Below are 114,264 nucleotides of genomic sequence, written 5' to 3' on the forward strand. Positions count from 1 at the left end.
CGACCCAGCGGAGCGAGCCGACGGACTTCATCCAGGAGCAGGGCGGCATCTATTGACGCCCTGACTGCTGGCCCTGCCGCCGATTGTCCCGCGGTGAAAATCGTTGGACATCGGCGGGGGCGGGGTTCATCCTTGCGCCATGAAAAAGACCCTGATCGCCGCTGCCGCGTCGCTGGCTGCCCTCGCAACGGCGCTTCCCGCCCAAGCTGCGCTGAATCGCGGCGCGAAGGCACCGGAAGTCGTCACCCAAGGGGCTTTGGCAGGCAAGGCGTTCCGCTTCGACCTGAGCCAGGCGCTGAAGCAGGGGCCGGTCGTGCTCTACTTCTTTCCCAAGGCCTTTACGCAAGGGTGCACGGCCGAAGCGCATGCCTTTGCCGAGGCCGCGCCTGATTTTCGCGCCGCGGGCGCACAGGTAATCGGCTTGTCGGCCGACGATCTGCCGACGCTGCAGCGGTTCTCCACGGAGGCGTGCCGCGATGCCTTTGCCGTGGCATCGGCCACTCCCGCCACCATCAAGGCCTATGACGTGGCGTTCTCCAGGGACGGCAAGGACACCGGTCTTTCGGACCGCACGTCCTATGTCATCGCGCCCGACGGGAGAATCGCGATGGTCCATTCGGACCTTGACTGGCGGGAGCACGTGCAGCGCACGCTGGCGGCCGTCCGGGCCATGGACGTTCGGCCAGCGCGCAAGGGGGGCTGACCGCCCTTTGCGCCGTTCCGGTCTTTCGGAACGGCTTGGCCGCCCCCACTTTCCCATCGTGAACGCCTCCGCTAAGCGGATGGCGAATAGCTGGAGATTTGTCTGATGCGTGCCGAAGGGCAGGCCCATATCGATCGTATCGAGGCGGCACTGGCGCTGGTGCGCCGCTCGCTCGACTGGGATCGCGCCGTGCGCCGGCTGGATGAGCTGAACGCGCGGGTGGAAGATCCCAAGTTGTGGGACGATCCCAAGGAAGCCGAAAGCGTGATGCGGGAGCGGCGCCGCCTCGAATCCGCCATCGGCACGGTCAACGAAATCACCGCCGAAAAGAACGATGCGATCGAGTTTATCGAACTGGGCGAAGCCGAAGGTGCTGACGAGATCGTCAGCGAAGGCCTTGCCAGCCTCCAGCGGCTGGCGGCCCGAGCGGACGCCGACAAGGTGCAGGCGCTGCTGGGCGGCGAAGCCGATCCCAACGATGCCTACCTTGAAGTCCACGCCGGGGCCGGGGGCACCGAAAGCCAGGATTGGGCCGAGATGCTGCAGCGGATGTACAGCCGCTGGGCCGAACGGCGCGGTTTCAAGGTGGAACTGGTCGATTACCATTCGGGCGACCAGGCGGGCATCAAGTCCGCCACCCTGCTGATCAAGGGCGAGAACGCCTATGGTTATGCCAAGACGGAAAGCGGCGTGCATCGGCTGGTGCGGATCAGCCCCTATGACAGTTCCGCCCGGCGGCACACCTCGTTCAGTTCCGTCTGGGTCTACCCGGTCATCGACGACAACATCGACATCGAGGTGAATCCCGCCGACCTGAAGATCGACACCTACCGCGCGAGCGGCGCGGGCGGGCAGCACGTCAACACCACCGATTCCGCGGTGCGCATCACCCACCAGCCGAGCGGGATCGTGGTTGCCAGCCAGATCGACCGGTCGCAGCACAAGAACCGCGAAATCGCGATGAACATGCTGAAGGCGCGATTGTTCGAAGAAGAGATGCGCAAGCGGGAAGAAGCGGCGAGCGCGGAGCACGCGGCCAAGACCGACATCGGCTGGGGCCACCAGATCCGTTCCTACGTCCTGCAGCCGTACCAGTTGGTGAAGGACTTGCGCACCGGCACCACGTCCACTGCCCCGGGCGATGTGCTGGACGGGGAGATCGACAGCTTCATCGCCGCCGCGCTTGCCCAGCGGGTGACCGGGGAGGCGGTGGAAGTGGAGGACGTGGATTGACACGCCGCGCCGCGCCCTGGCTGGCGCTGCTACTCGCCTTGTCCGGCTGCAGCGACCTTTCCGGCTCCGGGGAACGGGCCCCGTCGGCCGGTGAATTTCCGCGTGCGGAACGGCCGGTCAGCAGCCTGGGGGGCAACGGCTTCTCCGATGAGCCGGCGCGCGAGGCCGTGCGCGAAGCGAAAACGGTGATGGATCTGGCGCGGATCGCGCCGGGGATGACCGTGGCCGATATCGGTGCGGGCGAGGGGTACTACACCGTGCGGCTGGCGGAGCGGGTCGGAGCAGAAGGCCGGGTGCTGGCGCAGGATATCGATCCGGAGGCGCTGAAGCGGCTGGGCGACCGCGTGGAGCGTGAGCGGCTGGACAATGTCTCGATCAAGCTGGGAGCGGAGGACGATCCCCGGCTGCCGCAAAGCAGCTTCGACCGCATTTTCCTGGTTCACATGTACCATGAAGTGGCGGAACCTTATGCCTTCCTGTGGCGCCTGCATCCGGCGCTTGACGACGGGGGGCGCGTGATCGTGGTCGACACCGACCGCGCGTCAGACCAGCACGGCCTGCCGCCCCAGTTGCTGTTTTGCGAATTCCGCCGAGTGGGGTTCCGCCTGGCGGAATTTGTCCGTAAGCCGGAACTCGGCGGATACTATGCGGCTTTCGAGCCAGAGGGAATGCGTCCGGAGCCGTCGGAGATCGAACCGTGCAAGGGCGGCGAAGAACAGCCGTCAGCCTGAATGGGCTCGGCGCAGCAGAGGTGCCAGATGACTTTTAAGGGACTGCAACCGATTGTTTACGGCGGACGCGAAGTCTGGCCGCTGATCGAAGGCGGCAAGGGCGTATCCGCGACTAATCACATGAGCTCCGGCGCCTGGGCGGCAGCCGGGGGAATCGGCACGGTCAGCGCGGTGAACGCGGACAGTTACGACGCCGAAGGCAAGATCGTGCCGCAAGTCTATGATCAGCTCACGCGCAAGGAGCGGCACGAGCAGCTAATCCGCTACGCAATCGACGGAGCGGTGGAGCAGGTACGCCGCGCGCATGATGTCGCAGGCGGCAATGGCGCGATCAACATCAACGTCCTGTGGGAAATGGGCGGCGCGCAGGCCGTGCTGGAAGGCGTGCTGGAACAGACCCCGGGGCTGGTCACCGGGGTCACCTGCGGCGCGGGCATGCCGTACAAGCTGGCGGAAATCGCCGCGCGCTACAACGTCAATTACCTGCCGATCATCAGCTCCGGCCGCGCGTTTCGCGCGCTGTGGAAGCGTTCCTACAGCAAAGTTCCCCACTTGCTGGCGGCGGTGGTCTATGAGGACCCGTGGCTTGCGGGCGGGCACAACGGCCTGTCGAACGCGGAAGACCCGCTGAAGCCGGAGCCTCCGTTCCCGCGCGTCAAGGCGCTGCGCGATACGATGCGGGCCGAAGGGATTTCCGACGACGTGCCGATCATCATGGCTGGCGGCGTGTGGTACTTGCGCGAGTGGGAAGACTGGATCGGCAACCCGGAGCTTGGCTCCATCGCGTTCCAGTACGGTACGCGGCCGCTGCTGACGGAAGAAAGCCCGATTCCCGACGAATGGAAGGACAGGCTGCGGACACTGGAACCGGGAGACGTGCTGCTGCATCGGTTCTCCCCCACCGGATTTTACAGTTCGGCGGTGCGGACTCCCTTCCTGCGCAGCCTGGAGGCGCGCTCTCTCCGCCAAATCCCGTACTCGCGGGTTCAGGCGGGCGAGCACACGGTTCAGCTGGATATCGGGGTCAAGGGCAAGAACTTCTGGGTCACGCCCGCCGACCTGGAGCGTGCGCGCGGGTGGCACGGGCAAGGGTTCACCGATCCGCTGAAGACGCCGGACGACACCGTGGTGTTCGTCGCGCCGGAAGAGCGGAACGAGATCCGCGAAGACCAGGCCGCCTGCATGGGCTGTCTGTCGCACTGCGGCTTCTCTTCCTGGAAGGATCATGACGACTACACCACCGGACGTCTGGCCGATCCGCGCAGTTTCTGCATCCAGAAGACGTTGCAGGACATTGCCCACGGCGGACCGGTGGACAACAACCTGATGTTTGCGGGCCATGCGGCTTATCGCTTCAAGCAGGACCCGTTCTATTCGAACAACTTCACGCCCACGGTGAAGCAGTTGGTCGACCGTATCCTGACGGGTGACTAAAGTCGGCTTGAGGCGCGCGCAGTGCGCACGGGGTTGGTGATGCGGCAAGGTAGAGGACTCGGGATGCGAGGCAGGGGTCGATCTCTGCTGCTCTCCGCTATCCTGTTGCTGGTCGCCGCTCCGGCTGCGGCGCAGGAGCGGGAGGTGCCTTACTGGGCGTCCTTGCGCGCCGAGGAAGTGAACATGCGTGTCGGGCCGAGCGAAGACTTCCCGATCGCCTGGGTCTATCAGCGGGAAGGCTTGCCGGTGAAAGTCGTTCGCCTGATGGAAGGCTGGCGGCTGGTGGAAGATCCGGAAGGGGAGAAGGGCTGGATGGTCGCCCGCCTGCTCAGCCCCGATCGTACAGCCCTTGTGGTTGGCGAGGGTCTGGCACCGATCCGCGGAGCGCCCGGCGCTGCGGCCCCGCTGCGCTGGAATGCGGAGCCTGGAGTCGTTGGCCAGCTCGGCGAATGCGAGGCTGGTTGGTGCGAAATCGACGTGGACGGCCGCACGGGCTGGGTCGAGCAGCGGCGCCTTTGGGGCGCGGGCGATCCGTAGCAGTTTTCACTTGGCAAACGGGGCCTTGCCGTGCAACAGGCACCCGGCCCGCGCTGCTGTGCGCGAAGGCATGTGGCGATCGTAGCTCAGTTGGTTAGAGCGCCGGTTTGTGGTACCGGAGGTCGCGGGTTCGGATCCCGTCGATCGCCCCATTTTCCTCTGTGTCGGATTTCCCTGGATCGCGAGCGGCGCCGTAGTGGCGCTGTTCCCTGCGGCTGTCCCGTCTCGCCCTAGGGTCGGCCGGGCACTCCCTTATTCGGGATCGGTTTCCCCGGAGGGCAGCAGCATCCAGACACCCCGCGAAAGCTGCATCCGGCCGAGGCACTTTGTGTCCTCGTACAGACGCATCGGGCTGTTGATCGGGGTTTCCTGGGCCTTGAGCAGAGTTTTCTGGGCCATCAGAAGGGCGGATCCGGCGTTCCGGGCCTTGAGAGGCAGGACGTGTTCGCGCCCGGTGCCGTTCTCTTCGATCAGCAGAAGGTACTTGTGTTTTCCTTCATCGGTAGGGGCGGCCATGATCTCTCTCTCCTGAACACATAAGAACAGGAACTTGTGTCATTTGCCATAACATGGATCAGTGGCGTTCACGCTTTATCCCGCCCTTGCTGCGCTTCACGCAAGTTTGGCTGGCTTAACGCGAACCTCGGGGAAAAAGAGGTCTCAGGCCCTGAGGCCGGGTGCGCAATCGAAAGCGCGCTTGCCCCTCGGTTCAGCACCTGTCAAAGCGGCGCTCGCGAATAGCTCATCGATCATGCACGGCTTTGCCAACCCTACCCGCTTCCTGCGGATCGCCCGCTGGCTCACTCCCTGGTTGCTTGCGTCCGGGCTGCTGGTGACCGCGGGTGCGCTGATCTGGACGCTGACGGTCCTTCCCGCAGAACGGTTGCAGGGCGAGACGGTGCGCATCCTGCCGGTTCACGTGCCGACCGCCTGGCTGGGCATGGGCGGGTGGACCACCATCGCGATCGCCAGCTTTGTAGAACTGGTCTGGCGTCATCCCCTGGCGACGATCGCCGGGCGCGCCGCCGCAGTTCCCGGGGCTGTGTTCACCGCGCTCTGCCTGCTGACCGGATCGATCTGGGGCCGGCCCGCCTGGGGAACCTGGTGGATATGGGACGGCCGGCTGACAAGCATGCTGGTGCTGCTGTTCCTGTATATCGGCTATATCGTGCTGGCGCAGGCTACTGCGCGCGAAGGGGCGTCGAGTCGGGTTCCGGCAATTTTCGGCCTCATCGGCGCGATCAACATTCCGATCATCCATTATTCGGTGATCTGGTGGTACTCGATCCACCAGCCGCCCAGCCTTTCTGTCGGACAGTCCGCCATGGCACCGGCATTCCTGTGGCCGCTGCTGATTTCCACGCTGGGGTTCAGCCTGATCTTCGGCGGGGTGGTGCTGGCCCGGATGCGGGCGCTGCTGGCGGATGTTCAGGCCGAAGCGCGCTTGCGGCGCAAGGCGCTCGGCGCATGAGGGAATCGCTCGACCAATGGCCGTTCGTGATCGCGGCTTATGCGGTGACGGTGCTCGGGACCCTGCTGCTCGTCGTGTGGAGCTGGCTGGCCATGCGCCGGGCGGAGAAGCGGCGCGAAGAGGCGCGGCGGCGGTGAAGTCCACCCTGGTTCTTGAGAGGCACTGATGGCCACGGCATTCAAACCCAAGCACCAGCGGCTGGTGCTGATTCTTCTCGCGTTTGCGGCCTTGATCGCGGCGGGGCTGCTTGCGGCCTGGGCGCTGCGCAATCAGGCAAGCCTGTTTTATGTGCCGGTCCAGTTCGCAGCCGATCCGCCGGCACCGGGGCGCGCCGTGCGGCTTGGCGGGATGGTTGCGGAAGGATCGCTGAAAACCCAGGCGGACGGCGTGACGATCCGCTTTGCCGTCAGCGACGGCGAGGCAGTGGTGCCGGTGACGTATTCCGGCATCGTGCCGGACTTGTTCCAGGAAGGATCGGGCGTGGTCGCCGAAGGGCACCTGCAGCCGGACGGCACCTTCCGGGCGGATAACCTGCTGGCCAAGCACGATGAAAGCTACGTTCCCCGCGAACTTGAGGACATGACCGCCGCGCAGGCGAAGCAGACCGTGGCGGAAACCTTCCAGTGATCGCCAATTTCGGTCTTGCCGCCTTGTGGCTGGCCGCGGCGCTCGCCGCGCTGCAGTGCCTTGCCGGGTTCGCCGCGCTGCGCGGCGAAGGGCAGGCGCTGGCCGGGGTCGTCCGTCCGGTGGCGGTGGTGCAGGGGGCGCTGTGCATCGCGGCGTTTGCTGCGCTGCTGCTGGCGTTCGTCTGGTCGGATTTGTCGGTCGCGCTGGTGGCGCAGAACTCGCATTCGGCCAAGCCGCTGATCTTCAAGCTGGCAGGCGCCTGGGGGAACCACGAAGGATCGATGCTGATGTGGGTGTCGATCATGGCGGTGGCCGGCGGGCTGATCGCGCTGGTCGAACGGCGACTGCCGGAGCCCACGATTCTTGCGACCCTGGGGGCGCAAGCCTTCGTCGGCCTCGGGTTCTATGCCTTCCTGCTGTTCAGTTCCAACCCGTTCGAACGGCTCGATCCCGCGCCCGCGCAGGGAATGGGCCTGAACCCGCTGCTGCAGGACGTCGGTCTCGCGTTCCATCCGCCGACGCTGTACCTTGGCTATGTCGGTTTGTCGGTTGCGTTCAGCTTCGCGGTCGGCGCGCTGCTGACCCGGCAGGTGACGCCGGAGTTTGCCCGCGTGATGCGTCCGTGGGTGCTGGGGGCGTGGATATTCCTGACCATCGGGATCACGGCCGGCAGTTACTGGGCTTATTACGAACTCGGCTGGGGCGGCTGGTGGTTCTGGGACCCGGTGGAGAACGCTTCGCTGATGCCGTGGCTTGCCGGAACCGCGCTGCTTCATTCGGCCAGCGTGCTAGCTTCGCGCGACGCGCTGCGCGCCTGGACGATCGTGCTGGGGGTCATCGCGTTCTCCATGTCGATGGTCGGTACGTTCCTTGTCCGCTCGGGCATCCTGACCAGCGTGCACGCTTTCGCGGTGGACCCGGAGCGGGGGACTTTCATCCTGGCGCTGCTGGCGATCTACATCGGGGGCGCGCTGGCGCTGTTCGCGGTGCGGGCGGGGACGGTCGCGGAAGGGGAGCGGTTTGCGCTGATGAGCCGCGAAGGCGCGCTGGTGGTGAACAACGTCGCGCTGTCGGCGATCCTCGGGATCGTGCTGCTGGGCACGCTTTACCCGCTGGTAACCGAGGCGCTGGGCTTCCGGGTTTCGGTCGGACCGCCGTACTTCAATCCGGTAAGCGCGGTGTTCGCGATCCCGATGTTGCTGGTCCTCACGGTCGGCCCGCTGCTGCGCTGGCGGCGTGACCGGTTTGAGCGGGTGCGCGGGCCGGTGATCCTGATCGGGATCGTACTGGTGGCCGTGCTGGCGGCTGTCGCGTTTTTCTACGGGATCGGCTTATTGCCAATGCTGGGGATCGCGCTGGCCGCGGGAATCGCGGTTGCCAGTTTCATGCCGCTGCGTGGGCGCTCCCTTCGCCGCCTGCCGCTGCCGGTGTGGGGCATGGCGATTTCCCATTTCGGGATCGCGGTCGCCTTGTTCGGAATGGCGGCGGACAGCGCCTTCACGCAGGAGCGGCTGATCGCGGCGGGCGTGGGGCAAGCGACGGAAGTTGGCCCTTGGCAGGTCCGACTGGATTCCGTCCGCCCTGTCGCCGGCCCGAACTGGACGGCAATCGAAGGACGCCTGTTGGCGCAGTACCAGGGGGGGGCGGTGTACGAACTGACCCCGCAGGCACGCAGCTTCTGGGCTCCGGCGCAGGAGACGAATGAATCCGCCCTGCTGACACGCTGGAATGGCCAGCTTTACGCCGTGCTTGGGGAAGAAGCGGAAGACGGCCGCTGGCAGTTGCGCGTGTGGTGGAAGCCGTTCGTCACGTTCATCTGGTACGGCGGCCTGCTGATTGCATTGGGCGGCGTGCTGGCGCTGATTGGCCGGGTGACGGGCGATTTGCGGCGGCGGTTCGCGCGCCGGAAGATTGCCGCCCGGCATGTGGATGCGATGGCATGAGAAGCGTCCGCTTGTTCCTGTGGGGTCTGGTGATCCTGTTCGCGGCGGTGTTCGCGTTGTTCGCCCTGCAGTTGTCGCGGCCGAAGGACGATCTGGTCCGCAGCGCGCTGATCGGCAAACCGGTGCCCGAATTCGCGCTGAAGCCTGCGGTCGGGACCCACCCGGGGCTTAGCACCGCGGATCTGCGCGACGGCCAGCCGAAGCTGCTCAACGTATTCGCCAGCTGGTGCGTCCCGTGCGCGGCCGAAGCGCCGCAGCTAGCCGCGCTGGAGCAGCAGGGGGCGGATATTGTCGCAATCGCGATCCGCGATCGGCCGGAAGACGTTTCCGCCTTCCTCGACCGCTATGGCGATCCCTTCAGCCGGATCGGCGCGGATGACGTGTCGAAGGTCCAGCTGGCGCTCGGATCGTCCGGGGTACCGGAAACCTTCGTCGTCGATGGGCAAGGCATCATTCGCTACCAGCACATCGGCGAGCTGCACGACAAGGACGTGGCGATCCTGCTGGAACAACTGCGCGAGGCAGGGGCGTGAGACTGATTGCATTTCTTGCGCTGCTGCTGGCGGTGCCCCTCGCTGCGCAGGACTCCCTGCCGCCGGCGCCTTATGCCTATCAGCAGCTTGCTGACCCGCAGCAGGAGGCGCAGGCTCAGGCGCTGATGCAGACGTTGCGCTGCCTGACGTGCCAGAGCCAGTCGATCGTCGACAGCGATGCGCCGATGGCGGGCGACATGCGGCACGAAGTGCGCACCCGCATTGCCGCGGGGGAGCAGCCGGAGGCGATCCGCGCCTGGCTGGTCGAACGCTATGGCGACTACATCAGCTACGCTCCGCAAGTCAGCGCGGCGACATGGCCGCTGTTTGCCATTCCCGTGCTGCTGTTGCTGCTCGCTGGACTGATCGTGTGGCGCCGGCTGGGGAAGCGGGCATGAGCTGGCTGGTTGCAATCGGGCTGGCGCTGCTGTGCTTTGCAGTGGTGGCATTCGTTTTCCGGGTGCCCCGGATACTGTGGAGCAGCGTGCTGGCCGCGCTCGCGCTTGGCCTGGCGGGGTTTGCGTTTCAGGCGCGTCCGGGGCTGCCCGGGGCACCCGTTCCGCCTCCAACCGAAGTCGAAGGCGGCGGCTGGGCCCTGGTAGAGGCACGGCAGATGTTCATCGGAGAGGACCAGCGCTCCCAGAATCCCAAGCTGGTGACCGCCGATGCGATGGTGCGGAACGGCCGTTTCGCCACTGCCGCTGCCCTCGCGGGCGCGGCGGCTCAGGAGAATCCGCGCGATGTCGATGCCTGGGTCGCGCTCGGCAACGCGCTGGTGGAAAACGCCGAAGGATCACTCACTCCCGCTGCGCTCTATGCCTACCGCCAGGCGGCGCAGGCCGACCCCGGTAACCTTGCACCCGGGTTCTTCATCGGGGTGGGCTTGCTTCGGAAAGGCCGGGTGCTCGAAGCGCGGCAGGCCTGGGCCGCAGCGCTGGCCGCCGCTCCGCAAGATGCCCCGGCGCGGGACGAGCTGCAGGTCCGGCTTGCCACGCTTGACGAGCTGCTTCGCCGAATCGCGGAACAGAGTGGGGACAACCCGGCCACCGGCGGATTGCGGGCTCGTTGAGCCGCTGCTAACGCGGCTTTTCCGCGCTCTTTGAACGCTACAGGGGCTTTTAATCCCGATGAGTGATGCCGTAACGAACGATTCCCGTTCCCGGTCCCCCCAGCTGAAACTCGCGGTCGGTGCGATCGGGATCGTTTTCGGGGATATCGGCACCAGCCCGCTTTACGCGTTTCGCGAGACCTTTGTCGGTCCGCATCCGCTGGCGATCGACGACCTGCACATCATGGGTGTGGTCAGCCTGATCTTCTGGTCGATGACCGTAGTGGTCTCGCTGCAGTACATCTCCATCCTGATGCGGGCCGACAACAAGGGGGAGGGCGGCACGCTGGCACTGGTAGCGCTGATTTCCCGCTTCATCGGGCGGTCGAAGTACGGCTGGGTGACCGTGCTGCTAGGGGTTATGGCGACAGCGCTGTTCTATGGCGACAGCATGATCACCCCGGCGATTTCGGTGCTCTCTGCGCTTGAGGGGCTGACGGTGGTGCAGGCCGGGTTGTCCCGCTTTGTCGTGCCGTTGGCGGTCGTGGTGCTGATCGCGTTGTTTTTCCTGCAGAAACGCGGGACCACGAAAGTCGGCGCACTGTTCGCGCCGGTGATGATCGTCTACTTCATCACCATCGCCATCCTCGGCATCATCCATGTGGTGCAAGTGCCGCAGATCCTGATGGCGCTGAACCCTTGGTACGCGGTGCAGTTCTTTCAGACCGACAAGATGCTGGCGTTTCTGGCGCTCGGCTCGGTGGTGCTGGCGGTGACGGGATCGGAAGCGCTTTATTCCGACATGGGGCATTTCGGGCGGGGGCCGATGCGGCTTTCCTGGTTCGGTTTCGTCTGGCCATGCCTGCTGCTCAACTACTTCGGGCAGGGCGCGATGATCATCGGGATGGAGGATGCCGCCGCGGCGGAGGCGATCCGCAATCCCTTCTTCATCATGGCGCCTGACAGCTTGCGCCTGCCGCTGGTGCTGCTTGCGACAGCCGCGACCTTCATCGCCAGTCAGGCGGTTATCTCCGGTGCGTTCTCCGTCACCCAGCAAGCGATCCAGCTCGGTTTCATTCCCCGGCTTTCGATCCTGCACACCAGCGATGAGCACCACGGGCAGATCTACATCCCGTTCATCAACTGGGCGCTGATGGTCGCGGTGATCCTGCTGGTGCTGTTCTTCCGCAATTCGTCCAACCTCGCTTCGGCCTACGGCATCGCGGTGACCGGGGCGATGCTGATCGACACGTGCCTGATGGCAGTGCTGCTGACGGCGGTTTGGAAGTGGAAATGGGTGGTGGCGGTGCCGGTGATGCTGGTGTTCTTCATCGTCAACGGCGCCTACTTTGCGGCTAACTTTACCAAGGTGCCGGACGGCGGCTGGTTTCCGCTGCTGATCGGCGGCATTGCCTTCACCCTGCTGACCACCTGGGCCAAGGGCCGCAAGCTGCTTCGCGCGCGCATGGGTGAAGTCTCGCTGCCGCTGGACATCTTCGCCAAGTCCGCGCGCAACAGTGCGGCGCGGGTGCCGGGCACTGCCATCTTCATGAATTCCGGCATGACCGGCACGCCTTCGGCGCTGCTCCACAACATCAAGCACAACAAGGTGCTGCACGAACGCGTCGTCGTGCTGACCGTTGCCGTGGCCGACATGCCGTACGTGGAGGACCAGGACCGCGCCGAAGTGCGCGAAATGGGCGAAGGCTTCTACCGCGTGGTGCTGCATTACGGGTTCATGGAGGAAACCGACATCCCGGCGGCGCTGAGCCGGATTCACATGTGCGGGGAGCCGTTCGACCTGACGCAGACCAGCTTCTTCCTTTCGCGCCAGACCCTGCTCAGCGCGCGTAAGCCGGGCATGGCGCTCTGGCGGGAGCGGCTGTTCGCCTGGATGATGCGTAATTCCGCCACGCCGATGGAATTCTTCCGCCTGCCGACCAATCGCGTGGTGGAACTCGGCAGCCAAGTGGAGATCTGAGGGTACGCCTGCGGGCGCAGCGCTGGCTCCTCACCCCTAGAACTGCAACAACCGAGGCGCTGCCCTTGGAAAGGGCAGCGCCTCGGTTGTTGCGGCTTTCGAAAGGGTGAGGGAGGCGGGCTGCCCGGCCGGTCAATCGACCGGCGGGTTCTGCGCGACTTCGTCGGCATCTTCCTTGCCCAGCCCGTGCTTCAGCAGCATCGGCAACTGAGTGAAGGTGAACAGGAACGACAGGGGCACGAACACCCAGACCTTGGCCCACAGCCAGTCGCCAAAGCTCAGTGTCAGGCGCAGGGTCTCGTTCAGCCCTGCCAGCAGGAGGAAGAAGATCCCCCAGTTGCGCGACAGCTTCAGCCAACCTTCCGGGTTCAGCCCTTCGAACGCGGCTTCCAGCAGGACCTTCAGCAGCGCCTTGCCGCGCCAGTAGCCGACCAGCAGCGACGTGCCGAACAGCAGGTAGATGATCGTCGGCTTCAGCTGCACGAACAGCGGATCGCCAAAGAAGATCGTCAGCGCCCCGAAGCCGACGATAAGCCCGGTCGACAGCCACAGCATCGGGGAAATCCGCCCGAGCCAAAGCTTGGAGGTAATCAGAGCGACAACCGCCGCGGCGATGAAGGCGCCGGTCCCACGGATCACCGCAAAGATTTCCCCTGCCGGATCTTCTCCCTCCGGGGAGTAGTGGCGATAGACGAGGAAGAACACCACCAAGGGGCCGTAGTCGACCAGCAGGTTGATCCAGCCCGACTTCGGCTTCTTTTCGCCGGCTTGCACCGCAGGTTCCGCCGCCATCAGGCTACTCCCGCAATGACGCGGGCGACGAGATCGGGATCGAACGGCCGCAGGTCGTCAAGTTGTTCGCCCACGCCGATGGCATGGATCGGCAAGCCGAATTGTTCTGCCGCCGCGACCAGCACGCCGCCCCGGGCGGTACCGTCAAGCTTGGTCATGATAAGGCCGGTAACCCCCGCGACTTCCTTGAAGATTTCAATCTGGGACAGCGCGTTCTGGCCGTTCGTGGCATCGAGCACCAACACCACATCGTGCGGAGCTTCAGGATTGATCCGGCCGAGCACGCGGCGGATCTTGGCCAATTCCTCCATCAGTTCTCGCTTGTTCTGCAGGCGTCCGGCCGTATCGACCACCAGCGCGTCGATCCCCTGATCGGTCGCCTCCTTCACCGCATCGAACACGATGCTGGCCGGATCGCCGCCTTCCGGGCCCTTGACGATCGGCGCGCCGATCCGGTCGGCCCACACGGCGAGCTGGCCAATCGCGGCGGCACGAAAGGTGTCCCCCGCCGCCAGCATCACGCCGTAGTCTTCTTCCTGGAACAAGTGGGCCAGCTTGGCGATCGTCGTCGTCTTGCCGGACCCATTGACCCCGATCACCAGGATCACCTGCGGGCGCGGGAAAGCGGTGACTTCCAGCGGCTTGGCTACCGGGCGCAGGATCGCGGCGATTTCATCGGCCACGGCTTCCTTCAGTTCCCGCTCGGTAATCTGCAAGCCAAAGCGCTTGTCCGACAAGCGGGTACGAATGCGCGCGGCGGCGGCCGGGCCGAGATCGGAGAGGATCAGCGCGTCCTCCAGATCGTCGAGCGTCGAATCGTCCAGCCGGGCCGTGCCAACGACTCCGGTCAGGTTCTGGGACAGGCGCTCCGACGTCTTGCGGAATCCGCCGAAAAGGCGATCGGACCAGCTCAATGCAGCAGACCTCTTTCGAATTTCTGGGGGGTAACGGTGAGGATCGTGCCCGGAGCGGTGCCATCGGGCAGCGCAATCCGGGCGAAGTGAGGGGTGCAGCCGGTGCCGTCGCGTTCGGCCAGGACCGGCTGCGGAGTTCCGATCAGGCTGCGCAGCCATGCCTCGCGGACGCTAGCCACTTCTGCCCGCAGCTCAGCGGCGCGCGCCTTGATGAGCGGCTTGCCCACTTGCGGCATGCGCGCGGCGGGAGTGCCAGGCCGGGGAGAGTACGGAAACACATGGCCATGGACGATCCCGAGTTCCCGGATGATCGAGAGATTCGCGGCGTGCATCGCGTCGTCTTCCGTCGGGAAGCCAGCGATCAGGTCAGCCCCGATGGCAAGGTCGGGACGGCGAGCGCGCAACCGCTCCACCAGCTGGACGGCGTCGGCGCGCGAGTGGCGCCGCTTCATGCGCTTTAAAATCAAGTCGTGCCCGTGCTGCAGGGACAAATGGAGATGGGGCATCATGCGCGGCTCCCTGGCGAAGATATCGAACAGCTCGTCATCGACTTCGATCCCGTCGAGCGAGGACATCCGCAGGCGCGGCAGCTCGGGGAACCTGTCGAGGATTGCGCGGACGAGCGCGCCAAGCCGGGGCTGACCCGCGAGATCGTGACCCCAGGATGTGACGTCCACTCCGGTCAGCACCACTTCGGGCGCATGATGGATCAGGCCGCGTTCGATCTCCGCCAGGACTTCCCGGACGGTGAGGGAGCGGCTTGGGCCGCGGCCCTGCGGAATGACGCAGAAGGTGCAGGCATGATCGCAGCCGTTCTGGACCGCGACAAACGCGCGGGTGTGCTGTGCGGGCGGGGCAGACTGCGTGGCATCGGGAACGACCAGCCCGTACCGGTGCGCCTCCAGCTTTGCGCCGTTGGGCACCAGCCCGTCCACTTCAGTCATCGCGGAAAGCTGGTCCCGTTCCACTTCCGCGGCGCAGCCGGTGACGAGCAGGCGAGCGTCGGGCCGGGCGCGGCGGGCCTTGCGGATGGCCTGCCGGGTCTGGCGCACCGCTTCCGCCGTGACGGCGCAGCTGTTGACCACCACCACGTCGGCATCGCCCAGCATGGACCGGATCGATTCGCTTTCGGCGATGTTGAGCCGGCAGCCGAGCGAGATCACGTTGGCTCCGCTCACGCGTAATCGCCCCATTCGAACGTGCCGCGAAAGCTTTCCGCCGCCGGTCCGGTCATGGTGATCGCGTCGTCGGTGCCCCATTCGATCCGCAAGGGGCCGCCGGGCAGGTGCACTGTCACGGCGCGGTCCGTCAGCCCCCGGCGCATCGCGGCGACCGCTGTGGCACACGCGCCGGTACCGCAGGCGCGGGTGAGCCCCGATCCCCGTTCCCACACCCTGAGGCGAATCGTGTTCCGGTCCTCCACCGTGGCGACGTTGACGTTGATGCGCTGCGGGAACAGCGGATCGGTTTCGATCGTCGGCCCGATCTGGTCCAGCCGCACCGAGTCGCTGTCCGGCACAAAGAACACCACGTGCGGATTGCCGACGTTGACCGCAACCGGGCTTTCCAGCCCTTCCCATGCAACCGGCATTGACAGCGTGTCCATCGCATAGGCGAGCGGAATTGCCTGCCAGTTGAAACGCGGGGCACCCATGTCGATCGCGGCGCCGCCCTGGGTGGGCAGCGCGCTGAGCACGCCGCCCCCGGTTTCGATCCGGGCCGGTTCGCGGTGGAGCAAGGCGACCGCGCGGCTGGCGTTCCCGCAGGCTTCGACCTCGCTGCCGTCGGCGTTGAAGATGCGCATGCGGAAGTCGGCGACGTCCGATGGCTGGAGCAGGATCAGCTGGTCGCAGCCGATACCGGTTCGCCGGTCCGCCAGCGCGCGCGCCTGTGCCGCACCGATCGGGGGCAGGTCCCGTTCACGCGCATCGAGCACGACGAAGTCGTTGCCGAGGCCGTGCATCTTGACGAAGCTGATGCGCATTGCCCGCACGTAGGCGCTTGCGCCCCGTTCCGCAACGCACGGGCGTTTGCGCCGCGTTCCGCGATGGTCGCTTACCGGGCATCAGGCGGCGCGGAGGTATTCCGGCTGGGCGGCCAAGCCGCTATGGCGCCCGCCGGAGGGACCAATGACCCAGCGTTTGTGGCTGATGAAATCCGAACCCGATGCCTATTCCTGGGATGACCTTGTCGCCGAAGGAGAAGGTACATGGGACGGCGTGCGCAATCATCGCGCGAAGAACAACCTGCAAGCGATGCAGGTGGGAGACCACGCGTTCTTCTACCACTCCAACATCGGTAAGGAGATCGTCGGGATCGTGGAGATCAGCCGCTCCGGAATTGCCGACCCGACCGATCCCGATGGCAAGTGGGCCGCGGTGAAGGTGAAGCCGGTGCGCAAGTTGGACAGGCCGGTGACCCTGAAGCAGATCAAGGCGACGCCGGAGCTTGTCGACATGGAGCTGATCCGGCTGTCCCGTCTCTCCGTGGCGGAAATCCTCCCCCAGGAGTGGGACCTGATCCTGACGATGGCCGAAGCGTAAACCGGAACGGATGTGCTCGTCCAAACGTTCTCCTGGTAACGATGCAGCGCTTTCGCGCTGCGCAGAAAAGGAGAATTTTCATGGGTGAACTCACCGAAAAGGCCAAGGGTATGGCCAACAAGGCAGCCGGCAACGTGAAGCAGCAGTCCGGCGATCCGGATACCCGTGCCGAAGGCCGCGCGCAGGAAGGCAAGGGCAAGCTGCAGAAGGCGAAGGGTGAAGTCGAAGGCGTTGTTGGCAACGACGTCTGATCCATTCAGTTCAGTCGGCCGCCCTTGAACGAAGGGCGGCCGCTTGGCCCTTGCAGGGCCTTCAGGCCGCCACAGCGGCCATTTTTTCAGCCTGATAGAGCTTCAGGCCGAGCCACGCGGAGACGAGGCACATCGCCGCGCTCAGCAGCAGTTGCTCGACAATCGGCACTCCAACCGCGCTGAGGCCCGCCGCAAGGACGGAGCCGATCACCATCGCCCCCGAATTGACGATGTTGTTCGCCGCCACGGTGCGTGCCGCCTGGCTCGGATCCACCTTCGTGGTGAGGAAGGCGTAGAGCGGAACAACGAACATACCGCCTGCAATCGCTATCAGCGTCAGCGACAGCAGCACCGGAATGGCGAGCGGCTGCGCGACGAACTCTCCGATCTCCATGAGATCGTCTCCGCGAACATCTCCGCTCCATTCGTGGCACACGTAGTAGAACAGAGCGACGAACGCGCCCATCATCAGCACCGAAACCGGCGCGTAGCGCGCCGAGACGTTGCCCTTCAGCAGCGCGTTGATCGACACGGATCCGATCGCCACCCCGATGGAGAACGTCACCAGGAACAAGCTGGCGACTTGTTTGCTGGCGAGCAGGACGTTCTTGGCGAGCGGGGGAAACTGGATGAACAGCACCGCGCCGATGGTCCAGAAGAAGCTGATGGCAAGAATCGCATAGAACACTTCGCGATCGTGCATCGTGTTCTTTACCAGCGCGATGGAGGAGCGGATCGGGTGCCGGTCGATCGTCTGGTTCTGCTCGATCGGGTGGGCATCGGGCACGTGGCGTGAGGTAAGATAGCCCAGCACGGCGGTGGCGACGACGCCGACGGCCGCCCATTCCACGGGTATCCACCCGGCCAGGATCGTTCCGCCGAGCACGGCCAGGTAGGTTCCCGCCTCGACCATTCCCGTTCCGGCCAGCACTTCGTGCTTGTGGAGGTGCTGGGGCAGGATGGCGTATTTGATGGGTCCGAAGAAGGTGGAATGAATTCCCATCGCGAACAGCGCGGCCAGCATCAGGGGAATCGCAACCGAGGTGGTCAGCCAGCCCTGCCACGCCAGCACCAGTCCGGCCGCGCCGCACGCCATGATGCCGATTTCGGCTGCCTTCACGCAGCGGATGATGAAGGCCTTGTCCCGCATGTCCGCCAGTTGTCCGGCAAGCGCGGAGAGAATGAAGAACGGCAGGATGAACAAGCCCGACGCGATGGCGCTGAACTGCGCTTCGGCTTCTTCGGAGTTGTAGACGCTGTACACGACGAACAGCACCATCGCGTTCTTGTACAGGTTATCGTTGAACGCGTTGAACAGCTGGGTGGCGAAAAGCGGCAGGAACCGGCGCTTTTTCAGCAAGTGCGCCGATGTCAGCATCCGGCCACGTCAACAGCATCGTTTCGCATGGCGCGGCAACCTAGTGCCACTTTGCTGCGGAACAAGAGCGTAGAAAGCTTTTTCCCGCCTCACGATGGCGCTAGTGCGGCAGGACGATGCTCTCTCTGCCAAACCTGCTGACCCTTTCGCGGATAGTCGCGATCCCGCTGCTCGCTGCCCTGCTGTGGTGGCCCAACTGGGCGTTCGGCTACGGCCTCGCGTTCGCGCTTTACTGCCTGATGGGCATTACCGACTACTTCGACGGCTATCTTGCCCGGTCCAGCGGCGCGGTTTCGCGGCTCGGCATCTTTCTCGATCCGATTGCCGACAAGATCATGGTCGCGGCGGTGATTCTGGTGCTGACTGCGCAAGGCGTGCTGCGCGGGCCCTATGTCGGCGATATGCACGTGGTCGCCGGGCTGGTCATCCTGATGCGGGAGATCGCGGTTTCCGGCCTGCGCGAATTTTTGGCCGGGTTGCAGGTTTCGATGCCGGTGACGAAGCTGGCCAAGTGGAAAACGACGTTCCAACTGGTTGCGCTCGGGGCCCTGATTCTCGGCCAGGCCTTGCCGGAATGGCCATGGGTCCATCTGATGGGTCTCGCCTCCCTCTGGGCTGCGGCGGTGCTGACGGTGATCACCGGGTGGGACTACCTGCGAGTCGGCCTGAAGCACATGGACTGAGGATGCTGGAGCTTTACCACCACGGATCGTCCGTCTGCGCCGCCAAGGTGCGGCTGGTACTGACCGAGAAAGCAATCGACTGGAGCGGGCGCTACGTCGATATTCTGGCCGGTGAGCAGTTTGCGCCCGAGTACCTTGTGATCAATCCCAGGGCAGCGGTGCCGGCGATCGTCTACGATGGGGCAATCCTGACCGAGTCGACGGTGATCTGCGAATATCTGGAGGATCGATTCGCCGGGCCGCGGCTGAAACCGGACTCTCCTCTCGACCAGGCGCGGATGCGGCTGTGGACCAAGCTGGTGGACGAGGAGATCCACCCCGCGACCCGGCCCGTTACCTACGTCACCACGCACCGCAACGCGATTCTGGCGCGGGGGGAAGCGGCGGTGGAGGAGCACATCGCCAGCGATCCGCACCCGGTGTGGCGTGAACGCAAGCGCGGCTGGATCCGCCAGGGCTTCGATGCGCCGGACGTGGCGCAGGCGATCGGCACGTTCGCGCGTGTCCTGCGCGGCATGGATGCGGCCCTTGCGGACAGCGAATGGCTGGTGGGGGATGGCTACACCCTCGCCGACGGGGCCTTGACGCCTTACGCCAATCGTCTGGAGATGCTGGGCCTTTCGGCGATGTGGGACGACAAGCCGCATTTCGCCCGCTGGTTTGACGCCGTGAAGGCGCGGCCGAGCTTCCGCCCTGCCTTGTTCGACTATCTGCCGGAGGACCTGCGCGAACGGATGCTGGCAGACGGGCGCAAGGCCTGGCCGCAATTCGCGCGGATCCTTGCCGAAACGAATCGCTAGGCCATTTCCGCCGATTGCCGGCCGACGTTGCGCCGGTTCCACCGCCGGGTCAGCCGCATGCGCCACCATGCGCCGCCAAGCAGGTAGCCGAGCGATGAGGCGGTAACAGCGAATATCAGCAGGCCGAGCGCTGTCGGAGCCGAGACGTCGAGCAGGGTGGCAATCCAGCCCGCCGAATCCCGGACTTGCGATCCGTGGCCAAGCAGGAAAGTCCCGAACTGATACGCGGCAAAGTAGATCGGCGGGAACGTCAGCGGGTTCGACACCAGTGTCGCCGCGGCCGAAAGCGGGACATTCGCCCGCAGCGGCACGGCCAGCAAGGCCGCAAGTGCGAATTGCCCGATCGGCAGAATGAAGCCGACGAACAACCCTATGGCCAGTCCGCGGGGAAAGCTCCGCCGATTGAGGTGCCACAAGCTCGGGTGTCCGAACAAGTGGGCGAACGGCTTGAGCCACCGGCTGGCCAGGATGGTTTCGCGATCCTTCACAGCGCCCGATCTATGAACGAAGGGGCGGCTTTGCGAGAGGGAGCGTCAACCGGCGCGCAATTCCTGCGCCATCAGCCGGAATTCCTCCGCCCGAGGGCTGCTGGTGCGCCAGATCAGCGCGATCTTCCGGCTGGCGTTGCTGTTCAGCGGGCGGGCAACGATCTGTGTGTCCCGTAGAATTCCCGCCTCTATCGCCATTTCAGGCAGCATCGTCAGGCCGAGCCCGTTGTCGACCATCTGCACCAGAGTGTGCAGCGAGGTGCCGATCATCGTCGCACTGCCCCGCATTTCCTGCCGGTTGCAGGCAGCGAGCGCGTGGTCCCGCAGACAGTGACCGTCCTCCAGCAGCAGCAGGCGTCCCTCGTCGATCATCGACGGGGTCACGGTTTCGGGCGGATCGCGCGGATCGTCCTTGGGGAAGGCGACGAACAGCCGGTCTTCCCGGATGTGCTCCACTTCCACTTCGCCGGTCGGGAAGGGCAGGGCCAGCAGGACGCAATCCGCCCGGCCGTGGTGGAGCGATTCGATCGCGTCCTGGCTGGTTTCTTCCCGCAGGAACAGCTTCAGCTGCGGACGCTCCCGCCTCAGGCGGGGAAGCAGGCGCGGGAGCAGGAAAGGCGCGATGGTCGGGATCACGCTCATCCGCAAGACGCCCGTCAACGGCTTCCCGGCGGACTGGACGAGGTCGGACAATTCCTCCGCCTCACGCAGCAGGCGGTGTGCCTTTTCCACCACCCGCTCCCCCAGCGGAGTGAAGCGGACCGTCCGGCGGCTGCGTTCGACCAGCGTGACGCCGAGCAGGGATTCCAGCTCGCGTATTCCGGCCGAAAGCGTCGATTGCGAAACGAAACAGGTTTCCGCCGCGCGGCCGAAGTGGCCCGCCTCGTGCAGCGCAACGAGGTATTGCAGCTGCTTGATGGTGGGAAGGAAGGTGGTCAATCCGTCGGTGCCTGCGGAGGAGCCGGTTCATCGGCGGCGACATCGTCGATGTGCGTCATCTTGAGCCGCCCTTTCTCGACCGCGAAAGCGAGTTTGCCTTCGACCAGGTCCAGCGCGTCCCGTCCGAAGACTTCGCGCCGCCAGCCTTCGAGCACCGGCAGGTCACGCACGCCGGCGGCGAGAGCTTCCAGTTCGTCGCTGCGAGTCAGCAAGCGGGAGGCGATGTCGATTTCCCGGCTGCGGATCTTCAGCAGCAGCTTAAGCAAGTCCGCCACCAATGCGCCTTCCTTGCCGAGAGGGGCGCCCCGCTTCGGCCTGTCCGGCATTTCGTCGGCGGGAAGCGGTTCGGCGTTCTGCAGCACCTTCATCAGCCGCCGGCCGATATCGTTGTCCTTCCACGCCTGGGAAAGGCCGCGCACCTTGGCGAGGTCTTCCTGCTTCTTCGCGGGGTGGCCGGCAAGATCGGCCAGTGTTTCGTCCCGCATGATCCGGCCGCGCGGGATGTCCTTGTCCTGCGCTTCCCGTTCGCGCCACGCGGCGAGCGCCTTGAGACGGCCCAAAACTTCCCGGTTGCGGCTGGGCGGGCGAATCCGTTCCCACGCGGTGCCGGGATCGTTGGCGTAGTTGGCCGGATCGGCGAGCTTTTCCATCTCGGCGTCCAGCCACATTCCGCGGCCTGTGCGCATCAGCTTTTTCAACAGCTTGGGAAAGATCTGCGCCAGGTAGGTGACGTCGCCGATCGCGTATTCGATCTGCCGTTCGGTCAATGGGCGGCGGCTCCAGTCGGTGAAGCGGGCACCCTTGTCGATCGTCTTGCCCATCCAGGTTTCCACCAGGTTGGCGTAGCCGATCTGTTCCGACTGGCTCACCGCCATCATCGCGATCTGGGTGTCGAAGATCGGGTGCGGGGTCTTGCCGGTGAGGTTGTAGATGATTTCCACGTCCTGTCCGGCGGCGTGGAAGACCTTGAGCACGTCCTCGTTGTCAGTCAGCAGATCGAGCAGGGGCGTCAGGTCGATGCCCGGGGCCAGCGGATCGATCGCGGCCGCTTCCTCCTCGTTGCCCACCTGCACCAGGCAGAGCAGGGGGTAATAAGTGTTTTCGCGCATGAACTCAGTGTCGACGCAGACGAAATCCGATTTCGCCAGCCGCTCGCACAGATCGGCCAGTTCATCGCTCTTGGTGATCAGCGGGTGTATCTTCATTCTGTTTTTTCGTACCAGGCCGGCAGCAGGGGGTCGCTTGACAAGCCGGCGGGTTTGCCTGCTAGCGCGCGTCTCCCTAGCGCCATAATCCGTTAATTGGAAAGACTCAGGATGCACGCCTACCGTACCCACACTTGTGCCGCGCTGTCGAAGGCGAATGTCGGTGAGACCGTCCGCCTCTCCGGCTGGGTGCATCGCAAGCGCGATCACGGCGGCGTACTGTTCGTCGATCTGCGCGACAATTACGGAATCACCCAGATCGTCGCGGACGAGGATTCGCCCGCGCTGTCCCTGCTCGATTCGGTGCGGGTCGAAAGCGTGGTGATGATCGACGGGGAAGTGAAGGCGCGCAACGCTTCGACCGTGAACCCGAACCTGCCCACCGGCGAGATCGAGGTGTTCGCCCGCAGCGTCGAAGTGCTGTCCACCGCCGCCGAGCTGCCGATGCCCGTCGCCGGGGAGCAGGAGTACCCGGAAGAAATTCGCCTCAAGCACCGTTTCCTGGATCTTCGGCGCGAGACGATGCACCGAAACATCCTGCTGCGCAGCCAGGTGATCGCCAGCTTGCGCCGCCGGATGATCGACCAGAATTTTACCGAATTCCAGACCCCGATCCTGACCGCGTCCAGCCCTGAAGGCGCGCGCGACTTCCTGGTGCCCAGCCGGCTGCATCCGGGTAAATTCTATGCGCTTCCGCAGGCGCCGCAGATGTTCAAGCAGATGCTGATGGTCGCCGGGTTCGACCGGTACTTCCAGATTGCACCGTGCTTCCGCGACGAGGACTTGCGCGCTGACCGCAGCCTGGAATTCTATCAGCTCGATTTCGAGATGAGCTTCGTCACGCAGGAAGACGTGTTCAACGCGCTCGAGCCCGTGCTGGCAGGATGCTTCGAGGAGTTTTCCGGCAGCAAGAGCGTGACCCCGGCGGGCCAGTTCCCGCGTATTCCGTACCGCGAGGCGATGCTGAAGTACGGCAGCGACAAGCCGGACTTGCGCAACCCGCTGGTGATCACCGACGTGACCGACCACTTCACCCAGTCCGGTTTCGGCCTGTTCGAGAAGATCGTCGGCTCCGGCGGGCGCGTCCGCGCGATCCCCGCGCCGAACACGGCAGACAAGAGCCGCAAGTTCTTCGACGACATGAACAACTGGGCCCGGGGCGAAGGCTTTGCCGGGCTGGGCTACGTCACCCGCAAGGGCGGCGAATTCGGCGGGCCGATCGCCAAGAACCACGGGACCGAAGGCATGGAGAACATCTATGCCGAGCTGGGTCTTGGCGAGGACGACGGGCTGTTCTTCGCTGCTGGCAAGGAAGGCGAGGCCGCCAAGCTGGCCGGTGCCGCGCGCACTCGCGTCGGTGAGGAGCTGGGCCTGATCGAGCAGGGCTGCTTCAAGTTCTGCTGGATCGTCGATTTCCCGATGTACGAGTACGACGAGGACCAGAAGAAGATCGATTTCAGCCACAATCCGTTCTCGATGCCGCAGGGCGAGATGGACGCGCTGGAGAACCAGGACCCGCTCGATATCCTCGCCTGGCAGTACGACATCGTCTGCAACGGGTACGAATTGTCGTCCGGTGCGATTCGGAACCATCGACCGGACATCATGTACAAGGCTTTCGAGATCGCCGGGTATTCGAAGGAGGACGTGGACGCGAACTTCTCGGGCATGATCAACGCGTTCAAGTACGGCGCGCCGCCGCATGGCGGGTCGGCACCGGGGATCGACCGGATCGTGATGCTGCTGGCGGATGAGCCGAACATCCGCGAAGTGATCGCCTTCCCGATGAACCAGCGGGGCGAGGACCTGATGATGAGCGCGCCGACACCGATCAGTCCGAAGCAGCTGCGTGAACTGCATATCCGGCTGGCGGAACCCCCGAAGGCGGGCAACGCGGAAAAAGACGCGGCGGAAAAGACGCGGGTGGACCGGATCGGCGACTGATGGTGACTGGCTCGCGCTGCCAGGGCACTTGCCAGCGCGAGCCGCGTTGACTAGGGGCGAGAACCAATTTCAAACCCGAATTCAAGAGGGCATTTCATGAGCGATACCGCCGAACGCGTGAAGAAGATCGTCGTCGAGCATCTGGGCGTCGAGGAAGACAAGGTCACGCCCGACGCCAGCTTCATTGACGATCTTGGCGCTGACAGCCTCGACATCGTTGAGCTCGTGATGGCGTTCGAAGAAGAATTCGGCGTCGAGATTCCCGACGATGCGGCCGAGAAGATCGCGACCGTCGGCGACGCGAATCGTTACATCGAAGAGCACAAGGGCTAAGCGGCCCGACTTGCTTCCCAGTTCGCCCCGGCCGTCTTTGCGGCTTTTCCGGGGCGGGCTAGCGGGCTACGACAGGCTCAGCCCGGACAGGGTTGGGCCTGTTGGCTTTTAAAAGCGTATCTTTTGTGGAGAGTAGCATGCGCCGTGTGGTCGTAACCGGACTGGGCCTCGTCACCCCACTCGGCAGCGATGTCGAGACGACCTGGAAGAACATCCTCGCCGGCAAGAGCGGGGCGGGAAAAATCACCAGGTTCGACGCCTCCGACCAGAAGTGCCGCATCGCTTGCGAGGTGAAGCCGAAGGATCATGAGTTCGGCTTCGATCCCGACAAGCGCGTGGATCACAAGGTTCAGCGGCAGGTCGATCCGTTCATCGTCTACGGCATCGATGCCGCAGGACAGGCGATCGAAGACGCTGGACTCGAGGACATGGACGAGGCGACCCGCCTGCGCGCGGGGTGTTCGATCGGGTCCGGGATCGGCGGCTTGCCGGGGATCGAGAAGGAATCGCTGGTGCTGGCCGAAAAGGGGCCGGGCCGCGTGTCGCCGCACTTCGTGCACGGGCGCCTGATCAATCTGATTTCGGGACAGGTTTCGATCAAGTACGGCCTGATGGGGCCGAACCATGCGGTCGTGACTGCCTGCTCCACCGGGGCGCACTCGATTGGCGATGCTGCGCGAATGATCCGCGACGACGATGCGGACATCATGCTGGCTGGCGGTGCCGAAGGAACGATCTGCCCGATCGGGATTGCCGGGTTCGCCCAGGCTCGCGCGCTCAGCACGTCGTTCAACGATGATCCGACCAAGGCCAGCCGCCCTTATGACGAAGCCCGCGACGGCTTTGTGATGGGCGAAGGCGCGGGCGTCGTGGTGCTGGAAGAGTACGAGCACGCGAAGGCGCGCGGCGCGAAGATCTACGCCGAGGTTATCGGCTACGGCCTCTCGGGCGATGCATACCACGTCACCGCGCCGCACCCGGAAGGATCGGGCGCGTTTCGTTCGATGCAGATGGCCTTGAAGAAGGCGGGCATGGCGCCGGAGGACATCGACTACATCAACGCCCACGGCACCTCGACCCCGCTGGGCGACGAGCTGGAACTGGGCGCGGTTCGGCGCTTGTTCGGCGATGCGATCGAGGGTGTCTCGATGAGCTCGACCAAGTCGGCGATCGGGCACTTGCTCGGCGGTGCGGGCGCGGTGGAAGCGATCTTCTGTATCCTCGCGCTGCGCGACCAGATCGTGCCGCCGACGCTCAACCTCGATAATCCGTCCGCGGGTTGCGAAGGCGTGGACCTCGTCCCGCACACCGCGAAGAAGCGGGAAGTCCGGGCGGTGCTGAACAACAGCTTCGGCTTTGGCGGGACCAACGCCAGCCTCGTGATGAAGAAGGCGGACTGAGGCAGCGGGATGAGTCGCCGCGTTCAGCTGATTGCCATTGCGGCCGGCTTCGTCCTGTTCGCCGGAGCGCTGCTGTTCGCGTGGGGCTGGTACGGCGCGGCGGATGTCGAGGAAGATCGCGCCTTCGTGGTCCCCTCGGGCGCTTCGCTCACTTCGGTTGCAACCAAGCTGCAGGAGGAAGGGGTCATCCATTCGGCCCCCGGCTTCCTGCTCCGGGCGAAGATCCTTGGCAGCGGCGATCCGATCAAGGCGGGTGAATTCCTTCTGCCTGCGGGAGCGAGCCCCGCGCAGATCCTGAACACCTTGCAGCATGGCGAGGCGATCCGCCGGTTCATTGCGGTCCCGGAAGGGCTTCCGTCCGTCCTGGTGCACGACCGGCTGATGGCGGAACCGCTGCTGACCGGCAGTGTCCCGGTTCCGCCCGAAGGGTCTGTCCTTCCGGAAAGCTACGATTTCGGACGGGGTGAAAGCCGGGCGCAGGTGCTCGAGCGGATGCAGCAGGCGATGAAGGAGACGGTTGCGGAACTGTGGCCGAAACGGTCGAGCGACATCGCGGTGAGCACTCCGGAAGAGGCGGTGATTCTAGCTTCCATCGTCGAGAAGGAGACAGGCAAGGCGGGGGAGCGGCCGATGGTTGCTGCAGTCTACTCCAACCGGCTGAAGATGGGCATGCGGTTGCAGGCCGATCCGACGATCATTTACCCGATCACCAAGGGGAGGCCGCTTGGCCGCCGGATCCTCCAATCGGAAATCCGCGCGGTCAACGACTACAACACCTACTCCATGGCCGGATTGCCCAAGGGCCCGATCACCAATCCAGGCCGCGCGGCGATAGAGGCCGTGCTGCACCCGGCCGACAGCGATGCGATCTACATGGTGGCCGATGGCACCGGCGGCCACGCGTTTGCCGACTCGCTGGCGGGGCACAACCGCAACGTCGCCAAATGGCGTGCGATTCGCCGCGCGCGAGGGGAGATGTAGCAGCGGGATGGCAAACGCTCCGCTGTTGATCACCGCCGAACTGCCGGCTGACATCCTGTCGTGGGCGGACGAGCTGCGGCGCAGGCACTATCCGCCGGAACGCAACCGCCTTCGCGCCCATGTCACCCTGTTTCACGCGCTTCCGCCGTCGGCGGAAGCGGAAGTGCGCGGGTTGCTGGGCACTCTGGCAAAAACAGCCCCGCCGCAGGCACGGCTGTCGGGAATCATGAACCTTGGCCGGGGAACGGCGCTGGACGTGGACAGCCCGCAGATGGTTGAGCTTCACACCGTGATGGCTGACCGCCTGCACGGGCTGCTGACGCCGCAGGATGACCGCACCTTGCGGCTCCACATCACTATCCAGAACAAGGTTCAGCCGCGCGAGGCGAAACGGCTGCAGAACGAACTTCGGGCGAGCCTGGAGCCCCGCGCATTTCGCTTTCGCGGGTTCGGGCTCTATGCCTGGGAAGACGGCCTGTGGCGCCCGATTTCCGACTATCCGTTTCGCGGCCGGTAACGATCGCGCCGAGAAGGTGTCGATCGCCGGTTGACCGAAGGGAAACCCCACCCTAAAGGCCGCGCCATCCGGCGAAAGCGGGGCGGAGTAGCTCAGGTGGTTAGAGCAGCGGAATCATAATCCGCGTGTCGGGGGTTCGAGTCCCTCCTCCGCTACCACCGGAACGCCACCTACTAAGCGTGTGCGTTTCCGGCCCTGACGAAGCAGCGCTCCTCCATGTCTTTCTGGCTCACAGGGCGAGGAGAGCGACTGCGGCGTTGGCAAGTGCTGTGACCAGGATCAGCAGCATTATCCAGTGTTCCGGTGACACGGACCGCAAGGGAACTTCCCACAACTGCCGGCCAGTGCGTCGGGGCTTCGGCTTGGGGGCCGATCGCGCGGAATGCCGCTGGTCGAGGGCGGACGGTGAAGCACCGGGCATGGCGCGATGTGTTTTCACTGACTGTATCCTTCCAGATAAGGCCAGAATCGGTCACCAGATCAACCAATGGCCCCTTCGCCCGGTTCCCGGTCGCACTTGGCTGCCTCCTTCGTTGACCCGATCGGCGAGACGGCTATGCCTTGGGCATGGATACCAAGCCGCTGAACACGCCGCCTTCCCTCGACCAGTTGCGGGGAGAGGGAGTTCTCGCCCTGTTTCTGGATTTCGACGGTACGCTGGTGGATCTTGCCGCGACCCCGGACGGGATTCAGATCCCCGAACAGCTTTCGGACCGGCTCGGCCGCCTGCGGGATACGCTGGGCGGGCGGCTTGCGCTGGTCAGCGGACGGGCGGTTACCGATCTCGAAAGGCATCTTGGGCCGTTGACGATCGCCCGCGCGGGATCGCACGGGGCAGCTCGAATGCGGGCGGACGGATCGCGAATCGGGGAGGACGCGCAGGCGTTGCCTCCTGCCGTGAACGCCGAACTGGCCCACTTCGCGCAGTCTGCCGGGTTCGACCTTGAGAGCAAGGACCACGGAGCGGCGCTGCATTACCGCCGCGATCCTTCGCTGGAGCAGCGCGGGCTGGATTTCGTGCATGACCTCGCCGACCGGCACGAACTGGCGGTGAAGCGGGGCAAGTTCGTGATTGAGCTGGTCCACCGCGGCGCCGACAAGGCTGGCGCGGTGCGGGCCTTCATGGCGGAGCCTCCGTTCGCCGGGGCGACGCCCGTCTTCATCGGGGACGACGTGACGGACGAAGATGGCTTTGCCGCCGCCGAAGCGCTGGGCGGGTTCGGGATTGTCGTCGGCGACCGGACGCCGACTCGGGCGCGATACCGCCTCGACTCTCCCCAGGCGGTGCATGACTGGCTCGCCCTGTGATTGGCCGCCCGATCGACCGGGTGAGCGGAGTGCATCGGATCCGGCGGGAACTTCCGCCCCGATCGCACGCTGAGGTCATGTTCCGTGACATACGTGCAAGCAATCAGGACCTGATCCATTGAGTCGTCTCGTCGTCGTTTCCAACCGCGTTGCCGTTCCCAAGGCCCGTGGGGTGGCGGGCGCGCAAGGCGGCCTTGCCGGTGCGCTCAACTCCGCGCTCAAGAAGCACGGCGGCATCTGGTTCGGCTGGTCCGGGCAGGAGACGGAGAAGTTCACCGGTGAGATCAACATCCGCCGCGGGGACGGAGTCACCACCGCGACAATTGACCTCGAGCACCAGGACATCGAGGAATACTACAACGGCTACGCCAATTCGACGTTGTGGCCGCTGTTCCACTATCGCATCGACCTGACCGAGTACGAACAGGAGTTCGGCAAGGGCTACGAGCGGGTGAACGAGCGGTTTGCCGACAGCGTCCTGCCGCTGATCGAGCCGAAGGATCTGGTCTGGGTCCACGATTACCACCTGATACCCCTTGGGGAACGGTTGCGTTCGCTGGGCCTGAAAAACCGGATCGGGTTCTTCCTGCATATTCCCTGGCCGCCGACCCGGCTGTTCGTATCCCTGCCGTTCCATGAGCGGCTGGTGCGCACGATGCTGCACTACGATCTGATTGGCTTCCAGAGCGAGGAGTGGATGGAAAGCTTCATCCACTACTGTTCCAAGGAACTGGGCGCCGAAGTGGACGAGGACGCATGCACCATCACCCTTGATGGGCGCACCACGACCGCCAAGGCCTATCCGATCGGCATCGATTACGATCACTTCATGGCGCAAGGCGAAACGGGAGAAGCCCGCCAGGCGGAGCAGCGGCTGCTGTCCAGCACACGCCACCGTACCGCGATGATCGGGGTCGACCGGCTCGATTACACCAAGGGCCTGCCGGAACGAATCGACGGCATCGGCCGCTTCTTCGACTTTCACCCCGAACGCGTGCGCGAGCTGGTCTATGTTCAGATCGCGCCGCCCAGCCGGGAAGACATCAAATCCTACCAGCATATCCGCGGTTTGCTGGAGCAGAAGACCGGCCAGATCAACGGTGCCCGATCGGAAGTGGACCTGGTGCCGATCCGCTACGTCAACAAGGGGCACTCGGCGGCCGAGCTGTTCGGGTTTTTCCGCGCTTCGAAGATCGGCCTCGTCACTCCGCTGCGGGACGGGATGAACCTCGTCGCCAAGGAATACATCGCGGCGCAGGATCCTGATAATCCGGGCGTACTGGTCCTGTCCCGCTTTGCCGGGGCGGCGCTGCAGCTGAAGGATGCGCTGCTGGTCAATCCCCATAGCCCGGACGACGTCGCGCACAATATCCGCCTCGCGCTCGACATGCCGCTGGAGGAGCGCAAGGAGCGGTGGGAGAAGCTGATCGTCACCGTGCGTGAGGACAACGTCCTGCGCTGGACGGAGAACTTCACCAGCGATCTTGCCGGAGTCGACCACAACCCCTGATTGCCACCGGGTACCCCCGATCCCTACATGGGGGTAGACCGCCGGCGAATTGCCGGCCCGGGAATTGCTAGCCGCCGATTGGGCGGCTAACGCCCCGTGCGCAATCGAGGATGAATGACATGACCCGACACACCACCCGCATGCTGATCATCGGTTCCGGCCCTGCAGGCTTGTCCGCGGCGATCTATGCCGCGCGCGCAGGGATGGAGCCGATCGTGGTGCAGGGCCTCCAGCCCGGCGGCCAGCTGACCATCACCACCGACGTGGAAAACTACCCCGGTTTCCGGGACGTGATCCAGGGTCCGTGGCTGATGGAGCAGATGCAGGCGCAAGCCGAGCATGTCGGCACCCGCATGATGTGGGACACCATCGTCGAGGTAGATGTCGAGAGCGGCCCGCCGTTCGTCGCCCGCGGCGACAGCGGCGACGAATACGTGGGCGACACGCTGGTGATTGCCACTGGCGCGCAGGCGAAGTGGCTCGGCGTGCCGGGAGAGGAAGCGCTTTCCGGCAAGGGCGTTTCGGCCTGCGCCACGTGCGACGGCTTTTTCTATCGCGGCAAGAAGGTTGCGGTGATCGGCGGCGGCAACACCGCGGTGGAGGAAGCGCTCTACCTCACCAACCATTCCGAAGACGTGACCCTGATTCACAGGCGCGAGGACTTGCGGGCCGAAAAGATCCTGCAGGACCGCTTGTTCGCTCATCCCCGGATCAGCGTGCTGTGGAACAAGCGCGTGGAGCGCTTCCTCGGCGATCCGCTGCAGGGCGGGTTGACCGGGCTTCAGCTGGCCGACACCGTGACCGGCGAAATGAGCGAGTTCGGGTGCGAGGGGGCGTTCGTGGCCATTGGCCATGCTCCTTCGACGGAGCTGTTCAAGGGCAAGCTGGAGATCGACGCGAACGGCTACATCGTAGTGGCGCCCGGCACGCCGAAGACAAACCGGCCCGGCGTGTTCGCTTGCGGCGACGTGATGGATCACACCTATCGCCAGGCGGTGACGGCGGCGGGAACGGGCTGCATGGCCGCTTTGGACGCCGAGCGGTTCCTCGCCACCCTGGAATACGTTCGCAACGAGCAGCAGGCGGCGGCCGCAGAGTAGGGTCAGCCCAACACGTTTGCGAAATCCGCCGGGTCCACGTTCCCGCCGCTGAGGATGATTGCTGTGCGGGGGGTCAGCGGGACCTTGCCCGCCAGCGCGGCGGCCAGTGCGACTGCGCCGCCGGGTTCCAGCACCAGCCGCAGCCGCGAAAACGCGAATCGCTGCGCCGCGCGCACTTCGTCGGCGCTAACGACCACGCCGGGGGAGGCGCGTTCCTGCAGGACCGCGAAGTTGATCGGGCGAGTGGCGAGCGTCTGCAATGCGTCGCAGGCGGTGGCCGGGGGATCGTCGACCACCGGCAGGATCTTTCCGGCCATCAGGCTGCGGGTGACATCGTCCCATCCCTCCGGCTCCACCGGCACGATTTCCGCGTCAGGGCAGGCGAGGGCGAGTCCGGCGGACAATCCGCCGCCGCCGCATGGCGTCACGATTCGTTCCGGCCTGCCGCCCGCCCATCGTTTCATCTGGGCGCTGAGCTCCATTCCAGCGGTGCCCTGGCCCTCGATCACCCACGGGTCGGCATAGGCGTGGACCAGCGTGGCACCGGTTTGCGCACACAGGGCCTCAGCCACGGCGTCGCGATCTTCTCCCGGGCGCTGGTAAGGCACCACCTCCGCGCCCATTTCGCGGACGCGCTCCAGCTTCACCTTTGGCGCATCGTGCGGCATCACGATTGTGGCCTTGATCCCCAGGCGGCGGGCGGCCCAGGCAACCCCTTGCGCGTGGTTGCCGCTCGACACCCCGACTACGCCGCGCGCACGTTCCGCGGCCGACAAGTCGCTCAGGCGGTGCCATGCGCCGCGTATCTTGAAAGCGCCGATCGGCTGGAGGCACTCGGCCTTGGCCCAGAGGGTCACACCGCCGATTTCCAGCGGCAGGATCGGGGTAGGGGGGATAAGCGCGGCAAGCTTTTCAGCGGCGCGGGCAACCCCTTCGGCGCTCGGCGCGCGCGTTGCGTCGTGGATCATTTGGCGGGTCTAGCGCATTTGCCTAAGAGGGCACTCAAGAATCGAGCAACGGAGAAAACATGTCGACAATCCTGGTGATCGGTGCGGGCGGGGTCAGTTCGGTCGCGGTGCACAAGATGGCGATGAACAAGGATATCTTCACCGATATCCATCTCGCCAGCCGCACGAAGACCAAGTGCGATGCAATCGCCGCCAGCGTGAAGCAGCGCACAGGCATCGATATCGCGACTTATGAGATCGACGCCGAGGAGGTCCCGGCGATGGTCAACCTGATCCGCCGGATCAACCCGAAGCTCGTCGTCAACCTGGCGTTGCCGTACCAGGACCTGCCGATCATGGACGCCTGCCTGGAAGCCGGCGTCGATTACCTCGACACCGCTAACTATGAGCCGAAGGAAGAAGCCAAGTTCGAATACAAGTGGCAGTGGGCCTACCACGACCGCTTCCGTGAAAATGGCCTGATGGCCCTGCTGGGCAGCGGGTTCGATCCGGGTGTCACCAGCGCGTTCGCCATGTGGCTGAAGAAGCACAAGCTGAAGACGATCCGCACGCTCGACATCCTCGACTGCAACGGCGGCGATCACGGACAGGCCTTCGCGACCAACTTCAATCCCGAGATCAACATTCGCGAAGTGACCGCGCCGGCCCGGCACTGGGAAAACGGCGACTGGGTCGAGACCCCGGCGATGAGCGTGCGGCACGAGTTCAACTTCGAGGATGTCGGCCCCCGCAACATGTACCTGATGTACCACGAGGAACTGGAGAGCCTTGCCCGCTTCGTCCCCGAGATGGAGCGCGCGCGGTTCTGGATGACGTTTGGCGATGAGTACATCAAGCACCTGACCGTGCTGCAGAACGTCGGCATGACGCGGATCGATCCGGTGATGTACGAAGGCAAGGCCATCGTTCCGCTGCAGTTCCTGAAGGCCGTTCTGCCCGAACCTTCCAGCCTCGGCTCCACCACCAAGGGCAAGACCAACATCGGCGACATCGCCACCGGCGATGCACTGGACGGAACCGGCGAAAAGACGTTCTACATCTACAACATCTGCGACCATGAGGAAGCCTACCGCGAGACCGGCAATCAGGCGGTCAGCTACACCACCGGGGTGCCGGCGATGATCGGCGCGGCGATGATGCTGACCGGCAAGTGGCAGGGCAAAGGGGTGTTCAACATGGAACAGTTCGATCCCGATCCGTACATGGAGATGCTGAACACCCAGGGGCTGCCGTGGCAGGTGAAGGAACTGCCCGGTCCGCTGCCTTTCTGACCGGACAGACAGAATGGAAACCAGAGCCGGCGATCCGGGGGCGTTCGCCCGTTTCGATCTGACGCGCGTGGACAGTCCCGCCTTCGTGGTGGATGCGGCGAAGCTGCGCGAGAACTTGCGCGTGCTTGCCGACATCCGCGACCGGGCGGACGTGAAGGTGCTTGCAGCGCTGAAAGCGTTCTCGATGTGGTCGGTGGCGCCGATGATAGGCGAATACCTTGACGGCGTGACCACGTCCGGGGTGTGGGAGGCGCTGCTTGCCGGCGAGTTCTACGATGGTGAAATCGCCACCTATTCGCCTGCCTACAAGCCGGACGACCTGGACGAGATCTGCCGCCTTTCGGACCACGTGATCTTCAACACGCCGATGCAGATCCAGCGGTGCTCCCAGATTCTGGATATTATGCGCGCCCGGGGCGAAAGTTTCGACGTCGGCTTGCGGATCAACCCGCAGCACGCCGAAGGAGAAGTGCCGCGGTACGATCCGTGCGCTCCATGTTCCCGGCTGGGTTTTCCGATCGAGCAGCTTGAGCCTGAGCATATGGAGGGGGTGGACGGTATTCACTTCCACACCTTGTGCGAACAGGATTTAGAGCCGCTGAAGCGCACCTGGGACAAGGTGTTCGACTACATCGAACCGTACTTCGACCAGCTGAAGTGGCTTAACTTCGGCGGGGGGCATCACATTACCCGCGCCGATTACCAGCGGGACGAACTGGTCGAGTTCCTGTCCGACGTGAAGGACGACACCGGGTGTGAGCTGTACCTGGAACCGGGGGAGGCGATTGCGCTCGACGCCGGGATTCTCGTCGGCACGATTCTCGATTCGCACTGGAACGCCATGCCGCTGGCGATCACCGATGTCTCGGCTACGTGCCACATGCCGGACGTGATCGAGGCGCCGTATCGTCCCGCGATGCTGCATGAGCGGGAAGAGGGCGAGGCGGCTCGGCTCGGCGGCCCGTCCTGCCTCGCGGGGGACGTAATCGGCGATTACCGCCTTCCGGTGCCGCTTACGCCGGGGGAACGGTTCGCTTTCCTGGACCAGGCTCACTACTCGATGGTGAAGACGAACACCTTCAACGGCGTGCCCTTGCCGTCCATCTGGTTGTGGGACTCCGAAACCGATCAGCTGGAGAAAATCCGCACCTTCGGATACGAGGATTTCCGCGATCGTCTCAGCTGAAACACGGGCTGGGGAATTTTAATTTGCGATTAAGGCCGAGGGGATTATATGCGCCCCCTCGCTGCCCCATGGGGACTTCCAAACCGCAAGGCAGCCTTGTCCGACATTTCCGTTTGGGGGTCCCTTGAGTTGCACATCTATCCTGAAGCATCGGCTGTAGTTCGCGACCTTTCGCCGGACGATCCCGTAATTCTGAACCGCCCGCACGCTGCGGCGCGCGCCGCCCGATTCTTCGCACAGAAGTTTCCGGGCACGTCGATGTATGCGGTGAAGGCCAATCCCTCCCCGGATCTGCTGCAGATCCTGTGGGCGAACGGCATCACCCATTTCGATGTTGCGTCGATCGCGGAAGTGCGCCTGGTCCGCTCCACGGTGCCGGACGCCACCTTGTGCTTCATGCACCCGGTGAAGACCGCGCGCGCGATTGCCGAAGCCTATCATCAGCATGGCGTCCGCACCTTCAGCCTCGATACGATGGAGGAACTGGAGAAGATCGTCGCGGCGACCGCCGATGAAAACGGCACCCAGGCCGATGACCTGAACCTGCTGGTGCGCCTGCGCGTGTCCTCCGATTATTCGGAACTGTCGCTTGCGTCCAAGTTCGGGATCGACCTTGCCGATGCGGCGCCCCTGCTGCAGGCCACTCGTCAGCATTGCGACGCGCTGGGCATCTGCTTCCACGTCGGCAGCCAGGCGATGACTCCGTTCGCCTATGTGCAGGCGCTGGAGCGGGTTCGCGCGGCGATTGCCGAGGCCGCGGTCACGGTCGATATCGTCGATGTGGGCGGCGGCTTCCCCAGCGTCTACCCGGGAATGGAGCCTCCGCCGCTCGAAGATTACTTCGGCGTGATCCATCGCCACTTCGAAAACCTGCCGATTTCCTATTCGGCGGAACTGTGGTGCGAGCCGGGCCGGGCGCTGTGCGCAGAATACAGCAGCCTGATCGTGCGCGTGGAAAAGCGCCGTGGGGATGAGCTGTACATCAACGACGGCGCGTACGGCGCGCTGTTCGATGCCGCCCATGTCGCGTGGCGCTTTCCGGTGCGAGCGCTGGAGGACGATCTTGTGGAAGGGGAGGCGGATTTTGCCTTCTACGGTCCAACTTGCGACGATGCCGACTTCATGAAGGGTCCCTTCATGCTGCCCGGTGACATCCAGGCAGGCGACTACATCGAGATCGGCATGCTGGGTGCGTACGGCGCGGCGATGAAAACCGCGTTCAACGGCTTCGGCACGGCAGAGGCGGTCCATGTTGCGGATGAGCCGATGGAGAGCCTCTATCGCGGCGATCGCGCCGATCCGCGGGTCAGCGACAACGTCGTCAGCTTGCGGTAAACGCCGGCTGCACTTTTTCGTGGAACCAGCAGGGGCTTCAGGTGCTGTGACAAGCAACTGATGTTCGGCTTCGAAACCTATCACGTCCTGTTGGCGGCAGTCGGTACGGCAATCATCCTGTCGTACTGGCTGCCGCGTTTCCTTTCCGGGCGAGAACCGGCGGCCTCCGCGCTGCTCGTGCTCACTGGTCTGGTCATCTTCGCCCTGATCCCGGGGATGCCGCATCCGCTCGATCCAATCGAGAACCCGCGGGCATGGGAGCTGGTGTCGGAACTGACCGTCATCATCGGCTTGTTCGGCACCGGCTTGCGGATCGATCGCCTGTTCCACGGCGGCCAGTGGAAGCTGACCATGCGGCTGCTGCTGCTCGCCATGCCGCTGACGATCGTGGCAATCGCGTTGTTCGGTGCCTACGTGGCAGGAATGACGCTGGCGGGCAGCCTTCTGCTGGGGGCCATTCTTTCCCCCACCGATCCCGTGCTGGCGGGCGACGTACAAGTCGGTCCTCCGCTGGAAGGGGGCGAGCACCCCGTGCGCTATGCCCTGACGACCGAGGCGGGGCTGAACGACGGGCTGGCGTTTCCGTTCGTCCACTTGGGAGTTCTTTTCGCGCTTGCGGGCGGCATCAGCTTTGAACTGGCGGGCGAGTGGCTGCTGCGCGATGTACTCTACCGGATCGCGGTAGGTGCAGGCGGCGGCGTCGCGGCCGGCTGGCTGCTCCGGCAGGTGCTGTTCGCCTGGCCTTCGGGCAACGCTCTATCCAAGACGCAGAGCGGCGTGATTGCCTTTGCCGGGGTGCTGTTCGCCTATGGGGTGACGGAACTGGCCGAAGGGTACGGCTTCATCGCCGCATTTGTTTCCGGACTGACCCTGCGGCGGCAGGAAACCGAGGACCAGTTCCACCGCCGGCTGCACGACTTTTCCGAATCACTGGAACACGCGCTGACCGCCATTTTGCTGGTGGGACTTGGCGCGGCCCTTCCGCTGCTGTGGCCATACCTCGATTGGTCCCACGCGCTGATCGGGATCGCGCTGGTGTTCGTCATCCGCCCGGCAATCGGCTGGCTGTCGTTGACGGGTGCAGGGCTTAGAGAGCGGCAACGAGCCGTAGTGGCGATATACGGCGTGCGCGGCATCGGCTCGGTCTATTACCTCGCCTACGCCGGACACCATGTGGAACTGGTCAACGAACCGCAGCTGTGGGCGACCGTCGCCTTTACCATCGTCCTTTCGACAGTGGTCCACGGCACCACGGCGGGAATCGCCGTGGAGCGGGCGACAACGACCCGGATCGCGCTCAAGCAGCCTTCTTGAATTCCAGCTCCAGCCGGTCCCAGATTTCCACCAGCGCCTCGGTCAGTTCGCCCATCATCGCTTCGGTGTGATTCGGACCCGGGGTGAAGCGTAGCCGCTCCGTCCCGCGTGGAACGGTGGGATAGTTGATCGGCTGCACATAGACGCCGTATTCCGCGAGCAGGATGTCGCTGATCTTCTTGGCGCGCACTGGATCGCCCACCATCAGCGGCACGATGTGGGTGGCGGTGTCGAGCACGGGCAAGCCCGCTTCCCGGAACAGCCGCTTGAGCGTAGCGGCGGCGTTCTGCTGCGCGTCCCGCTCCTCGCTGGAGGACTTCAGGTGCCTGACAGAGGCGAGGACGCCGGCGACCAGTACGGGACTGAGCGAAGTGGTGAAGATGAACCCCGGCGCGTAGGACCGGATCACGTCCACGATCTTTCGATCGGCAGCGATGTAGCCGCCCATCACGCCGAAGGCCTTGCCCAGCGTGCCTTCGATGATGTCGATCCGCTGGGCCGCTTCGTCGCGTTCGGAAATCCCGCCGCCGCGCGCGCCGTACATGCCCACGGCGTGGACTTCGTCGATGTAGGTCAGCGCGTTGTACTTGTCGGCAAGGTCGCAGATTGCGTGAATCGGGGCGACGTCGCCGTCCATCGAATAGACGCTTTCGAACGCGATCAGCTTCGGCACGTCCGGGCTTTCCGCGGCGAGGAGTTCTTCCAGATGGGCCACGTCGTTGTGGCGGAAGACGCGCTTTTCACAGCCGGAATTGCGAATCCCGGCGATCATGCTGGCGTGGTTCAGCTCATCGGAGAAGATCACGCAGCCGGGCAGCAGCTTGCCGAGCGTGGACAGTGTCGCGTCGTTGGAAACGTACCCGCTGGTGAACAGCAGCGCCGCTTCCTTGCCGTGGAGATCGGCCAGTTCGTTCTCAAGCGCGATATGGTAATGCGTGTTGCCGCCGATGTTGCGGGTGCCGCCGGAGCCGGCGCCGACATCGTTCAGCGCTTCCTCCATCGCGGACACGACCTTGGGGTGCTGACCCATCGCCAGATAGTCGTTGGAGCACCAGACCGTGATCGGCTTCGGCCCATTATGGCCGGCAAAGCAGCGCGCGTCAGGATAGCTGCCCTTGTTGCGCAGGATATCGATGAACACGCGATAGCGGCCTTCTGCATGAAGCCGTTCGATCGCTTGGGAAAAGATATGATCGTAGTTCAACGGAACCGTCCGCCTTGCGCCATGGGAGAGTTGCTTCCCATCCGGCCTAGTGTGGGGGGCCTTAATCGATGATGGACCGGCTTTGAAGCGCGGAGTTTGCGAAGTGCTCGCATCAAAAGCGATCAACATGATCGATTCCATACACCTTCAGGGCCGGGGAAAGGGCTGAAAGGTCGTATAGATCACCAGTGAACACGGCAAACTCGGGTAATGTACGGAGGAAGCTCTGACCGCGGGTCAGGTGCTCCACCCGCCGCGCGATCCCCTGTGCGCCGTGAACGAACTGCACCGGCTGCCCGAAGGCGGCGCGCAATTCGTCCTCCACTAGCGGGAAATGCGTGCAGGCGAGCACCACAGTGTCGATGTCCTGTCCGCCGGGCTGGGAGCGGAGGCCCTCCGCTGCTTCGGCAAACACCGCCGGATCGACCGGCTGGCCGCGCAGCTTTGCCTCGGCCGCCTGGACCAGCGCGGGTGCGGCGTGCCGGATCAGCCGCTTGCCGGCCGCGAACTCGGCTTCCAGATTGTCGACATAAGCCTGGCGGATCGTCGCCGCGGTGCCGAGCAAGCCGATGCTGCCGGTTTTCGTCAGCGCCGCGGCGGGCTTGATGGCCGGGACGGTGCCGACAATCGGCAAGTCCAGTGCTTCGCGCACGGTGGACAGTGCAATGGTCGACGCGGTGTTGCAGGCAATGGTGACCAGCCGGGGCCGGTACCGTTCCACCAGCCGCCCGAGCAGGGTCGGCACGCGCGCCTCGATCTGCCGTTCGGTCTTTTCGCCGTATGGCAGCGCGGCGTAGTCGGCGACGTAGATCACCGGGGCATTGGGCAGAACCTTGCGCACTTCCGCCAGCACGGTGAGGCCGCCAAGCCCGGAATCGAGCAGCATCAGCGGGGATTTGGGATCGGGTTCCACATGCCTCCGTTCGGCCCAAGCTTGTCGAAGGCCTGCTTTTCTTCCATGCCGCGACCTAGGAGCGCGAGGGCTTTTCCACAAGCTCCGGGGGCAAGCCGATAGGGGGATAGGATGGACTGGGTGTTGGCGGCGCTGCTGGGGTACCTCCTCGGTTCGATCCCGTTCGGGCTGATCCTGGCCTTCGCGGCCGGCAAGGGCGATGTCCGGTCCATCGGGTCGGGCAACATCGGGGCGACTAACGTGCTGCGGACGGGCAGCAAGGGGCTGGCGGCGGCTACGCTGATGCTTGACCTGATGAAGGGCTTCACCGCCGTCTGGCTAGCCTGGCGCTGGTTTCCCGAATGGGCCGGAATGGCAGCTCTCGGCGCCGTGTTGGGGCACTGCTTCCCGGTCTGGCTGAGGTTCCGTGGCGGCAAGGGCGTGGCGACCACGGCGGGGGTCTGCTTCGGCATCGGCTGGGTGATCGGTCTGGTCTATGCCGTCGTCTGGCTGGGGCTGCTCGCGATCACGCGCATTTCCTCGCTTGCCGGGATGAGCGCGGCGGTTGCCGCGCCGGTCGCGGCGGCGCTGATGGGGCTTTGGGAACTGGTGCCGGTGCTGGCCGCCATCGCGGTGATCATCCTGGCGCTTCACCGTGAAAACATCCGCCGCCTTGCCGCCGGGACGGAGCCGAAGGTCGGGCGCCGGTGAACCCCTCCCGGCCTGCGAACCTTACCCAGGAAGAGGCTTTCGCTCGCATCCGCTTGTTGCGGTCTCCCAACATTGGCCCGGTCAGCTACGGCCAGCTGCTGCGCCGGTTCGGCAGCGCGGTGGCTGCGCTGGATGCGCTGCCCGATCTCGCGGCCAGCGGCGGCAAGGCGTACAAGATCGTCGCCGTCCGCCAGATCGAGGATGAAGTGAGCGCGGTGCGCCGTGCGGGCGCGCGGTACCTGTTTCACGATTCGGCGGATTATCCCCCGCTGCTGCGCACTCTGGAAAGCGCCCCGCCGATCCTGACCGCGCGCGGCGACGCCTCGCTGGCCACGCGGCCCTGCGTCGCCATCGTCGGCGCGCGCAACGCATCGGCAGCGGCGGTGAAGCTGGCGCGCGACTTTGCCGCCGCGCTGGCCGAGGCCGGGCTGGTGATTGTCTCCGGCCTTGCCCGGGGAATCGATGGTGCGGCCCATCGCGGCAGCTTGCCCGCCACCATCGGCGTGATCGCCAGCGGGATCGATATCGCTTACCCGCCTGAGCATGCGGACCTGCAGGAACGCGTCGCGCAGCAAGGCCTGCTGGTGGCCGAACAGCCACCCGGTACCGAACCGCGCGGGCGGCATTTTCCCAGCCGCAACCGAATCATTGCCGGGATCGCCAGCGGGACATTGATCGTCGAGGCCGCGCCGAAATCCGGTTCTCTCATCACCGCGCGTCTGGCGGGCGAAGCGGGGCGGGAGGTGATGGCGATCCCCGGCTCGCCGCTCGATCCCCGCTCCCACGGCTGCAACCAGCTGATCCGCGACGGGGCGGTGCTGGTGCAATCACCGGATGATGTCGTCGAGCTGCTGTCCGGCTTCGATGGTACGCCGCGCTCAGCCTTGCGAGAAATGCCGGCCATGTTCGACTATGCGCCAGAGGAAGCCGAAGCGGAAACTGATGCCGAACCGGCCGAAATCGCGGGCTTGCTGACCACTGCGCCGGTCTCTGTCGATGAGCTGATCCGCCAGAGTGGAGAAAGCCCGGGCGCGGTGCAGATCGCGTTGCTGGAACTGGAAGTGGCGGGACGGCTTGCTCGTCATGCGGGGGGACGCGTCTCGCTCAACGCTTGACGAAGATGCCAACCGCGACCCACCTTCACGCGTACACATACGCGTAAGCCATCACCGGCCCGCACAATATCATTGGAATTCCATGCAGCTCGTCATCGTCGAATCGCCGGCCAAGGCCAAGACCATCGAAAAGTACCTCGGCAAGGATTTCACCGTCCTCGCTTCCTACGGGCACATCCGCGACTTGCCGCCGAAGGATGGCTCCGTCCGCCCGGATGAAGACTTCGCGATGGACTGGGAGATGTACCGCGACAAGCAGTCGCGGGTGAAGGCGATCGCCGATGCGGCGAAGAAGGCCGACCGCCTGATCCTCGCCACCGACCCTGACCGCGAAGGGGAAGCGATCAGCTGGCACGTGCAGGAACTGCTGAGGAGCCGCCGCGCGCTGCCCAAGGAAGTGGAGCGCGTGACGTTCAACGCGATCACCAAGCAGGCGGTGACGGATGCGATGAAGGCGCCGCGACAGCTCGATACCGACTTGATCGATGCCTATCTCGCCCGCCGCGCGCTGGATTACCTGTTCGGGTTCACGCTGTCCCCCGTGCTGTGGCGCAAGCTGCCCGGTGCCAAGAGCGCGGGCCGCGTGCAATCGGTCGCCCTGCGGCTGATCGTGGAGCGGGAGCGGGAGATCGAAGCGTTCATCCCGCAGGAATACTGGTCCGTCGTCGCGCGGATGGAGCAGGACGGGACCGAGTTCGACGCCCGGCTCGTGACATTCGACGGCAAGAAGCTGGACCGGCTGTCGATCGGCGAGAAGGGAATGGCCGACGCGGCGAAGAAGGCGGTCGAGGAAGGCCGCTTCACGGTCGAGGATGTCGAGACCAAGCCGCTAAAGCGCAATCCGGCGCCGCCGTTCACGACCTCCACCCTGCAACAGGAAGCGGCGCGCAAGCTCGGCTATTCTGCCAGCCACACGATGCGGCTGGCGCAGAACCTGTATGAAGCCGGCGCGATTACCTACATGCGGACCGACGGCGTCCAGATGGACCCGAGCGCGATTTCCGCCTGCCGCAAGGCGATCGCCGATCGGTATGACGGGCACTACCTGCCCGAACAGCCGCGCCACTATTCCACCAAGGCGAAGAACGCGCAGGAAGCGCACGAGGCGATCCGCCCGACCGAGTTCACCCGCGACCGCGCCGGTTCGGGCGACGAAGCGAAGCTGTACGACCTCATCTTCAAGCGCGCGATGGCGAGCCAGATGGCCGCCGCCAGCCTGGAGCGCACCACAGTGACGCTGCGCGATCCCACTGGCCGGCATGAGCTGCGTGCCACTGGGCAGGTCGTGAAGTTCGCCGGCTTCCTGGCGGTGTACGAGGAAGGGCGCGACCAGAAGGACGACGACGACGACAGCAACTTGCTGCCCCTGATGCGCAAGGGCGATGCCCCGGCGAAGAAGGACGTCACGGCCACGCAGCACTTCACCCAGCCGCCGCCGCGCTTTTCGGAAGCGAGCCTGGTCAAGCGCCTTGAAGAACTCGGCATCGGGCGTCCGTCCACTTACGCTTCCACCATCCAGACGCTGCGGGACCGGAGCTATGTACGGATGGAGAAGAACCGCTTCTTCGCCGAGGAATCGGGCCGGCTGCTAACGGCATTTCTGGAACGGTTCTTCGCCCGCTATGTCGGCTTCGACTTCACCGCCGAGATGGAAGAGGAACTGGATGACGTCTCCGGCGGCCGGGCCGAATGGAAGAAGGTGCTTGAGGCTTTCTGGCGCGACTTCAAGCCGAAGAGCGACGAAGTCATGGAGCGCAAGCCCTCCGAAATCACCGAGGTGCTGGACGAATTCCTGTCCGATTACCTGTTTCCCAGGACGGAGGACGGCACCGATCCACGCCGCTGCCCGCAATGCGATGGCGGACGGCTGGCGCTGCGCGGCGGACGCTATGGTGCGTTCGTCGCGTGCTCCAACTATCCAGAATGCAAGTATACCCGCCGCTTCGCGCAAGGCGGCGCGGAAGGCGCCGATGCGGGTGAGGACGAAGTGCTGGGCACCGATCCGGAGACCGGAGAGGAAATCCAGCGCAAGGTTGGCCGTTTCGGGCCCTACGTCCAGCAGGGAGAGGGCAAGGAGGCCAAGCGCGCCTCCATTCCCAAGGACCTGGAGGAGCTTGATCTGGAATGGGCAGTGCGGCTGCTGAGCCTGCCGCGCGAGATCGGCCAGCACCCTGAAAGCGGCAAGCCGATCACCTCCAGCATCGGGCGCTATGGTCCGTACCTTGCCCATGATGGCAAGTACGCCAAGCTGACGTCCACCCGCGACGTGTTCGAAACCGGCATGAACGCGGCGGTTACCCTGCTGGCGGAAGCGGCCAATCGCGGTCCGGGCCAGCGCGCCAAGGCGGAGCCGATCAAGACGCTGGGCGCGCACCCTACCAGCGCGGGCGAAATGAAGGTGATGGCGGGCCGCTATGGCCCCTACGTCACCGACGGGACGACCAACGCGACCCTGCCAAAGGACATGAAACCGGAAGACTTGACGGAAGCGCAGGCGATCGAACTGATCGACGCCCGCGCAGCCAAGGGGCCCGCGAAGAAGAAGAAAGCCCCGGCGAAGAAGGCGGCTGCCAAGAAACCTCCGGCCAAAAAGGAAGGCGCCAAGAAGACGGCGGCAAAAAAGGCTCCAGCGAAGAAAGCTGCGCCCAAGAAGGCTGCGGCCGAAAAGAAGGCCGCAGAGGGCGATTCCTGAGGAGGACGCATGTCGATACTGTTGGCCAGTGCGCTTGTCGCGGCGAGCTTTGATCCCAATGCTACGCCCGCGATCGACCGAATGTATCCACGGGATGCTTTGCGCGATGGGCGTTCCGCGGGCGCGGTGGTGACGCTGGTGGTCCCGCCTGACCGCAAGCTTCGTTCCTGCACGGTCGGCGCCGTCGTGGGGGATGAGAAGCTTGGGCGGAGCATGTGTTCGCTGATCGAGAAAGCAAACCCGCGTTTCCGGCCTGCAGCGGGCCCGGACGGGCAGCCGGCTGTTGGGGTGATCGAGACCTACATCTCCCTGGCTCTTCCCGAGACGAAGATGGGCCGCGCGGTGAAGGAGGTGACCGCGAGCCCCGACATTCGACTGACCGTCAACCGGTTGCCAGCGGATGCCGGGGAAGCGCTGGACCTTCCGGTAACGGCGCTGGTGGACGAGAGCGGGGCTGTGACCTTGTGCGAGCACGTGGCTGATGCCCCCGCACCCTTCGGCGACATTGCATGCCAGCAGGCCGGCGGGATCACCTTCCCGCCCGTCGCCGATTCAGGCGAAGCGGTCTCCCATGTTCGGGAAGTGAAGGTCCGGTTCGAGGCAAACGCAGGCGAACCGTCTTCCCAACAGGCCGGCTAGGGCAGGGACCTTTCGCATACCCAACCGTTCTCGTCGTTATGCTCCAGCCACGTGATCAGAAGAACCCGCCCCGTTCGGCCGGGGATGGGAGTAGTACGGCTCCGGCAGTTCAGGACGGGCTGCCGATGCCGCGGCGCGTCTGGGCGATTGCGGCGATCTCGTTCGGCACGGCGCTGTTCGTGGTCGATGGAGCGATTGCCAACGTCGCGCTGCCCACGATTGCGCGGGAGCTTGGGGTCGACAACGGCGCCGTGACCAATGTGGTGACCGTCTACCAGCTGGTGCTGGTGATGGTGCTGCTGCCGTTTTCCAGCCTCGGTGACCGGGTCGGGCACCGCACGCTTTACCAGATCGGGCAGGCGCTGTTTCTCGTCTCCTCTGCCATGGTGATGCTGATCTCCAGCTTCGGCTGGCTGCTTGTAGCCCGGGCAGTCCAGGCGCTGGGTGCGGGAATGGCGCTGAGCGTTTCGGCGGCGATGCTGCGTGAGGCTTATCCCGCCCGCAGCCTTGGCAGCGGGATGGGGATCAACTCGGTGGTGGTTGCGTCTTCTGCGGCGCTCGCGCCGACGCTCGGCGGCTATATCGTCGCCCATCTGGACTGGCACTGGGTGTTCGTGGCCGCCGTGCCGCTGGCGGGCGTTTCCCTGCTGCTTGGCCGGGCCTTGCCTGATCCGGTAAAGATCGCGCGCAAACCCGAATGGGCCAGCGGCTTGTGGAGCGCGGTGACCGTGCTGCTGCTGATCGGAGGCCTCCAGATCGGCACGCATGGCGGCGGAGCGGTGGCGGGGATCGGCCTCTCGCTTGCGGGCGTGGCTTCGGCGGTCCTGCTGGTCCGGCGAGAGCGGAAGCGGGCGAACCCGGTCGTGCCGGTGGACCTGATGGCAAAGCCGGTGATCGGCCTTTCGGCGCTGGCGGCCGTCTGCGCCTTCGTCGCGTCCGGTTCCCTGCTTCTGTCGCTGCCGTTCCTGTTCGAGGAAGGAATGGGCTATGCCCCGGACGAGGTCGGCCTACTGCTGCTGCCGTTCCCGCTGACGATGCTGATCGTTGCCCCTGCGGCCGGGTGGCTGTCGGATCGCATCGCGGCGACCAAGCTGGGGGTGACCGGCATGGGGATTGCCGTCGTCGCCCTGCTGCTGCTCGCCTTCATGCCCGATCAGCCGGGCCCGTTCGGCATCGCCTGGCGGCTGGCGCTGTGCGCGCTCGGCTTCGGGTTGTTCTTCGCCCCGAACTCACGGCTGCTGATTGGGCAGGCCCCGAAGAACCGTGCGGCCGCGGCGGGCGGGTTGCTGTCCACTTCACGCCTTTCGGGCCAGACCCTAGCGGCAGCGCTGGTCGGCATCCTGCTGGCGGCCGGACTGGGGCTGGGCCCGTGGCCGATGCTGTTCGCCTGCGCGCTTGCGCTGGTGGCGGCGCTGTGTAGCCTTGTGCGGTTCCGCTCGGTGATGGCAGCGGGCGGGCGAGCTTCGCTGGCGCGGGAGTGACGCGTTGAAAATGGACCGTCAGCGCTAGCGCTCCGGAGCGGTTTAACTGAAGGGGTGCGCTGGTGTTTTCACTTCTTGTCGCGGCTTCGATCACGCTGCCTGCATTGGGAATGCCATTGGTGCAATCCCTGGCGATCGACATGGGCAGTGGGCGCAGCCTGAATACGGGGGCCAAGGTTTCGATCATGGTCGATCCCAAAGGCGGGATCCTCGACTGCCGCGTTCTGGCTGTTGCGGGCGACGAAGACACTGCGGACCGGATGTGCAAGCTTTTGACGCGGCGGAAAATCCGCCCGGCAACCGACCCGCAGGGAAACACCCTACATTCAATGCTGCAGACGACCATATCGTTTACGGACGCACCCCATCTGCGCCAAAGGTTCATGGGGGCGCTGAAGGCTGTTTCGCTCCCTGCCGACATCCAGCTGCAGACATCGGCTGTGGCGCCGGGTTCTCCCGAAAGAAGAGCGGAACTTACCGTCGTGATCGGCGAACAGGGGCGGCTGCTTGCCTGCGAGCCCGAAGGTCCGCCGGACCCGTTCTCCGAAGCTGCGTGCGCCTATCTGGCCGATATCAAGCTGCCGAAGCTGGAGCCGCAACCCGGCGTTCCTGTCCGCCATGCCCGCAGTTTCACCGTCGCTTTCGTCCCCGAAGGACCCGCTCTTCCTGACTAGAGCAACCGCGCGTTGCCTGAAAAACCGCTCTACTTCACCCAGTCGAGGCCCATTTCCTCGTAGACCTCGCGGCTTTCGGACCAGTTTTCCTCTACCTTCACGTGGAGGAACAAATGCACCTTCACACCCAGAAGCTCGCTCAATTCCTTGCGGGCCGCTTCGCCGATGGCCTTGATCCGCTGCCCGCCCTTGCCAAGCACGATCGGGCGCTGGGTTTCCCGGCCGACGACGATCACCTGGTGGACTTCCACGCTGCCGTCTTTCCGGTGCGTGTACGCTTCGGGCCGGACGGCGCTGTCGTAGGGCAGCTCCTCGTGCAGCTGGCGGTAAAGCTGTTCACGCGTGATCTCGGCCGCCATCAGGCGTTCGCTGGCGTCCGACACCTGATCTTCCGGATAGTGCCAAGGCCCTTCCGGCATCAGGGAGGCGAGACGGTTCTTGAGCTGGTCCACGCCTTCGCCGGTGATCGCCGAAACGAAGAACACTTCTTCGAAATCGACTTTCCCGGTCAGGTCCTGCGCCAGCGTCAGCAGCGGCTCCTTCTTGCTCACGTCGACCTTGTTCAGCACCAGCAGCTTGCGCTCCGGACGGTCCTTGAGGACTTCCAGCAGGGGTTCCAGCTGGTGTCGGCGCTGCTTGATCGGATCGACCACCAGCAGGATGGCGTCGGCCTCGTGTGCGCCTTCCCAGGCCGCCTGGACCATGGCGCGATCAAGCCGCCTGCGGGGTGCGAAAATGCCGGGCGTATCGGCCAGGATGATCTGCGCGTCGCCGCAGAGCGCGATGCCGAGCAGCCGGGCGCGGGTGGTCTGCGCCTTGGCCGAGACAATCGCGACCTTCTGCCCGACCAGCTGGTTGACCAGGGTCGACTTCCCCGCGTTCGGCGGGCCGATCACGGCGACGACACCGCAGTGGGGCGCTTTGGTCTGTTCGGGGTTAGTTGAAGGGGTGTCTGTCATTGGGGCGTTACTCGGCAAGGAAGAGGAGAAAGCGGCCAGTCGGCACGCCGGGAAAACGGGAGAGGAGAGATGCGGTAATCGCGATCATCCGTACCGCTCCATGAAGCGCCGGGCAGCCTCGGTTTCGGCGTCCTGCTTGCTGGGACCTTCGGCCTCGACCGCGCCGACCTTGTGCACGGAGACGCGCACGGTGAATTTCGCCGCGTGATCGGGGCCGGAACGATCGACCACTTCGTATTCCGGGCCCTTGCGGCGGTTGCCGGCGGCCCATTCCTGCAGAGCGCTTTTCGGGTGCTTGCGGCGGCCCGCGTCGCTTTCGAACGTGTCCTTCCAGATTTGGTGGACCAGATCGCGGCTGGGCTCGAAGCCGCGTTCAAGGAAGCTGGCCCCCAGTAGCGCCTCGATCACGTCACCCAGGATGTTGTCACTGTCCGCCCCGCCGTCCTCCCGCGCCTGCTTGCCAAGGCGGACATGGGGCGGAAGCCCGATGTCCCGCGCAATCGACGCACAGGTTGTCCGGGCGACCAGCGCATTCAACCGCTGCGACAGCTTGCCTTCGGGGCCATCGTTTCGTCGGTACAGCCATTCGGCCATGGAAAGGCCAAGGACCCGGTCGCCGAGGAATTCCAGCCGTTCGTAATTGCGCGGTTCCGCGGTGCTGCCGTGGGTCAGGGCTTCCAGCCAGAGCGCTTCGTCCTGCGGGTCTATCCCGATTCCTTCAAGCCAGGTGCGGGTTTCCGGGGGCAGGCTCACCATGCGATCCATTGCCCGATCCGGTCCCACCGTGCGGCGGTGAACCAGCTGATGGGGTTGTACCATTCGGCCGAACCGTCGGTGGACCACATCATCACGGTGGCGCGGCCGATCAGCCGGTCCTGCGGCACCAGCCCGACGCCGCCGCCGGGCGTTGCCGGAAACCGGCTGTCGAGCGAGTTGTCGCGGTTATCGCCCATCATGAACACCATCCCTTCCGGAACGACGACAGGGTCGGTCGTATCCTGCGCGGTAGGGCCGAAGTCGAGGATGTTGTAGCTGACCCCGTTCGGCAGCGTCTCCCGATATTGGGGATAGCGGCACACTGCGGTACCATCTGCGGCGCGGCTGACAAAACGGGGCTCCGCGCAGAACGTGTTGGGCGAGACGGGGATGACGAAGTCTTCGACCCTCTGCTTGGGCACGGCGGAGCCGTTGATGAACAGTGTGCCGGACCGCATGGCGATCTGGTCCCCCGGCACGCCGATCACCCGCTTGATGTAGTCGGTTCCGTCGATGGGATGCTTGAAGATCGCGGTGTCCCCGCGTTCCGGCGCATTCGCGAGGATGCGTCCCGGAATCAGCGGCACGCCGAAGGGCAGGGATGCGCTGGAAAAGCCATAAGGCCATTTTGCCGCCAGCAGGTAATCGCCGTCCCACAGCCGCGGCAGCATCGATTCGCTTGGGATGCTGAATGGCGAGAAGATGAAGCTGCGAAACACGATCACCACGATTGCAAGCTTCAGGACGAAGACGACGAAGCTGTCTTCCTCCTTTTCCTTGCGAGGCTTTTCCGCAACGGGCGCGGGCGGGGTCTGGTCCATTGCGCGCTCTTGTTGGCGGCGGCCACGATCGTCAAGCGTTACCCGCCGGACCACACCTGCGTTTCGATTGGCGCGGCCGCGGTCACGCCTTACAGGCGCAGCAAAGCTTCGGGGATGAAAAGGACGATCCATGACCGTGGTGGCCGCGTACGAGTACAGGGACGGGAAGCGCACCGCGGAGGTTGCGTTGTCGCCGGCCGAACCGCGGACCAGCCACCGGGGCGATTTCACCTGGGTCGGCCTGCTGGAGCCGAACGAGGAGGAAATGCGCGTCTGCGCCAAGCGCTTCGGCCTGCACCCGCTGGCGGTGGAGGACGCGCTGCACGCCCATCAGTTGCCCAAGATCGAGGTCTATGGCGATCAGCTGTTCGTGGTCGCGCGTACGGCCACGGCACGCGATGGACGGATCGTGTTCGGGGAAACGGCGTTCTTCCTGTCCGCCGATCACATCGTCACGGTTCGCCATGGGTCCGATCAAGGGCATGCCAGTCTCAGGTCCCGCCTGGAAGAGCGGCCGGAGCTGCTGGCCCACGGGGTGGACTACGTGCTCCACGCCCTGCTGGACCTGATCGTGGATCAGTACTTCCCGCTGATCGACGGTGTCAGCGCGGAAGTGGAGCATCTGGAGGGGCTGGCGCTAAATTCGGGATTGTCTCTGGAAGAGACGCGGCGCCTGTTCAGCCTCAGGCGCGATTTGCTCCACTTGCAGCGCATCTTGATCCCGATGGAAGATGTCTGCGCCCGGCTGGTAAACCTGGAACTGCCGGCGATCGATCCGGAGGTTCGCCCCTACTTCCGCGATGTCCTGGACCACGTGCGGCGGGTGGAGACGATGACCGGCCTGATGCGGGAGGTGCTGAGCTCGGTCATGGAAACCAGCGCGCTGATCGAGCAGCAGCAGCAGAACCAGATCACGCGCAAGCTGGCCGCCTGGGCGGCGGTCCTTGCCGTCCCCACCGCAATTGCAGGGATCTACGGCATGAATTTCGAACACATGCCGGAGCTTCGCTGGGAATACGGGTACTTTGCCGTGCTGGGCCTGATCGCGCTGATCTGCCTGACGTTGTGGCTCCGATTCCGGAAGTCCGGCTGGCTCTAGAGCGATCCGGGTCAGGTTGCATGACCCGACCCGGAAAATCGCTTTTGCTCAGCGGAGCAGGACGAGTTCTTCCGCCATCGTCGGGTGGATTGCAATCGTCGCGTCGAAATCGGCTTTCGTCAGCCCGGCCTTCACCGCGACTGCGGCAGCCTGGAGAATCTCGGGCGCATCCGGGCCAAGCAAGTGGATGCCGACGATCCGCTCACTCTCGCCTTCGCAGATCATCTTGTAGAGTGCGCGTTCGTTGCGTCCGGCCAGCACGTTCTTCATCGGACGGAAGTCCGACTGGTACACCTTGATCGAACCCAGCGTGTTGCGCGCTTCGCTTTCGGTCATGCCGACGCCCGCCAGCGGCGGATGGCTGAACACCGCGCTGGGCACGTGGTCATAGCTGACCTTGCTCGGCTTGCCGCCGAACACCGTATCGGCAAACGCCTGCCCTTCGCGGATCGCGACTGGAGTCAGCTGGACCCGGTCGGTCACGTCACCGACCGCATAGATGCTTTCCACGCTCGACTTGTTGAATTCGTCGACCTTGATCTCGCCGCGCTCGCCCAGTTCGATGCCGACGTTTTCCAGGCCAAGGCCTTCGGTGTTGGGCACGCGGCCGATGGCGTACATCACGCAATCGACTTCCATGTCGTCATGATTGGTCATCGACACGCGCAAGGTGCCGTCCAGGTTCTTCTCGATTCCCCGGAAGGCCGCGTTGAAGCGGAACTGTATTCCCTTGGCGAGGGAGATCTGGAGCAGGCGGCCGGTCAGCGTCTCGTCATAGCCGCGCAGCAGCTTGTCGGACCGGTTGATGAGGGTGACCTTGGAGCCGAACTCGTTGAAGATTCCCGCGAACTCGTTGGCGATGTAGCCCGCGCCGGCGATCAGGATACGCTTGGGCAAGGCGTCGAGGTGGAATGCCTCATTGGACGTGATGCCAAGCTCGTGCCCCGGGCAATCGGGAATCATGGGCCGGGCGCCGACCGAAACCAGAATATACTTCGCGGTGATCCGGCTGCCGTCGGCCAGCGTTACCTCGTTCGGTCCGGTGACTTTTGCCCGCTGGTCAATGATCCGCACGCCGTGGTTATCCAGCGTCTGGGTGTAGAGGCCGTTCAGCCGGTCGACGTCGGCCAGCACGTTGTCGCGCAGGATCCGCCAGTCGAAGGTCGGGTTTTCGATTTGCCAGCCGAACCGCTTGGCGTCTTCCAGGTCTTCGGCAAAGTGCGCGCCGTAGACCAGCATCTTCTTAGGGACGCAGCCGCGGATCACGCAGGTTCCGCCGACCCGGTATTCCTCCGCCACCGCGACTCGCGCGCCGTGGGCGGCTGCCACGCGGCTTGCCCGCACGCCGCCGGAACCGGCACCGATGGTGAATAGATCGTAGTCGAAATTGGCCATGATTGCTCCCTTCGCGCCAGGCTGCGCTAATCGCTAGGACGTGCGATGTGAAGCCTTCAGCCGTCCCGGCGGACTTCGATCCGAAGGACGAAGTCAGCCGGGTGTTGCAGTGTCGTAGCGGGAAACGGCGCCCCGGGCATCAGGCGTTTCCTGTCGCGCGCCAGCGGCAAGCGCATCGCGTTTGCAGCCTTGGGTGCGCGACAGGAAGTCGTGTCCTCAGCTGCGGGCAGCAGAGGGCGCGCCGCCGCCCGAGCGGCCTGCGCCGCCACGCCGGCGGCGCTGACCGCCGTTGTTTTCGCCAGGCCGGCCGCCGCGATTGGAACGCTGCGGCTTCGCACCGTCGCGATCCGCGGCAGCACCGGCGGGGCGCGGTTTGACGCGCGGACCGTTGTAGCCTTCACGGCGGCGTTCACCGCGTTCCTCCCGCGGATCGGCGGGAGCAACGGCCTTGACCCGCTCGACTTCCGCGCGGAAGTTCTCCGGCAGGGGAACCTGCTCCAGCGTGACCTTGGTCAGCTTCTGGATGTCCTTGAGGTACGGACGTTCATCCGGCGCGCAGAAGCTGATCGCGATGCCATCGGCCCCGGCGCGCGCGGTGCGGCCGATCCGGTGGACGTATTGTTCCGGCACGTTCGGCAGTTCGAAGTTCACCACGTGGCTGACGCCGGACACATCGATCCCGCGCGCGGCGATATCGGTTGCGACCAGTACCTTGACGCTGCCTTGGCGGAATTCGTCCAGTGCGCGTTCGCGCTGCGGCTGGCTCTTGTTACCGTGGATCGCGTTGGACTTGATCCCAGTCGCTGCCAGCTTGCGAACGACGCGGTCGGCCCCATGCTTGGTGCGGGTGAACACGAGCACGCGGTCCATCTCGCGCGACGCGAATCCTTCGCGCAGCACGATGGTAAGCAGCGCCTGCTTTTCCGATTGTTCGCAGAAGGCAACCAGCTGTTCCACCTTCTCGGCGGTCGTGGCTGCCGGTGCGACGGAGACTTGCGCCGGATCGGTCAGGTAGCGGCTGGCAAGATCCTTGATCGCCTTGGGCATCGTGGCGGAGAAGAACAGCGTCTGGCGCTGCTTGGGAAGCAGGCCGACGATCTTCTTCAGCGCGTGGATGAACCCGAGGTCCAGCATCTGGTCCGCTTCGTCGAGCACGAGGATCTCGACTTCGCTGAGGTCAAGCGCGCCCTGATCGGCAAGATCGACCAGGCGTCCCGGCGTGGCGATCAGGATGTCGACGCCGCGCGCCAGTTCCTGCCGGTTGCGATTTACCGAGGTGCCGCCGAACACAGTGGCAATCTTGAGATGAGCGAACTGGGCATAATCGCGAGCGCTGTCGGCGATCTGGCCGGCCAGTTCCCGCGTCGGGGCGAGCACTAGCATCCGGCAGCAGCGGCGACGCGGCTGCTTGTTCGCGGCGACCAGACGGTCGATCGACGGCAGCATGAATGCCGCCGTCTTGCCGGTGCCGGTCTGAGCGATGCCGAGAAGGTCGCGGCCCTGCAGAACAGTCGGGATCGACTGGGTCTGGATGGGGGTAGGCGTATCGTAGCCTTTCAGCTCGAGCGCCTGGAGAACGGGCTGTGAAAGCCCGAGTGTTTCGAATGTCATTTTGGAAAACTCGCATGCAATGCGGCGGCGCGCAGCCCAACAGGCGCGCGCATCCGCGGGTTGGAACAACCCGCGTGAAAAGGGAAGCTCTGTAAAGAACCGAAGCACTGCCGGGGCGGCAAACCGCCTGTTCACGCTACTGCGCGCTTCGATGGAGGCCATGTGGGACCGGATGCGCGAAAAGTCAATCCGACGCCCGCTGAAGTCCCACAAAAACGGCTTGAATTAGGTGTTTTGCACATACTGTGGTAGAAGAGCTCCACCGTTGTCGAAGAAACGCGACGGGTTGGCACGGTGCCTTCCGCCGGGAACAAAGACGCACTCCTCCGCCACGAAGGCATTGGAGCACGACCGACAGGAACCGCTGCCTACGCTTCGGCCCGATCCCGGGCGGATTTCCGAAGAAGCGTGCCTGCGACCTTTGTTCGGCCCCTTGTTCGAAGCAAGCAACTGGAGAGATAACTTGCAACAGAGTTCCGAATTCTGTGAAGCCCGCGCCCGCGAAGCCGCTGCCGAAGCGAAATCAGCCAAGCTTGCGAACGTGCGCGACCGGGCCCGCCGATCGGCCACAGCGTGGCGGCAGATGGCCCGCCTTGCCCGTTCGGTCGCGAAAGACCGGGCCGACCGGGCACGCGACGTGGCCATGGGAAGGCAGGAGGGCAAACCTTCATGGACATGAACCAGCTTCTGTTCGAGCACCAGCTTGCTCTGATGAACGCCAGTGGGCAGCTTACGGGTGAGCGGGAAAGGCATGTCGCCGACGCCCGCCGTTATGCCTCAGAGATCGTGAGCCTGCGCCGAGAGCTGGGCGCGCGCGATTACCCGTTCGTCGATGTGTCCCGTGCCGCTGTGCCGGACTTCTGCGCCTGACGCTTAGAAGCCTCAACGCCTTCTCGGTTCACTGCTGAGTTCATAACTCCTCCTCCGCCATTGCGGACTCAAGCTGCCAGCGCCAGAACCGGGCGCGATGCCGCAAGCCCTGATCCGCTCCGCCACCTTCCGGCCCCTGGCCTATCGCGCGTTCCTGCTGATCCTGATCGGCAGCCTGCTGTCCAACTTCGGCAATGCGATCGAATCCGTCGGCGCCGCCTGGCAACTGACCGCGACCGGCCAGCCGGCAGACGTCATCGCCCTGGTGCAGACCGCGACCAATCTGCCGATCATGCTCCTGGCCCTGCCTGCCGGAGCCTGGGCCGATATGTTCGACCGCCGGATCGTGATGCTTCTCGCGCAAGGAGCGATGTTTTTGGTCTCGATCGTGCTGGTCGTGCTGGCATTTGCCGGGATCACTCCGCCACTGGCGATTATCGGGCTGACCGCGCTGCTGGCCTCCGGCGTCGCGTGCTTCAATCCGGCGCTGGCCGCTTCCATCGGCAGCATCGTTCCGCGAACGGAACTGGCCGCGGCGGTGGCGCTGAACATCCTTGCCTTCAACTTCGCGCGCACTGCGGGCCCGGCCCTTGGTGGAGCGATCGTGTCCGTCGGAGGGGCAGGGGCGGCGTTCGTCGCCAATGCGCTGAGCTACCTCATGGTGATCGTGGTGCTGTGGCGCTGGCAGCCGGCACCGGCTGAGCCAAAACCGCGCCGCCGGTTGCACGCGGTGATCGGCGAGGGGTTCCGCCATGCGTTCGGCTCAGCGCAGATCCGCACGATTCTGTTGCGCGCGGTGACCTTTACGGCGACCGGTGCCGCCGCCTGGGCGCTGATGCCGCTGGTCGCGTCCGATATGCTCGGCAGCGGATCGGCAGTCTATGGCCTGCTGCTGGGCGCGCTGGGGCTGGGCGCGGTGATCGGCGCGTTGACGAGCACATGGTTCCGCGCCCGCTACAGCGGGGAGGCGATCATCCGCATGGCGGGTATCATCTATGGAATCGGCAGCATCGGGATCGCCCTGCAGCCCGGACTGGTGCCGATGCTGACCCTGCTGGTGATCGCTGGGGCGGGCTGGGTTCAGGCTTTGTCCGGATTCTCGGTAGCCGGGCAATTGTGGTCCCCGCGTGAGGTCGTTGGGCGGATCGTGGCGCTGGTTTCCAGCCTGACCTTTGGCGGGATTGCGCTTGGCAGCTGGTTGTGGGGTCACTTCGCGGAAACCCACGGGGTCGCTGCCGCACTGGCAGCCTCGGGCGCCGGGATGATCGTGTTGCCGTTGATCGGCCTCCTATTCCCGATGCCGGCGCATGAAGCGCCGCAACCCGCCTAAGATCAGGTCTGCTCAGCGTGAGATGCGCTGTTCCCGGCACCGTGCGGGGCGTAAAGGCGGGATAGCGCCTTCACGCCCCGAAGCTTCAGCCGAGACCGGCCATTTGCAGCAGGTTTTCGGTGCTTGGATCGAAGCTTTCGCCGCCCTTTTCGATCTTCTTGGCGATATCCTTGCCCAGTTCCACGCCGAACTGGTCGAACGGGTTGATCCCCATCAGGACAGCGTTGGCGAACGTGCGGTGTTCGTGGAAGGCAATCAGCGCGCCGAGCGTGGCGGGATCGATATCGTCGCACAGGATCGTGGCTGACGGACGGTCTCCCGGATAGGACCGGGCCGGGTCCGGGCTCTGCCTGCCGGCCATCAGCGCCGCGCCCTGGGCAAAGCAGTTCATCAGCAGGATTCGGTGATGCGCCGGGTCGAGATCGTCCCCGGGCGCGATCGAGGCGATGAAGTCCACCGGCACCAGGTTAGTGCCCTGGTGCAGAAGCTGGAACACCGCATGCTGTGCGTCGGTGCCGACGCCGCCCCAGGTAATCGGCGATGTCGGCGCGTCCACGGGATCGCCTTCGGCGGTCACGCTCTTGCCGTTGGACTCCATTTCCAGCTGCTGGAGATAGTCGGAAAACAGACCCAGCCTTTCATCGTAGGCGAATACGGCGCGGGTCTGGGCCTGGCGGAGACGGGTATAGTACTGATCGGCAAAGGCTGCGCGCAGCGGCAGGTTGGCTGCGCCGTTCGCACTGTGGAAGTGCCGGTCCACCGTGGCCGCGCCATCGAGGAACGCTTCGAAATCGTTCCACCCTATCGCCAGCGCGATGGGAAAGCCGATGGAGGACCACAGCGAATACCGCCCGCCGACGCTTTCGGCGAACGGAAGGACACGGGTTTCGTCCACGCCCCATTCCACCGCTTTTTCCGGATAAGCCGTCAGCGCGATTACCCGGCCATAGGGATCCTGAACGCCGTTTTCCTCCAGCCACCGCAGCGCGCTTTGCGCGTTGGTCATCGTCTCGATGGTGGTGAAGGTCTTTGAGGCAACCGCGATCAGAGTCGTTGCGGGATCGCAGGCGGCAAACGCCCGTTCCAGCGCGACGCCATCGATGTTCGACACGACATGGACATCCACCAGCGCGAGGTCGTGGGTCAGCGCATCGACCGCCAGCGCGGGACCGAGTGCCGAGCCGCCGATGCCGATGTGGATCAGGTGCTTCACTTCCCCCAGCGCGCCTTCGTGAATCGCCTGGACCAGCAGGCGCATTCTTTCGCGCAGCGCGGAGGCTTCCTCCACGCTCGCCACGTTGCCCACCCCGCGCAGGGCGGAATGTTCAGCGGCGCGGCCTTCGGTCGGGTTCACGACCTCACCGGCGAACAAGCGGCGGCGCATTTCATCGAAACCTGCGCTTTCGGCCAGCTGTTCGAACCCGGCGATCAGTCCTTCCGTCAGGTGGGTCTTCGACCAGTCGAACAGCACGCTGCCCTGGTCCAGCTGGATCCGACCGGACAAGCGGGAAACCCGCTCCGGGTCGGCGGCGAACAATTCGGTAAGGGTGGGAACCGTCTCGGTCGCGATCCGTTGCCATGCCTCGCCGTGCGGTATGCTCATGCCGATCTCCTGAAGGGTGTGTAGTAGGATGCCGGATGGCTAGCCGCTCCGGCATCCATTTGGAACCGGAAACGCTCCCTTGCCCGGGCGGCCGTGTCCGGTTACGCCAGCAACTTTCAGGCGCAACTTTTGGGCCGCTACCTTCGGCCCTGGGGAGAGAGCATGTCCGGCAATATCGGCGAACTCGAACGCCGCCGCGCCGCCGCCCACCTCGGCGGGGGTGAACGGCGGATCGCCGCCCAACACGCCAAGGGCAAGCTCACGGCGCGGGAACGCCTCCTGGTCCTGCTGGACGAAGGATCGTTCGAGGAGCTCGACATGTATGTCGAGCACAACTGCACCGACTTCGGCATGGCGGAGCAGCGCATTCCAGGGGATGGAGTCGTAACCGGCAGCGGCACGATCGACGGGCGGCTGGTGTTCGTCTTTTCCCAGGATTTCACCGTGTTCGGCGGGTCCTTGTCGGAACGGCACGCGCAGAAGATCTGCAAGATCATGGACATGGCGATGAAGGTCGGCGCGCCGGTGATCGGGCTGAACGATTCCGGCGGCGCGCGCATCCAGGAAGGCGTCGCCAGCCTTGCGGGGTACGCCGAGGTGTTCCAGCGCAACGTGCTGGCCAGTGGGGTGGTGCCGCAGCTGTCCCTTATCATGGGGCCGTGTGCGGGCGGGGCGGTCTATTCCCCGGCGATGACGGACTTCATCTTCATGGTGAAGGATTCCTCCTACATGTTCGTCACCGGCCCCGAAGTAGTGAAGACCGTAACCAACGAGGTGGTCACGCAGGAGGAACTGGGCGGGGCAGTCACTCACACCACGCGGACCGGAGTCGCCGATCTCGCCCTGGAAAACGACATAGAGGCGCTGATGGCAGCGCGTGAGTTCATCTCCTACCTACCGGAAAACAACCGCAGCGGCGTACCGGATCGGCCTTGCGACGACCCGTGGGACCGGCTGGAGGAAAGCCTCGACACGCTGATCCCGGCAAATGCCAACCAGCCGTACGACATGCACGAGCTGGTGCGAAAAGTGGTCGATGAAGGCGAGTTCTTCGAGATTCAACCCAACCACGGCGCAAACATCATCTGCGGCTTCGGCCGGGTGGAAGGCCGCACGGTGGGCGTCGTGGCGAATCAGCCGATGGTGCTGGCCGGGGTGCTCGATATCAACTCATCGAAAAAGGCCGCGCGTTTCGTGCGGTTCTGCGATGCCTTCGGTATTCCGATCGTGACTTTTGTGGATGTGCCCGGATTCCTTCCCGGCACCGCGCAGGAGCATAACGGGATCATCAAGCACGGGGCCAAGCTGCTGTTCGCCTATGCCGAGGCGACCGTCCCCAAGATCACCGTCATTACCCGCAAGGCCTATGGCGGGGCTTATGACGTGATGGCGTCCAAGCACCTGCGCGGGGATCTCAATTACGCATGGCCGACTGCCGAGATCGCGGTGATGGGCGCCAAGGGCGCGGTGGAGATCATTTTCCGGGGACTTTCCGCCGAAGAGATCGCGGAGAAGACGAAGGAGTATGAGGACCGCTTCGCCAACCCCTTCATCGCGGCATCACGCGGCTATATCGACGAGGTGATCGTGCCGCATTCGACCCGGCGGCGGATCGCTTTGGGTCTGCGAAAACTGCGGAACAAGAGCCTGGAGAATCCGTGGAAGAAGCACGACAACCTGCCGCTGTGAGCAATTCGTCCCACGACTTCTGTCTCTTCTGTGCCGTTGGGCAGGGGGAGAAGGCGGAACAGTTCGTGTGGCAGGACGATCGTGTGGTCGCCTTCCTCGATCTCCGACCGATCCGCCCCGGCCATGTCCTCGTGATCCCGCGGGAGCACCATCCCTACTTCGTGGATTTGCCGGAACCGCTTCTGGCCCACATTGCCGTCGTCGGGCAGAAGCTGGCGCGCGTCGTGCAGGAGCTTTCGGGGGTGGAGCGAATTGCCTTCGCCTTCAGTGGCGGCGATGTTGCGCATGCCCATGCGCACGTCTTCCCGATTCATGAATCGAGCGACATGACGTCCGGCCGGGAAATCGTGCAGCAGGATGTAACTTTCGCGCCGCGGCCGAAGGCGAGCGATGAGGAACGCTCCCGGTGGGCGGAACGGATTTGCGCAGGGCTCGCTGAAGCGGGTTTCCACCAGGGGAGCGCCAATGCAGACGGCGCCGCCACCGAGCGTCAGCGCGCTACAGGCTGAGACCTGAGGTGAACTCGACCGTCTTCACCATCGGATATGAACAGGCGACGCAGGATTCGCTGGTTGGAGCCCTGCGGGAGGCAGGCGTCGAAGTACTTGCCGACATTCGTTACCTGCCGCTGTCCCGCCGGCCCGGCTTCTCCAAGAACTCGCTGAAGGCGGCGGTCGAGGAGGCGGGGATCGCCTACCGCCACTTCAGGCACCTGGGCACACCTGCCGATGGGCGGGCGGCGGCACGCCGGGGGGATGGGCCCGAACTGGCGCGAATCTATTCGGGCCAGCTCGAATTGCCCGAAGCGCTGGCCCAGATGGCCGAATTGCGCACGCTTGCGGGAGAGAAGCGAGTGGCGCTGCTGTGCTATGAACGACGCGCGGCGGAGTGCCACCGCCGCCTGCTGATCGAAGCACTGCTGGCGGACTTCGAAACCATCGATCTGGAGCCGGCGCTTCTTCCCTGAGCGCGGCTCGGCTGGGCTAACGCAGTTGTTCGTCCAGGAATGCGGCGACGTCGTCCAGCGACACTGCGCGGTCAAGAAATGCATCGCCGATCCCGCGCAGCAGCACGAAGGGCAGGGTGCCCGCGTCCATCTTCTTGTCGTGCAGCATGTGCGCGGCGAGCGTTGCTCCGTCGCAGTCGAGGCCGAGCGTAGCCAGGTCATTTGGCAGGCCGGCGGCGGCGATGGCGCGCTTTACCCGCTCGGCTTCCGCTTCCGCCATCAGGCCGCGCCGCGCCGAATAGAAGGCGGCGAGCACCATGCCCAGCGCGACCGCTTCTCCGTGCAGGAGACGGTCCGAAAACCCGGTTTCCGCTTCCAGCGCGTGGCCGAAGGTGTGGCCGAGGTTGAGCAGGGCGCGCGCGCCGGTCGTCTCCCGCTCATCTTCCGCGACGATCCGCGCCTTGGCCTTCACGCTGGCGGTCACGGCATGATCCTGCGCAGCGCGGTCGCCGGCGAAGACGTTTGGCCCGTTTTGTTCGCACCAGGCGAAGAAGACGGCGTCGCCCAGGATGCCGTACTTGATGACCTCGGCGTACCCGGCGCGCATTTCGCGCACCGGAAGGGTGCCGAGCGCGTCGAGATCGGCCAGCACCAGCGCCGGCTGGTGGAACGCGCCGACCAGGTTCTTGCCCGCAGGGGTATTGATTGCAGTCTTGCCGCCAACGCTCGAATCGACCTGGGCAAGCAGGGTGGTCGGCAACTGAATGAAGCCGCAGCCGCGCTTCAGGATCGCTGCGGCAAACCCGGTAAGATCGCCGATGACTCCGCCGCCGAGCGCAAGGATGTGATCGCCGCGTTCGACTTCCTCGGCCAGCAGCCAGTCCACCGTACGGGCGAGGGTTTCCCAGCTCTTGGCACCTTCTCCGGGATCGAGCACCAGGAAGCGCGGATCGTGTCCGGCCTCGCGCAGCGAAGTCTCCACCGCGCCGCGCCAGTGCCGCGCGACCGTGCTGTCGGTGACAATCGGCACGCGCGCCTTGCGCAGCAGCGGCCCGCATTGTGCAGCCAGTGTGCCGAGCAGGGCGGGACCAACCCGGACCTCATAGGAACGGCCGGCGAGTTCAACCGGGATTACAGCCATGCGTCGAGTGCCTTCAGAATGTCGAGCACCGCATTCTGGTGCGGGCCCGCGGTGCTGGTGACCTTGATTGGCGCCTGCGAATAGGCAGGTTCCCGTTCGCGTTTGAGCCGTGCGATGATTTCGCGCGGATCGCCGCCGCGCAGCAAGGGCCGCGTATCCCTGCGCCCGGTCCGCTCAACGAGAGTGTCCACGTCGCTGTCGAGCCACACGGCAATTCCGCGCTCCAGAATCAGGGAGCGGGTTTCCGGCTGGACGAACGCGCCCCCGCCGGTGGCGAGCACGCCCGGTCCAGCTTCCAGGATGCGTGCGATCACCCGCCGCTCACCGTCGCGGAAATAGGGCTCCCCGAAGACTTCGAAGATGTCTGTGATCGGCATGTGAGCCGATTGTTCGATCTCGTCATCCGCATCGGTGAAACTTGTGCCGAGCAAGGCGGAAAGCTTGCGGCCGACCGTGGACTTGCCCACTCCCATCATGCCGACCAGCACGACCGGACGGTCAAGCCGCCGGGTCAGCGACTTGATCGCGGCATCGGAAAGTTCGGGAGGCTCGATGGTCATTGCCGCCATGCCTATAGATAGGCTAGGGCCGGGCGCAAGTTAGGCTGCGGGACGGGTACACGGCCGCAAAGTGCGAACAGGTGGCAATGGGCCGCAAGCTTGTCTGGATAAGTGTTCTGCTGTTGCTGCTGATCGCGTTCCTCGCGGTGGCCTGGTACGATGGCGGCCGTGAACCGCAGCGTCTGATCGAACAACCGGTCAGGCTGCCGGAGGGAATGGGATGAAGCGGTTTTTGTTGACGGGCGCGGCGCTGGCGCTTTCTTCCACGCTGGCGATCGCCGGTCCTCAGTCGCTTTTGCCGCCCGGGTTCGACACCCCGGCGCCGGCACCCGCCCCGGCGCCTTCTCCTACACCGACCCCGAGACCCGCGCCCACGTCGGAGCCGGTGGTGCAGCCGCTTCCCCGGCGCGCGCCCACACCTGCTCCCGCGCCGGCCCCGGCCCCGGCTCCCCGTGCCGCGACATCCGGCTTGCCCGAAGGGTTTCCTTCGCTGGCCGAGATCGAGGCGATGAGCCCGGAGGAAGTGGACGAGCTGTTCGGGTTGAAGCCGAAGTACGACATTCCCCCCGAAGCCCAGTGGGCCACCCGGCAGATCGGGGTGATCGGGCCTGAAGAACAGGGCTTCCCGGTCGATGCACTGGCCGCGCAGCCCGCGTCGCTGGTGCGTGCGGCGATCACCGCCACCGAAGGTCCGCTGGTCTCGCGCTGGGGCCACATCCTGCTGCGCCGCGTCGTAGCCAGCCGGCTGAATGCACCCCAGGGCATGGACCCGGTGGATTTCGCCGCGCTGCGGGCGGGGCTGCTCAACCGGATGGGGGAGGGGCAGGCCGCGCGCGCCCTGGTGCAGGACGTCGATTCCGCCAACTACAACACCGCGCTCGCCAACGCCGCGTTCGATGCGTACCTCGGCACTGGCGACGTACTCGGCATCTGCCCGGTCCTGCAGCTGAAAACGAGCTTGCGCGACGATCCCGAATGGCAGATGGCGCGGTCGATCTGCGCGTCCTTCTCGGGCGATGAACAACGGGCTGAGCGGGAGCTCGACCGGATGTTCTATTACGGCCTCGCGCCGCGAATCGATGTGCTGCTCGCGCAGCGTTACGCTGGTGCGGCCGGTCAGGGACGCCGCGCGGTGAACATCGAATGGGATGAGGTGGAGGCGCTCAACCCCTGGCGGTTCAGCCTGGCCGCCGCGCTTGGCGTGGAAATTCCCGAGGCGCTGCGGACCGATGCGGAAAACTGGTACAACTACGCCTCGGTGCTGCTTCCTTCGGTCCCGCTGGCGCAGAGGATCGCCGTTGCGGATGAGGCCGCCCGGGCGGGCATTCTCTCCTCAGCGGCGATAGTGGATCTCTACTCGCAAGTCTGGGCCGACAGCGAGATGGATGCGCGGTGGAACGCACGCGCCGACCGTCTGCGCGACGCTTATCTCGCCCAGAGCCCGGCGGCACGAATGGCGGCGATTGAGGAGTTGTGGGGCTCAGATCGGGATTACGGCCAGCAAGTGCTGACGGCCTACGCCGCGGCGCGGATGCCCGTGGCCGAGGAACTGGCCGAGGAAGCGCCGCCGTTGATCGCCTCCATGCTGACGGCAGGACTGGATCGCAACGCGGTGCGGTGGAGGCCGGTGCTGGAGCCGGGCAGCGAAGGCTGGGGCTTGCTTGCCGTCGCCGATCCCGCCTTGAGCGAAGCTGTGCCGACCAGTGCACTGGCCGATTACGTCGACAATGACGGCAGCACCGGCTTGCGCAAGAGCCGGTTCCTGTTCGCGGCGCTGGCCGGGCTGGGGCGGCTGGAGGACGACGCCGTGAACGATTTCTCCCGTAGCTTGGGGGTCAACCTGGTTCGGGAAAGCCCCTGGAGCCGCACGATCGGGCTCGCGGCGGAAAGCCAGAACGCCGCGCTGGTCGCACTGCTGGCTGCCGTCGGGATGCAAGGCGAGGGTTGGGACCGCATGACCGGCCGCCAGCTTTACCACATCGTCCGCGCGCTGGACCGGGCCGGGCTCAATGCCGAAGCACGGATGATCGCGGCTGAGGCTGTGGCGCGGGGATAACGCCATCGCCCAGCCGATCGAGGACTTCCTTGCCATGCTTGCGGCGGAGCGGGGAGCTGCCGCCAACACGATCGCGGCTTATCGCCGCGACCTTGAAGGGGCGGAAGACGCGATCGGAAATCTGGCCGCCGCGAGCCGCGATTCCCTGGCTTCGCTTGGTGCCGCATGGTCCGGACTCGCCCCGGCCAGTGTAGCGCGCAAGGCATCGGCCTTGCGGCAGTTCTATGGCTTCCTGCTCGATGAAGGGCTTCGGCAGGACGATCCATCCGCCGCTTTGCCGCGCCCGGTGACACGGCGGCCGCTGCCGCGAATCCTTGGGCATGACGATGTGGAAACCCTGTTTGCGCAAGCCGAGCGGGAAGCGGAAAGCGAGCGAAGCGAGGCCGTGCGCTTGCTGACCTTGCTGGAACTGCTTTACGGGTCCGGCTTGCGAGCAACCGAACTGGTGTCCCTGCCGCTGTCCGCCGTCCCCCGCGATGCGCCCTTTCTGACTGTGACTGGCAAGGGCGGGCAGCAGCGGATGGTACCGGTATCGGGCCGGGCGAAGCAGGCCCTGTCCCGCTGGCTTGCGATTCGCCCGGAAGGACACTTCCTGTTCCCCTCACGCGGGGGGCATCTTTCGCGCGTTCGCTTGTTTCAGGTGCTGCGGGATCTGGCCGCGCGCGCCAAGATCGACCCGCAGAAGATCAGTCCGCACGTCTTGCGCCATGCCTTCGCCACGCACCTGCTGGAAGGCGGAGCGGACTTGCGGGTGCTGCAGACCTTGCTCGGCCATGCGGACATTGCCACCACTCAGATCTACACCCACGTCGACTCAGCGCGGCTGGTGGCACTCGTCAATGAGCGGCATCCTCTTGCCCAGCGCGCTGGTCGCGACTAGCGGGACGCAATGATTTCCTATCTCGAATTCGAGAAGCCGGTTGCAGAGCTTCAAGCGCGTATCTCCGAACTGCGCGCTTCCGCCGAAGGCGACGGCATCGACATCACCGCGGAGCTGCAGCGGCTCGAACGCAAAAGCCAGGACCTGCTGAAAAGCACGTATGCCTCGCTTTCGCCCTGGCAGAAGACGCAAGTGGCCCGCCACCCCGCGCGCCCGCACTTCCTTGATTACGTCAACTCGGTGTTCGAGGATTTCGTGCCGCTGGGCGGGGATCGTCATTACGGGGAAGACCAGGCGATCCTTGGCGGCTTTGCCCGGCTGGGCGGCCGCAAGGTGATGCTGATCGGCCATGAGAAAGGTCACGACACCCAGACCCGGCTGAAGCACAACTTCGGGATGGGCAAACCGGAAGGGTATCGCAAGGCGATTCGCCTGATGGAGATGGCCGGACGATTCGGCCTTCCGGTCGTAACCCTGGTCGATACCTCGGGCGCCTTCCCGGGAATCGAAGCGGAAGAGCGTGGGCAGGCCGAAGCGATCGCCCGCTCCACCGAGGCGTGCCTTGCCCTGCCGGTGCCGATGGTGGCGACGATCGTCGGCGAAGGCGGTTCCGGCGGCGCGGTCGCGCTTGCCAGCGCAGAACGCGTGCTGATGCTGGAGCACGCGATCTATTCGGTGATCTCGCCGGAAGGCAGTGCCTCCATCCTCTGGCGCACTGCCGAAAAGGCGCCGCAGGCAGCCGAAGCGATGAAAGTCACGGCCCAGGACCTGCACCAGCTCGGCGTGATCGACCGGATTGTGCCGGAGCCGGTGGGCGGTGCGCATCGCGATCCGCAGGTAACCGCGGAAGCGCTGGCGCAAGCGATCGGTGAAGAGCTTGATGCTCTTTCCGGGAAAACCGCGCGGCAGCTCCGCCGGATGCGGGAAGACCGGTTCCTCGGGATCGGAGTGGGACAACCCCGGCGCCGTCTGCGCTAGCGGATCGGGAACGCGGCGCCGGAGGGCGGGTTACAGGATGACGGCAGCGGCAGGATAAGCCGCCCATTCGTGGAGAACCCGATAATGGCCCTCAGGATATTTTCGCAGATCAAGAGCTACACACTGGCGGGCGCAGCGTCGCTGGCGTTGGCAGCATGCAGCACCGTCCCGGGCGCCAACATCGCGCCGGGAACGCCGATTACCCCTGCGGAAGCGCAGCAGGGTGCGGAGTACCACCCGCAGCTCGTCAACGAATTCGGCGGAGAGATCGAAGGGCTTCAGGCCGATTACGTCCGGCAGATCGGGCAGAATATCTCCGTCCAGTCCGGACTGGGCAATGCGCGCTCCGACTTCAGGGTGACCCTGCTCAACAGCGATGCGAACAACGCCTTCGCGGTCCCGGGCGGCTACGTCTACATCACACGCGATCTCGTCGGGCTGATGGAGAACGAGGCGGAACTCGCCGCCGTGCTGGCGCACGAAGTCGCTCACGTCGCCGCGCGCCATTCCGCCCGGCGGCAGGCGACCGCGCAGCGCAACAGCATCCTCGGCGTGCTTGGTCAGGTTCTCTCCAGTGCCGTGCTGGGGAACAGCGGGTTGGGGCAACTTGGCCAGCGGATCGCCAGCACCGCGCCGCAATTGGCCACCCTCAGCTATTCGCGTGAGCAGGAACTGGAAGCGGACCGCCTCGGGATCGAGTACCTGCGGCAAGCGGGCTACGATCCCAGTGCGATGGCGACCCTGCTCGCCAAGCTGGCAGCCCAGAACACCCTCGACGCGCGGCTGCAGGGCAAGGACGCAACTATGCCGGAATGGGCATCGACGCACCCCGACCCTGCCAGCCGCGTGCAGGTGGCCCAAAGGCTTGCACAGGGCGGGACCGGGCTGATCAACCGCGACACGTTCCTCGCCCGGATCGACGGGCTTACGTACGGCCCCGATCCCCAGCAGGGCGTGGTGGACGGCTTCACGTTCATCCACCCGGTGTACCGCTTTGCCTTCCAGGCTCCGCAAGGGTACTTCATCGTCAACGGTCGTTCCGCCGTCTCGGTCAACGGCGACAACGGGCAAGCGCAGTTCAGCAGCGCGCCGTACAGCGGCAACCTGGAAAATTATGTCCGGCAGGTGTTCCAGGCAGTCGGCGGTAACCAGACCCAGCTGGCTCCGCAGACGCTTCAGCGAACGACAGTCAACGGCATCCCTGCGATTTATGGCGTCGCACGGGCAAACACCGGTCAGCAGCAGGCCGATGTGGTGGTGTTCGCCTATGAGTTCTCGAACAATCAGGCGTTCCACTTCGCGGCGATTACCCCGGCCGGGCAGACCGGCGTGTTCAACTCGATGTTCAACTCCGTTCGCCGAATCAGCGCAAACGAGGCGGCACAGGTGATCGAGCGGGAGATCGAGGTCGTGACCGTCGGTCCGCGCGACACGATCCAGTCGCTCGCCAGCCGGATGGCATACTCGACCGCCCAGGTAGAGCGGTTCCTGGTGCTGAACGGGATGACCGCCAACGACCGGCTGGTGCCGGGCCAGAAGGTCAAGATCGTCGTCCGGGCACGCCGGTAATCGAAGGCTTGGCGCTAAACCCCGCGTGGATCCCGGTGGTCGCAGCGGCGATCGAGGGCGAGGACGGGCGCTTGCTCCTGCAGCAGCGCCCGCCCGGAAAGCGGCACGCGGGTTTGTGGGAATTTCCCGGCGGGAAGGTGGATCCGGGCGAAACGCCGGAGGCCGCCCTCGTGCGGGAGATCGAGGAGGAACTGGGGCTTGGTCTCGATTTGGGGGCGCTGCGGCCGCTCACGTTTGCCAGCGAGCCCGGGGAGCAGGACGGCCGCGCGCCGATCGTCCTGCTCCTGTTCGGCTGTTCACGCTGGCAGGGCACGGCTGAAGGGCGGGAAGGGCAATCGTTTGGCTGGTTCACCCCTGCGGAAGCCAGCGCGCTCCCCATGCCCCCACTCGATTGCGCTTTGTTGAACTGGCTTTGAAGATATCGCGCGAGAGGGATTGCCAAGCTGAAACTTGGCCCCTAAGTGGCGGCCTCCAAGCGCGCCCGTAGCTCAGCTGGATAGAGCACCAGACTACGAATCTGGGGGTCGGAGGTTCGAATCCTTCCGGGCGCACCATTCCTCCTTACGATGCATGTGAAGCGAACTGCAGAATGGCAGTTCGTCAGGATGAGTGCCGCTTGCGCCGTCGGGCTGCCCAGCGCTCCAGCGGCTGCGCTCCCACCGTTCGCCTGATGGCCGGTAGGCCTTCACAGGACGTCATCCGGCACCCTTCGGGGCGGGACTGCGTCGGAACGAACCCAACTCCCTGTCCGTTTGCTTAATGAACAAGGAGTAAGAACAGATGCGAATTACAATTTTAGCGGGCGCGGCTGCCCTGGCGCTGACAGCGTGCGGCGGAAACGAACCTGAAGAAACGGCTATCGTGGCTGACGAGGGCGTGATGGTCACGGATCCAGCCGTAGTGGGCGCCACTCCAATGACCGGAACTGAAACTGCACCGGGTGCCACCGATAGCACCATGATGGGCACCGGAACCGGAATGACCACCGACACAATGGGGACCGCGACGAACCCGATGCCGGCAGATAGCAGTTCGGGCACGATGGGCACCACCGGAGCCACCACAACCACCACCCGGATGGCGGGCGAACGGGGATAAGGCGCGAAGAGCGGCGGCTGCCCTTGCCGGTGCCGCTCTTCTGACCATCAGTGCCGGGGGCGGGGCATCGGACAGGCTTTCTTCAGCCGAGACCCGCGCGCCAGACAAGCGCTCTGCCGCTGTGGCCCCTGGCTCATCTGACCGCGTCAGCGTGGCCGGTGCCGTGGCTCAGCCGACCGAGCGCCGAGCAGCTGGTCCCCAAGCGGTGCAGATCCGCTATCTCGACCCCACACTTCGGCCCGACGGCTTGAGCGAAAACCGCTTCACGGCGGCTCTGGAGCTCGCGGGACGTCGATATCGAAACGAGTGGGGTGCATTGCCCCGCGTCCCGCTTGATCCCGAGCGATCAATTTCCCGAACTTCTTCGTCCGAGGACATCGCATTGTTGCGCGAGCGCCTCGGACTGGGACGCCGGGGTCCGGAAGGAGATCGGGGGTGGGGTCAGGATATTGCGGACAAGCTGGGTTCCTTCCAGCAGGTTCACGGCCTGGAAGAGACGGGAAGGGCGAATCGGGACACGATCGAAGCGCTCAACCGCGACCCGGACTGGTACATGCAGACGATCGAGCGCAACATCGAACGGGCGCGCCTGTTGCCGCGCAAACTTGGCGACAGGTACGTGCTGGTCGACCTCGCAGCGCAGGAACTGCGGGCCTACGATCATGGAGCCCGGGAACTGCACATGCGTGTTATCCAGGGGCGGGATTCGATGCAGACCCCGATGCTCGCCGACCGGATCGAGACGATCGTGGCAAACCCTTACTGGAATCTGCCGCCCGACATCGTTCGCAAGACAATCGCCCCCGCGGTCCTTTCCGAGGGACCGTCATGGCTCGACCGGCGGGATTACGAAGTCTTGTCGGACTGGAGCGACGATCCGAAGCCGGTGGACAGTGCGGACGTGGACTGGCAAGCCGTAGCCGACGGATCAAAGCTTCTGCGCGTGAGGCAGCGGCCCGGACCCGAGAACGCGATGGGGAGCGTCAAGTTCATGTTTCCGAACCCGCTTGGCATCTATCTTCACGATACCCCCCGCAAGAACTTGTTCGAATATGCCGACCGGCGTCTGAGCCACGGCTGCGTGCGGCTTGAAAAGCCGGAAGCGCTTGCGGAATTCTTGGTCCAAGGAGATGCTGATTTTCTGTCTTCGAACCAGCCGAACAACCGCGTCAGGTTAGCTGATCCGGTTCCGGTCTATACCGGATATTTCACTGCCTGGCCCGGAAAGGACGGACTGACCTTTCATGAAGACGTCTATCAGTTGGACAAAGCGATGGAATTGACGGAGATGCCCGCCGTGGCATCGCGCCATCAGGCGGATACGCCTTCCCGCAAGAATGGCTGAGGACTGGAAGAGATAGACGGGAGAGCTTCAGGGATGTCGGAACCGGGCGGGGACCGGCAGTCCGTGTTCGATGATCGCAGCGTCGAGCCGGGGGTGTGGCGCTATGCCCGGGCCAGCAGGGCCCGCGTAATCGTGGACGCCGCAGATTACTTCGCGCTGATGCAGCAGGCCATGTTGCGAGCGCGCAATCGCGTGCTGCTGATCGGCTGGGACTTCGACACCCGCATCCACCTCGCCGAAGGACGCCGCTGGTGGCAGAAGGGCTGGCGGCAGAAGTATCCGGTGCGGCTCGGCAGCTTCTTGCTGTGGCTGGTGCGGCACAACCCTGCGCTGGAGATCCGGATGCTCCACTGGAGCTACGGGGCGCTCAAGTTCCTTGGCCGCGGTTCTATGCTGCTCGACTTGGCTCGTTGGTGGCCGAACCAGCGGATCGACTTCAAGTTCGATCACGCTCACCCTGCCGGCTGCAGCCATCACCAGAAGATCGCCGTGATCGATAACGCGCTCGCCGTGTGCGGGGGCATCGACATGACCATCGATCGCTGGGATACGCGAGAGCACCGCGAGCACGACGAACGGCGCAGGAATCCAAGCGGGGATCTGCACAAGCCGTGGCACGACGCCACGATGATGCTGGAAGGCGACGTGGCCGAAGCCCTTGGCGACCTGGGGCGAGATCGCTGGGTCCGCGCGGGCGGAAAACACCTTGCCGCAGTCCCGCCGACGGAATCCTCCGCCTGGCCTGAAGGGCTGGCCGCTCAGTTCGAAAACGTCGAGATCGGAATCTCCCGAACGCGAGCCGAGTATGGCGGCAATCCGGCCGTTCACGAAATCGAGACGCTGTTCCTGGCCCAGATCGCCCGAGCCCGGCGCTTCATCTACGCGGAAAGCCAGTTCTTCGCTTCCCGCGCCGTGGCCGAAGCGCTCGCCGACCGCCTGCGGGAAGAGAATCCGCCCGAAGTCGTCATCGTCCATGCCGCGCATGCGGAGACATGGATTGAGCAGCAGGCGATGGACTATACCCGTGTCCGGCTGGTCGAGCTCTTGCGGGAAGTGGACCGTCACGGGCGGTTTCACTTGCTCGTGCCCTATACCGGCGAAACGCCGATCTACTGTCACGCCAAGATCATGGTCGTCGACGACGAGATCCTGCGGATAGGATCGGCCAATTTCAACAACCGCTCGATGCAGCTGGACAGCGAATGCGACGTGTTCATCGACTGCGCACGTCCGGCGAATAGTCATTGCGGCCCGGCAATCACCGGCCTGCGCCATTCCCTGCTGGCCGAACACCTCGGCTTGCGGGAGGAAGAGGTCGGCTCCCTGCTTGAGCAGCACGGTTCCATGGGCGCGCTGGTCGATGCATGCGGCCCCGATCGCCCCCGCAGCTTGCGCCGTTTCGAACCGCCTTCGCTCAGCGCGATGGAGCGAACGTTGGCCGACAGCGAGATGCTCGATCCCGAGCGCGTGGACGAGGTATTCCACCCGATGGCGGAGGGGCGTGGCCTTTTTCGGTCAGGAGGCCTATTGAGCCGCGCCAGACACATGTTGAAATCTAGGAGAAAAGGCTCTTGAGCAGCCTGGTTGGACCTGACGAAGACGACCCGCGGGGAAAGCCGCCCGTGCCGGACGATGTCCAGGATGCGATCCGCACCCTGATCCGCTGGGCGGGCGATGACCCTGCGCGTGAAGGCTTGCAGGACACGCCGGCGCGGGTTGCGCGTGCGTGGAAGGAATACTGCGTCGGCTATAACGAGGACCCGGCGGTCCACCTTAGTCGGGTGTTCGAGGAAGTCGGCGGCTATGATGAAATCGTGGTGCTGAAGGACATTCCGTTCCAGTCCTTGTGCGAGCACCACATGGCCCCGATCATCGGCAAGGCATCGATCGCCTACCTGCCGACGGATCGCGTGGTCGGCATCTCCAAACTCGCCCGTGTGCTGCACGGTTTTGCCCGGCGGCTGCAGATCCAGGAACGGCTGACTGCCGAAGTGGCCCAGTGTATTCAGGAAAATCTGAAGCCGAAAGGCGTCGCGGTCGTGGTCGAGGCAACGCATGCCTGCATGACCGCGCGCGGCGTCCGCACGCCGGGGGTGAACATGGTAACCAGCCGGGTCATGGGCACTTTTCGCAGCGATCCGCGTAGTCGTGAGGAAGTGCTCAAGCTGATGGGCTATTGAGCCATCTTCTTTTTCTGGAGGTTTTTCTGACATGACTGCGCTTCTCGTGCGCGGGGGACAGCGGCTGGCCGGGCGTATCGAGCCTTCGGCCAACAAGAACGCCGTCCTGCCGGTCCTGTGTGCCACTTTGCTGACCGATGCGCCGATCACCTTGCGCAACGTGCCCGAAATCACCGACGTTGAACGCATCGTGCGTTTCTTCGGGGAGCTTGGCTCGAACGTCGACTGGGATCGCGCAGGGGAAATCCTGCGGATCGATCATTCGACCATCCCGCCGAATTCGCGCGCGATGCTGCCGCAGGCGATGCGGGGATCGATCATGATGATTCCCGGCCTGCTGTCGCGGCTGGGCGAGGCGCGGCTGGAAGCGGAGGTGAAAGGCTGCACTCTCGGCGCGCGGGAAATCGATCCGCACGTAGAGGTGTTCCGGGCCTTCGACGCCGAAGTCAGCTCCACTCTCACCGAAGTGGTCGTCCGCCGGTCCAAGCGGCCTGAGGCGGCCCGGATGTGGCTGGAATACGCATCCGTGACGACGACGGAAAACTTCATCCTTTCTGCGCTCAAGGCGCAAGGCACGTCGGAAATCATCAACGCCGCGTGCGAACCGCACGTGCAGGAGCTCTGCGTCTTCCTTGAGCAGCTGGGGGCGAAGATCTCCGGCAGTGGCACCTCCAACCTGCAAATCGAGGGTGTAGGCGAACTGGGCGGCGCCGATTTCACCTTCGGCGAAGACTTCCATGAAGTCGCCACCTTCCTTGCGCTGGCCGCGGTGACGGGCGGGGATATCGCCGTGCGCAACGGCCATCCGGAGTATTTTCCGCTGATCGACCGGACGTTCGCCAAGTTCGGGGCGGAGGTCACTCATGAGAATGGCTGGTCCAGACTGGTCGCGCCGCCGGAACTACAAGTCCGGGAGAACTTCACCTCGCACCTGATTACCAAGGTCGAGGCGGCGCCCTGGCCCTATATCCCGGCCGACTTGCTGCCGATCTTCATCGCGCTGGGAGTCCGCGCGAAGGGCCAGACGATGTTCTGGAACAAGGTCTACGAAGGGGGGCTGACCTGGCACACCGAACTGTCGCTGTTCGGCGGCCATACGCTGCTGTGCGATCCCCACCGGCTGATCACCTTCGGCGGGCGCAAGCTGGTGCCGGCAGTCGTTACCTCGCCGTACATCATCCGCGTGGCGATTGCGCTGCTGATGGTCGCTTCGTCGATCGAGGGCGAATCGAAGATACTCGACGCCGACCCGATCCGCCGCGCCCATCCTCGATTCGTCAAGAACATCAGCGCACTTGGCACCGACGTGCAGTGGATCGACTGAATTGGACGGGCGCCCCGGTGGGGCGCCCGTTGGTTCTTACAGCTGGCCGAGCATGTGATCGGCGCTGGACACCTTGAAGTCGCCCGGCTGCTCGACATTCAGCTGCTTCACCACGCCGTCGTCGACCAGCATCGAGAAACGCTGGCCGCGCCTGCCCATGCCGAAGCCGCTGCCGTCCATCGTCAAGCCAAGCGCTTCGACAAAGTCGCCGTTGCCGTCAGAGAGCATGGAAACGTCGGACGAGCCGGCGCCCTTGCTCCACGCACCCAGCACGAATGCGTCGTTGACGGCGGTGCAGGCGATCTCGTCCACGCCCTTGGCCCTCAGCTCGTCCGCTTTCTCAACGTACCCCGGCAGGTGCTTGGCCGAACATGTCGGGGTGAAAGCTCCCGGAACCGAGAACAAGGCCACTTTCCGACCGGCGAAGTAATCCGCCGACTGGACTTTCTCGGGGCCGTCTGCGGTGACCTTCACCAAGGTGACGTCCGGCAGCTTGTCGCCGACTTGAATGGTCATAATCTGTTCCTTCCAGTCCGTGAGTGTACGGGAATCCACGCGTTTGCAGTGCCCCGTGACAGCGCAGGCTTTACCTCGCTGCGCCGATCTGTCTATGCGGCCCGCACGACCTTTTTTCAGAATTCCAGGAGACGCCTGTGGCCACTGCAGCCAAGATTGCCACCACCGATTACATCGTCAAGGATCTTGCCCAGGCTGATTATGGCCGGGCCGAGATTTCCATTGCCGAGACTGAAATGCCGGGCCTGATGGCTCTGCGCGATGAATACGGCGCGAAAAAGCCGCTGAAGGGCGCGCGGATTACCGGATCGCTCCACATGACGATCCAGACGGCCGTGCTGATCGAAACGCTGGTCGATCTTGGCGCGGAAGTCCGCTGGGCGACCTGCAACATCTTTTCCACCCAGGACCACGCCGCCGCGGCGATCGCCGAACGGGGCATTCCGGTGTTCGCCATCAAGGGGGAAAGCCTGGCCGATTACTGGGACTATGTCGGCCGGATTTTCGACTGGGGTGATGAGACTGCAAACCTGATCCTCGACGATGGCGGCGATGCCACCATGTTCGCCTTGTGGGGTGCGCGCGTGGAAGCGGGCGAGGACCTGCCCGCGCCGCAGAACGCCGAGGAAATCGAGTTCCAGCGCGCGCTGAAGGCGTTCCTCAAGGCAAAGCCCGGCTACCTGACCAAGTCGGTCGAGGCGATCATGGGCGTGTCGGAAGAAACGACCACCGGGGTCCACCGGCTCTACAGTCTGGCCAAGCAGGGCAAGCTGCCGTTCCCCGCGATCAACGTGAACGATTCGGTGACCAAGTCGAAGTTCGACAACCTGTACGGCTGCAAGGAATCGCTGGTCGACGCGATCCGCCGCGCGACCGACGTCATGCTGGCCGGCAAGATCGCCTGCGTTGCCGGGTTCGGCGACGTCGGGAAGGGCAGCGCCGCGTCCCTGCGCAATGGCGGTGCCCGCGTGCTGGTGACGGAGATCGACCCGATCTGCGCGCTGCAGGCGGCGATGGAAGGCTATGAAGTCGTAACGATGGAAGAGGCGGTGCAGCGCGCCGACATCTTCGTCACTGCCACCGGCAACGAGGACGTGATCACCGCCGAACACATGAAGGCGATGAAGAACATGGCCATCGTGTGCAACATCGGCCACTTCGACTCCGAGATCCAGATTTCCGCGCTCGACAACTACGAGTGGAAGGAAATCAAGTCGGGTACCGATCTCGTCACGTTCCCGGACGGCAAGTCGATCATCATCCTCGCCAAAGGGCGCCTGGTGAACCTCGGCTGCGCGACCGGGCACCCGAGCTTCGTGATGAGCAGCAGCTTCACCAACCAGGTGCTGGCGCAGATCGAGCTCTACACCCGCGCCGACGCGTACAAGAACGACGTCTACGTGCTGCCCAAGCATCTGGATGAGAAGGTCGCCGCGCTGCACCTCGACAAGCTCGGCGTCCACCTCACCAAGCTGAACAAGAAGCAGGCCGACTACATCGGCGTGCCGGTCGAAGGCCCGTTCAAGCCGGACCACTACCGCTACTAAGCGGAAAGAAATCCCCTGCCCGCCGGCTGCCGCTCACCTGAATTGCAGGGTTAGGCCGCCGAGGGGCAGGGGACCGTTTCGGCTAGCTTGCCGGGGCCGGACGTGTTTCCTGCCCTACGGCACGAGACGTGCACCATTGCATCCGCCCCGCCGCCGTCATAGCGAGGCGCGATGGAGCTTTCCCCAACAGCGCTGGTCATTATCGGGTTGCTGCTCGCCGCATGGACCATCGGTGCGGCCTGGGCGATTCTGGCTGCGCGGGCGCAAGTGCGGCGGGCGAACAGTGCGCGCAAGGCTACCCGCCGCTTGGCGCAGATGATCGAAGATTGTCCGGCGGTGCCGGTGCTGGTCCGCGCCGACGGAAAGATCGAGGCTCCGGAACGGCTGGCCTCCTGGCTCGGGCTCGATGCCGTGCCCGCCTTTCTGAGTGAGCTGGAAAGCCGCACCGGTGGACTGGTCGAAGCTGACCTTGCCCAGTTGCAGCAAGCGGTAAAACGCACCCAGAAGACGGCGGCGCCGTTTCAGATGGCGGTAACCCCGCGTGGGTCCTCGCAAAGGCTGCTGGTGCGGGGGCAGCACGCCGATCCCGCCATTTCGGCAGCCGGGGCGGCGCTCGTCTGGTTCTTTTCGGAAGAAGGCGGGGAACTGGCCCGTCTGCGGACGGATCTTGCCCGGGTCCGTAAGGACGCGGCCTTGTTGCGCGCCGTGATCGAGGCTGCACCGGTCCCGCTGTGGCTGCGCGGTCCCGATACGCGGCTGAAGCTGGTCAATCCGGCATTCGCCGATCTGGTTGGTGCCGATGACGTCGATCAGGTGATTGCCGAACAAGTGGAACTGGAAGCGCGTCCTTTCCTCCGGACCGGCGAAGTCTTGCTGGACGAGGATGGCAGCGCCGGTTTTGCAGTCGACCATTCGGAAGCGGAGCAGCAGACCGGGGCGTTGCACCGCCTGCATCAGGCGCAGCAGGCAATTCTGGAACGCCTTTCCACTCCCGTGGCGCGGTTCGACGGCGACCAGTCGCTCGTCTTTGCCAACTCCGCTTTCCAGCGCACGTTCGGTCTGCCGACTGGACGGGGGGAAGCGGTGGACTTCGGCCGCGTACTGGAAGCCGCGCGGCAGGCGGAACGAGTCCCTCCGATGCGCGACTATTCCGCATGGACCCGCCGGCTCACCGACTGGTTTGCCGCGCACGGCGCGCAGGAGGATGTGTGGCGGCTGACCGACGGCAGCCAGCTCCGCATCCTGGGTCAACCGATGCCCGACGGCGGATTGGTGATGGTGGCTGAAGAGCGGATCCAAGGCGCTGCGCCGCCTGCGCGCAACCGCACCGCAATCCTCGACAATCTACTCGAATCGCTCGCCGTGTTCGCGCCTGACGGGCACTTGCTGCTGTGGAACCGTCCATTTCCTGCCTTGTGGCACCTGCCCGACCGCACTTTGGCAGAGCGTCCTTCCGTCGAAGCGCTGCTGGACCGGATCGCGCCTCGCCTGGCGCAGCCGCACGACGCACCCGCGCTGGCCGAGGCGATTCGCCAGCGCCGGCAGCATGCGGGGCAGATCGCCCTGCCGGATGGACGCACGCTCGACTTCGCCACTGCGGCGCTGCCCGATGGTGGCGCCTTGCTGACGTTTTGCGGCAAAGGCGCGGAACCGGCCGAAGCCCTCCCGTCGATAGATCACGCTGAGATCGAGCTGATGCCGTTCCTCACCGGAATTGTTCGCCAGCGGGAGGACGCGATCGAGGCAAAGCGCCTGACGCTCGACCTCAGGGGCGACCGGCGGTCAGGCACGATCATGGCGGACGAGGCGCTGCTCGGCGGCGCAATCGGCGGTCTGATCGACGAGGCAATTGCCGCGACCTCGGACAAGGGGCGCATTCTGATCACTCTTTCACGCCGCCGCGGGGCTGCGCGAATCACCGTGGCGCACAGCGGGCAGGGGATCGATCCGGACCCAGCGGTGCGCCGGGCGATAGAGGCGCACGGCGGGCAACTGGACATCGGTGGCGACCGCAACGCCACGGCGACGATCCTGCTGCCGTGACCGTCGATCTGCCCGACCTTGCGGCAATGGACACGCTGGGGAGCCGCATCGCCGCGCGGCTGGGGGCCGGTGATGTCGTCGCCTTGTCCGGCGGCCTTGGCGCCGGCAAGACCACGCTTGCCCGCGCGATCATCGCTGCGCTCGGTCATGAAGGCGAGGTGCCGTCGCCGACGTTCACCATCATCGAGACGTACGATTCGCCGTCGATGCGCCTGCCGCTGGTCCACGCGGACTTTTACCGACTGGACGATCCGCGGGAAGTGGAGGAACTCGGGCTGGATGATTACCGGGACGGCGCGGCGCTGATCGCGGAATGGCCCGAAATGGCCGGAGGGTTCGCAAATGAGCCGAGCTGCCTCTCTATAATGCTGGAATCTGCAGGAAAAGGACGCAAGGCGATTGTGAAACCGGGTGGCACTTGGCTAGAGCGGTGGTCATGAACCAGTCGCTGCCGGACGGCATTGTACCTTTCCTGCGCTCTGCCGGCTGGGTGGATGCGAAAATCGAACCACTTCCCGGGGATGCCAGCTTCCGCCGGTACTTCCGCGTGCGCGCGTTCAACGGGCATGGCGGGCATCGCACCGCGATGCTGATGGACGCGCCTCCTCCGCATGAAGACACAGGCCCCTTCCGCGCGGTTGCCCGCTGGCTGCGGGCGCACGATCACCGCGCGCCGGTGGTCTATGCAGAGGACAATGCGCGGGGCCTCGTGCTGCTGGAGGATTTCGGCGACGACCGGATGCGGGACTGGCTGGACGACAACGCGGAAGCCGAGGACGACACCTACCGCCGCGCGATTGACGCGCTGGTCCGGCTCCATGCGTCCCCTCCCGGTCCGTTTGCGCCCTATGACCTGGCGACGTACCAGCGGGAGGCAGGACTGCTTCCCGAATGGTACTGTCCGGCGATGGGGCTGAAAGTCGACACCGAAACCTACGTGAAAGCCTGGGACGAAGTGCTTGCCCCGGTGCTGGAACGGCAGGAGCCTGGCGTTACCGTACTGCGCGATTACCATGCCGAAAACATCATGCTGCTCGCCGATGGCAACCAGGGCATCATCGACTTCCAGGACGCGCTGGTCGGCCACCGGGCCTACGATCTCGTGTCGCTGCTGCAGGACGCGCGGCGCGAGGTGTCGCCTGAACTGGAGCGCCGGATGCTTGAGCATTACCGCGCGCAAGTCGATGCCGGGCCGGATTTCGAAGCCGACTACACTACGCTTGGCGCGCAGCGGAACGCCAAGATCGTCGGGATCTTTGCCCGGCTGTGGAAGCGTGATGACAAGCCGCGGTACCTCGCCCTGATCCCGCGGGTGTGGGAAGCGCTGGAACGGGATCTGAAGCATCCCGCGCTGGCTCCGGTCGATGAATGGTTCGCCGCCAACATCCCGCAGGAAATCCGCGATACCTTTGGCGGAGAACTGATGTGACGCTCGCTTGCGATACGGCAATGGTCATGGCCGCAGGCTTCGGCAAGCGGATGCGGCCGCTGACGATCAGCCAACCCAAGCCGCTGGTGCGCGTGGCCGGCAAGCCGCTGATCGACCACACGCTCGACAAGCTGGCTTCCGCCGGGATCGAGCGCGCAGTGGTCAACGTCCACTACCTGCCCGATGCGCTGGAAGCCCACGTCCGCGACCGCCAAAGTCCGCGCGTTGTGATTTCCGATGAGCGGGACGAGCTGCTCGAAACCGGAGGCGGTTTGATCAAGGCGCAGAAGGCGGGGCTGCTGTCCGACCCGTGTTTCTGCGTGAACAGCGACAACGTGTGGCTGGACGGACCCTACGACGCCTTCCGGGAATTGTCGGAAAGCTGGTCGGCCGACAAGATGGATGCCCTGCTCCTGCTGGTGCCCCACACTGGCGCGCGCAACTTCCGGGGCAAGGGCGACTTCCAGATGGACCCGCAGGGGCGGATCAGCCGCCGCCGGTCGGGCCGGATTGCACCGTTCATCTTCACCGGAATCCAGCTTGTTTCCCACCGCTTGCTGCGCGATCCGCCGGAAGGCGCGTTCTCGACCAACGTGCTGTGGGACCGCGCGATCGAGGACGGGCGGCTTTACGGGATGATGTTCACCGGCGAGTGGTTTGAAGTCGGCACGCCGGAAGCTATCGGGCCAACCGAACTGGCGTTGCAGGGCTGAGTCCCTCCTTGGTGAATTCTCCTTTCGTTCCGGCGCGAAATCCGCGATGACGGCGGCACCGCTGCGTCATGGCTGAACGATCCTTCCCCAAGCTCCATGCGATAGCCTCACACGAAGGCTTCGCCGATGCGCTCGTCGCCGGACTGGTGGCGCGCCATGCCGATCCGGATTTCGGGCTGGCGCGCGTCACCCTGCTGCTGCCGAGCACGCGTGCGGTGCGCACGGTTAGTGAAGCCTTCGTCCGCCACAGCGGGGAGGGACTGCTGCTGCCGCGCATGGGCGTGGTCGCCGATCTCGATCTCGATGACAAGCTGGGCCTGTTGCTCGATCCCCTGGGCGCGGCGGAGGCGGTTCGTCCGGCGGCCGATCCGGCCCGGCGGTGGCTGCGGCTGGCCCAGTTCATTCCCCAGGCGATGGAGAGGCTGGGACGAAGGCCTCCGCGCGGCGCGGCGCTGCTGAAGCTAGCGTTCGAACTCGGCTACACCATCGACCGCTTGTTCGTGGAGGAAATCCCGCCGGAGCGGTTGTGGGATCAACCGGTGCTCGATGTCCTTGGCGACTTGTCTGAACACTGGGTGGAAAACTCGCAGCTGTTCTTCGCCGTCCAGCAGATGTGGCATGCGGAACTTGAAGCTCGGGGGGAGATCGATTCGACCGCCCGGCGCAACCAGTTGTTCCGCTATGCGGCACAACGCTGGAAGGAAGACCCGCCAGCGCACCCGGTGATTGCCGCCGGTATCACCAGCGCCGCGCCGGCGCTTGCACGATTGCTGCGCGCGGTCGCCGATCTGCCGCAAGGGGCGGTGATCCTGCCCGATTTGGATTTGTCGCTGCCGGATGAGGTGTGGGATGAACTCGGCCGCGCCGGTGCGCCCGAAGCGGACGATGGCGCACCCTTCGCCCGCCAGGATGCCCTCAGCCATCCCCAGTACCACCTGAAGTTGCTGCTCAACCGAATGGGTGTGGCCCGCGGGGAAGTGCAGCCGTGGCCGCACGATGGCGCGGACGAGGATCCTCCCGCGCGGGCACACGCGATCTCCAGCTTGTTCCTGCCCCCGCAGGCGAGCAAGATCTGGGTCGATCTTCCGGCGGAACAGCGCCGCTTGTCCGGCGTGCGGCTGATGGAAACAGCCCATCCGGAAGAGGAAGCGCAGTCGATCGCCCTGCTGGTGCGCGAAGCGCTGGAGACCCCGGAAAAGCGGGTGGCGATCGTCACCCCGGATCGCAGCTTGGCCCGCCGGGTGGTTTCGCACCTCAAGCGCTGGAACATCGAGGCGGACGATTCCGCCGGACGGCCCTTGTCGCTGACGGTGGCCGGGCGCGCGTTGCTGATGCTGGCTGAAGTCGCGGCGGACGAACTTGCCCCGGTGGCGCTGATGGCGCTGCTGGAACACCCGCTGGCCGGCGCGGCGAACCGGAACCGGTGGCTGAGGTTTGCCCGCGCGTTCCAGCTGGAATTGCGCGGCCCGCGTCCGGCCCCGGGGTTCGAACCGCTGCGGGAGAAAGCGGCCCGGCTGGAGCTTCGGCATGAGGGGGTGAAGGACTGGTGGGCGGGGGTCGAGGCGGTCCTGCAGCCCCTCGTAACGCTGGCGCAGCAGGAGAATCCGGCGCTTGCAGACCTGATCGATGCGCTGGCCTCCGCTGGAGAAGCCTTGTGCGGGGAAGGGCTGTGGGCGCGGGCGGACGGACGCGCGCTCGCCGCTTTCGTGGAGGAATTGCGCCTGCAGGCGCGCGAGGTCGGCACTGTGCTGGCGGTGGAGGAACTGCCCGCCGCCTTGCGCGATGCGATGGAACGGGTCGCCGTCCGCCCTCCGTACGGCGGCCACACCCGCGTGGCGATCTACGGACTGATCGAATCCCGAATGGCCCGCGCCGATCTGGTGATCTGCGCCGCGCTGAACGAAGGGACCTGGCCCGCTTCGCCGGTGATCAGCCCGCTGCTTGCTCCCCCGGTCCTGCGCGTGCTGGGCGTTCCGGTGGCGGATTTCCGCCTCGGCCTTGCCGGGCATGACCTTGCCGCCGCGCTTGGCTCACCCGAAGTCGTGCTCAGCCGCGCGCGGAGGGACGCATCCGGCCCAGCGGTTCCTTCCCGGTTCCTGCTGCGGGTGGTCGCCTTGCTGGGGGAACTGGCCGACAGCCACCGGGAAACCCGCATCCCTGCGCTGGCCCGGGCGCTGGACGATGCCCCGCAGGTGCCCGGCTGCCCGAGGCCGGAACCGCGGCCGAGCGCGGAGCAGCGCCGCGTCCGCCTCAGTGTGACCGCGCTCGACCGCCTGCGATCCGACCCTTACCAGTTCTATGCCTCGCACATCTTGCGGCTGAGGGACCTCGATCCGCTCGACGCCGAACCGTCGCCCGCCTGGCAGGGGACGCTGGCCCACGCGATCCTCGAAACCTGGCACGCCACCGGCCGCCCGATGGAAGACATCGCAGCCGAAAAGCTTGAGGAAATGGGCACGCACCCGCTGATGCAGGCGATGTGGCGCCCCCGGCTGATGAAGGCACTGGAATGGGTGCAGGCGGAAATCGCCGCCAGTCCCGGGCGCAAGCCGGTGCTCGTCGAACAGAAGGGCACGCTGCGGTACCGGGGGGTCGAGATCATAGGCCGCATCGACCGGCTCGATCGCCTGCCCGGCGGCGGGCTGGCGGTCATCGACTACAAGACGGGCCGCCCGCCCTCGGTTTCGCAAGTGGAGAAGGGGTACGCCCTGCAACTCGGCACGCTTGGCCTGATGGTCGAGAAGGGCGGGTTTGAAGGTGTTGAGGGCGAGCCGGTTCGGTTCGAATACTGGTCGCTGGCGCGAAATGCGAAAAGCGAAACCGGCTTCGGCTCCATCGCCACTCCCCTCAAGCTGGAAGGCAAGCGCACCGGGATCGTCCCGGAGGACTTCCTGCCGGAAGCGAAGCGGTTTCTGGACGACGCGCTCGACAAGTGGATCCTCGGGGATGAACCATTCACCGCGCGTCTCAATCCCGATGCACCGGGGTATGACACCTACGATCACCTGATGCGGCTTGAGGAATGGATGGGGCTTGAGGAATGAGCGGGATGGTCTTTCCGCTGATGGACAACCAGGCACGCGCGGTCGATCCGCGCGATAGCGTCTGGCTGTCCGCTTCGGCGGGAACCGGCAAGACGCAGGTCCTTTCGGCTCGCGTCCTTCGACTGCTGCTGCAGCCGGATGTCGCTCCCGCGCAGATCCTGTGCCTTACCTTCACGAAGGCCGGTGCCGCCGAAATGGCGACTCGCGTCAATGAGGTGCTGGCAAGCTGGGTGCGGATGAGGCCGGATGCGCTGGTCAAGGATCTGAAGGCGATCGGCGCGGGGATTGATCCGGACACGCAGGCCCGCGCGCGGATGCTGTTCGCGCGCGTGCTCGATTGCCCGGGGGGCGGCCTGCGGATCAATACGATCCACGCGTTCTCCCAGTGGCTGCTCGCCGCCTTTCCGGAAGAAGCGGGCCTGGTCCCCGGCACCAAGCCGATGGAGGACCGCGACCGCGAGGTGCTGGCGCACCGCGTGCTGGTCGACCTGCTGCTCAAGTGGCAGACGGGCAGGGACCGGCAACTGCTCGATGCCTTGTCGCTGCTCAGCCTGCGAATGGGGCCGGACGGCGCGCGCCGGTGGCTGATGCGCTGCGCCGATGCGCGGCAGGCGTGGTTCGGGCCCGGTAGCTGGCAGGAACCGCTGGATGAACGCGTGCGCCAACTGATCGGGCTCGCCGTCGACGCCGGTCCGGAAACGGTCGCTGCCTTGTGCCAGGACGACCAGTTCGATTGCGAAGCCCTGCGGCAATGCCTTGACGTCCTTTCGGCATGGGACAGCAAGACCGGGCGGGAAGGAGCGGCGGCGATCAGAGAATGGCTGGCGCTTGATCCCAACGCGAGGGCCGAGGCGATCGACCTGTTCAGCGGCACCTTGTTCAACAAGACCGACGGCGCGCCCAAGCAGCTGAACAACATCCTGAAGCGCGATCCCGGCTATGGGGAATGCATCGCCCGGGTCGGCGGCTGCGTTGAACGGGTCATCGAGCACAAGACCCTGATCGGTCTGTGCGACTTGCTCACCCCGGCGCTGACGGTCGGCCGCCGGTTCGCAATCGCCTGGGAAGAAGCGAAGTCGCGCGAGGGGTTGATCGATTTCGATGACCAGATCCGCCGCGCCGCCAACTTGCTGACCCGGTCCGACCTCGCCGACTGGATCCGCTGCAAGCTGGACCGCGAATTCGACCACGTTCTGATCGATGAGGCGCAGGACACCAACGAATCGCAATGGTCTATCATCCGAGCGCTGACGGACGATTTCTTCTCCGGCACCGGCCAGCGCGGCGACAAGGTGCGGACGATCTTCGTGGTCGGCGACTACAAGCAGGCGATCTTCCGCTTCCAGGGCACCAGTCCCGAAAACTTCGCCACCGCCCGGCGCTATTACGCGCAAGTCATGGCCGAACGGGCAAAGAACGCCCGCGCCCTAAAGGACGGGATCGATGCGCGGGAGCTGGTGGAGCTGGGACTCGGCCGGTCCTACCGCACGGCGCAGCCGGTGCTCGACTTTGTCGATGCCGCGATCGAGGGGATCGGGTTCGAGAATTTCGGGCTCGACCAGCATCCCGGCCGCCATTTCGGCGATGAACGGCCGGGGCTGGTTCGCTTGTGGAAGCCGATCGACGCCAAGGCGCCGGAAGATGCGGAGGACGAAGGGCCGGAAGAATGGCTGTCCGAACCGGAACGGGAAATGGCCAACGGCATCGCCCGGCAAGTCCAGGCGTGGCTGCGCGATGGTTTCCCGCTGGTAAAGGGAAGGCCCCGCAACGCCGGCCCGGGAGACATCATGGTGCTGGTGCGCAAGCGCCGGGAACTGGCCGGGCTGATCGTGGCCCGGCTGCACGCGGCGGGCGTTCCGGTCGCGGGCGTGGACCGCCTACGCCTTGGAGCGCCCCTTGCGGTGAAGGACCTGATGGCAGTGCTGCGCTTTGCAGTCCAGCCGCTCGACGATCTCAGCCTTGCGGCCTTGCTGGTGTCCCCGCTGATCGGGTGGACGCAGGAGCAATTGCTGGAGCACGGGCACCGGCCGCAGAAAGCCGCGCTGTGGGATCACTTGCGCGACGAAAAAGCGCTGCTGGTGCAAGACACGGTGGAGCGGCTGCACGATCTGCTGGGGCGCGCCGACTGGGAACCGCCGCAAGCCCTGCTGCAGTGGCTGCTGGTCGGTCCGTGGCAGGGGCGGCGCAAGCTGGTCGCCCGGCTGGGGCGCGAAGCGAACGACCCGATCGATGAGTTGCTGAACGCCGCGCACGCGTTCACTTCGGCCCACACGCCGAGCCTCGAAGGCTTCATCCACTGGTTCGATGCCGGAGAGGGCGAACTGAAGCGGGAGCCGGGCGGGGGCGAAAACCTGGTCCGCGTGATGACGGTACACGGATCGAAGGGGCTTCAGGCGCCGATTGTGATCCTGGCCGATGCGACCGGCGATCCCGACCGGTCCCCGACCCGCGGGTTGTCGCTGGAAGAACGCCGGCCCGGCGATCCGCTGGGACGCAAGATTCCGCTGCCGGACCTGAAGGCCGAACAGAAGAAGGGGCGCATCGCCCAGGCCGACGAACACGCCGCGCTGGAGGAGAAGCGGGAGCACTGGCGCCTGCTGTACGTGGCAATGACACGCGCGGAAGAAGCGCTGTTTGTCGGCGGCGCACTCGGCAAGCGGGAAAAGGAACCGGCGGCGGACAGCTGGTATTCGCGGCTTTCGGCGGTGATCGAAGGCAAACCCGTGGCCGATCCGGTCTGGGGCGAATGCCGCGACTGGGGGAAACCGGCGGAAGGCGTGCAGGCGCAGCCGGTGGAACGGATAGAAAAAACCGTCGAACTCCCGACTTGGGCAACCATTCCGGTCGGGCCGGAACCGCGCCCGCCGCGCCCGCTCGCGCCGTCGTCGGCTGCAGAGGAACTCGGCGCCGATCCGCCGTCATCGTCCGACGTTCCGCCCGAAATTGCCCAGCGCGCCGCGCGGCGCGGGGTGCTGATCCACCGCCTGATCGAACGCCTGCCGGATGTGCCGGATGGGGAGCGGGAGACCAAGGCCGCCGATTGGCTCGCCCGCAACGGGGCCGATCTGCCGGAAAGTGACCGGGCGGACATGCTGGCCGATGCGCTGGCTGTGATCCGGGCACCACAATGGGCAGAACTGTTCTCTTCCGCGGCGCTGCCGGAAGTGCCGCTGACGGCAGTCGTCGATGGGCGGGTCATCACCGGGACGGTGGACCGGCTGCTGGTGGAGAAAGACCGGGTGCTGGTGATCGATTTCAAGACCGCGCGCCGCCCGCCCGCTGGTCTTGAGCAGGTGCCGACCGCGACTTTGCGCCAGATGGCGGCTTATGCCGCCGCGCTGCAGGCAATCTATCCCGGGCGCAAAACGGAAGCGGCCGTGCTCTATACTCATGCGCCGCGACTGATCGCGATTCCTGCGGAGGTGCTCGATCGGCACAAACCCGGTTTGCCCATCGGTGAGGAAAGCTTTGCTGGGTGAACGGTTGCCTCAGGGTAACCGCGCCCTAAATTGCCGTAAACGACAGGAGCAAAGCCCATGGCGACCAAGACCATCACCGATTCCAGCTTTCAGACGGACGTCCTCAATTCCGACAAGCCCGTGCTGGTCGATTTCTGGGCCGACTGGTGCGGACCCTGCAAGATGATCGCTCCCGCGCTGGAAGAAATCAGCGACGAACTGTCCGACAAGGTGACCATCGCCAAAATGGACATCATGGAAAACCCGGACATCCCCGGCCAGATCGGCGTCCAGTCGATCCCGCTGATGGTGCTGTTCAAGGACGGTAAGCCGGTTGCCCAGAAACTGGGCGCCGCACCGAAAAGCCAGCTCAAGCAGTGGCTTGAAAGCGAGCTGTAAGCTCTTCTGAGCCCTCGCTGTCGCGGGGGCTCAGGTATCCAGAACCGTAAGTCTTTCCGCCAATCCGTCCCACAAGGCGGGTGAGGCTGCGCCGATCAGCCCGGTCCGCCTGGTTTCGTCGACGCGGTAGGGCGAGCCGTCCGGCCGCGCGGCTTTTCCGCCTGCTTCGTTGAGGAACAGCACGCCCGCTGCGTGATCCCACGGCAAGGTGCGTTCGAAAATCGAGACATCGTTCTGCCCCAGCGTCAGCCGGGGGTACTGCTCTGCGGCGCAGCGGGGAATGTCCACCAGCCGGTAATGCGGCGCGATGGTGGTCTTCATCGCCTCCCGCTTGGCCATGTCCATGAAGAGCAGGGAGATGGCCGCGACCGGCGGTGTTTCCCCGGTGGCGCGCGCCGCGATCTTCTCTCCGCCAACGAATGCGCCCTTGCCGCGCTCAGCCATGCACATGCGGCCGGACAGCGGATCGTAGATCCATCCGGTGTGGGCGATCCCGTTCTCAGCCATCGCGATCAGGATCCCAAACGGCGGTTTCCCGGCCGCGAAGTTGTGGGTTCCATCGATCGGATCGACGATCCAGCACGGGCCGGACAAACGGTCGAGCACCGAAGGATCGGCATGGGCCGCTTCCTCGCCGACCACAGCAAGGCCTGGCGCGATCTTCGTCAGCCCTTCGGTCAGCATTTCTTCCGAAAGCTTGTCCGCCACGGTGACGAAGTCGTCCGCCGCCTTCTCCTCGATCTGGTGAGCGGAGAGGGTCTGGTAATGCGGCAGGATCGCTCGCTGCGAGACGTCGCGCAGCAGGGCCTCGACCGCGGTGTGGAGCGCGCCGGTCAACTCCGGTAATCCGCGTTGATCGCAATGTAGCCATGCGTCAGGTCGCACGTCCACACGGTGGCGCGCCCTTCGCCAAGGCCGATGTCCACCTCGATCACGATGTCGCGTCCTTTCAGGTGCGCCGCGACCGGTGCCTCATCGTAATCGGGCAGGGGCTGGCCCTCGCGCGCGGCCCAGGTGCCGCCGAACCCGATCGACAGCCGGTCCCGGTCTGCCGGCTCCCCCGCCTTGCCGACCGCCATCACCACGCGGCCCCAATTGGCGTCTTCCCCGGCAATGGCAGTTTTAACCAGCGGGGAGTTGGCGATGGAAAGGCCGATCTTGCGAGCGCTTTCATCGGATTCGGCTCCGCTGACGCGCACCTCGATGAACTTGCTGGCTCCTTCCCCGTCGCGCACCACCAGCTGCGCCAGTTGCAGGCAGACGTCGCGCAGGGCAGCCCCAAACGCGTCTGCGCCTTCATCCCCGAACCCGGTGAGTAGCGAACTGCCGGCCCGGCCGGTTGCGAACGCCAGCACCGTGTCGCTGGTGGAGGTATCGGAATCGACCGTGATGCAGTTGAACGTGGCGTCGCTGGCGGAGGACAGCAGTTGCTGGAGGAACGCGGGCTCCACCGCCGCGTCGGTGAAGATGTAGCCCAGCATGGTCGCCATGTCCGGCGCGATCATCCCGCTGCCCTTGACGATCCCGACGAGTTCGACCCGTTTGCCGGCCACGATCGCCGAAGCCGCCGCGGCCTTGGGAAATGTGTCGGTGGTAGAGATCGTCCGCGCCGCGTCCTCCCAGGAACAGGCGGGGGCCTGGAGCGCGGCGGCGATCCCTTCGTACGCCTTGTCCTTGGGCAAGGGCACGCCGATCACCCCGGTGGAGGAGACGAACACCTCGCTGGGCGCGCAGTCGAGGTGCGCGGCCACCTGGGCCATGATCTGCTCCACCGCCTCGCGCCCGCGATAGCCGGTAAAGGCGTTGGAATTGCCCGCGTTTACCACAAGTGCCCGCGCGCGGCCAAGCAGCGCCTGCTCACGCCCCAGTTCGACTTCGGAAGAACAGCACACGTTCCGCGTGAACACTCCGGCGACCGAGGTGCCGGGGGACAATTCCACATAGGTCAGGTCGCAGCGGTCCCACGTCTTGTACCCGGCGCGCACCGCATGGGGCACAACCCCGGCGATCGGCGGCAAATCGGGAAACGGCAGGGCGAGCGGAGAGGGGGTCAGGTCCATGACCGCGCTGTATGACGACTGACTATTGCAGTAAACGCGCTTTGCGGCAGCAAACGTTCTTTGACAGTGGACGGGACGGGGCCGAGGACTTATCTCGGTTCCCAAATGCTCCGTCAGCTGCTCACCCTGCTTGCCATCTTTACCGGCCTTGCTGCCGTGTGTGAGCCTGCGCAAGCTCGCACGCCGGGCATCGAGCAGGTCCGGCTGCAAGCGGACACGCAGCTGATCGTGTCCTGCGTGATCCGCGCCGGCAGCGGAAGCCATCAGCTTTCTCGAGCAGGCAAGGCGGCTTCCGCGCAGCCGCAGAAGCCGCGCTGTATGCCGGTCATCGTGCCCCGGGTCATGCTCGGCGCCGACCGCGCTCACGAATAGCGACCGCTTTTTTGCCGCTTCGTTCTTCCGCCCGCGCTGTGATGCGCGGGTACCCGCATATTTGAAATCAGGACCCGCCCCATGTTCCAGGCGCTCGCCAAAACGCTTTTCGGCTCTGCCAACGACCGTTACGTCAAATCGCTCGAGAAGATCGTCAATCGCATCAACGCCCTTGAACCGCAGATGGAGGCGCTGAGCGAGGAGGAACTGCGCGGCCAGACGGAGAAGTTCCGTCAGAAGCTCGCGCAGGGCGAAACGCTCGATGACATTCTCCCGGAAGCCTTTGCCACTGTGCGCGAGGCTTCGAAGCGCGTGCTCGGCATGCGGCACTTCGATGTGCAGATGGTCGGCGGCATCGTGCTCCACCGGGGTGAGATCGCCGAAATGCGCACGGGTGAGGGCAAGACGCTGGTCGCCACGCTGGCGACCTACCTCAACGCGATCGAGGGCAAGGGCGTCCACGTCGTCACCGTCAACGACTACCTCGCCTCGCGCGACGCGGAATGGATGGGCAGGATCCACGAATTCCTCGGACTGACGGTCGGCGTGATCGTGCCCAACATTCCGGAGCACCAACGGCGCGATGCCTACGCGGCGGACATCACCTACGGCACGAACAACGAATTCGGCTTCGACTACCTGCGCGACAACATGAAGCATGAGCGCAGCCAGATGGTCCACCGGCCGTTCAACTACGCGATCGTCGACGAGGTGGACTCCATCCTGATCGACGAGGCACGCACGCCGCTGATCATTTCCGGCCCCACGGAGGACAAGTCCGAGCTTTACGTCTCGATCGACGAGATCGTGAAGGGCATCGATCCCGAGTGGTACGATGCGGACGAGAAATCGAAGAATGTCTCCCTGACCGAAGACGGGGTCGAGGAAGTCGAAAAGCTCCTCCAGCAGGCGGGGTTGCTCGAAACCGATAACCTCTACGATGTCGAGAACACGCAGGTGGTCCACCACCTCGACCAGGCGCTGAAGGCGAACGTCATGTTCAAGCGCGACATCGATTACATCGTGAAGGACGACAAGGTCGTCATCATCGACGAATTCACCGGCCGCATGATGGACGGGCGCCGCTGGTCGAACGGCTTGCACCAGGCAGTGGAAGCCAAGGAAGGCGTGAAGATCGAGCCGGAGAACCAGACGCTCGCCTCGATTACCTTCCAGAACTACTTCCGCATGTACCCCAAGCTTTCCGGGATGACCGGGACCGCCGCGACCGAGGCAGCCGAGTTCTGGGACATCTACAAGCTCAACGTCGTCGAAATCCCGACCAACCTCCCCGTCCAGCGGATCGACGAGGAGGACGAGTTCTATAAGAACACGCAGGACAAGTTTCAGGCCATAGCCAAGGCGATCAAGGAGAAGTACGACACCGGCCAGCCGGTGCTGGTCGGTACTGTCTCGATCGAGAAGTCGGAGCTTCTGTCCGAGTACCTCAACCGCGAAGGGGTGAAGCACGCGGTGCTGAACGCCCGCTTCCACGAAATGGAGGCCCACATCGTGGCCCAGGCGGGGCGGCTTGGCGCCGTGACCATCGCCACCAACATGGCCGGGCGCGGCACCGACATCCAGCTGGGCGGCAATGTCGACTTCCGGGTCGAGGACGAATTGCGCGACATGCCCGAAGGGCCGGAGCGAGACGCCGCGGTCGACCGGATCAAGCAGGAAGTCGCCGAGGAACGCCAGAAGGTGAGGGACGTCGGCGGCTTGTTCGTGCTTGCCACTGAACGGCACGAAAGCCGCCGCATCGATAACCAGCTGCGGGGCCGCTCTGGCCGCCAGGGCGATCCAGGGTTGTCGCGGTTCTACTTGTGCCTCGAAGATGACCTGCTGCGTATTTTCGGGCCGGATACGCTCTTTTCCAAGATGATGAACGCCAACCTCGCGGATGGGGAGGCGATCGGGTCCAAGTGGCTGTCCAAGGCCATCGAGACTGCGCAGAAGAAGGTCGAGGCCCGCAACTACGACATGCGCAAGCAAGTCGTGGAATACGACAACGTCATGAACGACCAGCGCAAGGTGATCTACGAACAGCGCGCCGAGATCATGGACAGCGAGGCAGTGGACGATGTCGTGGTCGACATGCGCCACGATGCGATTAACGCGATGGTCGGCACCGCCTGCCCTCCGGGCTCGTACCCGGAACAGTGGGACGTCGACGGGCTGAAGGAAAAGGCACTCGACATCCTCGGCATCGAGGTTCCGCTGCACGAATGGATGGAGGAAGACTCGGTCGAGCCCGACATGATCGAGGAGCGGCTGGTCGGCCTTGCGGACGAGAAGATCGGCGCGAAGATGGCCGAAGGGGACGAGAACGTCTGGCGGCAAGTGGAAAAGAGCGTGCTGCTCGGCCGGCTCGATCACTACTGGAAAGAACACCTCGCCACCCTCGACGCGCTGCGGCAAGTGATCTTCCTGCGCGCTTATGCGCAGAAGCAGCCGATCAATGAATACAAGCAGGAAGCCTTCGGGCTGTTCGAATCGATGCTGGAAGGCATCCGGGAAGACGTGACCCGCATCCTCATGAACAGTCAGCTGCGCCTGGCCGAACCCCCGCCTTCGGCGCTGCCGGAACTGCCTTCGTTCCTCACCGGACACATCGATCCGCTGACGGGAAGCGATAACTCGAACGACGGAGACGGGTCGGATACCCGCGCGGCGCTGTTCGGCGCGCTCGCCGGAAGCCCGGTGGCAGCGGCCGGCCCGGGCGGAGCGGAAGGCGATGATCCCTATGCGGGGATGAACGTCAGCCGCAACGCGCCATGTCCCTGCGGGTCGGGCAACAAGTACAAGCACTGCCACGGGTCGGCTTGATCCGCGGCGCGGATCAGGCACTTGCCGCAACCGTAACGACTGTTATGATCCTCTCCTGACAAGGGGGAGGATCAAGCCATTCGCGTTGCCACACACCCGCCCGGGATGATCGGGCTGCGGGATACGCACCATGTCGGGTGATCCAATGCTTTTCCGGCGGATGCTGCCGTTGATGTTCGCGGTGTTCATCAACATCGCGGGCTTCAGCCTGATCCTGCCGCTGCTGCCGTTCTACGGTTCGCTGTTCGGCGCGGGGCCGTTCGAGGTTGCGCTGCTGTTTGCCGCATACAGTCTCGGCAACGTGTTCGGCGAAATCTTCTGGGGCCGCCAGTCGGACAGGTGGGGCCGGCGCAAGGTGCTGATCGTGACGACTGCCGGCGCGACGCTGGCCTACATCGCTTTTGCGTACACACCGGTTCTTTGGCTGGCGGTCGCGATCCGCGTGGTGAACGGGTTTTTCGGCGGCACGCTCAGCGTCGCCCAAGGCTTCCTGGCCGATGCCTCGCCGCCGGAAAAGCGCGCCAAGGCAATGGGCCTGTTCGGCGCTGCGTTCAGCACGGGGTTCGCCTTCGGCCCGGTGGTGGGCGGATTGCTGGCCGGGCCGGGGACGAGCCTCGCCGATTTCCGTCTTCCGATCCTTGCCGCTGCGGCATTCTCGGCCCTGACCTCGCTGTGGTCGATCTTCTTCCTGCGTGACGTAAAGCCGCCGCTTGGCAGGGCAGCGCCGCTGCCGCGCTACAGCGAAGCGATCCGCTACGTCCGCGCCGATCCGCTGCTGCTGCGCCTGTTCGTGATCTCCTTCTTCGGGATCGCGGCCTTCGCGTCGATGGAAGCGATCTACGGCTTGTGGAGCGAAGCGAACTTCGGCTGGGATGCGCAGGACTTGGGCTTCGCGTTCATCGCCATCGGGCTTGGCGGGCTGGTGGTGCAGCTGTTCTTTCTCCACCCGCTGGTCGTGCGCTATGGGGAAGGGCGAGTCATCGTCGCCGGGCTGTGCGTCCTAGCTATCTCGATGCTGCTCCAGCCGATCCTGCGGGAGCCGCTCGTCGCGGTCGCGCTGATGGGCATGCTGATGATGGGCCACAGCCTCGCGTTCCCGACCTCCGGCGCGCTGACGTCGCGCACTGCGCCGATGGAGCGGCAAGGCAGCGTGATGGGCTTGTTGATGGCTTCCAACGCCGTGTCCCGCATCATCGCTCCGCCGACGTTCGGCCTGATCTACGAGCTTGGCCACGACCTGCCGTGGTACGCAGGCGCGGTGATGATCGCGCTGGTCGTTCCCCTCGGGCTGCAACTGATTGCCCTGGTGCGGCGGCCTCCGGCGCCGGAGCTCAGTCCCAGCTGAGCGGGCGGGCGACTTCCTCCAGCGGCTTTCGTTCCGCCGCGACCCCGTAAAACACCGTCACCAAGGCGGCGAGCAGCATCAGGCCTGCGCCGAACAAGTAGCCGATCAGCACTTGTTCGCGCGATCCGCTTTCGATCAGCAGCCCGAACACCCACGGCGCAACCGCGCCCAGCAGGGTGCCGAGCGCATAGAAGATCGCGATCGCCAGTGCCCGCATCTCCAGCGGGAAGTTCTCCGCCGCGGTCAGGTAGGCCGCCGAAGCCGCGGCCGAGGCGAAGAAGAACGTCACGCTCCAGCACAGGGTCTGCGTCGTTGCAGTCAGATGCCCGCCCGCAAAGGCAAAGCCCGTCGCGGCCAGAAGTACGCCAGACATCCCGTAGGTCAGGATGATCATCGGCCGCCGCCCCCAGGTATCGAACAACCGGCCAAGCAGCAGCGGGCCAAGCACGTTCCCGGCCGCGAACGGCAGGATATAGTACCCGACGTCCCGGCTCGGGACGTCGTAGAAGTCGGTCAGCATCATCGCGTAGGTAAAGAAGATCGCGTTGTAGAAAAACGCCTGCGCCGCCATCAGGACAAGGCAGTAGAACGTCCGCTTCGGATACGTGCGGAACAAGGCGGTGAACACCTCCTGCATCGAGGTCGCGTGGCGCGGGGTCACGCGGGTGTCCACCGGCGGAAGGTCGGGAAGGACGTGCCCTTCCGCCCGTACGCGTGCCTCTATGCCCTCGATCACGCGTTCGGCTTCTTCGGCGCGGTGATGGGTAGCAAGCCAGCGCGGGCTTTCCGGCACGAATCGCCGCAGCAGCAGGATGAACACGCCGATCACCGCGCCGCCGAAGAACGCGAGCCGCCAGCCGATCTCGGGATCGATCACCCGGGGATCCAGCAGCAGGATCGAGGCCCCGCTCGCCAGGGCCGCGCCGATCCAGAAGCTGCCGTTGATCACAAGATCGGTCCACCCGCGGCGCCGGGCGGGGATCAGTTCCTGGATCGCGGAATTGATCGCGCTGTATTCGCCCCCGATCCCTGCGCCGGTAAGAAAGCGCATCAGGGCAAAGCTCGGCAGATCCCAGGTGAACGCAGTGCCGGCCGTCGCGATCAGGTAAAGCCCCAGGGTGAGGAAGAACAACTTCTTGCGCCCCCAGCGGTCCGTCAGCCAGCCGAAGAACAAGGCCCCGCCGACGGCCCCCACCAGATAAGCCGAATTGGCGAATCCCACGTCGCTGGCGCTGAAGCGCAAGACCGGGCTTTCCCGCAGCGCGCCCGCGACCGATCCGGCGATGGTGACTTCCAGCCCGTCGAGAATCCAGGTGATGCCCAGTGCAATGACCACGAGCCAGTGGAACCGGCTCCACGGCAAGCGGTCGAGGCGGGCAGGCAAGGCGGCGGCAATGTGCTGGCTGATGGTTTCGCTCCCCGTGTTGCGGGAGCAGCCTAAAGCCTCTCGCCCGCGCTTCAAGGGCAGCGGCGTGATCGCGCCAGCGACACCGGGATCTGAAGGAAGAGTGGCTCCCCGAGTTGGATTCGAACCAACGGCCGCTCGATTAACAGTCGAGAGCTCTACCGCTGAGCTATCGGGGAGCAGTCCTTAGCGGACGGACACGCCTATATGCACCGCTTTCGGCTTTTGCAAGGCTGGAAAGCGCCCCTGGCAATCAGGCGACGAACTGTTCGCTGACGATCCGTTCGTCCAGGCTGTGCCCGGGATCGAACAGCAGGGTGAGCTGCCGTGTCTGGTCGCTGGCGATCTGCACTTCGGCGATATCGCGCACTTCCTGCTGGTCGGCCACCGCAGCAACCGGGCGCTTTTCCGGGTCAAGCACACGGAAGCGCACTTTGCTGCGATCGGGCAGGATCGCGCCGCGCCAGCGCCGGGGGCGGAACGGGCTGATCGGGGTCAGCGCCAGCGTCTGCGAATCGAGCGGCAGAATCGGCCCGTTCGCCGAAAGATTGTAGGCGGTCGATCCGGCCGGAGTAGCCAGCAGCACCCCATCGCAGGCCAGTTCCGCAATCCGCACCTTGCCGTTGACCGAAACCTCGATCTTCGCGGTCTGGCGGGTTTCGCGCAGCAGGGACACTTCGTTGATTGCGGCATACTGCCGGCTTTCGCCGCTCTGAGTCGTCGCGGTCATCGTCAGCGGGGCAACCGCGATTGGCTTGGCCTTCGCCAGCCGGTCACGCAGCTTTGCCTGGGGACGCCAGCGGTTCATCAGGAAACCGACGGTGCCAAGGTTCATCCCGTAGGCCGGAATGACCCGCCCGTTTTCCAGCATGCGGTGCAGCGTCTGCAGCATAAAGCCGTCGCCGCCCAGCACGATGGCAAGGTCGGCTTCTTCCAGCGGAACCCAATCGGCGGTTTCCCGCAGATAAGCGGCCGCTTCCTGCGCCCGCTCCGCCGGGGAAGCGAGCAGGGCGAGGGAAGGAAGCTCGCTGCGTTCGGCCATGCTCTTCGCCCCTCTTGTCCGCACCGCATTCTATGGGCCGACTGCCCCGTTGGCAATGTGTCGGCGGTTCAGGCCGCTTCCCGGCTCTTTTCTGCCTTGCGGAGAATACCGCTCAGCCCCTTGGTCAGCTGCAGCAGACCGTTGAGCCGCGCCTGCGGATCGCCCCAGGCACGGTTGATCACCAGCTTCATGTCGGGCCGCAGCTTGGCAGTGCCTTTCAGCCGCTCGACGTAAGCGACAAGCCCTTCCGGGTTGGGGAAGTTGTCGTTGTGGAATGTTACCAGCGTCCCGCGCGCGCCGACATCGACCTTGGCGATGTTGGCCGCGATTGCCTGGTGCTTGATCTCGATCAGCTTGATCAGATTGGCGGTGGCATCGGGCAGGGCGCCGAAGCGGTCGATCATCTCGGCCGCCATAGCCTCGATCTCCCCCTTGTCCTTGGCGTCGTTCAGCCGCCGGTAGAGCGCCATGCGTACGGCAAGATCGGGGACGTAGTCTTCCGGGATCATGATCGGCGCATCGACGGTGATCTGCGGAGACAAGCGATCGCTGCGCTCCAGACCCGCTTCCCCGGCCTTGGCGGCCAGGATCGCATCCTCCAGCATCGACTGGTAGAGCTCGAAGCCGACCTCACGGATGTGGCCCGATTGCTCATCGCCCAGCAGATTGCCCGCGCCGCGAATGTCGAGATCGTGGCTGGCCAGCTGGAACCCGGCCCCCAGACTGTCGAGATCGCTCAGCACCTTCAGCCGCTTTTCCGCCACTTCCGACAAGGCGGTGTCCTTTGGCGTGGTCAGGTAGGCATAGGCGCGCAGCTTTGCCCGGCCAACCCGGCCGCGCAACTGGTAGAGCTGGGCCAGACCGAAACGATCTGCGCGGTGAATGATGATCGTATTCGCCGAAGGGATATCGAGCCCGCTTTCGACGATGGTGGTGGACAGCAGCACGTCGTACTTCTTTTCGTAGAACGCGCTCATCCGTTCCTCGACCTCGGTCGGGGTCATCTGGCCGTGCGCGGTGACGAACTTGACCTCCGGCACCGTCTTGCGCAGCCAGCCTTCGATCTCTTCCATGTCGGCGATGCGGGGCACGACAATGAAGCTCTGCCCGCCGCGATGATGTTCGCGCAGCAAGGCCTCGCGCGTGACCATGTCGTCCCATTCCACGACGTAGGTCCGCACGGCGAGCCGGTCGACAGGCGGCGTCTGGATGGTGGACAGCTCCCGCAACCCGCTCATCGCCATCTGCAGGGTGCGCGGGATCGGAGTGGCGGTCAGCGTCAGCACGTGGACGTCGGTCCGCAGCTGCTTCAGCTTCTCCTTGTGCGTAACGCCGAAGCGCTGCTCTTCATCCACGATCACAAGACCAAGCCGCTTGAACGTCGTGGTCTTGGACAGGATCGCGTGGGTGCCGATGACGATGTCGATCGTTCCGTCGGCCAGCCCGTCGCGCACTTCCTTGGCTTCCTTTGCAGTGACCAGGCGGGACAAGCGGCCCATGTTCAGCGGGAAGCCGCCAAACCGTTCGCAGAAGTTTTGATAGTGCTGGCGGGCAAGCAGGGTGGTCGGCGCGATCATCACCACCTGCTGTCCGTTCATCGCGGCGACGAAAGCGGCGCGCAGCGCAACCTCGGTCTTGCCGAAGCCGACATCGCCGCAGACCAGCCGGTCCATCGGGCGTCCTTCGGAAAGATCCTTCAGCACGTCTTCGATCGCGCTTTCCTGGTCCTCCGTCTCGTCCCACGGGAAGCGATCGGCGAATTGCTGGTAGCTGCTTTCCTCGGGTTCAAGCGCCGGGGCCTTGCGCAGGGCGCGCTCGGCGGCCGTGCGCATCAGCTCGCTGGCGATCTCGCGGATCCGCTCCTTCAGCTTGGCACGGCGCTTCTGCCACGCCTCACCGCCTAGCTTGTCGAGCCCGACCAGATCCTCGCTGCTGCCGTAACGGGACAGCACATCGATGTTTTCCACCGGGATGTAGAGCTTGTCGCCGCCGGAGTATTCCAGCATCACGCAGTCGTGCTTGCTCTTGCCGACCTCGATCGGCTCCAGCCCCAGGTACTTGCCGATCCCGTGATCGAGGTGAACCACCAGATCACCCCGGTTCAGCGCCGACAATTCCGCCAGGAACGCGTCGGAATCCTTCTTGCGCTTGCGGCGACGAACCAGACGATCACCCAGCAGGTCCTGCTCGGTGATCAGTTCCAGCTCGTCATTGGCAAAGCCGGTATCCAGCGGCAGGACCATCGCCACCGGCGTGCCCTTCGCTGCCAGCCCAAGCGCTTCCTGCCAGCTTCCCGCCAGCTTCGGCTCCGTGCCCGCTTCCCCAAGAATGGAGGAGATCCGGGCGCGCGATCCTTGCGAATAGGCGGCGATCAGCGGCCGGCGGCCAGCCTTGCCGACCGCCTTCAGGTGCGCGGCGGCTGCTTCGTACACGTTGGCGCCCTGCGCCCGCTCAGGCGTGAAGTCGCGTGCGGACTTGAACCCGAAGTCGAGCACCGTCGGGCTTTCCGGCTCAGCGAAGGTGACCGCGCGGTGGACCGGCCAGCTCTTCAGCGTCTTTTCGTACTCTGCGCGCGACAGATACAGCGTCTCGGGCTCCAGCGGACGGTAGGATCCGGCTGCCTGCCCGGCGGTTTCCATGCGCTGCTGGTAGTAGTCGGCGATGTCGACCAGCCGCTCTTCCCCCGCGGAAATTGCGCCGGAATCGATCACCACCACGTCGTCTTGCGACAAGTGATCGAACAAGGTGACGAGCTTGTCCTCGAACAAGGGCAGCCAGTTTTCCATCCCGGCCAGCCGCCGTCCTTCGCTGACTGCCTGGTACAGCGGATCGCCGGTGGCGGTGGCGCCGAACTTCTCCCGGTAGCGGGACCGGAAGCGCTTGATCGTCTCCTCATCCAGCGTCGCTTCGCTGGCGGGGAGCAGCAAGTGGCTGTCGATGGTCTGGGTGGTGCGCTGGGTGCCGGGATCGAACAGCCTCAGCGATTCCAGTTCATCCCCGAAGAAGTCGAGTCGCAAACCCTGGTCCAGCCCCGACGGAAAGATGTCGAAGATAGATCCGCGGACCGCAAACTCGCCGGTATCGACCACGGTGTCGGTGCGGGAATAGCCTTGGCGGCGGAGCAGGGCGGTGAGGCTTTCGTGCCCGATCTCGACGCCGGGCTTCAGTTCCCGCACCGCTTCCCGGATGCGGAATGGGGTCAGCACCCGCTGGATCGCGGCGTTGACCGTGGTGACGACCAGTTGCGCGCTCGCCTTGCCGGCCTGCAACTGGTGCAAGGCGGACAAGCGCCGGGAACTGATCGACAAGGCCGGGCTTGCCCGGTCGTACGGCAGCGAATCCCAGGCGGGAAACTCGATCACCTGCAGTTCCGGCGCGAACCAGTGTGCAGCGTCGGTCACCGCGCGCATTGCCGCATCGTCGGGCGCGATGAACACCGCGCGCCCTTTGGCGGCGCGGGCAAGATCGGCCAGCACCAGCGGCTGCGCGCCCCGCGCCAAGGAGGCGAGGGTAAGCGGCTGATCGGCTTTCAGGATTCGGGAAAGATCGGGCATATCGAAGGCTCAAATGACGAAGGGCAAGTGCGTTCCGCGCACGCGCAGGAACCGCCGGAGCGGTTGCGCCGGCAGCTTTGCATCCCCGCTAGAACGAAGCCCGTCCGCGCTCAACCTCCCCGTTGGTCGAGGGGCCCGTGGTCGAGGAGCCGGGTCAGCCGAACGGCGTGACGTAATCGAGTTTCTGCAGCGCAGCCATCTGCGGCCCGTCGAATTGCTCGGGGACCGGTTCCGCCCCGATCGCCCAGGCCATCACGTCCACGTCCTGCTCATCCAGCAGCACCTCGAACCAGCTTAGTTCGGTGTCGCCCCATTGGGCGTGATGCCGATCGAAGAAGCCGCCGATCAGGAAATCGGCCTCCCGCGTGCCGCGATGCCAGGCACGAAACCGCGCACGGGCGAGGCGATGGGAAAGCTCGGTCATGCCCGCCCACTACGCACCCGGATACGGACTGGCAAGCACGATCCACGCCGCTGCGCAAAACCTGGAACAAACGGAGAAAGGAGCGTTTGCCGCGCTCGCCGCCGCCGCTATGTAGCGATCATGCGCCCAGAGAGCCTCAATCCCCTGTTCGTCGAAACCGAATCGCTCGAGGGCGTGGGGCCGAAGATCCGCAAGCCGCTGGAAAAGCTTGGCCTCACACGGGTGCGGGACGTGATCTATCATTTCCCGGACCGGTTCGTGCAGCGCCGCGCGGTGACCGATCTCGATGAAGCGGGCGTCGGCGAACAGATCGTCGTCTCGCTGACCGTGGTGGAGCACCGGGCGAGCGCCGGGCGCGGGCCGTTCCGGGCGCTGGCCACGGACGCGAAGGGCAACGTCTGTTCGCTGACGTGGTTCGGCCGCGCTTCGTACAGCGCGCGGCGGCAACTGCCGATCGGGGCGAAGCGCTGGATCGCAGGCAAGCTGGAACAGTACGGCCAGATGCTCCAGATCGTGCATCCGGAACACGTCAGCGATGATGGCGACGCCGCTTTCGGCAAGCTGATCGAGCCCGTCTATCCCCTCGCCGAAGGGCTGACCCAGCCCAAGGTCGGCAGCCTCGTCAGCCAGGCGCTGGAACGCACGCCGGAAATGCCCGAGTGGATCGAGCCGGGACTGATGGCGCGGGAGAAATGGCCCGTCTGGCGTGAGGCGCTGCATCTTGCCCACCGGAACGATCACCCCGCCGCGCGCGATCGGCTCGCTTATGACGAACTGCTGGCCAACAGCCTTGCGCTGATGCTGGTCCGGTCGGACAACCGCCGCCGACGCGGACGTCCGCTAAGGGGGAACGGCCGCTTCCGTGACAAGCTGAACCTGCCGTTCCCGTTAACCGATGCGCAAACGCGCTCGATCGGTGAAATCGCGGGCGACCTTGAACAGGACTGCCCGATGCTGCGGCTGCTGCAAGGCGATGTCGGATCGGGCAAGACGGTGGTGGCGCTGGAAGCGATGCTGATCGCGGTCGAAGCGGGCGCGCAGGCGGCGATGCTCGCGCCCACGGAAATCCTCGCCCGCCAGCATTACGAAACGCTCTACCGGATGGCGGGGCCGACCGGGGTGAACGTTGCGCTGCTGACGGGCCGCGACAAGGGCCGCAACCGGGAATCGATCCTGATGGGGCTGCTCGACGGCAGCATCGACATCATCGTCGGCACGCATGCGATTTTCCAGGAATCGGTCGCCTACAAGGACCTCGGACTGGTGGTGATCGACGAACAGCACCGCTTCGGGGTCGGTCAGCGACTGATGCTGACGCAGAAGGGCCGCGTGACGCCGCACACGCTGGCGATGACGGCCACCCCGATCCCGCGCACGCTGACACTGGCGCAGTACGGGGAAATGGAAGTCTCCCGGCTGGATGAACTGCCCCCCGGCCGGCAGGCGATCGATACCCGGGTCATCTCGGCGGAGCGTATGGCCGAAGTGGTGGACGGCATCGCCCGGCAGATCGACGGCGGCAGCCAGGCCTATTGGGTGTGCCCGATGGTGCGCGACAGCGAAACGGAAGACATCGCCGCGGCCGAGGCGCGCTACCTTGCGATGAAGGAGCGCTTCGGCGACGCGGTCGTGCTGGTGCACGGACAACTGAAGCCGGACCTCAAGGACGCGGCGATGGAACGCTTCGCCCGAGGAGACGCGAAGCTGCTGGTCGCGACCACGGTGATCGAGGTTGGCGTGGACGTGCCCAACGCCACTCTGATGGTGATCGAGCAGGCGGAACGCTTCGGCCTGGCACAGCTCCACCAGCTGCGCGGCCGGGTGGGGCGGGGAACCAAGAAATCGGTTTGCATCCTGCTGCGCGGCGATGCGGTGTCGGAAACCGGGCGCGAACGGCTGGCCCTGATGCGGGAGACGCAGGACGGCTTCGTGCTGGCGGAAGAGGACTTGCGCCTGCGCGGCGGGGGCGAATTGCTCGGCACGCGCCAGTCTGGCGACAGCCCGTTCCGCATCGCGGACCTGGAGCAGATCCAGCGCCTGCTGCCGATTGCCCACGACGACGCGCGCCTGCTGGTGGAGCGTGACCGGGGGCTGGCGAGCGAGCGGGGCCAAGCCGCGCGGCTGCTGCTCTATTTGTTCGAACGGGACTGGGGCGTGCAACTGCTGAGGGGCGGATAAGCCCGCGCCGAACCGAACCCGTCCTATCCGTTGAGCCACCACCGGATGATGTAAGCGACCGTGCCCAGTGCCGCGACGCTCATCGCCCAGATGGCCGCCATCCACGCCAGCCGCTTCCACAAGGGCTGGTTGTCCGCCTCACGCAAGTCGGAAGGCCAGTCACGCATCAGTGGTAGCCCTCATCGCCAACCTTGCCGCGGAATACCCAGTATGCCCACGCGGTATAGGCCAGGATCAGCGGCATGGTGATGGCCACGCCGATCAGCATGAATATCTGGCTGCTTTCCGGCGCGGCTGCGTCCCAGATGGTCAGCGCCCGCGGCACGACATAGGGCCACATCGACACGCCAAGACCCGCCATGCCGAGCAGGAAGATGCCCAGCGCCAGCAGGAACGGCGCTCCCTGCCTGCGCTTCACCAAGGACCGGAACAGCGCGAAGGCAAGCACCGCCGTCAGCAGTGGCACTTGCGCCGCGAACAGCACGTTGGGCATCTCGAACCAGCGGCGGAAATACTGTTCTTCCAGCAGCGGCGTATAGAGGCTGACGGCCACCAGCAGCACCAGCGTGGCAATCGCGGCCCAGAACGCCATGCGATAGGCATGGTCCTGTCCGCTGCCGGACGTCTTCCAGATCAGCCAGCACGCGCCGAGCATCGCGTATCCGGCAACCACTCCAAGCCCGGTCAGCAGCGTGTACGGCGTGAGCCAGTCCCACCAGCTTCCGGCATAGGCCCGGTCCGCGACCTCGATCCCCTGCAGCAGCGCGCCCAGCGTCATTCCCTGCGCCAGCGCCGCGACCAGCGAGCCGCCGGAAAAGGCCAGGTCCCAGAACGGCCGGTGCCGCTCGTCCCGCCAGCGGAACTCGAAGGCGACGCCGCGAAAGATCAGTCCCAGCAGCATCGCGATGATCAGCGGATAGGTCGCGGGCAGGATCACCGCATAGGCAAGCGGGAACGCGGCAAGCAGCCCGCCGCCACCGAGGATCAGCCAGGTCTCGTTCCCGTCCCACACCGGCGCAATGGAATTCATCGCCTTGTCCCGTTCTTCCCCGTGGGCGAAGCTGGGAAACAGGATGCCGATGCCAAGGTCGAAACCGTCCATCACTACATAGGCGAACACCGCGAAGGCGATGATGAACGCCCAGACGACGGTCAGGTCGAAATCGATCATCCTATGGCTCCCCGTCCGGGAAGGTCGGTGAATGGCCGGGGTTCTGGCTTGGCCCCGGCGTGATCCCGGCAGTGCGGATCGGCCCGCGATCGCCGGCCTTCACGCCGGTTTCGCCGGGATGCGGGATGTGGTGCATCAGGCGCAGGATGTACCACGTGCCGATGCCGAAGACTGCGAAGTAGATGACGATGAAGGCAATCAGCGAAGCCGCAACAGCGGGAGCGGCCAGCGGGCTGACGCTGTCCGCCGTGCGCAGATAGCCATAGACCGTGTACGGCTGGCGTCCGACCTCGTTCGTGACCCAGCCTGCAATGACCGCGATAAACCCGGACGGCCCCATGACAAGCGCGGCGCGGTGCAGCCATGTCCAGTCGTACAAGCGTTTGCGCCAGCGCGCGATCAGGCTCCACAGGCCGAGGCCCAGCATCGCGAAGCCGATCATCACCATGATCCGGAAAGCCCAGAACACGATCCCGACCGGCGGCCGTTCGCTTTTGGGCACGCTGTCGAGCCCGGCAAGCGGCGCGTAGGGATCATGCTTGAGGATGAGAGAGGACGCGTAGGGAACCTCGATCGCATAGTTCACCCGCTCTTGCGCACTGTCCGGTATCCCGAACAGGATCAGCGGCGCGCCTTCCGAATGCCCCTGGAAATGCCCTTCCATTGCCATGACCTTCACCGGCTGGTGCTCAAGGGTGTTGAGCCCGTGCATGTCCCCGACGAAGATCTGCACCGGAGCAACCAGCGCGGCCATCCACATCGCCATGGAAAACATCTTGCGGGCGTGCACGTTGCTGCGGTCCCGCAACAGGTGCCACGCACCGACTGCGCCGACCACGAAGGCGGTGGTGAGATAGGCGGCAATCACCGTGTGGGTCAGCCGGTACGGAAAGCTGGGATTGAAGATGATGTCGAACCAGCTGTCACCCGGCAGGAACTGGCCGTTTTCGCCGATGATGAAACCGGCCGGGGTCTGCATCCAGCTGTTGACCGAGAGGATCCAGAAAGCGGAAACAAACGTGCCGAGCGCGACCATGCAGGTGGCGGAAAAGTGCAGCTTTGGCCCGACGCGCCCCATGCCGAACAGCATCACGCCCAGAAACCCGGCCTCGAGGAAAAAGGCCGTCAACACTTCATAGGCCATCACCGGCCCGATAACCGGCCCCGCCTTGTCGGAGAACACCGACCAGTTGGTGCCGAACTGGTAGGACATGACCAGTCCCGAAACGACGCCCATCGCAAAGGTGATGGCGAAGATCTTCAGCCAGTATCGGAAGAGATCGAGGTAAAGCCGCTTCTGTGTGTACAGCCACAATCCTTCCAGCACCGCCAGAAACGATGCGAGGCCGATCGAGAAGGCCGGAAAGATGAAGTGAAAGCTGACCGTGAAGGCGAACTGAAAACGGGCGAGGAGGAGAGCGTCGAATCCATCCAGCATGGCCCCCCATACCCCCTTTGCGCCGGAATGGGAAACGCGGCCGGGGCGACAGGTGCAGCCAGCTTCGCGAGCGCCCTGCGGTTCGCCCCAATAGCAGGTTGCTTCGCCTTGCCGGCCTGCCTACACCGCGTCACCTTTTAACAGCATGAAGCGAACCGCTTGATCCTTTCCCCCTTCGAATGGACCATCGCCAAGCGATACATGCTGCCCGGCCGCAGTGAGGCGTTCATTGCGCTGGTGGCCGGCATCAGCCTTGTCGCGGTGATGTTGGGCGTCGCCGCCCTCGTCATCGTGATGAGCGTGATGAACGGCTTTCGCGGTGAACTGATCGACAAGATCGTCGGCTTAAACGGCCATGCCATCATCCAGGCTTACGGCGGACGGCTCGACAACTGGCAGGACGTGCTGGAGGAAGCGCGCAATACGCCGGGCGTGGTCCGGGCGACGCCGCTGATCGAACAGCCTCTGCTGGCGACCTACAACGGCCGCGCCGAAGCCGTGCTGGTGCGCGGCAACACTCCGGAAGACATTGCCCGGCTCCAGCCGAACATCGTCGCCGGCTCGCTCGCGGGGCTGCAACCCGATCAGAACAACGTCGCCATCGGGTCGCGGCTGGCGATGAATCTCGGCCTCACCGTCGGGGACGTGATCACGGTGATCAATCCGCAGGGCCGCTCCACGCCTTTCGGCACAGTTCCGCGGCAGGTCGGCTATACGGTCGCGGCAATCTTCGAAGTCGGCGTCTACGATTACGACCAGGCCTTCGTCATCATGCCGATCCCCAACGCGCAGACCTTGCTGCTGACCGGCGACACCATCGGCATGATCGAGATCACCACTACCGATCCGGAAACGGTGGGCGAAACGGTCGCCCCGCTGATCCCGAAGCTGTCCGGTCAGGCCGTGATCGCCGACTGGAAAACCATCAACGCCTCGCTGTTCGAAGCCTTGCAGGTGGAACGCGTGGCGATGTTCTTCGTCCTGTCGATCATCGTGCTGGTCGCGGTGTTTAACATCCTGTCCTCGCTGATCATGCTGGTGCGTTCGAAGACACGGGACATCGCGATCATGCGCACGATGGGAGCAACGCGCCGCAGCCTGCTGAAGATATTCGTCACCACGGGATTCCTGATCGGCGCGATCGGCACGGTCGCGGGGCTGATCCTCGGTTTCGTTGTGCTCTACTTCCGGCAGTCGATCGTGCGGGCGATCGAGATCGCAAGCGGGCAGAACCTGTGGGATCCGCAAGTCCGTTTCCTGACAGAACTTCCCGCCCGGACAGACCCGGGCGAAGTCCTCGCCATCACAGTCATGTCCCTGGTCTTCAGTTTCCTCGCCACGCTGTATCCTGCCTTCAAGGCGGCGAGCACCGATCCCGTGCAGGTCCTGCGCTATGAATGAGCCTATTGTCGAACTGATCGACCTGACGCGCAGCTTCACCCAAGGTGGCGTGCGGATCGACGTGCTGCGCGGCGTGAACCTGTCGATCATGCCGGGCGAAATCGTCGCCTTGCTCGGCCCGTCCGGGTCCGGGAAATCGACCATGCTGCAAGCGGTCGGCCTGCTGGAAGGCGGGTTCGGCGGGCAGATCCGGATCGCGGGCACCGACGCGACCCAGCTTTCCGGAGACGATCGCACCGCGCTGCGGCGCAGTCACCTTGGCTTCGTGTACCAGTTCCACCACTTGCTTCCGGACTTCACCGCGCTGGAGAACGTCGTCCTGCCGCAACTCGTCGCCCACCGCAGCCGGGCCGAATCGGAGGAGCGGGCGCGAGAGCTGCTGGGCGCTCTCGGACTGGAAAAGCGCGTGGGTCACCGCCCCAGCCAGCTTTCAGGCGGGGAACAGCAGCGCGTCGCCGTGGCCCGCGCCTTGTCCAACCGGCCAAAGCTCGTGCTCGCGGATGAGCCGACCGGCAACCTTGACGAAGCGACCGCCGACCGGGTGCTGGCGGAATTTCTCAATCTCGTCCGCGGGCAGGGAAGCTCTGCGCTGGTCGCGACTCATAACGAACGGCTGGCCCTGCGAATGGACCGGGTCGTGCGGCTGCACGAAGGCCTGCTGGAATAGAAACCTTCTCCCCGCCTCATGCGTTTTCATGGGCAAAGGAGATCCGAATGACCGACCACCCCAGCACCTACAAGGCTGTCGACACCAATCCCCACGGCATCGAATGGGAAGACCATGCCATGCTCCACCTGAAGGGCGAAGCCGATGGTCTCTTCAACGGGATGAAGACGATCGGACGGGGTACCCTGGCGGAAATGGTCGCGCGCGTCAGCCGGATGCCGGAAGGGGAGCGGGAACGCTACGTGATTGAAAAGGCTGGCGACCATGAACTTGGCACCGCCGAAATCATGGCTTTGGCCGCGCGGGACGATTTCCCCGGAAAGATGGGAAAATCGTTCTGAAAACCGGCACCTGAGGCTTCGCAAAGCTTCCGAAAGCCCCTAGCTTGGAGCGATGCCGTTCGCTCCTTTCGTGCCCCTTCGCATCTTGTCTTCCTATTCGATGCTCGAAGGGGCGATCGAACCGAAGGTGATTGCCAAGCTCGCGAAGGAGCGCGGGTTTCCGGCAATTGCGGTGTGCGACCGCAACGGCCTTTACGGCACGATGGAATTCGCCGCCGCCTGCAAGGGCGCCGGCGTCCAGCCGATCATCGGGACCTTGCTCGGGGTGGCACGCGGCGAAGGCGGGACGATCGACTACCTGCCGCTGTTTGCGCAGGATGAAGACGGTTGGAACAACTTGTGCCACCTCGTCAGCCGCGCCCACCTCGATCGGCCGCTGGAGCTTGAACCCCACGTCCAGCTGCAGGATCTGGAAGGCCGCAGCGACGGCCTGATCGCGCTCACCGGCGCAGGCGAGGGCGGGCTCACCCGCCTGTTAGCCGAAGGGCAGAGCCGGCACGCCCATGCGCTGGCAGACCGACTGGTCGCCCTGTTTCCCGGGCGGCTTTACGTCGAGATCGCCCGGCGGGACAATCCGGTGGAAGAAGCGGCCGAAGGCGCGCTGATCGACCTCGCATATGATCGCGACTTGCCGCTGGTCGCGACCAACCCGGCCAACTTCGCCGAACCGCACATGCACGCCGCGCACGATGCGATGCTGTGCATTGCCAATTCGACCCAAATCGATGCCGACGACCGCCCGCGTTCGCTGAAGGACGGCTGGGTGAAGTCCGCCGCGATGATGGAAGAGGAATTCGCCGACCTTCCGGAAGCGACCGCCAACACGCTGGTGATCGCCCAGCGCTGCGCCTTCGCTCCGCCGAAGCGCAAGCCGATCCTGCCCAGCCTGGCCGGCGACAGGACAGGCGAAGAGCGGATGCTCGCCGACGACGCGCGCGCCGGTCTGGCGGATCGGCTGGCGCAGTACGAGGACCTGACGGACGAACAGCGGCAGGAATACGCGGAGCGGCTCGATTACGAAATCGGGATCATCACCCGCATGGGATTCCCCGGCTACTTCCTGATCGTTGCCGACTTCATCAAGTGGGCGAAGGCGCAAGGAATCCCGGTGGGCCCGGGGCGCGGTTCCGGCGCGGGATCGCTGGTCGCGTGGGCGCTGACGATCACCGATCTCGATCCGATCCGGCTCGGCCTGCTGTTCGAACGCTTCCTCAACCCGGAACGCGTCTCGATGCCGGACTTCGACATCGACTTCTGCGAAACCCGGCGCGGGGAAGTGATCCGCTACGTCCAGCAGAAGTACGGTGAGGATCACGTCGCCCAGATCATCACCTTCGGCAAGCTGAAGGCCCGCGCGGTGCTGCGCGATTGCGGGCGCATCCTGCAGATGAGCTATGGACAGGTGGACCGGTTGTGCAAGCTGGTGCCCAACCACCCGACCGATCCGTGGACACTGCCGCGCGCGCTCAACGGCGTGGCGGACTTCAAGCGGGAATACACCAACGACAATGAGGTCAAGCGGCTGATCGATCTGGCGATGCAGCTGGAAGGTTTCCCGCGCAACAGCTCCACCCACGCGGCAGGCGTCGTGATCGGGGATCGCCCGCTGGCGCAGCTCGTGCCGCTTTACCGCGATCCGCGCTCCGATATGCCGGTGACGCAGTTCAACATGAAACATGTTGAGGACGCGGGGCTGGTCAAGTTCGACTTCCTCGGCCTGAAGACCCTGTCCGTCCTGCGCAAGGCGGTGGACTTGCTGGCGCGGCGCGGGATCGAGGTCGATCTGGACACGCTGGCCTGGGACGATGCGCAGGTTTACGAATTGCTCCAGCGCGGCGACACGGTCGGCGTGTTCCAGCTGGAATCGGAAGGCATGCGCCGCACCCTCGCGGCGGTGAAGCCCACCCGGTTTGAAGATATCATCGCGCTCGTCTCGCTCTACCGGCCCGGCCCGATGGACAACATCCCGCTGTTCGGAAAGCGCAAGAACGGCGAAGTCGCGATCGAGTACCCGCACGCCAAGCTGGAAGGCGTGCTGGCCGAAACCTACGGCATCTTCGTCTATCAGGAACAAGTGATGCAGGCCGCGCAGATCCTGGCCGGCTATTCGCTCGGGGATGCGGACCTTCTGCGCCGCGCAATGGGCAAGAAGATCCAGGCCGAAATGGACGCCCAGCGCCTCCGCTTTGTCGAAGGGTGCAAGGAGGTGTCCGGGATCGAAAAGGCGAAGGCGAACGAGCTGTTCGACTTGATCGACAAGTTCGCCGGCTACGGTTTCAACAAGTCGCACGCCGCCGCCTACGCGCTGCTCTCCTACCAGACGGCGTGGCTGAAAACGCATTATCCGGAAGAATTCTACGCCGCGGCGATGTGTTTCGACATGCACCAGTCGGAAAAGCTGGCCGTGTTCGTCGATGACTTGCGGCGCAACGGGCTGACCCTGCTCGGCCCCGATATCAACGCTTCCGAAGCCGAGTTCATGGTCGAACAGACGGAAGACGGCCACGCCGTGCGCTACGCGCTGGCCGGGATCCGCAACGTCGGGGAAAAGGCGATGGAGCAAGTTGTCGCCGAACGGGAAGCAAAAGGCCGCTTCGAAAGCCTGGAGGACGTGTTCCGCCGCATGCCGCAAGGCGCGATGAACCGCCGCCAGCTGGAAAGCCTGGCCGCAGCCGGGGCGTTCGACGGGCTGGAGCCGAACCGGGCGAAGGTGCTGGCCAACGCCGATATCCTGCTGGCCGTCTCGGAAGCCGCAGTGCGTGAGCGGTCAAGCGGGCAAGGCGGCTTGTTCGGCGGAGAGGAAAGCGTCGAACCGGCGCTGCGCCTTGCCGATGCACCTGCGTGGTCCCGGTCCGAACAGATGGCCGCCGAACGGGAGAACTTCGGGTTCTATTTCGCCGCGCATCCGGTCGGGCAGTACCGCGCGATTGCCTCGGCCAACGGGGCGCGCAGCTATGTCAGCCTGATGGAAAGCGGGGTCACTGGTGGGCGCCAGCAGGCGGTGATGGCCGCGATGGTGGAAAGCGTCAGCAAGGGGCGCACCCGGCGCGGCGGAGAATTCATCCGGGCCGATTTCTCGGACAGCTCCGGCCAGTTCAGCGCCGCGTGCTTCGAGGAATCGCTGGTCGATAACTTCCAGCGCTGGGCGGAAGACGGCACCTGCGTGCTGCTGAACGTGGAGCTCGATTCCCCCAGTCCGGAAGAACCGCCGCGCGTTACCGTGCGCGGCGCGCGGCCGCTAGCCGAAGTAACCAACTCGGCCCGCATGGTGCTGACGCTGGACGTCGCCACTTTGGAGGCGGTGCAGGAACTGCGCCTTGCCCTGGCTGAAGGCGAGAAGGGCAGCGGCCGGGGTGAGGTCGTGGCGCGGCTACGGCTGGACGGTGACCGGGAAGCAACGGTGCGGCTGGGCCGGGATTTCACGCTGGACGGCGATCTGGCTGAGCGGCTGGCGCAAATCGACGGTCTGGCGAATGTCTCGCTTGCCGCCAACCGCAACCCGGCAAGGCTGCGGCTGGTGGCCTGAACGAACTCGTCAGTTGTCCAGGCCTCCGGCGCCGACCGGGTCGGTATCGCTGCCGCCATCCCTCTGCGTCGCTCCGTGGTCGAGCCTTGCTTCGGCTTCGCTTATGGCCTCGGAGGTTTCGTCCACGACGAACTCAGTGTTCGCAGCGGTGTCGGTGGCGGCGGAATCGACCGTCTGCTCCGCAGTGGTTTCCGTACTCTCGGAACATCCGGCGAGAAGAAGGCCGCCGGCGGAGATCGCCAGAAGGATCGTGCGCATATTTGTCTCCTGATTGAATTTCACGGATGAACGGCGCCTGCGGCACACGGTTCCTCGGGCGTTCGCATCATTCATGCAGGTGAGGGAGCACCTCGCGCCCGAATGCTTCGACGAACTCCCGCTGGTTCGTCCCGACGTTATGGACGTAAATCTCCTCGAATCCGAGGGAGCGAAACTCGCGCAACGCCTCGACGTAGAAGGCTGGATCGGGGGACATCAGGACATAATCTTCCATGTCTTCGGGGCGCACGGTGCTGGTTGCGGCGTCGAATTGCTCCGGCGTCCGGAGTAGTTCCGCAGCGCCGGGCGGCACCACGTTGAACCGCCAGTGCGTGTGCGCCTGTTCACGCGCTTCCTCCTCGCTGGCTGCCCAGGAAACATGGACTTGCAGGCCCAGCTTCTTTCCCTCGCCGCCGCCCCGGCGGAACGCGTCGACAATCGGGCGCAACTGCTCTGTCTTCGCGCCGACCGTCAGCAGCCCATCGGCCCAGCCGCCAAGCCATCCGGCCGTTTCGGGGCTGAGCGCGGCACCGTACAGCAAGGGCGGCGGATCGTGCGGGCCGGTGTAGAGCCGGGCGTCTTCAACGGGGATCGCGCCGTCGCGGTTGACCGTCTCCCCGGCCCAGAGCGCGCGGATGATCTCGGCCGCTTCCTTCAGGCGGCGGTTCCGTTCGGCTTTTTCCGGCCATCCCTGACCGACGATGCGCTCATTCAAAGCTTCTCCGCTGCCGAGCGCCAGCCACAGGAACCGACCGGGAAACATGCGCGACAGGGTTGCCCCGGCCTGCGCGACGATCGCGGGATGGTAGCGCCAGCCTCCCGGGATCGCCATCGTGCCGAACGGCAGTTGCGTCGCCTGCATCGCCGCCCCCAGCCATGACCAGGTAAATCCCGACTGGCCCTGCGACGGGCTCCAGGGATGGAAATGATCCGAACACATGGCCGCGTCGAACCCGGCCTGCTGCGCCAGCGAAGCAAGCTTCAGCAGTTCCTCCGGCGGGAACTGCTCATGCGAAGCGTGAAAACCGATCTTGATGGGAACCTCGAACCAATGGTTGGTGACCCCAAGGCAACGGCGGGCACTCGGCCCCGGTTCCGGTTACGTTTCCCTGAGGCGGGGCATCAGCTCCACGAAGTTGCAAGGCCGGTTCCGGCTATCGAGCTGTTCGGCAAGAATGCCGTCCCACCCGTCCCTCACCGCGCCGTTGGATCCGGGCAGGGCGAAGACATACGTCCCGCGCGCCACGACGGCGCAGGCACGCGACTGCACGGTGGAGGTGCCGATGGTGCGGTAGCTGATCCAGCGGAACAGTTCTCCGAACCCCTCGATCGCCTTGTCCTTGATCCGGTCGAGCGCTTCCGGCGTCACGTCGCGCCCGGTCAGCCCGGTGCCGCCGGTCGATACGATTGCGTCGATCGCCGGATCGTCGATCCACTGGTTCAGCCGGCGGACGATCGCGTCGGCATCGTCTTTCTCGATCGCGCGGGCAGCAAGGGTGTGCCCTTTGCTGCGCACGCGTTCGGCTAGGATGTCCCCGGACGTGTCCTCCTCCGGCCCCCGGGTATCGGATACGGTCAGGACGGCGATGTTGATCGGCTTGAAACTCCGGCTCTCGTCGATCGCCATCAGTCGTTCCGTGCCGACAGGTAGGTCCGGCCGTTCGGCTGCGCCTGATCTTCCGGGAAGGTCGGCCAGGCATTCTGCGCCAGCGCATAACGGCTGGGCGATGCGGCGTTCGCCTGCCGCTCATACATCCAGTAATTGCGCATCACGATCGCGACATAGCCGCGCGTCTCCCAGTAGGGGATCGACTCCATGTAAAGCAGCGGATCGCCCTGGTCGTTCACCTCGGTGTTCCAGCGGGTCACCGGGCCCAGACCGGCGTTGTACGCAGCCATGATCTTGGGCAATTCCCCGCGCGTGGCGCTGTTGTCGCGCAGCATGGACAGGTTTTGCTGCCCAAGCGCGAGATTGATCGCCGGATCATGCAAGTCCATCGATGCGGCATCGAGGTTGAGAGCGGGCGCATGGAGACGCGCGGTCGCCGGCATGATCTGCATCAGCCCCTGCGCCTTTGCCGGGCTGACCGCGTTGGCGCGGAAGTTCGATTCCTGCAGGGCGTGGGCATAGGCCAGCGCCGGATCGACTTGCCAGCCCGTCACCGGCGCCCACTTCGGCAGCGGATAACGCGAGGCCGGATCGGACTGCCCGCCGGCCGGCGCGTACCGCGCCATGTAGAGCTGCGTCTGGGTGAACCCAAGCTCACGGGCCAAGCGCGACAACGCGCCGTAGTCGCTTGGATCGCCGATCTTCGCCTGATGGATCAGAAGCTTGCTCGCCAGTTCGTCGCGTCCGATCTCGGCCAGCGCGAGGGCGAGCCGCACGTTCTCCAGCGAACGCAGCTTGCGCCAGTCAGCGTCGGTCAGGTCCGCGCGGGCATAGCGGCCGGGCAAGTCCTGCCCCAGCTGCTCAGCCGCCAGCATGCCGTAAAGCGTCTCGTCCTGCCCGGCCGCGGTCTTGAGCAGTTCGGCGCTGCGCTCCGGCTCCCGGCAGCGAAGCGAGGCGCGCGCGGCCCAGTAGTATCCGGCGGCGCGCAATTCGGAATTCTGCGCGCCATAGCCTGCGCGCTCGAACCCATGCCGGGCGGTCGCGCAATCGTCCATCCGCCAGGCAGCGAGCCCGACGACCCAGTCACCTTCCGCGACCCAGGCTCCCTGGCCCTCCGCAACCGTCTGCGCCATCGCCAGCGCCTGCGGGTCCATGTTCTCGATGTAGTAGCTCCACGCGACGCGCTGGCGCCACTCGGCCCGGGCTTCGGGGCTGAGGGTCGCGTCCACGCCGTCCAGCAACTGGCGCGCGCTGTCGGGATCGTCGTTGGTAATCCGCTCCAGGATTTGCTCGCGGACCGTATCCGGCATCGTCCCGTCCTCCACCGTGGAGGGGCGGACCCGCTTGGGAATGCCGGGCTGCGGCACCAGCCGGTTTTCGAGCGGCAGCCCCGGCATGCTCTGCGCGCCGCGGGTAAGGCCCAGCCGGCTCATCTGTTCGGCCCAGGGCAGTGTGCTGCCCCTCGCAAGCCAGGCTTCGATTTGCGGCAATTCCACCCGGGGGGATGTTGCGGCCAGATAGTATTCCGCCAGAGCCACCGTGTGCAGCGGCCCGTCTGCGCGCTGGAACAGCAGCGCCTGCACGCGCGCCCAATCGGCGGCATCGATCGCGCCGAACACTTGGGAATAGTAATCCCGGTCGATGGCCGACAGCTGCGGCGCCGGCTGCTGGGTCTGCCGCGCGAGGAAGTACTCGCGCGTCGACTGGGACCCGGTCGACTGGGCCGTGACCGGCTGCGCCAGAACTCCCACCGCCAAAAGCGCACCAATCAACTGCTTCATGTTACCCTCATTTCGTCCCGTTCCGCTGCATCCGGACTGGACGTCCAGTCGAGCCAGCGCCGCCAAAGTGTGGCCCGGGCATCCGCCCGTCGCAGGAGATAACCGGGATCACGCGCCGCGAGAGTAAGTATCATACCCGATTCGCTCGCAGTCTGGTCCACCCCGGTGAGCGGTTGCGCCGGATCGTGCCCCAGAAGCGGCAGGATACCGCCGCCCAGAACCAGCAGCCGTTTCGGGCTGACGAGGCCGATATGATGGCGCAGCACGGCGTCCATTCCCGACGCGGCCAGTTCGGCCCAGTCCGGCATCGGCGTGTGACGCGGCAGCGCGGCGGCTAGATAGGCCTCGTCTTCCGCCAGCCCCATCGCGGAAAGCATTCCCGCGATCAGCTGTCCATGGGAACCGGCCAGCAGGCTCTCCGTGTCCTCGGCTTCCGGCTCGGGCACGATCACCATCAACTCTGCACCGGCTTTTCCGCGTGGCGGCACGCGCGGATGGCCCCCGCCTGCATCGAGGCTCGGCTCGGCCAGCCACCAATCACGAAACGCAGCCAGATCCTGCGGCCAGCCGGACGGATCGCCTCCGACAAGGACCTTCGGTTCGGGCGGAGGCGGGGCGGGGGCCGTGCGGGCAGGCCGGGCCGGTACCGCCGTTTCCGGGGGCTCATCGACCAGCCAGGGCGTGGGCTCATCGTGGAA

The 114,264-nt window shown here is 65.1% G+C and carries 104 protein-coding genes and 4 tRNA genes (2 of these 108 cut by a window edge); 72 read left to right on the plus strand and 36 right to left on the minus strand.

What is annotated here, in order from left to right; genetic code table 11:
* The 7 genes from ELY13_RS03330 to ELY13_RS03360 all read left to right on the plus strand — a co-directional run.
* A protein-coding gene (locus ELY13_RS03330) for a penicillin-binding protein 1A (RefSeq protein WP_126172455.1) crosses the window boundary here: on the plus strand, positions 1-56 show its final stretch. The gene continues 2,482 nt to the left of window position 1, outside the view; 56 of the gene's 2,538 nt are visible here — the last part of the coding sequence; its start codon lies beyond the left edge, outside the window; it ends in the stop codon at positions 54-56.
* An 83-nt stretch (positions 57-139) separates the two neighbouring features.
* Positions 140-703 (plus strand): peroxiredoxin, encoded by a 564-nt coding sequence (locus ELY13_RS03335; protein ID WP_126172456.1) that lies wholly within the window; start codon positions 140-142, stop codon positions 701-703.
* A 105-nt stretch (positions 704-808) separates the two neighbouring features.
* Complete coding sequence (gene prfB / locus ELY13_RS03340) at positions 809-1,936, plus strand: peptide chain release factor 2 (RefSeq protein ID WP_126172457.1); 1,128 nt, start codon at positions 809-811, stop codon at positions 1,934-1,936.
* Positions 1,933-2,667 carry a class I SAM-dependent methyltransferase gene (locus ELY13_RS03345; RefSeq protein ID WP_126172458.1) on the plus strand — a complete coding sequence of 245 codons (735 nt, stop codon included), beginning with the start codon at positions 1,933-1,935 and terminating at the stop codon, positions 2,665-2,667. The genes prfB and ELY13_RS03345 overlap by 4 nt, the downstream gene beginning before the upstream one ends.
* Before the next feature lie 27 nt (positions 2,668-2,694).
* Positions 2,695-4,101 carry an NAD(P)H-dependent flavin oxidoreductase gene (locus ELY13_RS03350; RefSeq protein WP_126172459.1) on the plus strand — a complete coding sequence of 469 codons (1,407 nt, stop codon included), beginning with the start codon at positions 2,695-2,697 and terminating at the stop codon, positions 4,099-4,101.
* Between the two features lie 63 nt (positions 4,102-4,164).
* On the plus strand, positions 4,165-4,638 hold the full coding sequence (locus ELY13_RS03355) for an SH3 domain-containing protein (RefSeq protein WP_126172460.1): 474 nt from the start codon (positions 4,165-4,167) through the stop codon (positions 4,636-4,638).
* A gap of 75 nt (positions 4,639-4,713) precedes the next feature.
* A tRNA-His gene (locus ELY13_RS03360) sits at positions 4,714-4,790 on the plus strand.
* A gap of 100 nt (positions 4,791-4,890) precedes the next feature.
* On the opposite strand, the gene ELY13_RS03365 is transcribed toward ELY13_RS03360, so the two are convergent.
* Positions 4,891-5,154 carry a hypothetical protein gene (locus tag ELY13_RS03365; protein WP_126172461.1) on the minus strand — a complete coding sequence of 88 codons (264 nt, stop codon included), beginning with the start codon at positions 5,152-5,154 and terminating at the stop codon, positions 4,891-4,893.
* Positions 5,155-5,389: 235 nt separating this feature from the next.
* Between ELY13_RS03365 and ccmC the strand changes: the two genes are divergently transcribed.
* From ccmC to ELY13_RS03405, 8 genes are read left to right on the plus strand one after another with little or no spacing between them, the layout of a single operon-like run.
* Positions 5,390-6,109 (plus strand): heme ABC transporter permease CcmC, encoded by a 720-nt coding sequence (gene ccmC / locus ELY13_RS03370; RefSeq protein WP_126172462.1) that lies wholly within the window; start codon positions 5,390-5,392, stop codon positions 6,107-6,109.
* Positions 6,106-6,246 (plus strand): heme exporter protein CcmD, encoded by a 141-nt coding sequence (gene ccmD, locus ELY13_RS03375; RefSeq protein WP_126172463.1) that lies wholly within the window; start codon positions 6,106-6,108, stop codon positions 6,244-6,246. The genes ccmC and ccmD overlap by 4 nt, the downstream gene beginning before the upstream one ends.
* A 28-nt stretch (positions 6,247-6,274) precedes the next feature.
* Positions 6,275-6,736, plus strand: coding sequence for a cytochrome c maturation protein CcmE (gene ccmE / locus ELY13_RS03380; RefSeq protein ID WP_126172464.1), 462 nt, complete (start codon positions 6,275-6,277; stop codon positions 6,734-6,736).
* Entirely contained in the window at positions 6,733-8,679 is a 1,947-nt protein-coding gene (locus ELY13_RS03385) for a heme lyase CcmF/NrfE family subunit (protein ID WP_126172465.1), read from the plus strand. The genes ccmE and ELY13_RS03385 overlap by 4 nt, the downstream gene beginning before the upstream one ends.
* Positions 8,676-9,212: a DsbE family thiol:disulfide interchange protein gene (locus ELY13_RS03390; RefSeq protein WP_126172466.1), complete on the plus strand. Its 537-nt coding sequence runs from the start codon at positions 8,676-8,678 to the stop codon at positions 9,210-9,212. The genes ELY13_RS03385 and ELY13_RS03390 overlap by 4 nt, the downstream gene beginning before the upstream one ends.
* Positions 9,209-9,610, plus strand: a complete 402-nt coding sequence (locus ELY13_RS03395) for a cytochrome c-type biogenesis protein (RefSeq protein ID WP_126172467.1) — start codon at positions 9,209-9,211, stop codon at positions 9,608-9,610. The genes ELY13_RS03390 and ELY13_RS03395 overlap by 4 nt, the downstream gene beginning before the upstream one ends.
* Positions 9,607-10,281 carry a cytochrome C biosynthesis protein gene (locus ELY13_RS03400; protein ID WP_126172468.1) on the plus strand — a complete coding sequence of 225 codons (675 nt, stop codon included), beginning with the start codon at positions 9,607-9,609 and terminating at the stop codon, positions 10,279-10,281. The genes ELY13_RS03395 and ELY13_RS03400 overlap by 4 nt, the downstream gene beginning before the upstream one ends.
* Positions 10,282-10,339: 58 nt before the next feature.
* A complete protein-coding gene (locus ELY13_RS03405; RefSeq protein ID WP_126172469.1) occupies positions 10,340-12,241 on the plus strand; it encodes a potassium transporter Kup in 1,902 nt (633 codons plus the stop codon).
* 132 nt (positions 12,242-12,373) lie between these two features.
* Here ELY13_RS03405 and ELY13_RS03410 read toward each other — a convergent pair whose 3' ends face one another.
* From ELY13_RS03410 to dapF, 4 genes are read right to left on the minus strand one after another with little or no spacing between them, the layout of a single operon-like run.
* A complete protein-coding gene (locus tag ELY13_RS03410; protein WP_126172470.1) occupies positions 12,374-13,033 on the minus strand; it encodes an inner membrane-spanning protein YciB in 660 nt (219 codons plus the stop codon).
* The gene (gene ftsY / locus ELY13_RS03415; RefSeq protein WP_241233520.1) at positions 13,033-13,947 is read right to left on the minus strand and encodes a signal recognition particle-docking protein FtsY; all 915 of its coding nucleotides are present in this window, start codon (positions 13,945-13,947) and stop codon (positions 13,033-13,035) included. Before ftsY ends, ELY13_RS03410 begins: the two co-directional genes overlap by 1 nt.
* Positions 13,944-15,125 (minus strand): MiaB/RimO family radical SAM methylthiotransferase, encoded by a 1,182-nt coding sequence (locus ELY13_RS15290; protein WP_164549686.1) that lies wholly within the window; start codon positions 15,123-15,125, stop codon positions 13,944-13,946. The genes ftsY and ELY13_RS15290 overlap by 4 nt, the downstream gene beginning before the upstream one ends.
* Complete coding sequence (gene dapF, locus ELY13_RS03425) at positions 15,122-15,931, minus strand: diaminopimelate epimerase (RefSeq protein ID WP_126172473.1); 810 nt, start codon at positions 15,929-15,931, stop codon at positions 15,122-15,124. Before dapF ends, ELY13_RS15290 begins: the two co-directional genes overlap by 4 nt.
* Positions 15,932-16,076: 145 nt before the next feature.
* Here dapF and ELY13_RS03430 point away from each other — a divergent pair, with 145 nt between their 5' ends.
* Positions 16,077-16,490 (plus strand): EVE domain-containing protein, encoded by a 414-nt coding sequence (locus ELY13_RS03430; protein ID WP_126172474.1) that lies wholly within the window; start codon positions 16,077-16,079, stop codon positions 16,488-16,490.
* A gap of 80 nt (positions 16,491-16,570) precedes the next feature.
* Positions 16,571-16,741: a CsbD family protein gene (locus tag ELY13_RS03435; RefSeq protein ID WP_126172475.1), complete on the plus strand. Its 171-nt coding sequence runs from the start codon at positions 16,571-16,573 to the stop codon at positions 16,739-16,741.
* Between the two features lie 61 nt (positions 16,742-16,802).
* Here the strand turns inward: ELY13_RS03435 and ELY13_RS03440 are convergent, their stop codons facing one another.
* Complete coding sequence (locus ELY13_RS03440) at positions 16,803-18,119, minus strand: MFS transporter (RefSeq protein WP_126172476.1); 1,317 nt, start codon at positions 18,117-18,119, stop codon at positions 16,803-16,805.
* A gap of 116 nt (positions 18,120-18,235) precedes the next feature.
* Here ELY13_RS03440 and pgsA point away from each other — a divergent pair, with 116 nt between their 5' ends.
* Together pgsA and ELY13_RS03450 are read left to right on the plus strand one after the other, a co-directional pair.
* Positions 18,236-18,802, plus strand: coding sequence for a CDP-diacylglycerol--glycerol-3-phosphate 3-phosphatidyltransferase (gene pgsA / locus ELY13_RS03445; protein ID WP_126172477.1), 567 nt, complete (start codon positions 18,236-18,238; stop codon positions 18,800-18,802).
* 2 nt (positions 18,803-18,804) lie between these two features.
* The gene (locus ELY13_RS03450; RefSeq protein WP_126172478.1) at positions 18,805-19,602 is read left to right on the plus strand and encodes a glutathione S-transferase family protein; all 798 of its coding nucleotides are present in this window, start codon (positions 18,805-18,807) and stop codon (positions 19,600-19,602) included.
* On the opposite strand, the gene ELY13_RS03455 is transcribed toward ELY13_RS03450, so the two are convergent.
* Genes ELY13_RS03455 through rnd form a run of 3 tightly spaced genes read right to left on the minus strand, consistent with a single transcriptional unit; the run spans position 19,599 to position 22,234 of the window.
* Positions 19,599-20,090: a DUF2062 domain-containing protein gene (locus tag ELY13_RS03455; protein ID WP_126172479.1), complete on the minus strand. Its 492-nt coding sequence runs from the start codon at positions 20,088-20,090 to the stop codon at positions 19,599-19,601. The genes ELY13_RS03450 and ELY13_RS03455 overlap by 4 nt on opposite strands.
* A gap of 45 nt (positions 20,091-20,135) precedes the next feature.
* Positions 20,136-21,029 carry a hydrogen peroxide-inducible genes activator gene (locus tag ELY13_RS03460; protein ID WP_126172480.1) on the minus strand — a complete coding sequence of 298 codons (894 nt, stop codon included), beginning with the start codon at positions 21,027-21,029 and terminating at the stop codon, positions 20,136-20,138.
* The gene (gene rnd, locus ELY13_RS03465; RefSeq protein ID WP_126172481.1) at positions 21,026-22,234 is read right to left on the minus strand and encodes a ribonuclease D; all 1,209 of its coding nucleotides are present in this window, start codon (positions 22,232-22,234) and stop codon (positions 21,026-21,028) included. The genes ELY13_RS03460 and rnd overlap by 4 nt, the downstream gene beginning before the upstream one ends.
* 111 nt (positions 22,235-22,345) lie before the next feature.
* Between rnd and aspS the strand changes: the two genes are divergently transcribed.
* The 9 genes from aspS to trxB all read left to right on the plus strand — a co-directional run bounded on the left by aspS (position 22,346) and on the right by trxB (position 31,327).
* A complete protein-coding gene (gene aspS / locus ELY13_RS03470) occupies positions 22,346-24,178 on the plus strand; it encodes an aspartate--tRNA ligase (RefSeq protein WP_126172482.1) in 1,833 nt (610 codons plus the stop codon).
* Between the two features lie 96 nt (positions 24,179-24,274).
* Positions 24,275-24,511: an acyl carrier protein gene (locus tag ELY13_RS03475; protein ID WP_126172483.1), complete on the plus strand. Its 237-nt coding sequence runs from the start codon at positions 24,275-24,277 to the stop codon at positions 24,509-24,511.
* 137 nt (positions 24,512-24,648) lie between these two features.
* Positions 24,649-25,911 (plus strand): beta-ketoacyl-ACP synthase II, encoded by a 1,263-nt coding sequence (gene fabF, locus ELY13_RS03480; protein WP_126172484.1) that lies wholly within the window; start codon positions 24,649-24,651, stop codon positions 25,909-25,911.
* 9 nt (positions 25,912-25,920) lie between these two features.
* The gene (gene mltG / locus ELY13_RS03485; RefSeq protein ID WP_126172485.1) at positions 25,921-26,892 is read left to right on the plus strand and encodes an endolytic transglycosylase MltG; all 972 of its coding nucleotides are present in this window, start codon (positions 25,921-25,923) and stop codon (positions 26,890-26,892) included.
* A gap of 7 nt (positions 26,893-26,899) precedes the next feature.
* Entirely contained in the window at positions 26,900-27,409 is a 510-nt protein-coding gene (locus tag ELY13_RS03490; RefSeq protein WP_126172486.1) for a 2'-5' RNA ligase family protein, read from the plus strand.
* Positions 27,410-27,490: 81 nt separating this feature from the next.
* Positions 27,491-27,567: transfer RNA gene (locus tag ELY13_RS03495), tRNA-Met, on the plus strand.
* 409 nt (positions 27,568-27,976) lie between these two features.
* Positions 27,977-28,717: a trehalose-phosphatase gene (otsB, locus tag ELY13_RS03500; RefSeq protein ID WP_126172487.1), complete on the plus strand. Its 741-nt coding sequence runs from the start codon at positions 27,977-27,979 to the stop codon at positions 28,715-28,717.
* 118 nt (positions 28,718-28,835) lie between these two features.
* Positions 28,836-30,227 carry an alpha,alpha-trehalose-phosphate synthase (UDP-forming) gene (locus ELY13_RS03505; protein WP_126172488.1) on the plus strand — a complete coding sequence of 464 codons (1,392 nt, stop codon included), beginning with the start codon at positions 28,836-28,838 and terminating at the stop codon, positions 30,225-30,227.
* Positions 30,228-30,346: 119 nt separating this feature from the next.
* Positions 30,347-31,327, plus strand: coding sequence for a thioredoxin-disulfide reductase (gene trxB / locus ELY13_RS03510; RefSeq protein WP_126172489.1), 981 nt, complete (start codon positions 30,347-30,349; stop codon positions 31,325-31,327).
* Positions 31,328-31,329: 2 nt separating this feature from the next.
* Here trxB and ELY13_RS03515 read toward each other — a convergent pair whose 3' ends face one another.
* Complete coding sequence (locus ELY13_RS03515) at positions 31,330-32,295, minus strand: threonine ammonia-lyase (RefSeq protein WP_126172490.1); 966 nt, start codon at positions 32,293-32,295, stop codon at positions 31,330-31,332.
* Positions 32,296-32,354: 59 nt separating this feature from the next.
* Between ELY13_RS03515 and ELY13_RS03520 the strand changes: the two genes are divergently transcribed.
* The 4 genes from ELY13_RS03520 to ELY13_RS03535 all read left to right on the plus strand — a co-directional run bounded on the left by ELY13_RS03520 (position 32,355) and on the right by ELY13_RS03535 (position 37,401).
* Positions 32,355-33,566 carry a saccharopine dehydrogenase family protein gene (locus tag ELY13_RS03520; protein WP_126172491.1) on the plus strand — a complete coding sequence of 404 codons (1,212 nt, stop codon included), beginning with the start codon at positions 32,355-32,357 and terminating at the stop codon, positions 33,564-33,566.
* 13 nt (positions 33,567-33,579) lie between these two features.
* On the plus strand, positions 33,580-34,752 hold the full coding sequence (locus ELY13_RS03525) for a carboxynorspermidine decarboxylase (RefSeq protein WP_126172492.1): 1,173 nt from the start codon (positions 33,580-33,582) through the stop codon (positions 34,750-34,752).
* A gap of 129 nt (positions 34,753-34,881) precedes the next feature.
* Positions 34,882-36,087 (plus strand): type III PLP-dependent enzyme, encoded by a 1,206-nt coding sequence (locus ELY13_RS03530; RefSeq protein WP_126172592.1) that lies wholly within the window; start codon positions 34,882-34,884, stop codon positions 36,085-36,087.
* Positions 36,088-36,147: 60 nt separating this feature from the next.
* Positions 36,148-37,401: a cation:proton antiporter gene (locus ELY13_RS03535; protein WP_126172493.1), complete on the plus strand. Its 1,254-nt coding sequence runs from the start codon at positions 36,148-36,150 to the stop codon at positions 37,399-37,401.
* On the opposite strand, the gene hemA is transcribed toward ELY13_RS03535, so the two are convergent.
* The gene (gene hemA / locus ELY13_RS03540) at positions 37,385-38,605 is read right to left on the minus strand and encodes a 5-aminolevulinate synthase (protein WP_126172494.1); all 1,221 of its coding nucleotides are present in this window, start codon (positions 38,603-38,605) and stop codon (positions 37,385-37,387) included. The genes ELY13_RS03535 and hemA overlap by 17 nt on opposite strands.
* A 112-nt stretch (positions 38,606-38,717) precedes the next feature.
* Complete coding sequence (murI, locus tag ELY13_RS03545) at positions 38,718-39,491, minus strand: glutamate racemase (RefSeq protein ID WP_126172593.1); 774 nt, start codon at positions 39,489-39,491, stop codon at positions 38,718-38,720.
* Positions 39,492-39,629: 138 nt separating this feature from the next.
* On the opposite strand from murI, the gene plsY reads away from it, so the two are divergent.
* The 6 genes from plsY (at position 39,630) to ELY13_RS03575 (ending at position 46,809) form a co-directional block, all read left to right on the plus strand.
* Positions 39,630-40,208 carry a glycerol-3-phosphate 1-O-acyltransferase PlsY gene (gene plsY, locus ELY13_RS03550; protein WP_126172495.1) on the plus strand — a complete coding sequence of 193 codons (579 nt, stop codon included), beginning with the start codon at positions 39,630-39,632 and terminating at the stop codon, positions 40,206-40,208.
* Positions 40,205-41,323: a DNA-processing protein DprA gene (gene dprA / locus ELY13_RS03555; RefSeq protein WP_126172496.1), complete on the plus strand. Its 1,119-nt coding sequence runs from the start codon at positions 40,205-40,207 to the stop codon at positions 41,321-41,323. The genes plsY and dprA overlap by 4 nt, the downstream gene beginning before the upstream one ends.
* Before the next feature lie 82 nt (positions 41,324-41,405).
* Entirely contained in the window at positions 41,406-44,015 is a 2,610-nt protein-coding gene (gene topA / locus ELY13_RS03560; protein ID WP_126172497.1) for a type I DNA topoisomerase, read from the plus strand.
* A 9-nt stretch (positions 44,016-44,024) separates the two neighbouring features.
* On the plus strand, positions 44,025-44,654 hold the full coding sequence (locus ELY13_RS03565; RefSeq protein ID WP_126172498.1) for a hypothetical protein: 630 nt from the start codon (positions 44,025-44,027) through the stop codon (positions 44,652-44,654).
* A 125-nt stretch (positions 44,655-44,779) separates the two neighbouring features.
* Entirely contained in the window at positions 44,780-46,135 is a 1,356-nt protein-coding gene (locus ELY13_RS03570) for an MFS transporter (protein WP_241233521.1), read from the plus strand.
* Positions 46,136-46,197: 62 nt separating this feature from the next.
* A complete protein-coding gene (locus tag ELY13_RS03575; RefSeq protein ID WP_126172500.1) occupies positions 46,198-46,809 on the plus strand; it encodes a hypothetical protein in 612 nt (203 codons plus the stop codon).
* Positions 46,810-46,838: 29 nt separating this feature from the next.
* Here the strand turns inward: ELY13_RS03575 and era are convergent, their stop codons facing one another.
* The 3 genes from era to lepB form a co-directional block, all read right to left on the minus strand.
* A complete protein-coding gene (gene era, locus ELY13_RS03580) occupies positions 46,839-47,768 on the minus strand; it encodes a GTPase Era (RefSeq protein ID WP_126172501.1) in 930 nt (309 codons plus the stop codon).
* 84 nt (positions 47,769-47,852) lie between these two features.
* A complete protein-coding gene (gene rnc / locus ELY13_RS03585) occupies positions 47,853-48,524 on the minus strand; it encodes a ribonuclease III (RefSeq protein WP_126172594.1) in 672 nt (223 codons plus the stop codon).
* A complete protein-coding gene (lepB, locus tag ELY13_RS03590) occupies positions 48,518-49,345 on the minus strand; it encodes a signal peptidase I (protein WP_126172502.1) in 828 nt (275 codons plus the stop codon). The genes rnc and lepB overlap by 7 nt, the downstream gene beginning before the upstream one ends.
* 130 nt (positions 49,346-49,475) lie before the next feature.
* On the opposite strand from lepB, the gene corA reads away from it, so the two are divergent.
* Positions 49,476-50,444 carry a magnesium/cobalt transporter CorA gene (gene corA, locus ELY13_RS03595; protein WP_126172503.1) on the plus strand — a complete coding sequence of 323 codons (969 nt, stop codon included), beginning with the start codon at positions 49,476-49,478 and terminating at the stop codon, positions 50,442-50,444.
* Between the two features lie 48 nt (positions 50,445-50,492).
* Here corA and gorA read toward each other — a convergent pair whose 3' ends face one another.
* Both gorA and ELY13_RS03605 read right to left on the minus strand, forming a co-directional pair.
* The gene (gene gorA, locus ELY13_RS03600; protein ID WP_126172504.1) at positions 50,493-51,839 is read right to left on the minus strand and encodes a glutathione-disulfide reductase; all 1,347 of its coding nucleotides are present in this window, start codon (positions 51,837-51,839) and stop codon (positions 50,493-50,495) included.
* 216 nt (positions 51,840-52,055) lie between these two features.
* Positions 52,056-53,450: a DEAD/DEAH box helicase gene (locus tag ELY13_RS03605; protein WP_126172505.1), complete on the minus strand. Its 1,395-nt coding sequence runs from the start codon at positions 53,448-53,450 to the stop codon at positions 52,056-52,058.
* A 669-nt stretch (positions 53,451-54,119) separates the two neighbouring features.
* Here ELY13_RS03605 and ELY13_RS03615 point away from each other — a divergent pair.
* Positions 54,120-54,320, plus strand: coding sequence for a hypothetical protein (locus ELY13_RS03615; protein WP_206435967.1), 201 nt, complete (start codon positions 54,120-54,122; stop codon positions 54,318-54,320).
* A gap of 97 nt (positions 54,321-54,417) precedes the next feature.
* Positions 54,418-55,650 carry an MFS transporter gene (locus ELY13_RS03620; protein ID WP_126172507.1) on the plus strand — a complete coding sequence of 411 codons (1,233 nt, stop codon included), beginning with the start codon at positions 54,418-54,420 and terminating at the stop codon, positions 55,648-55,650.
* Positions 55,651-55,735: 85 nt separating this feature from the next.
* Here ELY13_RS03620 and pgi read toward each other — a convergent pair whose 3' ends face one another.
* Positions 55,736-57,253 carry a glucose-6-phosphate isomerase gene (gene pgi, locus ELY13_RS03625; protein ID WP_126172508.1) on the minus strand — a complete coding sequence of 506 codons (1,518 nt, stop codon included), beginning with the start codon at positions 57,251-57,253 and terminating at the stop codon, positions 55,736-55,738.
* A gap of 162 nt (positions 57,254-57,415) precedes the next feature.
* On the opposite strand from pgi, the gene ELY13_RS03630 reads away from it, so the two are divergent.
* The 3 genes from ELY13_RS03630 to ELY13_RS03640 are packed head-to-tail and all read left to right on the plus strand — an operon-like array spanning position 57,416 to position 59,909.
* Complete coding sequence (locus tag ELY13_RS03630; protein WP_126172509.1) at positions 57,416-58,942, plus strand: acyl-CoA carboxylase subunit beta; 1,527 nt, start codon at positions 57,416-57,418, stop codon at positions 58,940-58,942.
* Positions 58,939-59,451, plus strand: a complete 513-nt coding sequence (locus tag ELY13_RS03635; RefSeq protein WP_126172510.1) for an HIT family protein — start codon at positions 58,939-58,941, stop codon at positions 59,449-59,451. The genes ELY13_RS03630 and ELY13_RS03635 overlap by 4 nt, the downstream gene beginning before the upstream one ends.
* Before the next feature lie 8 nt (positions 59,452-59,459).
* Positions 59,460-59,909: a DUF488 domain-containing protein gene (locus tag ELY13_RS03640; RefSeq protein ID WP_126172511.1), complete on the plus strand. Its 450-nt coding sequence runs from the start codon at positions 59,460-59,462 to the stop codon at positions 59,907-59,909.
* Between the two features lie 16 nt (positions 59,910-59,925).
* Here the strand turns inward: ELY13_RS03640 and aroB are convergent, their stop codons facing one another.
* Both aroB and ELY13_RS03650 read right to left on the minus strand, forming a co-directional pair.
* Positions 59,926-61,029 carry a 3-dehydroquinate synthase gene (gene aroB / locus ELY13_RS03645; protein WP_126172512.1) on the minus strand — a complete coding sequence of 368 codons (1,104 nt, stop codon included), beginning with the start codon at positions 61,027-61,029 and terminating at the stop codon, positions 59,926-59,928.
* Entirely contained in the window at positions 61,020-61,589 is a 570-nt protein-coding gene (locus tag ELY13_RS03650) for a shikimate kinase (RefSeq protein ID WP_206435968.1), read from the minus strand. The genes aroB and ELY13_RS03650 overlap by 10 nt, the downstream gene beginning before the upstream one ends.
* Before the next feature lie 86 nt (positions 61,590-61,675).
* Between ELY13_RS03650 and ELY13_RS14940 the strand changes: the two genes are divergently transcribed.
* From ELY13_RS14940 to ELY13_RS03710, 12 genes are all read left to right on the plus strand, one after another.
* Positions 61,676-61,813 carry a hypothetical protein gene (locus ELY13_RS14940; RefSeq protein WP_164549687.1) on the plus strand — a complete coding sequence of 46 codons (138 nt, stop codon included), beginning with the start codon at positions 61,676-61,678 and terminating at the stop codon, positions 61,811-61,813.
* Entirely contained in the window at positions 61,810-63,645 is a 1,836-nt protein-coding gene (locus ELY13_RS03660; RefSeq protein WP_164549688.1) for a hypothetical protein, read from the plus strand. Before ELY13_RS14940 ends, ELY13_RS03660 begins: the two co-directional genes overlap by 4 nt.
* Before the next feature lie 4 nt (positions 63,646-63,649).
* On the plus strand, positions 63,650-64,525 hold the full coding sequence (locus ELY13_RS03665; RefSeq protein WP_126172513.1) for a tyrosine recombinase: 876 nt from the start codon (positions 63,650-63,652) through the stop codon (positions 64,523-64,525).
* A gap of 9 nt (positions 64,526-64,534) precedes the next feature.
* Positions 64,535-65,503: an acetyl-CoA carboxylase carboxyltransferase subunit alpha gene (locus tag ELY13_RS03670; protein ID WP_126172514.1), complete on the plus strand. Its 969-nt coding sequence runs from the start codon at positions 64,535-64,537 to the stop codon at positions 65,501-65,503.
* Between the two features lie 84 nt (positions 65,504-65,587).
* Positions 65,588-67,072: a M48 family metalloprotease gene (locus ELY13_RS03675; RefSeq protein ID WP_126172515.1), complete on the plus strand. Its 1,485-nt coding sequence runs from the start codon at positions 65,588-65,590 to the stop codon at positions 67,070-67,072.
* Between the two features lie 8 nt (positions 67,073-67,080).
* Positions 67,081-67,488, plus strand: coding sequence for a (deoxy)nucleoside triphosphate pyrophosphohydrolase (locus ELY13_RS03680; protein ID WP_277600622.1), 408 nt, complete (start codon positions 67,081-67,083; stop codon positions 67,486-67,488).
* 61 nt (positions 67,489-67,549) lie between these two features.
* Positions 67,550-67,626: transfer RNA gene (locus tag ELY13_RS03685), tRNA-Arg, on the plus strand.
* A gap of 361 nt (positions 67,627-67,987) precedes the next feature.
* Complete coding sequence (locus ELY13_RS03690) at positions 67,988-68,170, plus strand: hypothetical protein (RefSeq protein ID WP_126172516.1); 183 nt, start codon at positions 67,988-67,990, stop codon at positions 68,168-68,170.
* Between the two features lie 385 nt (positions 68,171-68,555).
* Positions 68,556-69,515 carry a L,D-transpeptidase family protein gene (locus tag ELY13_RS03695; RefSeq protein ID WP_126172517.1) on the plus strand — a complete coding sequence of 320 codons (960 nt, stop codon included), beginning with the start codon at positions 68,556-68,558 and terminating at the stop codon, positions 69,513-69,515.
* Between the two features lie 33 nt (positions 69,516-69,548).
* Entirely contained in the window at positions 69,549-71,090 is a 1,542-nt protein-coding gene (locus ELY13_RS03700; protein ID WP_126172518.1) for a phospholipase D-like domain-containing protein, read from the plus strand.
* On the plus strand, positions 71,087-71,695 hold the full coding sequence (gene folE / locus ELY13_RS03705) for a GTP cyclohydrolase I FolE (RefSeq protein ID WP_126172519.1): 609 nt from the start codon (positions 71,087-71,089) through the stop codon (positions 71,693-71,695). Before ELY13_RS03700 ends, folE begins: the two co-directional genes overlap by 4 nt.
* A gap of 31 nt (positions 71,696-71,726) precedes the next feature.
* Positions 71,727-73,019, plus strand: a complete 1,293-nt coding sequence (locus ELY13_RS03710; protein WP_126172520.1) for a UDP-N-acetylglucosamine 1-carboxyvinyltransferase — start codon at positions 71,727-71,729, stop codon at positions 73,017-73,019.
* 36 nt (positions 73,020-73,055) lie between these two features.
* On the opposite strand, the gene ELY13_RS03715 is transcribed toward ELY13_RS03710, so the two are convergent.
* Positions 73,056-73,535: a peroxiredoxin gene (locus tag ELY13_RS03715; protein ID WP_126172521.1), complete on the minus strand. Its 480-nt coding sequence runs from the start codon at positions 73,533-73,535 to the stop codon at positions 73,056-73,058.
* Positions 73,536-73,672: 137 nt separating this feature from the next.
* Between ELY13_RS03715 and ahcY the strand changes: the two genes are divergently transcribed.
* The 8 genes from ahcY to trxA all read left to right on the plus strand — a co-directional run bounded on the left by ahcY (position 73,673) and on the right by trxA (position 86,168).
* Positions 73,673-75,082 carry an adenosylhomocysteinase gene (gene ahcY / locus ELY13_RS03720; RefSeq protein ID WP_126172522.1) on the plus strand — a complete coding sequence of 470 codons (1,410 nt, stop codon included), beginning with the start codon at positions 73,673-73,675 and terminating at the stop codon, positions 75,080-75,082.
* 171 nt (positions 75,083-75,253) lie between these two features.
* The gene (locus tag ELY13_RS03725; protein ID WP_126172523.1) at positions 75,254-77,125 is read left to right on the plus strand and encodes a PAS-domain containing protein; all 1,872 of its coding nucleotides are present in this window, start codon (positions 75,254-75,256) and stop codon (positions 77,123-77,125) included.
* A complete protein-coding gene (gene tsaE, locus ELY13_RS03730; RefSeq protein ID WP_126172524.1) occupies positions 77,122-77,565 on the plus strand; it encodes a tRNA (adenosine(37)-N6)-threonylcarbamoyltransferase complex ATPase subunit type 1 TsaE in 444 nt (147 codons plus the stop codon). The genes ELY13_RS03725 and tsaE overlap by 4 nt, the downstream gene beginning before the upstream one ends.
* Positions 77,562-78,554 (plus strand): aminoglycoside phosphotransferase family protein, encoded by a 993-nt coding sequence (locus tag ELY13_RS03735; RefSeq protein WP_126172525.1) that lies wholly within the window; start codon positions 77,562-77,564, stop codon positions 78,552-78,554. The genes tsaE and ELY13_RS03735 overlap by 4 nt, the downstream gene beginning before the upstream one ends.
* Before the next feature lie 26 nt (positions 78,555-78,580).
* Positions 78,581-79,267 carry a nucleotidyltransferase family protein gene (locus ELY13_RS03740; RefSeq protein WP_241233523.1) on the plus strand — a complete coding sequence of 229 codons (687 nt, stop codon included), beginning with the start codon at positions 78,581-78,583 and terminating at the stop codon, positions 79,265-79,267.
* A gap of 68 nt (positions 79,268-79,335) precedes the next feature.
* Positions 79,336-82,311, plus strand: a complete 2,976-nt coding sequence (gene addB, locus ELY13_RS03745) for a double-strand break repair protein AddB (RefSeq protein ID WP_126172527.1) — start codon at positions 79,336-79,338, stop codon at positions 82,309-82,311.
* Complete coding sequence (gene addA / locus ELY13_RS03750; protein ID WP_126172528.1) at positions 82,308-85,790, plus strand: double-strand break repair helicase AddA; 3,483 nt, start codon at positions 82,308-82,310, stop codon at positions 85,788-85,790. Before addB ends, addA begins: the two co-directional genes overlap by 4 nt.
* Before the next feature lie 57 nt (positions 85,791-85,847).
* Positions 85,848-86,168 (plus strand): thioredoxin, encoded by a 321-nt coding sequence (gene trxA, locus ELY13_RS03755; RefSeq protein WP_126172529.1) that lies wholly within the window; start codon positions 85,848-85,850, stop codon positions 86,166-86,168.
* Positions 86,169-86,198: 30 nt separating this feature from the next.
* Here trxA and ELY13_RS03760 read toward each other — a convergent pair whose 3' ends face one another.
* Together ELY13_RS03760 and argJ are read right to left on the minus strand one after the other, a co-directional pair.
* Complete coding sequence (locus tag ELY13_RS03760; RefSeq protein WP_126172530.1) at positions 86,199-87,005, minus strand: inositol monophosphatase family protein; 807 nt, start codon at positions 87,003-87,005, stop codon at positions 86,199-86,201.
* Positions 87,002-88,228: a bifunctional glutamate N-acetyltransferase/amino-acid acetyltransferase ArgJ gene (argJ, locus tag ELY13_RS03765; protein ID WP_126172531.1), complete on the minus strand. Its 1,227-nt coding sequence runs from the start codon at positions 88,226-88,228 to the stop codon at positions 87,002-87,004. The genes ELY13_RS03760 and argJ overlap by 4 nt, the downstream gene beginning before the upstream one ends.
* Positions 88,229-88,333: 105 nt before the next feature.
* Between argJ and ELY13_RS03770 the strand changes: the two genes are divergently transcribed.
* From ELY13_RS03770 to ELY13_RS03780, 3 genes are all read left to right on the plus strand, one after another.
* Positions 88,334-88,600: a hypothetical protein gene (locus ELY13_RS03770; RefSeq protein ID WP_126172532.1), complete on the plus strand. Its 267-nt coding sequence runs from the start codon at positions 88,334-88,336 to the stop codon at positions 88,598-88,600.
* An 81-nt stretch (positions 88,601-88,681) separates the two neighbouring features.
* Positions 88,682-91,426 (plus strand): preprotein translocase subunit SecA, encoded by a 2,745-nt coding sequence (gene secA, locus ELY13_RS03775; RefSeq protein WP_126172533.1) that lies wholly within the window; start codon positions 88,682-88,684, stop codon positions 91,424-91,426.
* A gap of 130 nt (positions 91,427-91,556) precedes the next feature.
* Positions 91,557-92,771, plus strand: coding sequence for an MFS transporter (locus tag ELY13_RS03780; RefSeq protein WP_126172534.1), 1,215 nt, complete (start codon positions 91,557-91,559; stop codon positions 92,769-92,771).
* On the opposite strand, the gene ELY13_RS03785 is transcribed toward ELY13_RS03780, so the two are convergent.
* The 5 genes from ELY13_RS03785 to ELY13_RS03805 all read right to left on the minus strand — a co-directional run bounded on the left by ELY13_RS03785 (position 92,758) and on the right by ELY13_RS03805 (position 99,196).
* Positions 92,758-94,155, minus strand: coding sequence for an MFS transporter (locus ELY13_RS03785; protein WP_241233524.1), 1,398 nt, complete (start codon positions 94,153-94,155; stop codon positions 92,758-92,760). The genes ELY13_RS03780 and ELY13_RS03785 overlap by 14 nt on opposite strands.
* Positions 94,156-94,280: 125 nt before the next feature.
* A tRNA-Asn gene (locus ELY13_RS03790) sits at positions 94,281-94,355 on the minus strand.
* A gap of 74 nt (positions 94,356-94,429) precedes the next feature.
* A complete protein-coding gene (locus tag ELY13_RS03795) occupies positions 94,430-95,218 on the minus strand; it encodes an NAD kinase (RefSeq protein WP_126172535.1) in 789 nt (262 codons plus the stop codon).
* 68 nt (positions 95,219-95,286) lie between these two features.
* On the minus strand, positions 95,287-98,772 hold the full coding sequence (gene mfd / locus ELY13_RS03800) for a transcription-repair coupling factor (protein ID WP_126172536.1): 3,486 nt from the start codon (positions 98,770-98,772) through the stop codon (positions 95,287-95,289).
* Between the two features lie 154 nt (positions 98,773-98,926).
* On the minus strand, positions 98,927-99,196 hold the full coding sequence (locus ELY13_RS03805) for an FAD assembly factor SdhE (protein ID WP_126172537.1): 270 nt from the start codon (positions 99,194-99,196) through the stop codon (positions 98,927-98,929).
* 120 nt (positions 99,197-99,316) lie between these two features.
* Between ELY13_RS03805 and recG the strand changes: the two genes are divergently transcribed.
* A complete protein-coding gene (gene recG, locus ELY13_RS03810; RefSeq protein WP_126172538.1) occupies positions 99,317-101,374 on the plus strand; it encodes an ATP-dependent DNA helicase RecG in 2,058 nt (685 codons plus the stop codon).
* A gap of 23 nt (positions 101,375-101,397) precedes the next feature.
* Here the strand turns inward: recG and ELY13_RS03815 are convergent, their stop codons facing one another.
* From ELY13_RS03815 to ELY13_RS03825, 3 genes are read right to left on the minus strand one after another with little or no spacing between them, the layout of a single operon-like run.
* Complete coding sequence (locus tag ELY13_RS03815; RefSeq protein WP_126172539.1) at positions 101,398-101,541, minus strand: DUF2474 domain-containing protein; 144 nt, start codon at positions 101,539-101,541, stop codon at positions 101,398-101,400.
* Complete coding sequence (gene cydB, locus ELY13_RS03820) at positions 101,541-102,545, minus strand: cytochrome d ubiquinol oxidase subunit II (protein ID WP_126172540.1); 1,005 nt, start codon at positions 102,543-102,545, stop codon at positions 101,541-101,543. Before cydB ends, ELY13_RS03815 begins: the two co-directional genes overlap by 1 nt.
* A gap of 1 nt (position 102,546) precedes the next feature.
* A complete protein-coding gene (locus ELY13_RS03825; RefSeq protein ID WP_126172541.1) occupies positions 102,547-103,983 on the minus strand; it encodes a cytochrome ubiquinol oxidase subunit I in 1,437 nt (478 codons plus the stop codon).
* 159 nt (positions 103,984-104,142) lie between these two features.
* Here ELY13_RS03825 and ELY13_RS03830 point away from each other — a divergent pair, with 159 nt between their 5' ends.
* Genes ELY13_RS03830 through dnaE form a run of 4 tightly spaced genes read left to right on the plus strand, consistent with a single transcriptional unit; the run spans position 104,143 to position 109,918 of the window.
* The gene (locus ELY13_RS03830) at positions 104,143-105,384 is read left to right on the plus strand and encodes a lipoprotein-releasing ABC transporter permease subunit (protein ID WP_126172542.1); all 1,242 of its coding nucleotides are present in this window, start codon (positions 104,143-104,145) and stop codon (positions 105,382-105,384) included.
* On the plus strand, positions 105,377-106,051 hold the full coding sequence (locus ELY13_RS03835; protein WP_126172543.1) for an ABC transporter ATP-binding protein: 675 nt from the start codon (positions 105,377-105,379) through the stop codon (positions 106,049-106,051). Before ELY13_RS03830 ends, ELY13_RS03835 begins: the two co-directional genes overlap by 8 nt.
* Before the next feature lie 47 nt (positions 106,052-106,098).
* Positions 106,099-106,392, plus strand: a complete 294-nt coding sequence (locus ELY13_RS03840; protein WP_126172544.1) for a hypothetical protein — start codon at positions 106,099-106,101, stop codon at positions 106,390-106,392.
* A 52-nt stretch (positions 106,393-106,444) separates the two neighbouring features.
* Positions 106,445-109,918, plus strand: coding sequence for a DNA polymerase III subunit alpha (gene dnaE / locus ELY13_RS03845; RefSeq protein ID WP_126172545.1), 3,474 nt, complete (start codon positions 106,445-106,447; stop codon positions 109,916-109,918).
* A gap of 9 nt (positions 109,919-109,927) precedes the next feature.
* On the opposite strand, the gene ELY13_RS03850 is transcribed toward dnaE, so the two are convergent.
* The 5 genes from ELY13_RS03850 to ELY13_RS03870 form a co-directional block, all read right to left on the minus strand.
* A complete protein-coding gene (locus tag ELY13_RS03850) occupies positions 109,928-110,176 on the minus strand; it encodes a hypothetical protein (RefSeq protein ID WP_126172546.1) in 249 nt (82 codons plus the stop codon).
* A 67-nt stretch (positions 110,177-110,243) separates the two neighbouring features.
* Positions 110,244-111,212: a TIGR03885 family FMN-dependent LLM class oxidoreductase gene (locus tag ELY13_RS03855; protein WP_126172547.1), complete on the minus strand. Its 969-nt coding sequence runs from the start codon at positions 111,210-111,212 to the stop codon at positions 110,244-110,246.
* Positions 111,213-111,275: 63 nt separating this feature from the next.
* Positions 111,276-111,803 (minus strand): molybdenum cofactor biosynthesis protein B, encoded by a 528-nt coding sequence (gene moaB, locus ELY13_RS03860; RefSeq protein WP_126172548.1) that lies wholly within the window; start codon positions 111,801-111,803, stop codon positions 111,276-111,278.
* The gene (locus tag ELY13_RS03865; protein ID WP_126172549.1) at positions 111,803-113,566 is read right to left on the minus strand and encodes a lytic transglycosylase domain-containing protein; all 1,764 of its coding nucleotides are present in this window, start codon (positions 113,564-113,566) and stop codon (positions 111,803-111,805) included. The genes moaB and ELY13_RS03865 overlap by 1 nt, the downstream gene beginning before the upstream one ends.
* A protein-coding gene (locus tag ELY13_RS03870; protein ID WP_126172550.1) for a uracil-DNA glycosylase family protein crosses the window boundary here: on the minus strand, positions 113,563-114,264 show its 3' portion. 84 nt of this gene lie beyond the right edge of the window; the window shows 702 of its 786 coding nt (coding positions 85-786); the start codon falls outside the window, past its right edge; its stop codon occupies positions 113,563-113,565. Before ELY13_RS03870 ends, ELY13_RS03865 begins: the two co-directional genes overlap by 4 nt.

The organism is Altericroceibacterium xinjiangense (assembly GCF_003958635.1).
Classification (GTDB): domain Bacteria; phylum Pseudomonadota; class Alphaproteobacteria; order Sphingomonadales; family Sphingomonadaceae; genus Altericroceibacterium_A; species Altericroceibacterium_A xinjiangense.

Coding starts and splice junctions, on each gene's coding strand:
- ELY13_RS03735 (WP_126172525.1), top strand. CDS start 77,562: ATGAACCAGTCGCTGCCGGACGGCATTGTACCTTTCCTGCGCTCTGCC.
- ELY13_RS03770 (WP_126172532.1), top strand. CDS start 88,334: ATGCTCCGTCAGCTGCTCACCCTGCTTGCCATCTTTACCGGCCTTGCT.
- mfd (WP_126172536.1), bottom strand. CDS start 98,772: ATGCCCGATCTTTCCCGAATCCTGAAAGCCGATCAGCCGCTTACCCTC.
- dnaE (WP_126172545.1), top strand. CDS start 106,445: ATGCCGTTCGCTCCTTTCGTGCCCCTTCGCATCTTGTCTTCCTATTCG.
- aroB (WP_126172512.1), bottom strand. CDS start 61,029: ATGGCTGTAATCCCGGTTGAACTCGCCGGCCGTTCCTATGAGGTCCGG.
- ELY13_RS03350 (WP_126172459.1), top strand. CDS start 2,695: ATGACTTTTAAGGGACTGCAACCGATTGTTTACGGCGGACGCGAAGTC.
- argJ (WP_126172531.1), bottom strand. CDS start 88,228: ATGGACCTGACCCCCTCTCCGCTCGCCCTGCCGTTTCCCGATTTGCCG.
- ELY13_RS03670 (WP_126172514.1), top strand. CDS start 64,535: ATGATTTCCTATCTCGAATTCGAGAAGCCGGTTGCAGAGCTTCAAGCG.
- ELY13_RS03850 (WP_126172546.1), bottom strand. CDS start 110,176: ATGCGCACGATCCTTCTGGCGATCTCCGCCGGCGGCCTTCTTCTCGCC.
- ELY13_RS03400 (WP_126172468.1), top strand. CDS start 9,607: ATGAGCTGGCTGGTTGCAATCGGGCTGGCGCTGCTGTGCTTTGCAGTG.
- ELY13_RS03740 (WP_241233523.1), top strand. CDS start 78,581: ATGGCCGCAGGCTTCGGCAAGCGGATGCGGCCGCTGACGATCAGCCAA.
- topA (WP_126172497.1), top strand. CDS start 41,406: ATGCAGCTCGTCATCGTCGAATCGCCGGCCAAGGCCAAGACCATCGAA.
- ELY13_RS03355 (WP_126172460.1), top strand. CDS start 4,165: ATGCGAGGCAGGGGTCGATCTCTGCTGCTCTCCGCTATCCTGTTGCTG.
- ELY13_RS03835 (WP_126172543.1), top strand. CDS start 105,377: ATGAATGAGCCTATTGTCGAACTGATCGACCTGACGCGCAGCTTCACC.
- ELY13_RS03660 (WP_164549688.1), top strand. CDS start 61,810: ATGAAGCGGTTTTTGTTGACGGGCGCGGCGCTGGCGCTTTCTTCCACG.
- fabF (WP_126172484.1), top strand. CDS start 24,649: ATGCGCCGTGTGGTCGTAACCGGACTGGGCCTCGTCACCCCACTCGGC.
- pgi (WP_126172508.1), bottom strand. CDS start 57,253: ATGAGCATACCGCACGGCGAGGCATGGCAACGGATCGCGACCGAGACG.
- ccmD (WP_126172463.1), top strand. CDS start 6,106: ATGAGGGAATCGCTCGACCAATGGCCGTTCGTGATCGCGGCTTATGCG.
- ELY13_RS03450 (WP_126172478.1), top strand. CDS start 18,805: ATGCTGGAGCTTTACCACCACGGATCGTCCGTCTGCGCCGCCAAGGTG.
- gorA (WP_126172504.1), bottom strand. CDS start 51,839: ATGGCCAATTTCGACTACGATCTATTCACCATCGGTGCCGGTTCCGGC.
- ELY13_RS03390 (WP_126172466.1), top strand. CDS start 8,676: ATGAGAAGCGTCCGCTTGTTCCTGTGGGGTCTGGTGATCCTGTTCGCG.
- ELY13_RS03435 (WP_126172475.1), top strand. CDS start 16,571: ATGGGTGAACTCACCGAAAAGGCCAAGGGTATGGCCAACAAGGCAGCC.
- ELY13_RS03865 (WP_126172549.1), bottom strand. CDS start 113,566: ATGAAGCAGTTGATTGGTGCGCTTTTGGCGGTGGGAGTTCTGGCGCAG.
- ELY13_RS03825 (WP_126172541.1), bottom strand. CDS start 103,983: ATGCTGGATGGATTCGACGCTCTCCTCCTCGCCCGTTTTCAGTTCGCC.
- recG (WP_126172538.1), top strand. CDS start 99,317: ATGCGCCCAGAGAGCCTCAATCCCCTGTTCGTCGAAACCGAATCGCTC.
- aspS (WP_126172482.1), top strand. CDS start 22,346: ATGCACGCCTACCGTACCCACACTTGTGCCGCGCTGTCGAAGGCGAAT.
- murI (WP_126172593.1), bottom strand. CDS start 39,491: ATGCTGCTCGATTCCGGGCTTGGCGGCCTCACCGTGCTGGCGGAAGTG.
- ELY13_RS03565 (WP_126172498.1), top strand. CDS start 44,025: ATGTCGATACTGTTGGCCAGTGCGCTTGTCGCGGCGAGCTTTGATCCC.
- ELY13_RS03690 (WP_126172516.1), top strand. CDS start 67,988: ATGACCGGAACTGAAACTGCACCGGGTGCCACCGATAGCACCATGATG.
- ELY13_RS03795 (WP_126172535.1), bottom strand. CDS start 95,218: ATGGCCGAACGCAGCGAGCTTCCTTCCCTCGCCCTGCTCGCTTCCCCG.
- ELY13_RS03675 (WP_126172515.1), top strand. CDS start 65,588: ATGGCCCTCAGGATATTTTCGCAGATCAAGAGCTACACACTGGCGGGC.
- dapF (WP_126172473.1), bottom strand. CDS start 15,931: ATGCGCATCAGCTTCGTCAAGATGCACGGCCTCGGCAACGACTTCGTC.
- ELY13_RS03440 (WP_126172476.1), bottom strand. CDS start 18,119: ATGCTGACATCGGCGCACTTGCTGAAAAAGCGCCGGTTCCTGCCGCTT.
- ELY13_RS14940 (WP_164549687.1), top strand. CDS start 61,676: ATGGGCCGCAAGCTTGTCTGGATAAGTGTTCTGCTGTTGCTGCTGATC.
- otsB (WP_126172487.1), top strand. CDS start 27,977: ATGGATACCAAGCCGCTGAACACGCCGCCTTCCCTCGACCAGTTGCGG.
- ELY13_RS03335 (WP_126172456.1), top strand. CDS start 140: ATGAAAAAGACCCTGATCGCCGCTGCCGCGTCGCTGGCTGCCCTCGCA.
- ELY13_RS03410 (WP_126172470.1), bottom strand. CDS start 13,033: ATGGCGGCGGAACCTGCGGTGCAAGCCGGCGAAAAGAAGCCGAAGTCG.
- cydB (WP_126172540.1), bottom strand. CDS start 102,545: ATGATCGATTTCGACCTGACCGTCGTCTGGGCGTTCATCATCGCCTTC.
- ELY13_RS03715 (WP_126172521.1), bottom strand. CDS start 73,535: ATGACCATTCAAGTCGGCGACAAGCTGCCGGACGTCACCTTGGTGAAG.
- ELY13_RS03650 (WP_206435968.1), bottom strand. CDS start 61,589: ATGACCATCGAGCCTCCCGAACTTTCCGATGCCGCGATCAAGTCGCTG.
- ELY13_RS03405 (WP_126172469.1), top strand. CDS start 10,340: ATGAGTGATGCCGTAACGAACGATTCCCGTTCCCGGTCCCCCCAGCTG.
- rnd (WP_126172481.1), bottom strand. CDS start 22,234: ATGAAGATACACCCGCTGATCACCAAGAGCGATGAACTGGCCGATCTG.
- ELY13_RS03630 (WP_126172509.1), top strand. CDS start 57,416: ATGTCCGGCAATATCGGCGAACTCGAACGCCGCCGCGCCGCCGCCCAC.
- ELY13_RS03840 (WP_126172544.1), top strand. CDS start 106,099: ATGACCGACCACCCCAGCACCTACAAGGCTGTCGACACCAATCCCCAC.
- prfB (WP_126172457.1), top strand. CDS start 809: ATGCGTGCCGAAGGGCAGGCCCATATCGATCGTATCGAGGCGGCACTG.
- ELY13_RS03615 (WP_206435967.1), top strand. CDS start 54,120: ATGGACATGAACCAGCTTCTGTTCGAGCACCAGCTTGCTCTGATGAAC.
- ccmE (WP_126172464.1), top strand. CDS start 6,275: ATGGCCACGGCATTCAAACCCAAGCACCAGCGGCTGGTGCTGATTCTT.
- rnc (WP_126172594.1), bottom strand. CDS start 48,524: ATGGTGAGCCTGCCCCCGGAAACCCGCACCTGGCTTGAAGGAATCGGG.
- ELY13_RS03430 (WP_126172474.1), top strand. CDS start 16,077: ATGACCCAGCGTTTGTGGCTGATGAAATCCGAACCCGATGCCTATTCC.
- ELY13_RS03805 (WP_126172537.1), bottom strand. CDS start 99,196: ATGACCGAGCTTTCCCATCGCCTCGCCCGTGCGCGGTTTCGTGCCTGG.
- ELY13_RS03490 (WP_126172486.1), top strand. CDS start 26,900: ATGGCAAACGCTCCGCTGTTGATCACCGCCGAACTGCCGGCTGACATC.
- ELY13_RS03570 (WP_241233521.1), top strand. CDS start 44,780: ATGCCGCGGCGCGTCTGGGCGATTGCGGCGATCTCGTTCGGCACGGCG.
- ELY13_RS03710 (WP_126172520.1), top strand. CDS start 71,727: ATGACTGCGCTTCTCGTGCGCGGGGGACAGCGGCTGGCCGGGCGTATC.
- ELY13_RS03520 (WP_126172491.1), top strand. CDS start 32,355: ATGTCGACAATCCTGGTGATCGGTGCGGGCGGGGTCAGTTCGGTCGCG.
- corA (WP_126172503.1), top strand. CDS start 49,476: ATGACCGTGGTGGCCGCGTACGAGTACAGGGACGGGAAGCGCACCGCG.
- pgsA (WP_126172477.1), top strand. CDS start 18,236: ATGCTCTCTCTGCCAAACCTGCTGACCCTTTCGCGGATAGTCGCGATC.
- ELY13_RS03620 (WP_126172507.1), top strand. CDS start 54,418: ATGCCGCAAGCCCTGATCCGCTCCGCCACCTTCCGGCCCCTGGCCTAT.
- trxA (WP_126172529.1), top strand. CDS start 85,848: ATGGCGACCAAGACCATCACCGATTCCAGCTTTCAGACGGACGTCCTC.
- ELY13_RS03815 (WP_126172539.1), bottom strand. CDS start 101,541: ATGCGTGACTGGCCTTCCGACTTGCGTGAGGCGGACAACCAGCCCTTG.
- ELY13_RS03365 (WP_126172461.1), bottom strand. CDS start 5,154: ATGGCCGCCCCTACCGATGAAGGAAAACACAAGTACCTTCTGCTGATC.
- trxB (WP_126172489.1), top strand. CDS start 30,347: ATGACCCGACACACCACCCGCATGCTGATCATCGGTTCCGGCCCTGCA.
- plsY (WP_126172495.1), top strand. CDS start 39,630: ATGGACTGGGTGTTGGCGGCGCTGCTGGGGTACCTCCTCGGTTCGATC.
- ELY13_RS03700 (WP_126172518.1), top strand. CDS start 69,549: ATGTCGGAACCGGGCGGGGACCGGCAGTCCGTGTTCGATGATCGCAGC.
- ELY13_RS03605 (WP_126172505.1), bottom strand. CDS start 53,450: ATGACATTCGAAACACTCGGGCTTTCACAGCCCGTTCTCCAGGCGCTC.
- ELY13_RS03535 (WP_126172493.1), top strand. CDS start 36,148: ATGTTCGGCTTCGAAACCTATCACGTCCTGTTGGCGGCAGTCGGTACG.
- ELY13_RS03525 (WP_126172492.1), top strand. CDS start 33,580: ATGGAAACCAGAGCCGGCGATCCGGGGGCGTTCGCCCGTTTCGATCTG.
- ELY13_RS03515 (WP_126172490.1), bottom strand. CDS start 32,295: ATGATCCACGACGCAACGCGCGCGCCGAGCGCCGAAGGGGTTGCCCGC.
- ccmC (WP_126172462.1), top strand. CDS start 5,390: ATGCACGGCTTTGCCAACCCTACCCGCTTCCTGCGGATCGCCCGCTGG.
- addA (WP_126172528.1), top strand. CDS start 82,308: ATGAGCGGGATGGTCTTTCCGCTGATGGACAACCAGGCACGCGCGGTC.
- moaB (WP_126172548.1), bottom strand. CDS start 111,803: ATGGCGATCGACGAGAGCCGGAGTTTCAAGCCGATCAACATCGCCGTC.
- secA (WP_126172533.1), top strand. CDS start 88,682: ATGTTCCAGGCGCTCGCCAAAACGCTTTTCGGCTCTGCCAACGACCGT.
- ELY13_RS03780 (WP_126172534.1), top strand. CDS start 91,557: ATGTCGGGTGATCCAATGCTTTTCCGGCGGATGCTGCCGTTGATGTTC.
- ELY13_RS03725 (WP_126172523.1), top strand. CDS start 75,254: ATGGAGCTTTCCCCAACAGCGCTGGTCATTATCGGGTTGCTGCTCGCC.
- lepB (WP_126172502.1), bottom strand. CDS start 49,345: ATGGACCAGACCCCGCCCGCGCCCGTTGCGGAAAAGCCTCGCAAGGAA.
- ELY13_RS03475 (WP_126172483.1), top strand. CDS start 24,275: ATGAGCGATACCGCCGAACGCGTGAAGAAGATCGTCGTCGAGCATCTG.
- mltG (WP_126172485.1), top strand. CDS start 25,921: ATGAGTCGCCGCGTTCAGCTGATTGCCATTGCGGCCGGCTTCGTCCTG.
- addB (WP_126172527.1), top strand. CDS start 79,336: ATGGCTGAACGATCCTTCCCCAAGCTCCATGCGATAGCCTCACACGAA.
- era (WP_126172501.1), bottom strand. CDS start 47,768: ATGACAGACACCCCTTCAACTAACCCCGAACAGACCAAAGCGCCCCAC.